The organism is Pseudomonas sp. IT-P260, from assembly GCF_949768395.1.
Classification (GTDB): domain Bacteria; phylum Pseudomonadota; class Gammaproteobacteria; order Pseudomonadales; family Pseudomonadaceae; genus Aquipseudomonas; species Aquipseudomonas parakoreensis.
Genome location: NZ_CATKPO010000039.1, coordinates 285,471 through 400,813 on the forward strand (window position 1 = coordinate 285,471; position 115,343 = coordinate 400,813).

Annotated in this window: 86 protein-coding genes, 1 tRNA gene and 3 pseudogenes (2 of these 90 cut by a window edge); 43 read left to right on the forward strand and 47 right to left on the reverse strand. The window is 60.3% G+C overall.

The genetic code is table 11. The annotated features are described in order from the left end of the window. A pseudogene (locus tag ACM6HV_RS17765) lies at window positions 1-186 on the forward strand (hypothetical protein) (its annotated part extends 243 nt beyond the left edge of the window); the annotation flags it as partial. A gap of 132 nt (window positions 187-318) precedes the next feature. On the opposite strand, the gene ACM6HV_RS17770 reads toward ACM6HV_RS17765, so the two are convergent. The 7 genes from ACM6HV_RS17770 to ACM6HV_RS17800 form a co-directional block, all read right to left on the reverse strand. After that, window positions 319-1,638 (reverse strand): MFS transporter, encoded by a 1,320-nt coding sequence (locus ACM6HV_RS17770; RefSeq protein WP_414904882.1) that lies wholly within the window; start codon window positions 1,636-1,638, stop codon window positions 319-321. Window positions 1,639-1,934: 296 nt separating this feature from the next. Next, entirely contained in the window at window positions 1,935-3,266 is a 1,332-nt protein-coding gene (locus tag ACM6HV_RS17775; RefSeq protein ID WP_414904883.1) for a sigma-54-dependent transcriptional regulator, read from the reverse strand. Next, window positions 3,266-5,026, reverse strand: coding sequence for a sensor histidine kinase (locus tag ACM6HV_RS17780; RefSeq protein ID WP_121186911.1), 1,761 nt, complete (start codon window positions 5,024-5,026; stop codon window positions 3,266-3,268). Before ACM6HV_RS17780 ends, ACM6HV_RS17775 begins: the two co-directional genes overlap by 1 nt. Before the next feature lie 78 nt (window positions 5,027-5,104). Then, window positions 5,105-7,927: an RHS repeat domain-containing protein gene (locus ACM6HV_RS17785; RefSeq protein ID WP_414904884.1), complete on the reverse strand. Its 2,823-nt coding sequence runs from the start codon at window positions 7,925-7,927 to the stop codon at window positions 5,105-5,107. 26 nt (window positions 7,928-7,953) lie between these two features. After that, entirely contained in the window at window positions 7,954-10,731 is a 2,778-nt protein-coding gene (locus ACM6HV_RS17790) for an RHS repeat domain-containing protein (RefSeq protein ID WP_414904885.1), read from the reverse strand. Continuing rightward, window positions 10,731-15,269: a SpvB/TcaC N-terminal domain-containing protein gene (locus tag ACM6HV_RS17795; protein ID WP_414904886.1), complete on the reverse strand. Its 4,539-nt coding sequence runs from the start codon at window positions 15,267-15,269 to the stop codon at window positions 10,731-10,733. The genes ACM6HV_RS17790 and ACM6HV_RS17795 overlap by 1 nt, the downstream gene beginning before the upstream one ends. Before the next feature lie 170 nt (window positions 15,270-15,439). Then, window positions 15,440-16,963: a fumarate hydratase gene (locus ACM6HV_RS17800; protein ID WP_027612504.1), complete on the reverse strand. Its 1,524-nt coding sequence runs from the start codon at window positions 16,961-16,963 to the stop codon at window positions 15,440-15,442. A gap of 521 nt (window positions 16,964-17,484) precedes the next feature. On the opposite strand from ACM6HV_RS17800, the gene ACM6HV_RS17805 reads away from it, so the two are divergent. The 3 genes from ACM6HV_RS17805 to ACM6HV_RS17815 all read left to right on the forward strand — a co-directional run bounded on the left by ACM6HV_RS17805 (window position 17,485) and on the right by ACM6HV_RS17815 (window position 20,428). Continuing rightward, window positions 17,485-18,591 (forward strand): GGDEF domain-containing protein, encoded by a 1,107-nt coding sequence (locus ACM6HV_RS17805; protein WP_414904887.1) that lies wholly within the window; start codon window positions 17,485-17,487, stop codon window positions 18,589-18,591. Then, window positions 18,584-19,519: an iron-sulfur-binding ferredoxin reductase gene (locus ACM6HV_RS17810; RefSeq protein ID WP_414904888.1), complete on the forward strand. Its 936-nt coding sequence runs from the start codon at window positions 18,584-18,586 to the stop codon at window positions 19,517-19,519. Before ACM6HV_RS17805 ends, ACM6HV_RS17810 begins: the two co-directional genes overlap by 8 nt. A 159-nt stretch (window positions 19,520-19,678) precedes the next feature. Further along, window positions 19,679-20,428 (forward strand): enoyl-CoA hydratase-related protein, encoded by a 750-nt coding sequence (locus tag ACM6HV_RS17815; RefSeq protein ID WP_414904889.1) that lies wholly within the window; start codon window positions 19,679-19,681, stop codon window positions 20,426-20,428. 204 nt (window positions 20,429-20,632) lie between these two features. Here the strand turns inward: ACM6HV_RS17815 and pyk are convergent, their stop codons facing one another. Beyond that, the gene (gene pyk / locus ACM6HV_RS17820; protein ID WP_041068487.1) at window positions 20,633-22,084 is read right to left on the reverse strand and encodes a pyruvate kinase; all 1,452 of its coding nucleotides are present in this window, start codon (window positions 22,082-22,084) and stop codon (window positions 20,633-20,635) included. Between the two features lie 172 nt (window positions 22,085-22,256). Here pyk and ACM6HV_RS17825 point away from each other — a divergent pair, with 172 nt between their 5' ends. The 7 genes from ACM6HV_RS17825 to ACM6HV_RS17855 all read left to right on the forward strand — a co-directional run bounded on the left by ACM6HV_RS17825 (window position 22,257) and on the right by ACM6HV_RS17855 (window position 39,867). Continuing rightward, entirely contained in the window at window positions 22,257-22,643 is a 387-nt protein-coding gene (locus ACM6HV_RS17825; protein ID WP_414904890.1) for a tetratricopeptide repeat protein, read from the forward strand. A gap of 229 nt (window positions 22,644-22,872) precedes the next feature. Next, window positions 22,873-23,232, forward strand: a complete 360-nt coding sequence (locus ACM6HV_RS17830; RefSeq protein WP_145594597.1) for a PilZ domain-containing protein — start codon at window positions 22,873-22,875, stop codon at window positions 23,230-23,232. Window positions 23,233-23,891: 659 nt separating this feature from the next. Next, window positions 23,892-24,503 (forward strand): hypothetical protein, encoded by a 612-nt coding sequence (locus tag ACM6HV_RS17835; RefSeq protein ID WP_414904891.1) that lies wholly within the window; start codon window positions 23,892-23,894, stop codon window positions 24,501-24,503. Window positions 24,504-24,986: 483 nt separating this feature from the next. Then, window positions 24,987-27,863 carry a hypothetical protein gene (locus ACM6HV_RS17840; RefSeq protein WP_414904892.1) on the forward strand — a complete coding sequence of 959 codons (2,877 nt, stop codon included), beginning with the start codon at window positions 24,987-24,989 and terminating at the stop codon, window positions 27,861-27,863. Then, the gene (locus tag ACM6HV_RS17845) at window positions 27,860-31,483 is read left to right on the forward strand and encodes a Tc toxin subunit A (RefSeq protein ID WP_414904893.1); all 3,624 of its coding nucleotides are present in this window, start codon (window positions 27,860-27,862) and stop codon (window positions 31,481-31,483) included. The genes ACM6HV_RS17840 and ACM6HV_RS17845 overlap by 4 nt, the downstream gene beginning before the upstream one ends. Window positions 31,484-31,529: 46 nt before the next feature. Continuing rightward, the gene (locus tag ACM6HV_RS17850; protein ID WP_414904894.1) at window positions 31,530-35,588 is read left to right on the forward strand and encodes a neuraminidase-like domain-containing protein; all 4,059 of its coding nucleotides are present in this window, start codon (window positions 31,530-31,532) and stop codon (window positions 35,586-35,588) included. Further along, window positions 35,581-39,867, forward strand: a complete 4,287-nt coding sequence (locus tag ACM6HV_RS17855) for an MSCRAMM family protein (RefSeq protein WP_414904895.1) — start codon at window positions 35,581-35,583, stop codon at window positions 39,865-39,867. Before ACM6HV_RS17850 ends, ACM6HV_RS17855 begins: the two co-directional genes overlap by 8 nt. A 26-nt stretch (window positions 39,868-39,893) precedes the next feature. Here ACM6HV_RS17855 and ACM6HV_RS17860 read toward each other — a convergent pair whose 3' ends face one another. The 6 genes from ACM6HV_RS17860 to ACM6HV_RS17885 all read right to left on the reverse strand — a co-directional run bounded on the left by ACM6HV_RS17860 (window position 39,894) and on the right by ACM6HV_RS17885 (window position 46,729). Next, the gene (locus ACM6HV_RS17860) at window positions 39,894-41,225 is read right to left on the reverse strand and encodes a DUF58 domain-containing protein (protein ID WP_414904896.1); all 1,332 of its coding nucleotides are present in this window, start codon (window positions 41,223-41,225) and stop codon (window positions 39,894-39,896) included. A gap of 115 nt (window positions 41,226-41,340) precedes the next feature. Beyond that, entirely contained in the window at window positions 41,341-42,342 is a 1,002-nt protein-coding gene (locus tag ACM6HV_RS17865) for an AAA family ATPase (RefSeq protein WP_145594580.1), read from the reverse strand. After that, window positions 42,339-43,502: a DUF4350 domain-containing protein gene (locus ACM6HV_RS17870; protein WP_414904897.1), complete on the reverse strand. Its 1,164-nt coding sequence runs from the start codon at window positions 43,500-43,502 to the stop codon at window positions 42,339-42,341. Before ACM6HV_RS17870 ends, ACM6HV_RS17865 begins: the two co-directional genes overlap by 4 nt. Then, the gene (locus ACM6HV_RS17875; RefSeq protein ID WP_414904898.1) at window positions 43,499-45,043 is read right to left on the reverse strand and encodes a DUF4129 domain-containing protein; all 1,545 of its coding nucleotides are present in this window, start codon (window positions 45,041-45,043) and stop codon (window positions 43,499-43,501) included. The genes ACM6HV_RS17870 and ACM6HV_RS17875 overlap by 4 nt, the downstream gene beginning before the upstream one ends. After that, window positions 45,030-46,007: a stage II sporulation protein M gene (locus ACM6HV_RS17880; protein ID WP_414904899.1), complete on the reverse strand. Its 978-nt coding sequence runs from the start codon at window positions 46,005-46,007 to the stop codon at window positions 45,030-45,032. The genes ACM6HV_RS17875 and ACM6HV_RS17880 overlap by 14 nt, the downstream gene beginning before the upstream one ends. Beyond that, window positions 46,004-46,729: an RDD family protein gene (locus ACM6HV_RS17885; protein WP_414904900.1), complete on the reverse strand. Its 726-nt coding sequence runs from the start codon at window positions 46,727-46,729 to the stop codon at window positions 46,004-46,006. Before ACM6HV_RS17885 ends, ACM6HV_RS17880 begins: the two co-directional genes overlap by 4 nt. Before the next feature lie 181 nt (window positions 46,730-46,910). On the opposite strand from ACM6HV_RS17885, the gene sbcB reads away from it, so the two are divergent. Next, window positions 46,911-48,341, forward strand: a complete 1,431-nt coding sequence (gene sbcB / locus ACM6HV_RS17890) for an exodeoxyribonuclease I (protein ID WP_414904901.1) — start codon at window positions 46,911-46,913, stop codon at window positions 48,339-48,341. 103 nt (window positions 48,342-48,444) lie between these two features. Here sbcB and mvaT read toward each other — a convergent pair whose 3' ends face one another. After that, complete coding sequence (mvaT, locus tag ACM6HV_RS17895; RefSeq protein WP_041068510.1) at window positions 48,445-48,822, reverse strand: histone-like nucleoid-structuring protein MvaT; 378 nt, start codon at window positions 48,820-48,822, stop codon at window positions 48,445-48,447. A gap of 339 nt (window positions 48,823-49,161) precedes the next feature. Here mvaT and purU point away from each other — a divergent pair, with 339 nt between their 5' ends. Continuing rightward, complete coding sequence (gene purU, locus ACM6HV_RS17900; protein ID WP_414904902.1) at window positions 49,162-50,010, forward strand: formyltetrahydrofolate deformylase; 849 nt, start codon at window positions 49,162-49,164, stop codon at window positions 50,008-50,010. Window positions 50,011-50,098: 88 nt separating this feature from the next. Further along, on the forward strand, window positions 50,099-50,272 hold the full coding sequence (locus ACM6HV_RS17905; protein ID WP_414904903.1) for a hypothetical protein: 174 nt from the start codon (window positions 50,099-50,101) through the stop codon (window positions 50,270-50,272). Here the strand turns inward: ACM6HV_RS17905 and ACM6HV_RS17910 are convergent. The 5 genes and pseudogenes from ACM6HV_RS17910 to ACM6HV_RS17930 form a co-directional block, all read right to left on the reverse strand. Beyond that, window positions 50,256-51,254 (reverse strand): lysylphosphatidylglycerol synthase transmembrane domain-containing protein, encoded by a 999-nt coding sequence (locus tag ACM6HV_RS17910; protein ID WP_414904904.1) that lies wholly within the window; start codon window positions 51,252-51,254, stop codon window positions 50,256-50,258. The genes ACM6HV_RS17905 and ACM6HV_RS17910 overlap by 17 nt on opposite strands. Further along, the gene (locus ACM6HV_RS17915; protein ID WP_414904905.1) at window positions 51,251-52,027 is read right to left on the reverse strand and encodes a DUF2334 domain-containing protein; all 777 of its coding nucleotides are present in this window, start codon (window positions 52,025-52,027) and stop codon (window positions 51,251-51,253) included. Before ACM6HV_RS17915 ends, ACM6HV_RS17910 begins: the two co-directional genes overlap by 4 nt. Then, window positions 52,020-53,132 (reverse strand): glycosyltransferase family 4 protein, encoded by a 1,113-nt coding sequence (locus ACM6HV_RS17920; protein WP_414904906.1) that lies wholly within the window; start codon window positions 53,130-53,132, stop codon window positions 52,020-52,022. The genes ACM6HV_RS17915 and ACM6HV_RS17920 overlap by 8 nt, the downstream gene beginning before the upstream one ends. A gap of 174 nt (window positions 53,133-53,306) precedes the next feature. Next, the gene (locus tag ACM6HV_RS17925; RefSeq protein WP_371260380.1) at window positions 53,307-54,071 is read right to left on the reverse strand and encodes a methyl-accepting chemotaxis protein; all 765 of its coding nucleotides are present in this window, start codon (window positions 54,069-54,071) and stop codon (window positions 53,307-53,309) included. 93 nt (window positions 54,072-54,164) lie between these two features. Further along, a pseudogene (locus ACM6HV_RS17930) lies at window positions 54,165-55,196 on the reverse strand (cache domain-containing protein); the annotation flags it as partial. Between the two features lie 186 nt (window positions 55,197-55,382). Here ACM6HV_RS17930 and ACM6HV_RS17935 point away from each other — a divergent pair. Further along, window positions 55,383-56,870 (forward strand): helicase HerA-like domain-containing protein, encoded by a 1,488-nt coding sequence (locus tag ACM6HV_RS17935; protein WP_414904907.1) that lies wholly within the window; start codon window positions 55,383-55,385, stop codon window positions 56,868-56,870. Between the two features lie 89 nt (window positions 56,871-56,959). On the opposite strand, the gene ACM6HV_RS17940 is transcribed toward ACM6HV_RS17935, so the two are convergent. Further along, complete coding sequence (locus ACM6HV_RS17940) at window positions 56,960-57,415, reverse strand: DUF721 domain-containing protein (protein ID WP_414904908.1); 456 nt, start codon at window positions 57,413-57,415, stop codon at window positions 56,960-56,962. Between the two features lie 307 nt (window positions 57,416-57,722). On the opposite strand from ACM6HV_RS17940, the gene secA reads away from it, so the two are divergent. The 4 genes from secA (at window position 57,723) to ACM6HV_RS17960 (ending at window position 63,528) form a co-directional block, all read left to right on the forward strand. Further along, a complete protein-coding gene (gene secA, locus ACM6HV_RS17945; protein ID WP_041068523.1) occupies window positions 57,723-60,458 on the forward strand; it encodes a preprotein translocase subunit SecA in 2,736 nt (911 codons plus the stop codon). Between the two features lie 122 nt (window positions 60,459-60,580). Further along, the gene (gene argJ, locus ACM6HV_RS17950; RefSeq protein WP_414904909.1) at window positions 60,581-61,798 is read left to right on the forward strand and encodes a bifunctional glutamate N-acetyltransferase/amino-acid acetyltransferase ArgJ; all 1,218 of its coding nucleotides are present in this window, start codon (window positions 60,581-60,583) and stop codon (window positions 61,796-61,798) included. Between the two features lie 153 nt (window positions 61,799-61,951). Beyond that, the gene (locus ACM6HV_RS17955; RefSeq protein WP_414904910.1) at window positions 61,952-62,584 is read left to right on the forward strand and encodes a glutathione S-transferase family protein; all 633 of its coding nucleotides are present in this window, start codon (window positions 61,952-61,954) and stop codon (window positions 62,582-62,584) included. Further along, window positions 62,581-63,528, forward strand: coding sequence for a Nudix family hydrolase (locus ACM6HV_RS17960; RefSeq protein ID WP_414904911.1), 948 nt, complete (start codon window positions 62,581-62,583; stop codon window positions 63,526-63,528). The genes ACM6HV_RS17955 and ACM6HV_RS17960 overlap by 4 nt, the downstream gene beginning before the upstream one ends. 113 nt (window positions 63,529-63,641) lie before the next feature. Here ACM6HV_RS17960 and ACM6HV_RS17965 read toward each other — a convergent pair whose 3' ends face one another. From ACM6HV_RS17965 to ACM6HV_RS17975, 3 genes are read right to left on the reverse strand one after another with little or no spacing between them, the layout of a single operon-like run. Beyond that, window positions 63,642-64,226, reverse strand: coding sequence for a cob(I)yrinic acid a,c-diamide adenosyltransferase (locus tag ACM6HV_RS17965; RefSeq protein WP_414904912.1), 585 nt, complete (start codon window positions 64,224-64,226; stop codon window positions 63,642-63,644). A 3-nt stretch (window positions 64,227-64,229) separates the two neighbouring features. Beyond that, on the reverse strand, window positions 64,230-66,266 hold the full coding sequence (locus ACM6HV_RS17970; RefSeq protein WP_145594539.1) for an ATP-binding protein: 2,037 nt from the start codon (window positions 66,264-66,266) through the stop codon (window positions 64,230-64,232). A 45-nt stretch (window positions 66,267-66,311) separates the two neighbouring features. Next, entirely contained in the window at window positions 66,312-67,229 is a 918-nt protein-coding gene (locus ACM6HV_RS17975) for a putative 2-dehydropantoate 2-reductase (protein ID WP_414904913.1), read from the reverse strand. Between the two features lie 141 nt (window positions 67,230-67,370). Between ACM6HV_RS17975 and ACM6HV_RS17980 the strand changes: the two genes are divergently transcribed. Continuing rightward, on the forward strand, window positions 67,371-67,856 hold the full coding sequence (locus ACM6HV_RS17980; RefSeq protein WP_003227548.1) for a YajQ family cyclic di-GMP-binding protein: 486 nt from the start codon (window positions 67,371-67,373) through the stop codon (window positions 67,854-67,856). 184 nt (window positions 67,857-68,040) lie between these two features. Further along, window positions 68,041-68,883 carry a mechanosensitive ion channel family protein gene (locus tag ACM6HV_RS17985; protein ID WP_041068538.1) on the forward strand — a complete coding sequence of 281 codons (843 nt, stop codon included), beginning with the start codon at window positions 68,041-68,043 and terminating at the stop codon, window positions 68,881-68,883. Window positions 68,884-69,001: 118 nt separating this feature from the next. On the opposite strand, the gene ACM6HV_RS17990 is transcribed toward ACM6HV_RS17985, so the two are convergent. Beyond that, window positions 69,002-70,351, reverse strand: coding sequence for an OprD family porin (locus tag ACM6HV_RS17990; RefSeq protein WP_041068541.1), 1,350 nt, complete (start codon window positions 70,349-70,351; stop codon window positions 69,002-69,004). 893 nt (window positions 70,352-71,244) lie between these two features. Here ACM6HV_RS17990 and ACM6HV_RS17995 point away from each other — a divergent pair. Together ACM6HV_RS17995 and ACM6HV_RS18000 are read left to right on the forward strand one after the other, a co-directional pair. Continuing rightward, window positions 71,245-71,670: an HIT family protein gene (locus tag ACM6HV_RS17995; RefSeq protein WP_145594535.1), complete on the forward strand. Its 426-nt coding sequence runs from the start codon at window positions 71,245-71,247 to the stop codon at window positions 71,668-71,670. A 3-nt stretch (window positions 71,671-71,673) separates the two neighbouring features. Beyond that, the gene (locus ACM6HV_RS18000; protein ID WP_095668472.1) at window positions 71,674-71,880 is read left to right on the forward strand and encodes a SlyX family protein; all 207 of its coding nucleotides are present in this window, start codon (window positions 71,674-71,676) and stop codon (window positions 71,878-71,880) included. A gap of 74 nt (window positions 71,881-71,954) precedes the next feature. Here ACM6HV_RS18000 and ACM6HV_RS18005 read toward each other — a convergent pair whose 3' ends face one another. Further along, complete coding sequence (locus tag ACM6HV_RS18005) at window positions 71,955-72,557, reverse strand: cold shock domain-containing protein membrane protein (protein ID WP_414904914.1); 603 nt, start codon at window positions 72,555-72,557, stop codon at window positions 71,955-71,957. 310 nt (window positions 72,558-72,867) lie between these two features. Here ACM6HV_RS18005 and ACM6HV_RS18010 point away from each other — a divergent pair, with 310 nt between their 5' ends. The 19 genes from ACM6HV_RS18010 to nadA all read left to right on the forward strand — a co-directional run bounded on the left by ACM6HV_RS18010 (window position 72,868) and on the right by nadA (window position 87,931). Then, window positions 72,868-73,338 carry a Dps family protein gene (locus tag ACM6HV_RS18010; protein ID WP_003227537.1) on the forward strand — a complete coding sequence of 157 codons (471 nt, stop codon included), beginning with the start codon at window positions 72,868-72,870 and terminating at the stop codon, window positions 73,336-73,338. 183 nt (window positions 73,339-73,521) lie between these two features. After that, on the forward strand, window positions 73,522-73,872 hold the full coding sequence (locus ACM6HV_RS18015; protein WP_145594823.1) for a ribbon-helix-helix domain-containing protein: 351 nt from the start codon (window positions 73,522-73,524) through the stop codon (window positions 73,870-73,872). Between the two features lie 118 nt (window positions 73,873-73,990). Next, complete coding sequence (locus ACM6HV_RS18020) at window positions 73,991-74,212, forward strand: FmdB family zinc ribbon protein (RefSeq protein WP_003227532.1); 222 nt, start codon at window positions 73,991-73,993, stop codon at window positions 74,210-74,212. Between the two features lie 100 nt (window positions 74,213-74,312). Continuing rightward, window positions 74,313-76,088: an aspartate--tRNA ligase gene (gene aspS, locus ACM6HV_RS18025; RefSeq protein ID WP_095668473.1), complete on the forward strand. Its 1,776-nt coding sequence runs from the start codon at window positions 74,313-74,315 to the stop codon at window positions 76,086-76,088. Between the two features lie 127 nt (window positions 76,089-76,215). After that, window positions 76,216-76,962, forward strand: coding sequence for a YebC/PmpR family DNA-binding transcriptional regulator (locus ACM6HV_RS18030; RefSeq protein ID WP_007951208.1), 747 nt, complete (start codon window positions 76,216-76,218; stop codon window positions 76,960-76,962). Between the two features lie 157 nt (window positions 76,963-77,119). After that, on the forward strand, window positions 77,120-77,647 hold the full coding sequence (gene ruvC / locus ACM6HV_RS18035) for a crossover junction endodeoxyribonuclease RuvC (RefSeq protein ID WP_007962095.1): 528 nt from the start codon (window positions 77,120-77,122) through the stop codon (window positions 77,645-77,647). 114 nt (window positions 77,648-77,761) lie between these two features. After that, a complete protein-coding gene (gene ruvA, locus ACM6HV_RS18040) occupies window positions 77,762-78,370 on the forward strand; it encodes a Holliday junction branch migration protein RuvA (RefSeq protein ID WP_003227522.1) in 609 nt (202 codons plus the stop codon). Next, window positions 78,371-79,432 (forward strand): Holliday junction branch migration DNA helicase RuvB, encoded by a 1,062-nt coding sequence (ruvB, locus tag ACM6HV_RS18045; protein WP_041068559.1) that lies wholly within the window; start codon window positions 78,371-78,373, stop codon window positions 79,430-79,432. Window positions 79,433-79,559: 127 nt separating this feature from the next. Further along, window positions 79,560-80,027, forward strand: a complete 468-nt coding sequence (gene ybgC, locus ACM6HV_RS18050; protein ID WP_027612533.1) for a tol-pal system-associated acyl-CoA thioesterase — start codon at window positions 79,560-79,562, stop codon at window positions 80,025-80,027. Next, window positions 80,017-80,712 (forward strand): protein TolQ, encoded by a 696-nt coding sequence (gene tolQ / locus ACM6HV_RS18055; RefSeq protein WP_007912733.1) that lies wholly within the window; start codon window positions 80,017-80,019, stop codon window positions 80,710-80,712. The genes ybgC and tolQ overlap by 11 nt, the downstream gene beginning before the upstream one ends. 23 nt (window positions 80,713-80,735) lie before the next feature. Continuing rightward, window positions 80,736-81,188, forward strand: a complete 453-nt coding sequence (gene tolR, locus ACM6HV_RS18060) for a protein TolR (RefSeq protein ID WP_161794900.1) — start codon at window positions 80,736-80,738, stop codon at window positions 81,186-81,188. Next, window positions 81,188-82,264, forward strand: coding sequence for a cell envelope integrity protein TolA (gene tolA, locus ACM6HV_RS18065; RefSeq protein ID WP_414904915.1), 1,077 nt, complete (start codon window positions 81,188-81,190; stop codon window positions 82,262-82,264). The genes tolR and tolA overlap by 1 nt, the downstream gene beginning before the upstream one ends. Window positions 82,265-82,281: 17 nt before the next feature. After that, a complete protein-coding gene (gene tolB, locus ACM6HV_RS18070) occupies window positions 82,282-83,562 on the forward strand; it encodes a Tol-Pal system beta propeller repeat protein TolB (RefSeq protein ID WP_164747834.1) in 1,281 nt (426 codons plus the stop codon). A 52-nt stretch (window positions 83,563-83,614) separates the two neighbouring features. Next, the gene (gene pal / locus ACM6HV_RS18075) at window positions 83,615-84,112 is read left to right on the forward strand and encodes a peptidoglycan-associated lipoprotein Pal (protein WP_003178634.1); all 498 of its coding nucleotides are present in this window, start codon (window positions 83,615-83,617) and stop codon (window positions 84,110-84,112) included. 6 nt (window positions 84,113-84,118) lie between these two features. Then, complete coding sequence (ybgF, locus tag ACM6HV_RS18080; protein WP_414904916.1) at window positions 84,119-84,955, forward strand: tol-pal system protein YbgF; 837 nt, start codon at window positions 84,119-84,121, stop codon at window positions 84,953-84,955. Between the two features lie 166 nt (window positions 84,956-85,121). After that, entirely contained in the window at window positions 85,122-85,769 is a 648-nt protein-coding gene (queE, locus tag ACM6HV_RS18085; RefSeq protein WP_041068581.1) for a 7-carboxy-7-deazaguanine synthase QueE, read from the forward strand. A 1-nt stretch (window position 85,770) separates the two neighbouring features. After that, a complete protein-coding gene (gene queC, locus ACM6HV_RS18090; RefSeq protein ID WP_047296030.1) occupies window positions 85,771-86,463 on the forward strand; it encodes a 7-cyano-7-deazaguanine synthase QueC in 693 nt (230 codons plus the stop codon). A 62-nt stretch (window positions 86,464-86,525) separates the two neighbouring features. Then, window positions 86,526-86,601, forward strand: a tRNA-Lys gene (locus ACM6HV_RS18095). A 271-nt stretch (window positions 86,602-86,872) separates the two neighbouring features. After that, window positions 86,873-87,931 (forward strand): quinolinate synthase NadA, encoded by a 1,059-nt coding sequence (gene nadA / locus ACM6HV_RS18100; RefSeq protein WP_003227499.1) that lies wholly within the window; start codon window positions 86,873-86,875, stop codon window positions 87,929-87,931. A gap of 136 nt (window positions 87,932-88,067) precedes the next feature. On the opposite strand, the gene ACM6HV_RS18105 is transcribed toward nadA, so the two are convergent. The 12 genes from ACM6HV_RS18105 to arcD (ACM6HV_RS18160) form a co-directional block, all read right to left on the reverse strand. Continuing rightward, window positions 88,068-88,556: an RDD family protein gene (locus tag ACM6HV_RS18105; protein WP_414904917.1), complete on the reverse strand. Its 489-nt coding sequence runs from the start codon at window positions 88,554-88,556 to the stop codon at window positions 88,068-88,070. Window positions 88,557-88,653: 97 nt separating this feature from the next. Further along, on the reverse strand, window positions 88,654-88,866 hold the full coding sequence (locus tag ACM6HV_RS18110; RefSeq protein ID WP_007951194.1) for a cold-shock protein: 213 nt from the start codon (window positions 88,864-88,866) through the stop codon (window positions 88,654-88,656). 404 nt (window positions 88,867-89,270) lie between these two features. Further along, window positions 89,271-90,395 carry a glycine cleavage system aminomethyltransferase GcvT gene (gene gcvT / locus ACM6HV_RS18115; RefSeq protein WP_414904918.1) on the reverse strand — a complete coding sequence of 375 codons (1,125 nt, stop codon included), beginning with the start codon at window positions 90,393-90,395 and terminating at the stop codon, window positions 89,271-89,273. A 51-nt stretch (window positions 90,396-90,446) separates the two neighbouring features. Beyond that, entirely contained in the window at window positions 90,447-91,823 is a 1,377-nt protein-coding gene (locus ACM6HV_RS18120) for an L-serine ammonia-lyase (RefSeq protein WP_414904919.1), read from the reverse strand. Window positions 91,824-92,013: 190 nt separating this feature from the next. Further along, window positions 92,014-94,866, reverse strand: coding sequence for an aminomethyl-transferring glycine dehydrogenase (gcvP, locus tag ACM6HV_RS18125; RefSeq protein WP_414904920.1), 2,853 nt, complete (start codon window positions 94,864-94,866; stop codon window positions 92,014-92,016). Between the two features lie 11 nt (window positions 94,867-94,877). After that, window positions 94,878-95,261, reverse strand: a complete 384-nt coding sequence (gene gcvH / locus ACM6HV_RS18130; protein WP_414904921.1) for a glycine cleavage system protein GcvH — start codon at window positions 95,259-95,261, stop codon at window positions 94,878-94,880. Window positions 95,262-95,699: 438 nt separating this feature from the next. Continuing rightward, window positions 95,700-97,208, reverse strand: coding sequence for a sigma-54-dependent transcriptional regulator (locus ACM6HV_RS18135; RefSeq protein ID WP_198759255.1), 1,509 nt, complete (start codon window positions 97,206-97,208; stop codon window positions 95,700-95,702). Between the two features lie 197 nt (window positions 97,209-97,405). Continuing rightward, window positions 97,406-97,768 carry a DUF5064 family protein gene (locus ACM6HV_RS18140; RefSeq protein WP_041068604.1) on the reverse strand — a complete coding sequence of 121 codons (363 nt, stop codon included), beginning with the start codon at window positions 97,766-97,768 and terminating at the stop codon, window positions 97,406-97,408. A 63-nt stretch (window positions 97,769-97,831) separates the two neighbouring features. Beyond that, entirely contained in the window at window positions 97,832-98,761 is a 930-nt protein-coding gene (gene arcC, locus ACM6HV_RS18145; protein ID WP_414904922.1) for a carbamate kinase, read from the reverse strand. Between the two features lie 188 nt (window positions 98,762-98,949). Beyond that, a complete protein-coding gene (locus ACM6HV_RS18150; RefSeq protein WP_003227481.1) occupies window positions 98,950-99,960 on the reverse strand; it encodes an ornithine carbamoyltransferase in 1,011 nt (336 codons plus the stop codon). A gap of 69 nt (window positions 99,961-100,029) precedes the next feature. Further along, window positions 100,030-101,286, reverse strand: a complete 1,257-nt coding sequence (gene arcA, locus ACM6HV_RS18155) for an arginine deiminase (protein WP_047296012.1) — start codon at window positions 101,284-101,286, stop codon at window positions 100,030-100,032. A 34-nt stretch (window positions 101,287-101,320) separates the two neighbouring features. Further along, a complete protein-coding gene (gene arcD, locus ACM6HV_RS18160; RefSeq protein ID WP_041068609.1) occupies window positions 101,321-102,748 on the reverse strand; it encodes an arginine-ornithine antiporter in 1,428 nt (475 codons plus the stop codon). Between the two features lie 590 nt (window positions 102,749-103,338). Between arcD (ACM6HV_RS18160) and arcD (ACM6HV_RS18165) the strand changes: the two genes are divergently transcribed. Beyond that, window positions 103,339-104,766: an arginine-ornithine antiporter gene (gene arcD / locus ACM6HV_RS18165; RefSeq protein ID WP_414904923.1), complete on the forward strand. Its 1,428-nt coding sequence runs from the start codon at window positions 103,339-103,341 to the stop codon at window positions 104,764-104,766. 101 nt (window positions 104,767-104,867) lie between these two features. On the opposite strand, the gene ACM6HV_RS18170 is transcribed toward arcD (ACM6HV_RS18165), so the two are convergent. From ACM6HV_RS18170 to gap, 9 genes and pseudogenes are all read right to left on the reverse strand, one after another. Continuing rightward, window positions 104,868-106,214, reverse strand: coding sequence for a CoA transferase (locus ACM6HV_RS18170; protein ID WP_414904924.1), 1,347 nt, complete (start codon window positions 106,212-106,214; stop codon window positions 104,868-104,870). A 189-nt stretch (window positions 106,215-106,403) separates the two neighbouring features. After that, window positions 106,404-107,159 carry a methyl-accepting chemotaxis protein gene (locus tag ACM6HV_RS18175; RefSeq protein WP_371260381.1) on the reverse strand — a complete coding sequence of 252 codons (756 nt, stop codon included), beginning with the start codon at window positions 107,157-107,159 and terminating at the stop codon, window positions 106,404-106,406. A 150-nt stretch (window positions 107,160-107,309) separates the two neighbouring features. After that, window positions 107,310-108,617, reverse strand: a pseudogene (locus ACM6HV_RS18180) (chemotaxis protein); the annotation flags it as partial. A 314-nt stretch (window positions 108,618-108,931) separates the two neighbouring features. Beyond that, window positions 108,932-109,327, reverse strand: coding sequence for a YbaN family protein (locus ACM6HV_RS18185; protein WP_145594502.1), 396 nt, complete (start codon window positions 109,325-109,327; stop codon window positions 108,932-108,934). Between the two features lie 163 nt (window positions 109,328-109,490). After that, window positions 109,491-110,087 (reverse strand): biliverdin-producing heme oxygenase, encoded by a 597-nt coding sequence (locus ACM6HV_RS18190; RefSeq protein WP_414904925.1) that lies wholly within the window; start codon window positions 110,085-110,087, stop codon window positions 109,491-109,493. A 109-nt stretch (window positions 110,088-110,196) separates the two neighbouring features. Next, entirely contained in the window at window positions 110,197-112,782 is a 2,586-nt protein-coding gene (locus ACM6HV_RS18195) for a TonB-dependent receptor (protein WP_414904926.1), read from the reverse strand. 122 nt (window positions 112,783-112,904) lie between these two features. Next, window positions 112,905-113,870 carry a FecR family protein gene (locus ACM6HV_RS18200; protein WP_414904927.1) on the reverse strand — a complete coding sequence of 322 codons (966 nt, stop codon included), beginning with the start codon at window positions 113,868-113,870 and terminating at the stop codon, window positions 112,905-112,907. A gap of 124 nt (window positions 113,871-113,994) precedes the next feature. Then, entirely contained in the window at window positions 113,995-114,513 is a 519-nt protein-coding gene (locus ACM6HV_RS18205; RefSeq protein WP_041068631.1) for an RNA polymerase sigma factor, read from the reverse strand. A gap of 181 nt (window positions 114,514-114,694) precedes the next feature. After that, on the reverse strand, window positions 114,695-115,343 hold the 3' portion of the coding sequence (gene gap, locus ACM6HV_RS18210; protein WP_145594494.1) for a type I glyceraldehyde-3-phosphate dehydrogenase. The gene runs 353 nt beyond the window's last position; 649 of the gene's 1,002 nt are visible here — the last part of the coding sequence; its start codon lies beyond the right edge, outside the window — the gene reads right to left on this strand; the stop codon is at window positions 114,695-114,697.

Sequence of the window (115,343 nt, forward strand, 5' to 3'; positions counted from 1 at the left end):
GTGCTGACCCGTCCGTTCGGTGCGACCTTGGGCGACCTGATGACCAAATCCCATGAAAAGGGTGGCCTGGACTTCGGCACCATCGGCTCGTCGGCGGTGCTGGCAGGGATTCTGCTGGTGATGATTGTCGGCGCGTCGTATGCGCAGAAGCGTTATGGCAAGCCGCCGGTTGCCGAGTTGAGCTGATACCCAGTCGCGTCATTCGCGAGCAGGCTCGCTCCCACAAGGGATTTGTGTCGATCACAGATCCAATGTGGGAGCGAGCCTGCTCGCGAAAGAACCACCACAGCCACCGTTGCGGTGGCTGTGAAAACCCGATCAGTCCGTCACGATCCGCGAATGTTTCTGCGTGTCTTTCATGGTGATGTACACCAGCAACGACACCGCGATGCACGCGGTCACGTACCAGTAGTAACCGGTTTCCATGCCGATGCTCTTGAACCACAGCGCGATGTATTCGGCGGTGCCGCCGAAGATCGACACGGTCAGTGCATACGGCAGGCCGACGCCCAGCGCGCGGATTTCGGTCGGGAACAGCTCAGCCTTCACCACAGCGTTGATCGAGGTGTAGCCGCTGACGATGATCAGTGCGGCCATGATCAGGAAGAACGCGCCCCACCAGGTCTGGATGGTGTGCAGGGTCATCAGGATCGGCACGGTGAAGATCGTCCCGAGTACGCCGAAAGCGATCAGGATCGGACGACGACCGATTTTATCGGACAGGCCACCGATGATCGGTTGCAGGCACATGAACAGGAACAGCGTGGCCGCGGAAATGGTGGTGGAGTCGGAGATGCTCATGCCGACCGTGTTCACCAGGTATTTCTGCATGTAAGTGGTGTAGGTGTAGAACGCCAGCGTACCGCCCATGGTCAGGCCGACCACGGTGAGCAGCTCTTTCGGATGGCGCAGCAAGGTGCGCATGGCGCTTTCCTTGGACTTCTCTTTTTTGGTGAACGACTCGGTCTCTTCCATGCCGCGACGCAGGTACAGCGCGACGACCGCGCACAGTGCGCCGATGGCGAACGGAATACGCCAGCCCCACGCGTACAGCTGTTCGGTGGTCAGCAGGTTCTGCAGCACGATCAACACGCCCAGCGCGATGAGCTGGCCAGAGATCAGGGTCACGTACTGGAAGCTGGAGAAGAAACCGCGACGTTCCTTGGTCGCCATCTCCGACAGGTAGGTGGCCGAGGTGCCGTATTCGCCACCGACCGACAGGCCCTGTAGCAAACGGGCAAACACCAGCAGGATCGGCGCGCCGATGCCGATGGTTTCGTAGTTCGGGCTGAGGGCGATCAGCAAGGAGCCGAAGCACATCAGGTAGACCGAGGCCATCAAGGCTTTCTTGCGACCGACTTTGTCGGCGTAGAGGCCCATCAGCCAGCCACCGATCGGACGCATCAGGAAGCCCACGGCGAAGATCGCGGCGGTGTTCATCAGTTGCGCGGTGGTGGAACCGGCGGGGAAGAAAGTCTTGGCGAAGTACAGCGAGAAGGCGGCGTAGACGTACCAGTCGTACCACTCGACCATGTTGCCGACCGAGCCGCTGAAGATCGATTTGATCCGGCTGGCGGTGGTTCTTGTTTTGGCGGGCGTGGCAGCCGACCCAAGGGGCAGGGCGTTGGAGTTATCCATTGAAGGATCCTTCGTTTAATTGTTTTTGTGGAGCGCGTTAAAACGCAGCCTGCCGGGGCTATAGCAGGAGCTGTGCCAACGGCGAGAGGGGCGGTTTAGACGGGGTGGCGGGATTTGATGAGCGGAAATCCGCTTATGGCTGGATTGTGGTGAGCGGAAAATTGCTCATTCAGGCTGATGGATAATGGTTGCCTGTGCCGGCCTCTTCGCGAGCAGGCTCGCTCCCACAGGGGAAACGCATTCCAATTGTGGGAGCGAGTCTGCTCGCGAAGGGGCCACTAGCGACAATCAATAAATCAGCTGCCCGGAACAAACATCTCCCGGCTCAACCCATGCCGCTGCAGCTTTTCATTGAAGGTGCGGCGCGGCAGCTGCAATTCTTCCAGCACCGCTTTCACATCGCCCTTGTGCCGGGTCAACGCCGCACGCAGGCACTGCGCTTCAAACGCTTCCTGCTGCGCAGCGAGGGATTGGCCGGGGTCGATGCCCTGTACCGGCTCATCCAGCCCCAGCACCTGGCGCTCGGCAACGTTCGCCAGTTCCCGCACGTTGCCCGGCCAGTCGTGGCTGAGCAGGTGACTCAATTGCGCTCCGGAAAGAGGCGCAAAGGTGCGGCCCAGACGCTGGGCGGCGTTGAAGGCGAAGGATTCGAACAGCAGCGGAATGTCTTCGCGCCGATCACGCAGCGGCGGCAGCCGCAGCTCGGCGACGTTCAGGCGATACGCCAGGTCTTCGCGAAAACGTCCGGCCCGGGCCTCATCCAGCAGATCCGGTTTGGTCGCGGCGACAATCCGCAGATCGACACGAATGCTCTGGTTCGACCCGAGGCGCTCCAGCTTCTGTTCCTGCAGCACCCGCAGCAATTTCACTTGCTGGGCCAGCGGCATGCTTTCGATTTCATCGAGAAACAGCGTGCCGCCGTCGGCGTACTCCAGCTTGCCGATGCGCTTGCCGGACGCTCCGGTGAACGCACCACTTTCGTGACCGAACAACTCGGCTTCGAACAACTGCTCGGGAATCGCCGCGCAGTTGAGCGCCACGAAGGGCTTGGCGGCACGCGGGCCGAAATCATGCAGGCAGCGCGCAATCAGTTCCTTGCCGCTGCCGGTTTCGCCACGGATCAGCACGTTGACCGGCAGCGCCGCCAGATCCAGCACCTGGCGGCGCAAGGTCTGCATGCCACGGGACACGCCGAGCAGCGTCGCATCGAGGCGGGCGCGGTGGTCGGCCTGCGCGTGCAAGGCGCGGTTTTCCAGGACCAGCCGACGCTTGTCGAGCGCGCGGCGCAGGCTGCCAAGCAGGTTGTCCGGGCTGAACGGTTTTTCGAGGAAGTCGTAGGCGCCGTCACGCATGGCTTCGACCGCCATCGGCACATCGCCGTGGCCGGTCAGCAGAATCAGCGGCAGATCGGCATCACGTTTCTGCACTTCGGCCAGCAATTGCAGGCCACTGAGCCCGGGCATGCGCACATCGCTGAGGATCACCCCGGGAAAGTGCGCCGGCAGGGCCGCGAGGCAATCTTCGGCGCGACTGAACAGCTGCACCTCGAACCCCGAAAGACTCAGCCATTGCTCCACGGCGTTGCGAATGCTGCTTTCGTCATCGACCACCATCACTGAATTGAGCATCAGAGGTGTGCCTCCAGATCGATCGGCAGGGTCAGGGCAAACACCGCACCGGCTTCGCCATTTTCCACGCTCAGACGCCCGCCGGATTCGTGCACGATAGCGAAGGATACCGCCAGCCCCAACCCCAGACCGTCGCCGACCGGTTTGGTGGTAAAGAACGGGTCGAACACCTGATTCAGGTGTTCTTCGGCAATCCCGCCGCCATTGTCGATCACACTCAGGCGCCACAGCTGTTCGTCGGCTTCCAGGCGGATTTCCAGACGCTTGCACGGTTTGCCTTGCATCGCATCGAGGGCGTTGCGCAGCAGATTGATCAGCACCTGTTCGAGGCGGATCGCATCGCCCCGCACCCAGGCCGGACGCGTCAGGTGCAGCACCAGGCTGACCTGTTCATCGCGCAGACGGGCGTCGAGCAATTGCAGCGATTGATCGACCACCGTCGCCAGATCCAGGCGTTCGCGCAGGCCGCTGGGGCTTTTGCGGGCGAAGGTTTTCAGATGGCCGGTGAGCGACGCCATGCGCGTGAGCATGTCGTCCACCGGTTTGAGCGCCTTGTAGGCGTCATCGACACGGCCGTGCTCGAGCAGCAGGCGCAGGGTCGCCAGTTGCATGCGTTGCGCGGTCAGCGGTTGATTGATTTCGTGGGCCAGGGCGGCGGACATCTGCCCCAGCGCCGCCAGTTTGGCCGATTGCACCAGACCGTCCTGCGCGGTGCGCAGATCGCGGGTGCGTTCCTCTACCAGTTGTTCGAGTTCTTCGCGGTTGCGCTGGCGGACTTTCGACAGGCGCCAGCGCTGATTGAGGAACAACAGCAGAAACACCAGCGCCAGCCACACACCTGCAGCGGCCAGCCCGGCGTTGCGCAAGTCTTCGAACGCCACCTGCGGGCGGCGCAGCAGGTGCAGGGTCCAGCCTTCGGTGGTCAGCGGCAGCGATTCCCACAAGTAATCCGCTGTTCCGTCCGGGCCTTCGACCCGGCGCAAGTCGCTGTTGTCGTCGAAGTGACGCAGCGACAGATGCGTCAGCGGGACCAGCGATTGTTTGTCGTACTGCCGCGTACGCTTGATCTCGGCCATGTCGCGGCTGTCCAGCGGCCGTAACGAGCGATAGCGCCAGCCGGGCTGGTTGGCGATGAAGATGATCCCGCGCGCATCGCTGACCAGCAGCGTGTCACTGCCCTGGCTCCATTCCCGCTCAAGCTCGGGGAACTCCAGCTTGACCACCATCGCCCCGAGGAACTCGGCGTTGTCGCCGAGCACGGCGCTGGACAGAAAATATCCGGGGATGCCGCTGGTTACGCCCACTGCATAAAAGCGCCCGCTGCCCTGAGTGCGGGTCTGGCTGAAGTACGGACGAAAACCGTAGTTGTGGCCGACGTAACTGCTTGGCAGGCGCCAGTTGCTGGCAGCCACCGCAAGGCCGGTGTGATCGAGCAGTTCGAGGGTCGAGGACTGCGCCGCGCCGTTGATCTGCTCCAGCTTCAGGTTCAGCGCGTTCTGTTGCTCAGCACCCACTGGCCCGGCCAGCGCGCCGCGCAATTGCGGATCCAGCGCCAGCACGGCGGGCAGGGCGCGGTAGCGGTCGATCAGGGTATGCAGTGAATTGGCATACAACGCCAATTGCTGGCTGGCGCGGGTGGCGTCTTCCTCCAGCGCCTGACGCTCGGCGTGGCGGATGGCAAGGGTCGCGGCGATGGCCGCACCGGCAATGATCAGCAGGGTGTACAACGACAAACGCAGGGTACGAGAAGTCGGCAGCATGCTGGACTGATGGATAAGGGGACGGGCGGGCACGATAGCATGGGGCCGGCGATCCTGTTCGCTTCATGTGTCAGCAGATCAGACCGTAGTGAACTGACGGGATCTGGAGCGCAATATAGTGCGCGTGTATTCCAGCTCGTTGATCACGGCCGCCGTGGCATACCATAGATTGTGCGGTGTATTGCCTTCGTTTCGGCCCAATAGCCCATAGGTATTGATTGCCGTTAAGCCTGCGCTCTCGAAGGCTTTTTCGATATCGAGCATGTTGGCAGACAAATAATCGATCAGGCCGCTCGCATTGGCGATGCCCTTGGCCATTTTTTCAGCGCTGAGCTCATGACTTGCTCCGGCGATTTCATGGCCTATTTCAATTGCACCCAACAGTGCCCCCGCCGTGGCGCTGATTTCAGCGGCAGCTTGCGGCAGCATCTCCTTGGCGCCAACATTGATCAGAGTCGACGCCACTTCCTTGGAGCCCTTGAGCACGCCCTTCTGCGTATCGGGGATCATTTTCGCGTACTTCTGCTGCAGGTAATTGATCGGTGCCATGGTTTTATATTCGGCTTTCTCGACAATTTTCTCCTTGGACAGACGGCTGGCCTTGAATTTGACAGAAGCGCTGGTGCCGGTGCGTTCTGCGGCGTAATCCCACAATCCGCTGATCAGTTTCTTCGCGCCAATGCCAATCGCAATCCCAACGACGTTACCTGCGCCGGGAGCGACGGTGCCCAGCGCCTGGGCGCCGATACCGACCAGAATGCCGCCACCGTAGGCCACGACCTGGCCGGTCAGGTGCACACCGGTGCGGCGCAGGACGGCCCCGGCAAATTGCCCCGTCGAGCGCTGGTTGAGTACCTGTTGCTGGGCATCCAGACCGCGACGCAGCGACAGCGCCAGAATGTTCAGATGACGATCGACCTGTTGTGACAGACTGACCCGATCCCGGTAACGCTGCTTTTTCTCTTTGCTCAGTGCCTTTCTCTGATCGCGCTGAGCGGGGGTTTCGATAAACCTGTCCAGGGTCTGGCCGTCGGTGTCGATGTGGCCAATCGGATTGTTGGCGACAAAGGCATACAGGTTCAGCCCGTCGATATCCAGGGCCGGATCAGCGCTGACCCAGCGTTGCAACCACGGTGCGTAATAGCGTGCGCCATAGTAATAAAGGCCGCTGCTGTCCATTTCCCGGCCTGAATAGCGAATGGTTTTGTAGCCGACTTCCAGTGCCGAGCGAGTCGCCAGCCAGGCGGTTCCACCAAATGCGTAGTAATGCTCCAGGCTGATCACGTCAGCCTGCCGGTCAAGCTCCAGTGCGCAAGAACCAAGATGGTCATCAAGGTTATAGCGCAGTTGATCGGCTTCGATGCCGGACGGTCGGCCATTGAGCCAGTGCAGGCAACGTGCGCCTGGAAGATTGATGACATGCAGTTGCTGCCCGTCACTGCGGCTGTGGATTTCCAGGCCTGGCAGGTAGCGTACCTCGTGACGGTGGGTGACGGACGGGGTGTGGCTCAGCGAGCACTTGTAGATGCGCTCACCTTGGCTGTAACGGTAGGTTTCAACGTCGTCGGGCAAGCCGTTGCTGTGTTGCAGCAAGGTAACGCGGATCAGTTGATCCCGACTGTCCCACGCCAGAGGCTGAGCGCCGGGTTGCAGTCTCAACTGGTTACCGTGCTCGTCGAAGTGATCGCTGAACACCGGGTCGGGATCACCGGGTTTCCAGCGCACCCCACGATTACTGTTCGGGTCGATCTTCATCAGTTGAGTGAAATTATGGCCTTCGCGCACATGCACAAGCTCGACGAGGTTGTTTCCCGCGTCATATGCATAATGTTCGGTGTAGTTGTAGCGTCGTCCTGGATCGACAGGCTGGATCGGTTGCGGCAAACCGGGCGACTGCTGCGGGATCTCGCCTTCGAAGCCAAGACTTTCGATCAAACGATAAAGCGAGTCGTAGACAAAGAGACGGACGCCATCGACGCGCTGATTGGCAAAATACACCGTGGCCAGAGTGCGGTCCTCGATACGCAGGACATTGCCGACCGGGTCGTAGGTGTAGCGCAAGTCCTGCAGCGGTTTTTCCTGATCCTTGCCGGCCAGCAGATTCAGCAGCCGACCGTCAGCGGGATCGTATGCGCGGCGGCTGCGAACACCATTGCCGGCCAGTTGTTCCAGCGGTTGGCCGGAGGCGTTGTACGTGGCAGCGTCGAGCACCGGTTGTGCCGCGTCAGCCCCCGCTATCCACAGCGATACCCGACTTAACTGGCCGGCGACATCGTAGCTCGAGCGTTGTCGGTGACCACCGGCATCGGTGACTTGCACCACATTGCCGTGCGCGTCGAAATCCATACGAGTGATGAACGCTGCCGTCTCGCCAGACAGCGTACGGGTTTCACCCACGGCCGTGCCATGCAGGCTGTATCCGTCGACCACCACCGTGGCGCCCGGGTCGGCGCTTTCGCTCAACTCACCGCGCAGGTTATGCCCGGGGTCGGCATTGTGGTCGGCATAGCTGTAGCGCTCGACATCGTCTTGCGCATTTTCCGTGACGGCGATCAACCGCATCATCGGGTCGTATCGATAGCGCCATTGCTTGCCGCGCTGGTCGTGGCGTTGCAACACTTCATTGGCCAGACCGGGCAGATTGACGCGCCAGCCGGAATCGACGCTGTCGACTTTCAGCGGTTCCCCGTCCAGACGGTAGGCGGTGGTCAGGCAGGGCACTGGGAGCCGTGGGTCGTATTGTTCGATCAGACGACCGTTGGAGTCGTAGCATTGGCGGGTGATCTGGCATTGGACTTCGGCGTCCACCATCGCCCGCAGATAAGCAACGGCTCTGACCGGCAGCCCCCTGGGATCGTGAGCCGACAGGGTGGGTGTTCGCCAATGCACTGAAGAATTCATGCCCGCCCCTCCGTGAAACGGATCATTCAGGCTGCCTTTTTCCGGGTTCGTCGCTGCGCCAGCAAGAACTGATTGTCAGTAGTGCCCATCGCTTTGTACGCCGTCATCATGTCTTGAGAGCTCTTGATGTTGGACAGCGTAAAACGGGTCAGACGACGCAGGTCTGAGCGAGAGATGGGGGCCAGGGTCTCTGCCGATGTCATATGGTTGATGTTTGGCAGGGAGTTGGCCGGGTAAACGATGTCGGTGCCCAGCGCATCGAATGCATTTTCAGCCCAGCCGGCGCGTTGTTCTACCGCCGATTTCCAGTCATCGAGCATTGTGTCTATTTTCTTGATCTTTACCGGATCAAGGCGGTTTTTGATGTCTTCTGCTTCTACTGCCCGGGCAAACATGTTCAGTGCTGCGGGGATGATCGATATCCACGAAGCCATGAGCCGGCCCATCACGAAGGAGGGGTTGAGTACCGCATCAAGGCCCGGATGAATCAACTCGTCCTTCACGTTTCGCCAGGAGCTGATTTCCTTGGCGTCCGCTCTGATGCCCAGCCCGTGATCAATGGCCTTGACCGAGATCTGCGAGGTTTGCGGAATCAGTGGGCCCGTTCTGAGACCAGCGCTGTTGGCTATCGGATCTATCATGGCCGTGGCGGAGTCGCCGCCAATATTGCCGCCGATCACCCCTCCGGTGGTGGTGTAGGGTGTGGTGCCAGGTACATTGGGCATGATCAGGTCAACCTGCTTGCCGCCTGCGACACCACCCTCATAGCCGACGACCCCTCTCACGACTTCACCTGCCATGTTCAGTGCCAGATTCATCGCCACACCTTCCTCATGGAGAATGTTGTGGATTTGCCCCGCCACCTGCGTGGAGTGTCCCTGGACGCTTGAAAGAAAGGCTGAATACAGCATGATCACACTTTCCGCCCTGTTGTTTCCGTCAGGATCCACATAGCGCAGCGGATGGTTACCGACGAACGCAAACCGGTTCGGCCCATCGACATCTCCCGCCGGATCCGCACTGAGCCATCGTTGCAACCACGGCGCGTAATACCGCGCACCGTAGTAATACAAACCGCTGACATCCATTTCCTTGCCTGAATAGCGCAGCGTCTTGTAGTCAACCTCAACAGCCGAATTCGCGCTCATCCACGCGGTCGCACCGAACGGGTAATAGCCTTCGTGGCTGATCAGGCGTGCCTGCTGGTCCAGTTCCATCACGCAGGAGCCCAAGTGATCATTGAGGGTGTAACGCAGCTGGTTATCGGCAACGCCCGGCGGTTTTCCGCTGAGCCAATGCAGGCAAACGACATGGGCACCGCCGGTGGCGAGGCTGATGACGTGCAATTGCTCTGCGTTGTCCTTGCTGCGGATCTCCAGTCCGGGCAGATAGCGCACTTCGTGGAAATGCCGGGTAGAACCGTTGTAGGTGTCATGGCGTTTGTAGACGCGCACGCCTTGGCTGTAGTGATAAAACTCGGCGTCATCCGCGCCGTTTTCGCGTTGGAGCAGGGTCACCGAGGCCAGTTGATCGCGAGCGTCCCAGCGTAATGTCTGTCCCGGTTGCAGGGCCATCAGGTTGCCGTGGCGGTCGAATAGCTGATCGAAGTCCGGTGCGGGATCACCTTCTTTCCAGCGCACACCGCGATTGCTCGCAGCGTCGATACGCATCAACCGGGTCTGGCAGGCGCCGTCGCGCACATGACACAGTTGCGTCAGGTTGCCGCCGTGATCGTAGCGGTAGGTCTGCAGGTAATTGCGTCGGTCGTTGGGGTCGCTCGGTTGCGGTCGGCCGGGAATGTCGCCGGGTGCAGCGTCGTCGTAACCGCTGGCGCTGATCAGCCGATACAGCGAGTCGTAGCTGAAGGTGCGTTCGCCGTCGACCCGCTGGTTGGCGAAATGGCTGGGCGTGAAAGCGTGGTCGAGGATCCGGGTCGGATTGCCGACCGGGTCGTATTCATGTTCGAAGTCCTGCAGGGGCTGCTGCGCACCTTTCTGTGCCCATTGCCGTTGCACAAGCCCGGTGTCCGGCTCATAACGCCAGTAGCGGCTGACACCATTGCCGGCATGCTGCGCGATGATCTGTCCGGCGGCGTTGAAGTGCGCGTCGAGCAATACCGCTTGCCACGTGTTGTGTCCGGCCAACTGCAGTTGCAGATGCTTGAGCTGACCCGCGAGGTCATAGCGCGATTGCTGGCGGTGGCCGCCGGCGTCGGTCTGTTCCAGCACCGCGTCCAGCGGGCTGAAGATGCGCTGGGTGACAAATTCCCGGGCATCGGTAAAGGTGCGCCGTTCACACCGCAACTGACCGGTCAGGCTGTAGCTGTCCAGGTGCAGGGTGCCGGAAGGGTCGAACTGTTCCAGTAGTCGGCCACGCTGGTTGTGATCGGCCGGGGCACTGGCATCGGCATAGGTGAAGGTGTCGCTGAGCGGGTCGGCGCTATTGCTGATCGACACCAGGCGCAGCAGCTCATCGTAACGGCTGCGCCAGTGCACGCCGCGTGCGTCCCAGCGCTGCACGGTTTGCCCGGCCAGCCCGGGCAGGCTCAAACGCCAGCCGGCATCAACGCTGCTGACTTTCAGTGGCTGGCCGTTGAGGTCGTAGAGGTGGGTAGTGCTCGGACCGCTCAGGCGTGGATCGAACTGCGCCACCAGACGCCCGGCCATATCGTGCTGTTGGCGAGCCACCAGGGCCTCGGCCGGTTCATCGGCCCGTGCGCGCAGGTAGGCAACCTGACGCAGCGGCAAGCCGCGACTGTCGATCACGAGGAGCGACGGCGTGCGCCGATGGAGATTGGCGTTCATCAGTGCAGGGTCCAGGGTGATGCCGGCTTCGACTCGACGGATTCGTCGGTGTCGTTGAAGTCTTCACTGGTCTGATACCACGGATGATAAGTCTCGCGGGAAAAATAGCCCTTGGCGTTGATCAACTTGACCGGACGCCCGAGCGGGTCATAGAACAGTTGATCGAAGTAGCCGTACCGTCGTAGCGATTGATCATTGACGTAGCCGTGAGTGTCGGCAAAAAACGGCCGGAACTGCCGCACGACCAGCCCTTTGTTGTTGTATTCGACCCGCGCACTGACCCGCCAGCGTGACTCGGCGTGTTCCTCGCGCAGCTGTCCGCGATCGACGATCAGCGACCCATCATCGGCCACTACGCGGGCGATTCCGGGTTCGACCCGTTGCAGGGTTTGCAACGCGCGACCAAAACCGTCCACGTAGCTGATGATGATCTGCACTTGTGCCGCCACCGGATCATCGGGATAGCGGTCGGCACTCAGCGTCGCGCTGTGCACCGGTGTGCGCGCAACCGCGTTGATGAGTTCACGCAGTGCCTGTTCGGCGGCTGTCGGCGACGTCAATTGCGCCAGCCGTCGGCGCGCGCTGGCGCGAATGTGCAGGCTCGGCAACACATCGCCGCTGGCCAGCCATTGGTCAAGCAGCTGCGGCGTTGCGTTGATCGTCGCAGGCAACCGTCCCATCCAGCTGAACAAATCCCTATGCAAGGTGCTGGCCGCTTTTTGTACGGTCGCTTGCGGGTTGGCAATCGCGGCGTCCGGATCTGGATCTACTGGGCGAACGTATTCGTCGAGCGGTCGAAAACCGGCAGCGACAGCGTTTTCTGTGCCATGGAAACTGGCCGCAAAAGGTTGGCCAGAAGGTGCGTAAAGTGCTTCCTGAATGTTCTCGTTGGCATCGATGATGCGCACGGGCTGCAGGGCATGGCGATCGTATTCGCAGCGGGTGATGCAGCCATCCGGCAGTTCGACGCTGATGACCAACAGGCGATACTCGTCGTATTGCGCCTCGGTCCAGCCGTGGCTCAGGGTTTCGCGATACGCAAGGACCCGGAAGAAATCCTTGGCCTCGGCGTACTTCGCGTAGTTGTAATGCGCGGACCAGAGGCTTTCTGCATCCGCATTGATCGCCGAGTCTTCGAACAGCAACGCCATCGGTGTGTAACCGATGTTCGCCAGCTCCTGCAGGATATCGAACGGTGGCGGCACAACGTCGTAGGCGGCGAGGGCCGTCTTGTCAAAGCTGGCCATTTCCAGCGGCCCTTTCAGCGCTTCAAATTCTGCCGAGCCGTCGGGCAGCAGACTGCCGTCCTCTTTCTTGATGTAGCGCTGCACGGTTTGTCCGGTCAGCACCCGCAGGGCATTCCACTCGGGCGAGCGGACTTGCTCTTTGAGTAATTCCCATGTCACCTGTTGCGGATTGAGGCCCGACGGCAGATCACCTTTGGGCAGCATCAGCGCATTGCTGCGTTGCTGCCAGGGCAGGCCTAGCCGCCATTGATAGAGCTTGTCGTCCAGATCAATCGCGCGCGCGCGCGTTTCGTTGATATAAAACGACTGCTGCGCCGGGTCATGCGCGTCCCGCCACCACTGTTGTTCGTCGGGGTCGCTGAAAGGCGGGGGATCACCGGGCAGGCGCCGTCGTGCATAACTGATGGTCAGGCTGTGAGTGGCGTGGCCGTATTCGCTGCTGGCGAGCAAGATTTCATGACGGCACAACGGGTCGTCAATGAAACCATCGTACTGATAGCTGAGTTTTTCCAGGGTCTGCACCAGCAGCACGGCTGCCGATCCCTGCCGACCTGTGGGCTGGACATCTCGTACCCGATAGCGAAACTCTTCTACCGCACAGAGCCGTGTATTGGCCGGCTCGTCAGTGCCGGTCCAGGTTTCGATGCGGGCGACGGCGCCGACCAGCGCGCGCGCGATTGCATGGCGTACGCCTTCGTCCTCTGGCGTTACGGGTTCATCGTATTCATCGCCGGGGTGATAGCGACTGAAGACGGTGGGTCGCAAATCAACTGCGTCACGGTCACCGTCGAAGTAGCCGTGCCTTGACCGATCCATCGCCTGCCCGGTCAAGAACCAGGTACAGACCCGCACCGGTGCTGTGAAGCCAACGTCGTCATCGCCCGCCGAACGTTCACTGTCGCTCTGCTGCAGGTGACCGAAACCACGAAATTCACGCTCGGTGCTGTCGTAGACGCCTTCGCGATAGACGCACGATTGCGTCAGGCAATTGCCGGTGATTTCATCCAGTTGGCGTTGCCGGCTGACGACTTGAACCGCGAACGGTAAATGGCAGACCGGTATTTCTCCGGGATGATCGGTAAGCCACTGCTGTTTTTCATCCAGCCATTCCTGGGCAGAGCTGCGATAGACCACTTGCGTGGCGCAGCCCATGTTGTTGTTGCTAGCGGTCAGCAAATAAGGCTTGGCTGCGACGAAGTCGTAGCGCCAGTGCTGCGGGGTCATGTGCGGCACCGTCAGGATCAGGCTGGCACAACCCAGGCCTTGCAGATCGGCGAAAGTGACCTGACACAGGCGGTCGTAACTCACGCCTTGCGGCCACGGCACGAAGACGGGCGTCTGTTCCAGGCCATTGCCGCCGCGATTGAGGTAGATCTCGAAGCCGGCGGTTTTCAGATAAAACAAGGCCGGTGCGCCGGAGCCGTCGAGGTCGGCGATCCGCAGTTGTTCGACGTTGAATTCGCCATACAGGAAGGGCAGGGCACTGATCACCCGGCCTTCGCCGAATTTGCCATGCCCCAGATTGGGCCAGCATTTGATTTCGTTGTGCCGGATCCGGCACAGCTCGCTCATGTCACTGCCGAGCATGTTGCCTAGAAACACCAGTTCTGTTGGGGCGTTGCCGAACAGCGGCAGACTGTCCTCATTGTCTTCGCGAGGCACCTCTTCGGCGCTGGAAAATCCTTGCTCCCGGCGATTGGCATACAAGCGCACCGCGCGCGGACCGATCAGTGCCAGCGAGTTGAGGCCGTCACCGACCAGGTCGCCGAGCTGCGAAAGTGTGTTGAAAAATTCCAGCGGCATGCCGTTAAACGCGATGAATGGCGCCCAACTGCGGTCGGCATTCAACGTGCGATATCCGCTGATGCCAGGTTCGGCAACGCTCCAGTCCAGTCGCCCGTTGCCGGTCAGGTCGAGCAAGATCTGCCGGGCGGCGCCGTCGCGTCTGGCCACCGGGATCTGTTCCAGTTCAGTCCAGGGCGCATAGGTGATGGCGTCAGATCCCGTCATTGCACGAAGCGGTTCGCGGTAATACCAGCACTGATCGTAGCGGCAGAGAAATCCCGGTACACCTTCACCGTACAGATCGACGCACTGGTAAAACTGGCCATCCTCAACGCCCGGCATATTGTCTTCGGCGAACATCCGGGTCGGGATTTTATTGATCGCGAAGGGCGAGTAGTCAAACTCCACTGGCGGTGTCGTCTCCAGCGCGCCGCTGGCATCGAAGGCCTGATAGTGCGCGGCGTTGATCCGGTTGTAAGTCCAAGGATCGGAGGGCGACGGGTATTCGAGCAGCAGCCGCCGCACCAGCAGTGGATCCTCATCGGCAGGCCGCGAGAAGTTGTGGAACATCAGGATTTGTCGGCACAGGCGCCGCGTACCCAGCTCGAAACCCTGACCGAAGGTGCAGAACGGATCCCGGCGTTTATCCCAGACAGCCAGGCTGTCGCCAGCGTACACCGGAGCCTCTGTCAGTGAACGAGTGCGCTCGCCGTAATCGAACAACAGATGGAAATGCCAATCCAGTTCGGCCGGATCCTCCACGGTCCAGCTGTACAAATGCTGACTGGCGCTGACATTGCCATAGAACACCGCGTGCAAGTAACGCTGGGCGCGGTAATCGTGAATCGGGTCGAGGTCCTGATCATCGGCCAGATAGGCGAAGCAGATGTGCTCGCCAAGCGGGTTCATGCTCTCGCACAGCAACCAACTGCCGACGCGAAGTGCATCGTCCGGATCGGCCCGGCGCGAGGCGCGGGTCTTGCCGTATACGTGCAGTGAACCGTTCGCGCCGTGGATCAGCCAGAAGGGCGGCTCCTCTGGTTCACCCTGCGCAGAGACCGGCTGCCAGCGTTCGCGCAGGGTAAAGTCGCTCTCTACCCGTGGCCAGAAGCGCACCACGTTATGAGCGCCGACGGGAATGGCGTTGTAGCTGTCTTCTACACGGGACTTTAGTGTGCCATCACTGTTCAGTTCGGGGGTCCAGACTTCACCGTCGTCACCGATGATTTCATCGAGATCGCTATAACGCGGTACACCTTTTTGAATACTGCGGCTGATCTGTCCAATGCCCAGGCTCCAGCCGATGCCGAACGGTCCGTTGCCGGCTTGGCTGCTGTAAGTCAGCGTGAGTTGTGGATCCCAGCCGCGTCCGGCGGACAAAGGCAGTGGCAGTTCAAATGAAGCCGCGCCGGTCGCACCGACCGCTCCCCAGCTTTTGCCGATGGTGGTGATCGACGCGCTGCTGGCGATGGACGGGGTGATGATGCTCAGCTCTTGATCGGCCATGGTCGGATCCATTGCACACGTGACACACGTGAGTGCACAGACGCTACCAACAAGTGGGAAGTACGTAACCTGTCAGATCTGACAGGTGCCAAAGGGCTATTGATGTGCTGGGTACAAAAAAGGCCGGCCCGTCACAGGACGGGCCGGCCTCGTTCATGGCTGTAAAGCGCTTACTGCACTTCTACCGCCAGGCTTTCGGCGATCTTCTGTTGCCAGATCGCCGGGCCGGTGATGTGTACCGACTCACCGTTGCTGTCCACCGCGACGGTGACCGGCATGTCCTTGACCTCGAACTCGTAGATCGCTTCCATGCCCAGTTCGGCGAAGGCCAGCACCTTGGACTTCTTGATGGCCTGGGCCACCAGGTAAGCGGCGCCGCCCACGGCCATCAGGTACACAGCCTTGTTGTCCTTGATCGCTTCGATCGCGGTCGGGCCACGCTCGGACTTGCCGATCATGCCCAGCAGGCCGGTCTGCTCAAGGATCTGACGGGTGAACTTGTCCATCCGCGTCGCGGTGGTCGGGCCTGCCGGGCCCACCACTTCGTCACCGACCGGATCCACCGGGCCGACGTAGTAGATGAAGCGACCTTTCAGATCCACTGGCAGGGTTTCACCCTTGTTCAGCATCTCGACCATGCGCTTGTGCGCCGCGTCGCGGCCGGTGAGCATCTTGCCGTTGAGCAGGACGGTTTCGCCCGGCTTCCAGCTCTGCACTTCTTCCGGGGTCAGGGTGTCGAGGTTGACGCGACGGGCCGACGGGCCGGCTTCCCAGACGATTTCCGGGTAAGCATCCAGCGATGGCGCTTCCAGCGAGGCCGGGCCGCTGCCGTCGAGCACGAAGTGCGCGTGACGGGTGGCGGCGCAGTTCGGGATCATGCACACCGGCAGGGAGGCGGCGTGAGTCGGGTAGTCCATGATCTTCACGTCGAGCACGGTGGTCAGGCCACCGAGGCCCTGGGCGCCGATGCCCAACTGGTTGACCTTCTCGAACAGCTCCAGACGGATCTCTTCGATACGGTTCTGCGGGCCACGGGCTTTCAGTTCGTGGATGTCGATGGACTCCATCAACACTTCTTTAGCCATGACCGCGGCTTTCTCGGCGGTGCCGCCGATGCCGATGCCGAGCATGCCCGGTGGGCACCAGCCGGCGCCCATGGTCGGAACGGTCTTCAGCACCCAGTCAACGATCGAGTCGGACGGGTTGAGCATGGCCATTTTCGACTTGTTCTCGGAACCGCCGCCCTTGGCCGCCACGTCCACTTCCACGGTGTTGCCCGGGACGATGGAGTAGTGGATGACCGCCGGGGTGTTGTCCTTGGTGTTTTTGCGAGCGCCCGCCGGGTCGGCGAGGATCGAGGCACGCAGGACGTTTTCCGGCAGGTTGTAGGCGCGGCGCACGCCTTCGTTGATCATGTCGTCCAGGCTCATGGTCGCGCCATCCCAACGTACGTCCATGCCCACGCGCACGAACACGGTGACGATGCCGGTGTCCTGGCAGATCGGGCGGTGGCCGGTGGCGCACATGCGCGAGTTGATCAGGATCTGCGCGATCGAATCACGGGCCGCTGGCGATTCTTCGCGCAGGTAGGCTTCGTGCATCGCCTGGATGAAATCCACGGGGTGGTAGTAGGAAATGAATTGCAGGGCGTCGGCAACGCTCTGAATCAGGTCATCTTGCTTGATCACGGTCATGAGTCGCGCTCCTCTAAAAGACGGGAACATTCAATAAGGTGCTTGCAGCTTGGGTGCATCGGTCGGTTGCAAGCACCTTTCAAGGCACGCCGGGGCTGCTGGCGCGACGCTAAAAAGGCGCGGCAGTATACCGCGCCTCTTCGGGGCATACACGCGTCGGCAGTCATTCGTTGGTCGCATGGTTGGGCGAATATCGAACATCGGGTTTGCACTTCAATACCTACCCCCTCACCCCAGCCCTCTCCCCCAAGGGGGCGAGGGGGGAAGGGAGCCGATTTGTGGCGAATTCAAAACCTGAGTTCGGCATGATGTATCAGGTCGGCGTATCTCAAATAAACAATGCGGTCAGTTCCCTCTCCCTCGGGGAGAGGGCTAGGGTGAGGGGCTTTTGAGGCCACACTTTTGACGTCAATTTTCGAGCCCGAAAATCGGTGGTCATTTATCGACCGCCCCTCTAAAGTGGCATCCGGTCTGTAGAGTAGGACACTCGGTCAGCCTCCTATCGCACGGTGAGTCAACGATTGACCCATAACGCCATTCAACGTCTTTTGCTCAAACGCTTCGCCCTCGCTGCGGCCACCTATGGATTGGCTTTGCTGTTGCTGTGGCTGGCATTTTTCACCGGACATTACCCGCAATCATTGAACAGCGTGGCCATCGGCAGCGCGCTGGTGGTCATCTGCCAGGCGACGTTGTTTGCGCTGTTCTGGGCCGGGCACAATCAGCGCTTTGCCGATCCTAGCCTGACCGAAGCGCAAGTGCTGCTCGGGCTCGGCTGGCAGACCTGGCTGATCGCTCATCTGGACGAAGCACGCGGCGCGTTTCTGGTGTTCTACGTGCTGATCCTGCTGTTCGGCCTGTTTCATTTAACCCGGCGCGCATTCATTCGTTGCGCGCTGCTGGTGTTCTTCAGTTTCTGTGCGATCACCCTCTGGGACGGCTACCACTTCCGTCTGCCGGATCCGGCCCTGGCGGCGTTGCAGGTGTGCATTCTGGCGATGGTCCTGGCCTGGCTGGTGATCTACGCACGCTTTGTCCAGGTCTCACGACAACGCATGCGCCAGCGCCGGTTTGCCCTGCAGGCGCATCAGGACACCCTGCGCGGGATGATGCGCCAGCTCGAAGATCTGGTGGCCACCGATGAGTTGACCGGGCTGTTCAACCGCCGGCATTTTCTGCGCCTGGCCTCACGGGAACTGGCGGAGATGGAACCGGGCGTGGTGCATGGTCTGGCGCTGATCGATCTCGACCATTTCAAACGCATCAACGATTTGCACGGCCATGCCGCCGGCGATCAGGTGTTGCAGGCCTTCGCCGGTGTGGCGGGTGCCTGCCTGCGTGACGGCGACGTGCTGGCGCGTTACGGTGGCGAGGAATTCGTGGTGTTGCTGCCCGACTGCGATGCCGAACGCCTGACGGCTTGTTGTGAACGCCTGCGCATTGCTTTCACCGACGTTGAACTGGTAGGGCTGAATGTGCGCAACCTCAGCCTGTCGGCGGGCATGACCCTGCTGGAACTGGGCGATGATCTGGACGACGCTTTGCAGCGCGCCGATCAGGCGCTGTACCGGGCCAAGCGCGACGGGCGCAATCGCTGTGCAGCGGCGTGGGAGAATGTGGATGCCTGAACTTCGGGTCGGTGACCGGCAATGGTCGGTGGCGGCGGGCAGCAATTTGCTCGACGCGCTGAATCAGCACGGCGTCGCGGTGCCTTACAGCTGCCGCGCCGGCAGTTGCCATGCCTGTCTGGTGCAGTGTGTTCAGGGTTCGCCCGCCGACAGTCGCCCGGATGCCTTGAGCGCCGAACAGCGCCAGGAAGGCTGGCGGCTGGCTTGTCAGTGTCAGGTCACGGAAGATTTGCAGGTACACACCTTCGACCCCGTTACCGACGGGCGCCCGGCGCTGGTCGAGGCGCTGGACTGGCTCAGTGACAACGTCCTGCGTTTGCGCCTCACCCCGCAACGACCGCTGCGCTACAGCGCGGGGCAGCATCTGGTGCTGTGGATCAACCACATCGCCCGGCCGTATTCGCTGGCGAGCCTGCCGCAGGAGGATCGCTTTCTCGAATTCCACCTCGACTGTCGCCAGCCCGGCGAATTCAGCGATGCGGCGCGGCGCCTGCAGATCGGCGACACGATCCGCCTCGGCGAGTTGCGCGGCGGCGCCCTGCATTACGACCCGGACTGGCACGCGCGCCCGCTGTGGCTGCTGGCCGCCGGCACCGGGCTGGGTCCTTTGTTCGGCGTGCTGCGCGAAGCCTTGCGTCAGGATCACCAGGGCGCCATCCGCGTCATTCACCTGGCTCATGATGCGCGCGAGCACTATCTGGCCAAACCCCTGGCAGCGCTCGCCGCGCAGCGCGAAAACCTCAGCGTCGAGCTATGGACGGCGGCCGAGTCAGCCGCCGCTTTGGCGCAACTGCGCCTTGTTTCCCGGCAAACCCTGGCCTTAGTCTGCGGCTCAACCGCCAGCGTCGAGGCCTTTGCCAAGCGTCTGTACCTGGCCGGACTGCCGCGCAATCAACTGCTGGCCGATGTGTTTTTGTCCCGCAGTTAAGCGCTGATCCTTTTGGAGCAAGGCGGAACCCTCTGGCGAGGAGATTTATCCCCGATGGGCTGCGCAGCGGTCCCACGATTTTGTGAGCGCTGCGCACTCAATCGGGGATAAATCCCCTCGCCACAGTGAGCTTGTAAACCAGCCATGTTGAGACACGCCATGACCGAAGCCATCCTGCTGGAACGCGAACGCGGTTTACTTACCCTGCGCCTCAACCGCCCGGACAAGAAAAACGCCCTGACCCGCGCGATGTACAGTCGCCTTGCCGAGGCCCTGAAGCAGGCCGACAGCGATCCTGAAATCAATGCCGTGCTGATCACTGGCAGCGCCGAATGCTTCACCGCCGGCAACGACATCGCTGACTTCATCCAGCAACCGCCGAGCGACCTCGACAGCCCGGTGTTCCACTTCATGCTCAATCTGCTCGAATGCCGCAAACCGGTGATCGCCGCCGTGGCCGGCGCGGCGGTGGGCATCGGTACCACGTTGTTGCTGCATTGCGATCTGGTCTACGTCAGCCGCGATGCGCGGTTGCGCATGCCGTTCGTCAACCTGGGGCTGTGCCCGGAGTTCGGTTCCAGCCTGATCCTGCCGCGTTTGCTCGGGCAGGCCAAAGCGGCCGAGTTGTTGTTGCTCGGTGAAGGTTTCAGCGGTGAGCAGGCCGCGCAGTGGGGCATCGCCAGCGAGGCGCTGGGCAGCGGCGAAGCGGCGCTGAACAAGGCGCGGGAGATGGCGCTGCGTTTCGACGAATTGCCGCCGGACGCGGTGCGCATCAGCAAGCAATTGATGAGGGCGCCGGATCGCGAGTTGATCCGTAAGGTGATCGAGGAGGAGGGCGCGCTGTTCACCCAGCGCTTGCGCTCGCCGGAGGCGTTGGCGGCGTTGACCGGGTTTATCAAGCGGCATTGAGATTCTCGCTGGCCGGGCTGGCCTCATCGCTGGCAAGCCAGCTCCCACAGTTTTTGTGGTGGATGCAAGATCTGTGATCACCGCCTAGCCCTGTGGGAGCTGGCTTGCCAGCGATGAGGCCGGAGCCGATACAGAATCTGTTGGAGCAGAATGCAAAAAGCCCCGGCACTCACATGCCGGGGCTTTTGGTTTTCAGCGAATCACTCAGACCTGTGGATCGCCAACGTGCAGGATCTTCATGCCGTTGGTGCCGCCGGTGGTGTGGTAGCTGTCGCCCTTGGTCAGGATGACCCAGTCGCCTTTTTCCACGACGCCGCGCTTGACCAGCTCGTCGATGGCTTTCTGGCTGACTTCGTTCGGGGCCAGCGAAGCCGGATCGAACGGAACGGTGTACACGCCGCGGAACATCGCCGCGCGGGCCTGGGCTTCGCGGTGCGGGGTGAAGCAGTAGATCGGCACCGACGAACGGATACGCGACATGATCAGCGGGGTGTAGCCGCTCTCGGTCAGCGCGATGATCGCCTTGACGCCCGGGAAGTGGTTGGCGGTGTACATGGTCGCCAGCGCAATGCTCTCGTCGCAGCGCTCGAATTCCTTGCCGATACGGTGGCTGGACGTCTTGCTGGTCGGGTGCTTTTCAGCGCCGACGCAGATGCGCGCCATGGCCTGCACGGCTTCCAGCGGATAAGCGCCTGCAGCGGATTCGGCAGACAGCATCACGGCGTCGGTGTAGTCGAGCACGGCGTTGGCCACGTCGGACACTTCGGCGCGGGTCGGCATCGGGTTCTGGATCATCGACTCCATCATCTGGGTCGCCACGATCACCGCTTTGTTGTGGCGGCGTGCGTGCAGAATGATCTTCTTCTGAATGCCCACCAACTCGGCGTCGCCGATTTCCACACCGAGGTCGCCACGGGCAACCATGACAGCGTCGGAGGCCTTGATCAGACCGTCGAGGGTTTCGTCATCGGCCACGGCTTCGGCGCGTTCGATCTTCGCCACCAGCCAGGCAGTGCCGCCGGCTTCGTCGCGCAGTTGACGGGCGTAGTTCATGTCGGCCGCATCACGCGGGAAGGACACGGCGAGGTAGTCGACTTCCATTTCGGCGGCGAGCTTGATGTCGGCCTTGTCTTTTTCAGTCAGGGCCGGCGCGGTCAGGCCGCCGCCGCGACGGTTGATGCCTTTGTGGTCGGACAGCGGGCCGCCGATGGTCACGATGCAGTGCAGTTCGGTCGCGGTGGCGGTTTCGACGCGCATCACCACGCGGCCGTCGTCGAGCAGCAACTCGTCGCCCACGCCGCAGTCCTTGACCAGATCCGGGTAGTCGATGCCGACCACTTGCTGGTTGCCTTCGGTCAGCGGATGGCTGGTGGAGAAGGTGAACTTGTCACCGATCTTCAGCTCGATGCGCTTGTTGGCGAATTTGGCGATACGGATTTTCGGGCCTTGCAGGTCGCCCAGCAGGGCAACGAAGCGACCATGCTTGGCCGCGAGGTCACGCACCAGCTTCGCGCGAGCCTTGTGCTCGTCGGGGGTGCCGTGGGAGAAGTTCAGACGGGCGACGTCCAGACCAGCCAGAATCAGCTGTTCGAGAACTTCCGGCGAGTTACTGGCCGGGCCAAGGGTAGCGACGATTTTGGTACGACGGACGGACATGCAAAGACTCCTCAGGTTCAAGCGCTCGCAGAGGCTACTACGCTCTTTGGGTGTAGTCATTGTTCGTTTGCACTACTTATTGTTTTCTTTATTGAACGCGACAATCGGAACAAAGGACTCTGAAGATTTCTCGCCCGAGGTCGATAATGATCACAAGACAGGAGAATACCCCATGCGATTCGTGCCCATTGCCGCCCTTGCCCTCAGCGTCCTCGCCGTCACGGGCTGCACCCGTTGGTCGATGAACCATCATCTGAACAACGCCTACAGCGCCTATGACCGGGGCAACTGCGAGCAGGTGATGCTCGAACTGTCCAAGGTCGAACGCGCCAGCCGGGCCCGCCCGTATGTGTGGCCGGAAGTGTCGATGATGCGCGGCCAGTGCCTGGAACGGCAAAAAATGTACATCGATGCGGCGCAGACCTACCAGTTCATCATCGCCTCGTACCCCAACAGCGAATACGCCTTCCGCGCTCGCGCGCGCCTGGAAACCCTGCAGAGCCTGGGCCATTACCCGACGCGCAGCGCAGCGGCCGTGCCAGGTTCGCAACGCTTCTGATGCCGGATGTCGTACAAACGCTGGCCGACTGTACAAGCTGAGCTATAGTCCAATGATCCGGTTCAGCGCTTGGCGCCTGAACCTGGGCAACACCTGCGACTGGTAGAGGTTGAAGTGATGGCGTATTGGCGACCGTCAAACCGGGAGCGGGGAGAGCGTGTCTGCGAGACGGGCACGTTCCGAAGCAAAGGTGCGGCTCTGTGATGGAGCCTTGCATGGCGTACTGCGCATGTTTACCGACCGCCGAATCGAACGGCATCAACTGCCGTACTTCCTCCGGGTGTACAACAGCGTCACCGACAAACCCATCGGTTTTCTGGGCAACGTGTCCGAAGACGGGCTGATGCTCATCAGTCAGTTGCCGATGATGATCGGCGCCGAATTCCATCTACGCCTGAAAATCCCTGCCAGCGATGGTTGCCACCAGGTGATCGACCTCAACGCGTGTTGCCTGTGGTGCCAGGAAGACGCAACACCGCTGCATTACGACGCCGGCTTCAGCCTGCAACGCCCGCCTCCGGAATACGGGCAACTGGTCGAGGCGCTGCGCCAGTACTTCAGCTTCCAGCCATTGCCGGCTTCGGCCTGACTCCGGCGGCGCTCGCACGATTGCCATCGCGGGCAAGCCCGCTTCCACAGTGTCCTCGGTTGATCAAAGCGTTTGTGCACACCACAAATCCCTGTGGGAGCGGGCTTGCCCGCGAATGCATCAGCCCAGACAACGTCTATTCATGAGCTAACCCACAGCAATCGCCCGCTCACTGTCCAGCGTCTTCTCCGCCGCAACAGGGAACATCTGCATGCCGCGATCCACGGAATTGCGCGAGGGTGGCGGCTGAATGCAGGTTAGTCGACCGGGGGAAACCATCACCAAAAACCGGCTCGCCCGAAGGCGACCTGCGACAGCCACCATCGAGTGCGGGGATAGGGAATACCCGACTTGATGACGCTTATGCACATTGGTGAAACCCCCGGGCGACTGAACCCGACCACTGATTGGCAGCGGCACGGATCACGTTACGGGGCATCGGCAAGGCGCACAAGCCGGCGGATTCTGGCGGATCTGTAGGCAAACGCGCAAGGCGTTGTAGTTTGCTGCGCGTGTCGAAGTAGGGCTGGGAATCGTTAGCTATTTTAGTGTCTATAAAATATTTTTTTAGAAGTATTTGATCTTTTTAACTGTCAGTTCTGACAGTAGGCGGGTGAGCAGCGGGAAAGTAAATTAAAACTTCACTTGAGGAGAATGTTATGAAGAACGCGAAAATTGATTTGAGTGAAGTTGAGCTTTGGGCGAAGTTCCAAGCTGAAAGGTCAGGAACTATTTATCATGGGCGAGGTGAATTTTTTGATACTGATTTTACTTATTCTGATGGCTGGGATAACGCAGTAACTAGAGTGGCTTATCTTAATCATAGGATTCCAGAGTTGCATGCGTGGTTGTATTATCAATATAAAAAATCTGCCGACGGAAGAACGGTTGATGTCAGGACTAATATGTACAAAATGACTACGCGTCCAATAGGTAAGCCGTGGTACAGAGGGAATTTGAATCTTGAATTTCATAATTTCAGTGTGGCGCGAGATATACCTTCCCCCGATGCAATGTGGCAGGAAGTACAGCCTTCAGAATTTATTGCCTATGTACGATACGGATCAATTCCGGTTCAATCCGCTAATATACAATTCCGTATCGCATGCAACTTTGATGGTACTCATAATGATGGGTGGGAGCATTCTTCATGGGAAGTATTTCCAATAAATGCTGTTCAGGGTGATGAGGTAGTTGATGAGAGGCTCGGCAATCCGCGAATCGTTGTCGAGCGATTTTTTGAAGAGCGAAAGAATAAACAGGGTGAATGAGTGAATGCATTTTAATAGTTCCCCAATGAACTATATACAGATGTTCAATTCTTGGGGGTGGAACCGGAGGGAGTGTTCATGGTTCAGGAATATGATGGCGAAACTGGTCCAGCCAGCGCTGTAATTATCACGCCTGCAAATAATGGAACTATCCCTCCTGTTCCGATTTCCGTCACGGGCACCACAAGCCTTCCGATGAATATAGTATTGCACTTGTACCGGGGGCAAGAATCGGTTCAGATAAGTAGCGGAATAATCAACGGGAATACATGGTCCCGCATCCTGAATGCTCATCCCCCTGGTAGTTATCACCTGGAAGCGATTCAGGCTTCGACATCAAGAGTGTCGTTCACTATCGAAGTTACTACACCAATTATTAATGAGCCTTCCGGTGACGTAACGTCACCCCAATTCACAGTGCAGGGTAGTGGTGGTTTATTTAATGATGGTGTAATCACTCTCTATAATGCTGCGGATGATGCCTTGCTGGGTAACGCCACTATTCGGGTCGGTGGCAGTTGGACGGCTAATATCAGTCTGCCTTTTGAAACACAGCCACTGACTTATTATGCCATTCAGAAAGTTGGCACATACTCGTCCTCTAGATCCAATCTGATGACTGTGGTTTTGAAAGTGGCTCCGGTCATCGATTCCCCGTCACCAGGAGCAGTGGTACGCGCCAGCGCTCAACTATTGATTACCGGACGGGGTACGCCGGGAAAAACAATTGACGTGATGAAACCCGGCGGTGTTTTACATGCAACAGCACTTGTTAAATCCAACCGCACATGGGAGGCCCCGTTCAACCAGGATAATTATCCTAACGGTGGTCTGGTCGAAATGCAGGCTGGTCACCGCGGGCTGAATGACTGGACTGCAACGCAATATTTCACCTTGCTTCTGCGGCCGACAATCACGACTCCATCCGAATCAGCAGTGACCGATCCGAGAGGTCCGATAGCGGGGGGGAGGGCTGTTTCAGGCGCCGTTGTCGAAGTCCTAAAGGATTTGGAACATTCATTCAAGATTGGCCAGGGCACAGCAGAAAGCAACGGACAATGGCAGGTCACTGCGTTCACTCAAGACATGCCGCCGGGCAGCTTTACGATTGTTGCGCGGCAGACGCTGTCAGGCGTCACTTCCGATGTAAGTTTGCAGCGCTCGTTCAAAATCCGCCCCCCTGCACTGACCTCCGTCAGCGTCACCTATCCAACCCTCACCACCATCGAGTTTTCCGGCTCAGGTTTTACCGGCGCCGAGGTCGAGATCACCATCGTCAAAGGCCCGGCAGGTGCGACGCGGCCACCTGACGCAGACGTGACCGCAGGCCGTTGGAGAACAACTTCACAAAACTGGCCCATCGGCGACTACGATCTGAAGGTCGTGCAGAAAGTTTCCGATAACGCCGGGGGCTCAATTCCCTCGCACGAGTACCTGTTCAAAACTTCATCGAAATTGCCGGCGCCCACGGAGGTGACTCACACCGTTTCCAATTACACCCCCACCTTCACGGGAAAGGGCGTTACCAACGCATCGATCGAGGTTACCGACAAGGCCAATGGCAGTGCGGTTGCGCCGGCAACCACCGTCACGGCGCAAGGCTGGTCGACCCGGGCTTTTCAAGCTTGGGCGCCGGGTTCGACGCGCACGGTGCGAGTCGTGCAAAAACTGGGTAATGCGGTGTCGGATGCGGTGGAGCGGATCATCAATATCGACCGTTTTCCAGCACCGACCGACCTGTCTTATACCGTGGTCGATTACACGCCGATCCTGTCTGGCAAGGGGGTCAGTGGCGCGACCGTGCACGTGACGGACAAGGCAACCGGCGCGCCGATTGCACCGCCTGCACCGGTCACGGCGCAGGGTTGGTCGGCACAGGCCTCTGCACGCTGGGAACCGAACACCACCAAGGTGGTGCTGTTGGTGCAGAAGGACGGTGCGCTGGCTTCCGACCCGGTGGAAATGACGATCACCGTGCCGCTGCTGGCCCCCATCATCACTGCCGTCGAGGACGATGGACTGTCACCGAAAATCTCCGGCACCTGCTGGCCCGGCGCGACGCTGAGCCTGAAGTACAGCGACAGTGCGACCGAGCACCGGCCGGTCGGCACCAGCGGTACATGGACCTTCAAGCGCGACGCGGGATTCGCCCCGGACAAGCAGCACACCGTGACGGTGATCCAGACCGTTGCCGGGCGCCCTTCACCGCCAGTTTCGCAAGCGTTTTCGGTCAGCCCGGAGCGGCCGGTGATCACCGAACCGAATGAAGATGCAGATTGCCACTACGACCTGATCGTGCGCGGTATCAACGGCTATAGCGGTGCGACGTTGCAACTGCGGGACGCGCAATTTGGACGGAATCTGGGTGAGCCGAAACAGCTGACCACTCATAACGCCTGGTTCATCGAACTGAAAAAACTCGAGTTTCGCAAATACCAGATCGAAGCCGTGCAAACCATTGCTGGCAGACCCTCTTTGCCCAGTGCCGTGCGCAGCTATTTTGTCGTGCTGGTGCCGCCGGTCATCGAGGTGCCGGCGCCGAATCAATCGCTGGCCCGTACCTCGACGCTTTCGGGCACCGCCGAACCCTTTGGTCAAGTGACGATCTGGCGTGAAAATCCGAGTGAAATCCTGCTCGATAAAGTCCCGGTCGACTCTTTGGGGAAATGGCGTGCCGAGGTAACGTCGCCGGTCGGCAATTACACCGTAAAAGGCCGGCAATTTATCGAGAACCACGAGTCAAAGGAAAGCGCTCCGCGCACTTACAAAGTGGTGCCTGCCGCCCCGGTGATCGAAAGCCCCGGACGAGGCGTGCACGTCGGTCGTCAGGTCGTTGTGTCCGGCTTCGGCTATCCGGGTGACACCGTTCTTGTGACGCTGACAGGCAATGGCGGCACGGTGCGAGCGAGCGCTTCAGTGCTTGACGACCGTACCTGGTCATTGATGCTTGAAACGGGGCAGTCCCTCGGCCCCGCAGATCTGGTGGCGGTGGCTTCGCGTGATGAGTTCGAATCTGCCGCCTCGGCTGCACTTTCAGTGGTACTGGGCACATATTTGCCAGCGATCGATGAACCGGCGCCGGGGTTCTGGGTAGAAAATCCGCTGCGCTTTGTCGGCAAGGGACGCACGGGCGTCGGGCGCGTAGTGCCCTGGTTCAACCCTGAAACCGCGCTGAGCGCAGGCATTGCCGTCACTGCTCAAGGCTGGTGCGGCGAAGCAACGCAACCCCTGCTCCCGGGCGGTCAGTGGTGTGGATTCCAACAAACCATCACCGACGCAGCGGATGGCTCGACCGTATCCGACTGGGTTGAAAGCGAGCGTTTCGAGATAACGTCGATTGCTCCGGGAGCCCGACCATGACCGAGCCTTCCATCCGCCCTGTGCAGCAGTGGCTGAAACAAGTCTTCAGTGACGAACAGCGCGAAACCTACGCCGATTTTTGTGAACACCTGGAAAACGGTGGTTCGGTTTTTCCGCTGGTCGAGCAAGGCGTTCAGGGGCTGGTCAGGCATTACCGGTTGAACCCCGACGATGCGCAGACCTTTTTACGCAGGGCCAACAGCCTGGCGGTGTTTGTCCGGCGCCAGTTCATTGAACATTCGTTGAGCGGTTCGAACGCCCGGGTCACCCGCCCCGAGAGCGGTCTGTTGTCGAGGGTCGATGGCCCAAGCTACGAGCAGCTGTTCTCGTCAGATTTCGATGCCATGTGCCCGCCGCAGGCACTGGAGTCAATCGTCTCCCCGGTGGCCTACCTGATTGAGCTGTTGCGCTGGATCGAAGAGAAAATACTCCCCATGGGCAGCGCCGATAAGCTCGATTTGCATGAGCGCCGGCAGGATCTGAAGAGGCTGCTGGTTGACTTCAATGCCGTGCATCAGGTGGTGTCGGCGCTGGACATCATCGTCCCGGTACTCGAAACGTTCATCGAGGAAAACGACAGCGCTGCTGACCTCGAAGAGGCGTTGATCCAGACCCGTTATCCCAACGGTCTGCCGTACTACCAGCACTGGGTCACGCTTGATTTTGTCGCCCGTGAACATGGCTCGTCGGTGGGCAATATCGTCCAGATGGTGGATTTGGCCTTTCCCTACTTCCTGCAGCCCGAGGCGTGGGACAACGATGCCGGTCGCGCCTTTACCCATGCGTCGCGGTTGGGGCCCCACCAGCGTGAGCTGTTGACGGAAGCGCCCACTGACGAGGCAAACAAACTCGAATATTACCAACGCAACTTTGGTACGACCGGAGAAGATTGGGAGCACCTCAATCAGGTGAAGTTCTTTGGCCAGCAAACAGGGCTGGACACCCGTGATATCGAGTCGTTGCTGTCGATTCGCGAATTCGCCCCGACGCGTTCGGCCAACGTCACTGTGTATGAAAGCGAGCAGCCGGGCGCTGACGAGAGCCAGCGATCCGGCTCGGTGTACCTCAATGCCGCGACCAGCCCGGCGCTTGGCATTGCTTACAGTGAAGACAGCGCAACTTTTCTGCATCGTTTTACACAAGACCCGGCCACCATTGACCGCTACGAACGAATGAATCGCAAGTTGCGCCTGGATCGATGGCTGGAGCTGCCCAGCGAGCAGGTGGACGCGTTGTTGACGGCAGCGATCAGGGCAGAGACACGTCAGGCGCAACGGGCAAACCCGTGGTGGATTTCCACTCATCAGGTGCAGGCCCTCGGCTTGTTTCAGTCGCTGCGTGAACGTTATGGCTGTTCGGCAGAGGACTTCGCGGTATTTATCGATGAAATCCCGATTTACGGCCGTGCCGATGCCCTGTCATTGTTCGATCGTACCTTCAACAGCCAGGGCAATTATCGTCAGCCGCTGGTGCTGGACGGCGAAGCATTTGCGACGCTGCCGGTGCAGTCTGGGGCGGAGCTGACGATCAGCCAGTTGTGCAGCGGATTGGGTATCGATCTGCAGACATATGCCTACCTTGCGGTCGCGATCGAACGGGCACACGGGTTCAACGGCACGCTCAAGCGCACCCCGGCAGTCATTTCGAGTTTCTACCGATTGGTGAAGTTGCCACGGTTATTGGGCGTTACCCCGGTCGAAGGGGTGCTGATGCTGACCCTGTTGGGTGGCGAGCGCTGGGTCGACGGGCTGGCAGGCGTGCCGCGCCTGTACACACGGCCCGAAAGCGAAACCCCACCGGATGTGCTCAATCTGATTGATGCCCTGCACGCCTGTGTGTCTTGGTGCAGGGATCGCGAAATCCCTGTCCTATGGATGTTGAATCAGGTGGCACCGCTGCAGGCCCTGGCGGTGGCCACGCAAGCTGAGCGTCGGTTGTTTGAGCAGATTCTCAACCTGCTGCCGGCGACGCTGTTCAACAATGCCGGGTTGTCGATGGCTGGCGTACCCTCGCTGGAGGGACTGGACTGGCTGCAATTGCTGACCAAGCTGGTCGACCACAGGGGGTTGATCATTGATCTGCAATTACCCGAGGCCCAATACGTGAGCCTGGCCCGGGAGATTTTCGACCAGGCCATCAGGGAAGGGCTGGGCGAGAATGACGCCAGTGTTCGGGGCGCGCTTGTCGAGCGAATGCTCGGCGTGCTGTTGCAGGCGCGGGAAGCGCAGGTCTCGGTCGCCAGGGAGTGTCTGGTGGCGTACACCGGCCTTGATATCGAACGCGGATTGCTGATGCTGACCTGGGCACAGTCCACGGTTTATCAATTGTTGTCTCAGGTCAGCGCACGTGCCGATCATGATGCCGCTGATGCGCTCAGCCACGCTGCGCGTGCTTCTGAACAGCCCGACCCGCTGCTGAACTTGTTGGCTGATGTGCGACGTCGCAGCGCCGTGACGAACCAGCTGGATCTGTCTGCGGTGTTGCTCGAAGACTTTCTGCAATACGGCCACAAGGCCTGGATGGCTCAGAACGATCGACATCAGCTGTCGATTCGTACCCTGTATTACCTGAGCACGCTGGGTCGGGCCTTCGAGCTGAGCGAGCAGCCGGCCGGCAAACTGCTCGACTACCTGCGACAGGTCAATGCATTGCCCAGCCCTCTGACAGGCGATGCGTTGCGCCTGGCACAAGAAGCGGCCGCGTTGCGACTGGCGGCGTTTTTCGACTGGAGCGTGCAGGAGGTGCGTGAGTGTGTCAGCCGCATCGACCCGACGTTGAAGATTCTCAAGACACTGCCCCAGCTCGATTTGCTGATGCGCGTCCGCGTATTGGCCCGGGACAGCGGCATGGACGCCCTGACGATTTTCCTCGTGGGAAACCTGCCGCAGACCGTAGACCGGGATGCTTATCGAGTCGCTGCAGAGCGCTCGCTGTTCAGCCTTTCAGACAACCGTGAGTCGGTGGGCGCCTTCGCCGATGAGGTAGCGCAACCGCTGGTCACCATGACCTGTGTTGTAGACAAGACTGAGGTGGTGGCCGGCAAAGACGACGAGAAAGTGATGTTTACCGTGACGCTGCGCGATGCCGACAAGCGGCCACTGAGTGGCGTCAATGTGTACTGGCAAGTGAGCCTCGGCACGATTGTGCCCAAGGCCACTGAGGTCGATGGAACGGTAACGGTCGAGTATCTGCCGGGCAAGGTCATGGGGCAGGAAACGCCGCTGTTCTGGCTTGACCTGATCGACGCGCAACAGGCCCCGACCATCAACATCGCCGATGACCCCGAGACGCTCTTCTTCCCGGGACCATTAACGTCTCAGGTGCCGCTGGAGCCGGTTCCTGCGGGGCAGGAAGTCGCGTTGTACGCCACGCTGCGCGACAACTATCGAAACCCCGGGCGCAATCGTCTGGTGCGCTGGTTTGCCGAACCGGCCAGCGGCAGCAGCGGCACGGCGGTGATCCGTCCCGAACAGAATTATGCCGATGCCGAGGGGGTTACACGGGTGTACGTGTCGAGTTCGTCCGGTGGCACGTTCATTTTCAGCGTGCGCTGCGAAGCCAATAACCGCCAAATAGATTTTGACCCGGTCACTTTCACCGAAGCCCCGATTCTCCAATGACAGCGTTGGTTGACGCAGCGTTAACCCCACGACTCAGGACAAGACCATGACTCAACGCAAGTTGTCACCCTTGTTGGAAAAGCGCCGCGCAGCATTGGTCGATTACTGCATCGGTCAGGCTGCCAGGGAAAATTACTCTTTCGTGAAAACGCCGCAGGACCTGTTCGAGTTATTGCGCATGGATCCGCTGGACAACTACCCGGTGCAAAGCTCGTGGGTCGCCGAGGCGACCAGTTGCGCGCAGCAATTCATCCATGCGGCCTATCGCAAGCTTGAGCCGGGTTACAGAGACACGGTTTTCCCGACAGAACACTTGAAACTCTGGGAGCTGTACAGCAATTACCCCGATTGGGCGGCGCTGACGTTGATCGCGTACTATCCGGAAAACTTCATCAATCCCTTTGTGCGGCAACGCAAGACCCGTCTGTTCAAGGCACTGGAAAATGACTTGAATCAAACGCGTCTGACCGACGATTCGGTGCGGCGTGCGTTGCAGGAATACCTCAAGGCATTCGAACAGACCTGCAATCTGGACGTTATCAGTGCCTGTCTGGAGGGCGATTCGGCAAGCCGTGCAACTTACTATTTCGTCGGTCGTCAGCGGGTGCAGCCGTTGCAGTATTACTGGCGCAAGGCCGATATCGACCTCACCACTGCCGGCAATCCGGTCAACCCGGCGACATGGAATGAATGGCAACCCGTCGACATTCCGGTGGGCGGCCGGGTTCTGGATATACGGCCGCTGGTCTGGGCGGGACGCTTGTGTCTGGTGTGGGCCGAATGGTCTGATCAGATAGGCGAAAAAGGGGTGAACGGCTATGTGCCCCCCAAGCTGGATATCAACCTGGCGTTCATGAGCCAGAACGCGGAATGGTCCGCACCACTGAGCCTGTACAGCGCTGATCAGGACAGTGATACCAGCGCGGATGCCCGGTTGCTGGCGATGACGCTGGCCGATGACCTGATTCACCCCAAGGGACGGCTGGGTGTATTGCTCCGCAGCCCGGCGGGTCTGGAAGTACGCGCCACGCGTGATGTGCTCTTTCGTCCGCTGGCCGAAGACAACGGCGATTGGCTCGATCATCTGGCCAATGAACGCTTCACCGATATTCTGACCTTGCAGCATTCGCTGACGCCGAAGAATCAGCCAGTGGTCGCGATCAAGAGTGAGACCCCGGGGCCGCTGACGGTTTATTACGGGCTGCAGGCGGTGTTTTCGGAGAAGGGTACAGAGGATTTTCTCTGGGTCAGGGGGCTGTGTCGGGCGACGGGCGGAAACACTGGCGAGCGCGCCGAGTTTGAGCTGGCACTGAGCAATGGTGCAGAAGGCGACCCTGTACCTGTCAAGGCATCAGAATCGGTTGCAGGGGGATGGGCCACCCAATGGATGGAACTCAAGCGCTTGAAAGGAGGATTCACCGGGCTGGTCGAGTTCTCCTTGAGCAACGCCGAACAAGGCAGCAGGCAATTTACAGTCTCGCTGACCAAAATCACCCGTTTCGTGCCGCCGACGCTGGAAAAAAATACGCTGGATGCCGCGCAGTTCATCGGCTTCAGGCAGCCCGGTGTGTTGTCCCGCACGCGCTTGAATTCGCTGTTCGGCCCGGAGCTGGTGCAGCGCAGCAATGTCTCCGTGGATGCCGTACTGGACTGGGACACCCAGTTCCTGACCGAACCACCTCCAGCTGCGGGACCGATCGATGAGCCGAACGGGGCGTTCGACGGGGCCAATGGTCTGTATTTCTGGGAGCTGTTTTTTCATCTGCCGCATCTGGTGGCGACCCGTTTGCGGGCTGAGGATCGCTATCTGGAAGCGCAGAACTGGCTGCACTATGTGTTCGATCCGCAAGCCGTTGAAACGTCGGTGGAGCCGAAGAAACCTCGTTTTTGGCGCTGCCGTCCTTTGTACAGCGAGGGGAAAGTCGGGCACGAAGCACAGATGCCCACCGATCCTGATGCGATCGCCTATGCCGCGCCACAGCACTATCAGATTCTGTTGTTCACCGAGTACGTGAGAAACCTGGTCGCTTGGGGCGACTGGTACTACCGTCAGCTCACCCGTGATGCACTGGTGGCGGCAAAACTGTGTTACGTACAAGCCGAGTTTCTGATGGGCAAGCCACCTTCTGTTCGCGCGGTGACCCGTTGGCAAGCGCAGACGGTAGACGACTTGTTGAGACAGAGCACGAACCGCCCCGCGCTCGAACAGTTCGAGCAGGAACTGCAGTTTTCTCCGGCAGACATTCCCCCGGCTGCCGAAGCGTCACCGTTGATGGGCCTGCTGGCGAACGAGCCGTTCAAACTGCCGATCAACGAACAGTTGCTTGATCTGTTCGACTGGCCGGGCCAGCGTCTGAACAACTTGCGCAACAACCTGACTCTGGATGGCAAACCACTGGACGTTGCGCTGTTCAGCCCGCCCACCGATCCCAATCAATTGTTGCGCGATCTGGCCGCTGGCGGGGTTGGCGTGCCGCGGCCGATGGGCGGACGTCTGGTGGTGGGCGCCTTCCGCTGGCGGGTCACCTATGAGGCGGCATTGCGCGCCGTGCAGACCTTGCAGGAGTACGGCAGCCAGGTTTTGCGCCTGCTGGAACAGCGTGATCGGGCCGAGCAGGAAGAACTGCAGCAAGAGTATCTCAAGGAACTGGGCGATTACGCCCGTGCGGTTCAAGAACAATCCATTGCCCAGCTTGAGGCGGGACTCACGGCCCTGAGCCAGAGTCAGACCATGGCCAGGCAGCGGGCCGAACGATACAACGCCTGGTACGACGAACACATCAGCGATGCCGAATACCAGGTCATGGAAAAGCTGCAGGCCGTCAAATGGATGAATGCAGGGACGCACGCGATCAAGACCGGAGGCGCGGTCGTGGGGGCCCTGCCGAATATTTTCGGCGTGGCCAACGGTGGTCATCGTCCAGAAAAAATCGCCGATGCCGTGGTTTTCGGTCTGGAAATCGGCGCGATGTTGTTGCAGATCGACGCGGATAAACAAGCCATCACCGAAAGCTACCGCCTGCGCCGCAGAGAGTGGGAGTTGCAACGCGATCAGGCACTGGCCGAAGTCGGTGCGATCGCAGAGCAGATCACCGCGCAGACATTCGCCCTCGAGGCGGCCAGGACAAGTCTGGAGCAAACCCTGCGGGCCAACGGTCAGGCACTGGTGCTCTACAACTATCTGAAGAAACGCGCGACCAATGCAGAATTGTTCGGCTGGCTGCTGGGCCAGCTCAAGGCCTTGCACTATCAGGCTTACGATGCGGTGGTCAGTCTGTGCCTGAGTGCCCGGTCATCGTTGAGTGCTGAAACCGGCAATTACGACACCGTTGAGGCGTTACCACAGGTCTGGCTCGACAATCGTCACGGATTGACCGCCGGTGAGCACTTGCGCGAATACCTGCTGCGCATGGACCGCCTGTACCTGCAAAGCCATGAACGCCGTCTGGAGCGGGTCAAGACCGTTTCGTTGCGACGCTTGTTCGATGACCGGAAAGATCCGCAGCCGGGATTCTCCGACTGGACCCAGGCACTGAAAGAGCTGACCGACAAGGGCACGCTGGAATTTCAGCTGACGCAGCTGTCATTCGATCGCGATCACCCCGGCGAGTATTGCCGGCTGATCAACCTGGTCGAGGTCCATACGCCCGGACTGCTCGGCTCTTATCAGGATCTACAGGCGACGCTGCTGCAGATCGGCAGCATGATCGCTACCCAGGCTACGGCGCAGTCCGTCGAGTACCTGCATCGTCCCGCGGGCAAGGTGGCGCCGGACGAGGTGCTGTTCAATCTGCGCAGTGGTCAGCAGATCGGTTTATCGGCAGGGATCGCCGACACAGGCATGAACGCCTCTAAACCGGATGAGGGCTTGCTCAACCCGTTCGAGAACACCGGCGCGGTTTCGCGCTGGCAGTTGCACTTTCCCTGGCCCACATGCGAGCGGCAAGCGTCGATGCTCAACTCGCTTACCGACATCATTGTGCGCGTGCGGTACACGGCCAAGGCCGGTGAGCCGACGTTTACCCTCGCCGTCAAAGACCTGGTCACCCGGGCGTTGACTTCCCGCCAGTCACATAAAAACCAAGGAGCAGACCATCATGTTTGAACCGGTGATTCAGGCTAATGACAATCTGGTGCTCAATGGGGATTTCCGTGAGGCTCTGGAGTTCTGGGAAAAGGGCGACAATCCCCGTGAGATTTCAGTCACAGGCGAGGAGTATGAAAATGTGCAGATTAAAGTGCTTACTGCGGGAAACTGTGCCTCTGTCTCTCAACAGTTCACTTTACCTTTGGAACCGGGTGCCAGCGCCAGGTATGTGCTGAGTTTTCTGTATGAAACGCGGCACACCGACCCGGGAAAAATGCTCATCACGGCTGAAAATGGCACCCTGTTGAGAGAAATACGGTTGCCGCCGGGCGACCTTCGCAACTCTGCAGAAGATCAGGTCCGGATTGCCAGTGGGCAGCCGCTGGAATTCAAACCGAAGATCTACAACGCTCCGTTCGATCTGCCGGTGCAGCGCCAGGACAAGATTCGCCTCACAATCGTCGCTCCGGCCAATGCTGATTCCGAGGACTACCACCTGCAGGTTGTGATCACCCGAATTCGCCTGGACTTGCACCTTGCGCTGCCGCAGATGCGCACGGTGAAGGTAGACGCAGAGCACTTGTTGCCTGACGAGTCGGTTTTTCTGGGGCTGGGCGCGACGGAGGACTTGCAGCACCGACTTGAGTTCATACTCGCCCCCGACAGTCCCTGGCTGCACACCAAAGCTGCGTTGGTGTGCAATGACAATCCACAAGGTGCCATTATTGCGACCCCTGACTGGGGCGTGGATCAACCACTGGATTCACCGTGGTTCCTTCAATGCCCGTTGATCGGTGATCAGGAACCTTACCTGTTTACGGTGCAACTGGTGAACCAGTTCATCGCCGAGCCTTATTCGATGCAGGTCTCGCTGGGGCATCACCGGCTGATGTTCGGTGAGGTGCTGGAAGCCGCATATTTCCCGGTGCTGGAGTTGGAACAATCAGTGCGTCTGGGGGTGCGAGTGGCGTCCTGGTACACCGGTCAGTTTCTGGCTGGGCGCACGGTGACCTGGGCCACAGAAGAGCGGGGGGTTCTGAGCACGACACCCACCGACCCGGAAGGCTGGGCGTATTTCGATTATCTGCCCGTTGCCGCAGGCGACATCGCCATTCTGGCCTCGGTGGCGAGCCCTTACTACGCCAGCGGGGTCGAGACCACGACGCTGGACGTTCGTGTGCTGGCGACCGATCCATGGAAGGACGTACTGGCCGTGGTAGAAGGCGATGCCTCGCCTTGGGCGCAAAAGACCGGTTATCCCAATCGGGGTTCGACTTATCAGCTGAGTGTGCGGCTGCCTGAGGCGTTACGTGGCACCGAACTGGCCATGCGCTGGGAAGGCGATTCCGCGGCCCAGTTGGGTGTGCGGGTACGTCCCGAGCTGGAAGAGTGGGTGCCGTCCGACGCCGCTGACTTGAGCTGGGAACTGGACTGCCGGGACGAGCTTGACGGGCGTTTCCAGTTGCAGCTTTCGTGCTCAAAGTTATTGCTGCGTTCGGGCAGAAAACCGATGTCACTGGCACGCAATCTGGTGCGCATTGGCGACGTTCAGGAGGCCAACAAGTTTCCCGTGGTGGACGAAGGCGAAAGTGTTCTGTTGCGGGTGCAGGTGGTGCATGTGATCACCAGCGGCGACGGCGAGCCGGTCAACAATGCACGGGTGGACTGGCAGACGCCCGAAGGCACGATTGTCACCCGATCGGGGCTCGGCGGCTGGGCCAGTGTGCTGTATCAACCGAGCCGCGCCGGTGAGCTGGTGGTGACCGCTCGCGTGCGGGCACACGATGACGCGGTGCCGATAGAGCGACCGTTTGCAGTGACGGCGCTGGCCAGCAGTTCGTGGAAGAATCAGGTCAGGATTTTGTTCGACGATGTAGCAGTCGATCTGGCCGAGCTGGGGTTGCTGTGCTGGCGCGGAGCCCCCCACACACTGAAAGTCGAACCCACGGCCGGCAGTGTGCTGCTTGACCAGATGGTGACGCTGCAATGGCGGGGGGAGTCGCCGGGAATCGGGTTGACCGTCACGTCTATCGGCGAGCCGCGCAAGCTTGAGGTAAACGGGCTGGAGTGGACGTTCAGTTCGCAGGTCGCCTCGAGTACCAGCAGTCTGTTCAGCCTGACCTTGAGCAGTCCGTTGCTTGCCGCGCCCCGGGAGTTGTTCGGGCGGCTGATCTCTACAGAGCTTGTGGATGAACTGACGGTGATGCTGGATCAGATGACTGCGACAATCGCCAGTCAGAGAATGTTTCCCTGCATCGGGGCCACGCACAGCTTGCGCTACCTGCCCAATGCATTGAGCCCTCTGGTGGGACTGCAGGGGACGTTGATGTGGCTGGGAACCCCGGCTGAAGAGCTGGACGCGAGCGTCGAACCTCCGCTCGATACTGCCCGGCCACTTGATGACGGTGGTGTCGGATGGGTACTGGACTTCAGCGCGAGCAAGGTCTCCGGCAACTTTATGCTGGGTCTTCATTTGCCGGCATTGAGCCTGTCCATGACCGCCAACCCGATGCAGCTCGGCCACAACAAGTTGCGAATCGAAGACTGGCATGAGTCCGCAGTCGAAGCTGTTGTTGGCAAGGACAAAGCCTGGAGCTGGATCCGGGTGGTCTCGGCTTTCACCCGCCAGTCAGTCGCACAGGTGGCGGTGCAGTGGAAGAGCGCAATCGGCTCCGACACCGTCGCCAGCGATGACCTCGGCTGGTCGGGTTTTGGCCTGCTGCCGGATACGGCGGGTCAGCAGGAGGTGGTGGCCCATGTGCACAGCCTGTTCGATGGCTATGAGGAGCAGCGTGCCCTGTCCTTTATGGCACTTGCCCGTGACCCTTGGAAAGATGTGCGGGTACGGTTCGATGGGCATGATGAACATCCATGGGGCAGTCACACCTACTTTCCGCGACGCAACGGTTCACATGTCGTCGAAGTGCTGTTCCCGGACAACAGCCCGTTATTGGAGCAGGATCTGACCTTGGGATTGACCGGTACCGGGCCAGTGGAACTGGGGCTGAGTTTCGAACCCGCGCTCGGCGCGCCACGCCAGCCTTCAGCCTTCGGTTTTCTGCGCTATTCCTTGCGTTGCGCCGACCTGAAGGACGGCAGCTTCGCGCTGCGCCTTGGAGCCGAGCGCCTGGCCAGCCTGTCGCCGGCCAACGCGATGTCGCTGGGGGAGGGCGCGCAGGTGTGGAAACTTCTCACCAGTACTAGCGTTCAGCAAGTGCTGGAATGGGAGCAGGAACTGGTCGAGCAGGTGAAAGTGGTGTCGTCCGTTTCTGGTCGAGGTATCGCTGGCGTATTGGTGACCTGGCGTAACGAAGATCTGGGGACATCTACCAGTCTGACCGACTTTTATGGTGTTGCCACTGTGCGCTTCAAACCGCAGACGCCGGGCCCGGCGGTAGTGACGGCGAAGGTGGGAGAGACGGCGCATGCGGAGTCGGTTGAGCTGCGGTATACGCTTGAAGAACCGCGCGTCATCAGCGAATTGTACGAACCGGAAGACTCTCGTTTGCCACCCAATGAGCAACAGGCGCATGCCATAGCCAAAGTGGTGTCGGCACGTACCGGTTTACCGCTGGCGGGTGTGCAGGTGCGCTGGGATTTTGCAGGCAGTACCTTGACGCCGTCGGTGACGGATGAGGAGGGGCTTGCGCGGTTGACCTTTAATTATCCGGCTGACGTAGATGAAGTCTTATCGGCCATTGTCCGAGGCGGGCTGGGTGGTTGGGATATGGCGCGACTGGGATATTTCGGCATAGTGCCGGAGATTGAGTCGTTGACCAGTCCCGATACAAATATCGATCTGGGCAAAGAGGCAACGGCCGAGGTTCGGGTGGTGTCGCGTCACGATGGCCGGGCCCTGGCAGGCGTCAGGGTCATCTGGGATTATCCGGAGTTGACGTTGCCGGCTACTTACACGGGGCCGGATGGAAAGTCGCGCGTTGATTTCAGACCGATTGAAACAGGAGTGTATGAGTTGCGGGCAACGGTTGCCTTGGGCGGCTCGCAGTCACTGGAGTTTGAGGTATTTGATCCTGCGAGCAGACCGCAGATCGTAATGATACAAAAGCTTCATGGGCAGTCGATTATTGGTAAGGAAGCTCATATACAGGTTCGCGTTGCGAACACAGCCTTGGTGCCGATCAAGGGCGAGCAGGTTTTCTGGAGTTTCCCGAATTTGGAACTTGCGGCGTCACTAACAGATGACGACGGCTTTGCAGAGGTCAGATTCATTTTGCCCGCTTGGGATAGCGTCTCGGCGACTGTCAGGGGAGGTTCAAGTTGGAGTTTGCGTCTGTAAACGTGCTCCCGTTGTCATAGGTGTTATCAAAATACACCGGATCGCTTCCAGCTCATGTAACGGCTCAGCAGCTCCGTGCTTAGCCCGCTGGGGCGCACATCCAGTACCTGAACGGCATGAGCATTCAACTGCTCATGCAGCTCTGCCCGGGCATTGAGGTAATCCACCGTGCCGCAATAGGCCAGTGCTTCGGGCAGCGTTTGTACCGGAGCATTGCGCACGCGATCGAGGGTTTCCTCGTGCAGGCTGACCACCAGCACTTGATGCTGCTGGCTCAGGCGTTTGACGCTGGCGAGCAGGTCTTCGGTGTCCTCGTCACGCAGGTTGGTCAACAGCACGATCAGCGCCCGGCGCTTCTGCCGCGCCAACAGCTGATGGGTCGCGGTTGAATAGTCGGCAGGACGCTGACTGCTGTCCAGATCATAAACGGCGTTGAGCAGGACCTTGAGCTGACTGGCACCCTTGATCGGCGCGAGAAAACGCGGTTGCGCGACGGCGAATGTGTTCAGCCCCACGGCATCACCCTGACGCAGGGCCACGTGGCTCAGCAGCAGACACGCATTCAGCGCATGGTCGAAATGCGACAGCTCACCATCCTGGCTGCGCATTTGCCGGCCGCAATCGAGCATGAACATGAGCTGTTGATCACGCTCGTCCTGATACTCGCGGGCAATCGGCGTGCGCTGACGGGCGGTGGCTTTCCAGTCGATCTGGCGCAGGCTGTCGCCCTCGCGAAATTCGCGCAGTTGATGAAACTCCATCCCCTGGCCACGACGCTGGCGCTGACGTACGCCGAGCTGGCTGAGCCAATTGTCCACTGCGAGCAGTTCGCCGCCGTACAGCCGGGCGAAGTCCGGATAGACGCGGATCTCGCCGCGCACGTCGAGCAGGCGTTTGCCTGTCCACAGACCGAACGGGCTGGGCAGATTGATTTCGCAATGCTCGAAGCTGAAGTGCCCACGTTTGAGCGGGCGCAGGCGATAGCCGACCTCGCTGTATTGCCCGGGTTGCAGTTCGACCGCCAGCGGCAGGTTTTCGAAGCTCAGCCCCTGTGGCACGTGGTCGAAAATATCCACCGCAACCGGCTCGTTGAAGTCATGGCTGAGCTGTAGCCGTACCTCGCTCCAGCGTCCGAGCGCCAGGCTGCCTGGGGTCTGGCGCTGAATGCGTGGCGAGGGCCGGTGACGGAGGCGCAGCGCATCGATGATCGCCAGTACCAGCAGCGCCAGGAGCAAGCCCCAGTTGACCGCCGACAGCGGGGCGGGCACGTCGATGTCGAGAGCTTGCAGGGTGCCCGTGAGGATACCGATGAGGCACAGGGCGGCGAGCCAGATCAATAACAGGCGCGAAGGTTTCATGGCGCGGTACCGGGTTGTCTGCTGAAAAGATCGCAGCCTGCGGCAGCTCCTACAGGGAGCGTGATTCCGTGTACGAGCTGCCGAAGGCTGCGATCTTTTGATCTTTCCTGAACTCTCACAAGCGCGGTGCCGGCACTTGGTCGAGCAACTGCTGCAGCACCTGATCGACCTGCAGACCTTCGATGTCCAGCTCTGGCGCTACTCGCACCCGATGGCGCAGCACCGAGAGCGCGCAGCCCTTGATGTCATCGGGAAGCACAAACTCGCCGCCGCGCAGCAACGCACGGGCGCGGGCGCATCGCACCAGTGCAATCGAGGCTCGCGGGCCGGCGCCGAGGCTCAGGCCGGGCCAGGAGCGGGTGCTGCGTGCCAGTCGCACCGCGTAATCCAGCACTTGGTCGTCAATCGGCAGGTCGCTGGCGATGCGTTGCAAGGCCTGCACGTCCTTGGCCTGCAAGACCGTGCGCAACGGCTGTACATCAAGCATGTCGGCGCGGGTCGAGCGGCTGACCTGACGCACCATGTTCAACTCCTGCTCGGCCTCCGGGTAATCCATGCGCACCTTGAGCATGAAACGGTCGAGCTCGGCTTCCGGCAGCGGATAAGTGCCTTCCTGTTCGATCGGGTTTTGCGTGGCGAGCACCATGAACGGCTGGGCGATCGGCAGCGCCCGGCCTTCGAGGGTGACCTGGCGTTCCTGCATCGCTTCGAGCAATGCGGCTTGAGTCTTGGCCGGGGCGCGGTTGATCTCGTCGGCCAGCAGCAGGTGGGTGAACAGCGGCCCCTTGCGCAGCTTGAATTGTTCGCTTTGCAGGTCGTAGACCGCGTGGCCGGTGACGTCGCTGGGCATCAGGTCCGGGGTGAACTGGATGCGCGCGAACTCGCCGCCGAAGCATTTCGCCAGGGCGCGAACCAGCAGCGTCTTGCCAAGTCCGGGGACGCCTTCGAGCAGCACGTGGCCGCCGGCGATCAACGCGGTCAGCACGTCGTCGATCACGCTGTTCTGGCCGATCAAGACCTTCTGCAATTCGCCGCGCACCGCTTGCGCCAACTGGCTGGCACGCTGGCGTTGCTGGGCGGCGTGGGTGGCGCTGCCGGGCTCGATCTGTTCACTCATAGCGTGTTCCTCAAGGTTTGCAGGTGGGCCACCTGGCGACTGAAATCAGCGCTGCTCATGCGCTGTTTCGGCACCGGGCTCAGGGCTTGGCTGATGGCGCGGGTCGGCTGTCGGGTCAGGCGCGACAGCACCAGCCATTGCTCAGCCACGTTCAACTGGTCGAAGCCGGGATGGCGGCGGCGAGCGCGGCGCAGTACATCCTGTTGCAGGGCTTGCAACAGCGTGTGCTGACCGTTGTGGCGCAGGATGAAATCGGCACTGGCGCGCAAGTGTTCCTGCAACTGGCGACGGCCACTCGGGGCAGGCGCCTGCAGTGGCCCTTGGCGCACAGCAACGTGCCACAAGCCAAGGACGATCAGCGCCAGCAGGGCGACGATGGCTTGCGGGAAGTAACGCCAGAGCAAGGTCAGCAGACCATCGTGCGCCGTGCTGTAAATCAGCGTGACGTCGGTGTCGGCGCTCAGGTACCAGAGCAGCCAGGCGTTGTCGTGCTTGCCGATAGCCGGGGTCTTCCACAGTTCGGCATCGGTGACCACCGTGATCGAGCCGACGCCGTAGGGCAATTGCATCATGTGCGTGGCCTTGGCGCTGTTGGCCCAGGCCTGGGCGAGATTCTTCGGGTCATCCAGATGGAACGCGGTGTCGAAACCGGCGTAGGCCGGCGCGTCTTCGTCTTCGAAGTAGAGTTTGGTCAGGTTCGGGTACGGGTCATCGGCCAGGTCCGCCGGCGGTTCCTTGAGATCCTTGCTCAGCGACTGGTGCAACTGCACCCGGTCCAGCAACAGGTCATCGCTCTGTTTGGCCTGCTTGTCCCACAACGCTTCGGCCACGAACACGATTCGCCCGCCGGCGCGAGCCCAGTTCAACACTTGATCAACCTGACGCGGGGCCATGCGCGAACGCTCGCCAAACAACAGCAGGGTGTGCCGGCGCGGATCAATATCGGGCAGCACCGCCAGCGTTTCGGCATGGCTGACGTTGAGGCCGTGCTCGCGCAAAAACATTTCTGCCGCCAGATAAGGATTGGCTTGCGCCTGGGGCGACGGGCCGTGATCGATCACTTCCTGATAGGGCCGGGCCTTGAGGTACAGATAAACGCTCAACGCGGCGAGCAGGGCGACGATCAGCCCGCCGAGCAGCCACGCGCTGCGCCGGCTCAAGCGTGCGCTCCATGGTCGAACAAAGCGCGCCAACCGTCACACAGTTCCCGTTGCAGATGGGCCGCCGGCATGCGGTGCCCATAGGCCATGTTCTGCCAGTGCAGCGTCAGGCTGCGACTGAACGCCAGCAGTTCAGGGTGCTGCAATTGCTCAACCCGCAGCAGGACCTGATGCTCGGTGTCGGCGGATTTCAAGGTCAGGGCAAAATCGTGCAGCAGACGGCTGAGCAATCCGCGATAGAGCAGGCCCAGCGCGGCGCGCGGCTGGGTTTGCCAGAGTTGTTCGGCGCTGGCGGCGATGTCGTCGGGCAGGGATTGCGGGTTCAGGTCAAGGCCGAATGCTTGCTGTGGGGCAGGAGGCCTGACGCGCGCGGGCAGCTTCGGCCGACGGCTGACGAAGGTGCGCAGGAATTCGCGGTAGCGCCAGATCAGCCAGCCGATAGCCGCGAGCAACGCGCCCCACAGCAGCACCTCGATCAAAACCGCCACAGCATTGAAGCGTTGACCGTCGAGCCAGCCGAGCAGGGTTTTCAGCCATTGCGGGGCCTCGCCGGGTTTGCCCTCGGCCGGGGCTGCCGGGTCGTCACCCAAGCGATAGCGGGTCACGCTTTCCTTGTTCTTGAACGGTGGTTGTTCGAGCAGCGCCTTGATGCTGTCGTGCGCAGCCTGACTGGTCAGCGGTTGATTCAGCAGGCGAGGGGCCTCCGGGGCGTTGGCCGGCGCATCCGCCCACGCCGGCGGCACTGTCGGCAACCATAGACAGACGGCCAGCAGCAGGCCCAGAGCGCTGCCGCTCAGGCGCTGGCGCAAACGGCGGAATACCAGTTCGATGTCCCACGCCTCCAGTACAGTGCGTCGGTTCAGATACAGACTGAAACCGCAGGCGACATACACCGGTTCCCAGACCACCAGTACCAGCGCGTAGAAAGCGTTGGTCAGGTGCTCCAGCCAACGCCAGTGGTGATCGCTGTCGAGGATCAGCGATTGCCAGTCCCAGTCGGTTTCGATCTGCTGCGGCAGGAGCATGTAGAACAGCACCATCAGGCCGATCCACAGCGCGGTCTCCAGATGCATGCCGATGATCGTCAGCCATTGCGCGGCGCCGGCATTGCGTTGCAGCAACACCTGCAAGCGCTGCTGACGCGCCGTGCCGTCGAGGCCTTCGAGTTGCACCACCGGCAGCAGGAAGCTGCGACTCAGGCTCAGGCGGCGCCAGGTCAGGCTGGCCAGCAGCTGTGGTTTCAACAGCCGCGGAAATTCGCGCAGGGCCTGTTTCAGCGTGGGCGTTTCGCCGAACAGGGCCTTGGACAGGATGTACAGCGGCAGGCGCTCGTACGCCGGTTTCAGCCACCAGAAAATCAATACCGCCAGCGACGGCGAATCCCACAGCAGCAAGGTCAGCATGGCGAACAGCGGCAGGGTGACGATGGCCCAACTGGTCATCAGCAGGCGTCGATGCTGCTGGCTCATGAGCACGCCCAGGTCCATGGCTTCCCAGCTGCTGCGCGGGCGGATCGCCACGGTGGCATCACTCAGGCGCATGGCGTGTCATTCCGGCGAACAGCAGATAAGCCGCGACGGCGATCCACAACGCAGCACCGACCGCGTATTTGATCTTCGGTGTGACCCCGGTCTTCGACGACCAGTACGCTTCGATGAACGCCGCGATCAACAGGAACAGCATGACCCCGCACACCAGCAGCACGCTTTTGCGCGCGGCCTCCACCAGCGCCTCGCCGCGCGTCAGCCGCCCGGGCGCAATCACGCTCCAGCCGAGTTTCAACCCCGCCGCCCCCGCCAGGGCGATGGCCGTCAGCTCGAAGGCGCCGTGGCCGATCACGAACGACCAGAACGTCTGGCCAAATCCGATCTCGGTCAGGTGCCCGGCCACTGCACCGATGACCAGCCCGTTGTAGAACAGGAAAAATGCGCTGCCCACGCCCAGCAGCAAACCGCTGGCGAAGGTCTGGAAGGCGATGCCGATGTTGTTCATCACGTAATAACCGAACATCACCCAGTCCTCACTGGCCGCCCGTTCGGCCGAGCGCCCGAGGTGCCCGGCCACCGGGTCGTACATGCTCTGCATCTCGCGCACCTGTTCGGCGGGGATCAGGTTGTAGATCAGTTCGGGAAAGGCATACACCAGCAAGGCGAAGCCGATCAGGCTGCCGAAAAACACCAGGCCAGCGGCCAGCACGAACGGCCATTCGGCGCGCACCAGCCGGGGGAAGTCAGCGAGGATGAAACCGAGCAGGTTGGCGGCGAAGCGACTGCGGTGCCGATACAGCTGCTGGTGGCCGCGCAACACCAGTTGTTGCAGCGAGTCGATCAGAAAACTGCTGTAGCCGCGCTCCTGCGCCAATGCCAGATGCTGGCAGAGGCGTCGATAAGCCTTGGGGAATCCGGCCACCTGCGAAGTGTCCTTGCCACGTTCGAGGCGTTCCAGAGCCAGCGTGAAACGCTCCCATTCGGCCTTGTGGCGAGCTTCGAAAAGACTTTGCTTCATGTCGGACCCAGCAAGCCGCGCGCGATGCCATTGAGCTCGCTGACCGCTTTGGGCGCCGGGATGTGCAGCGGCTGGGCGAGCAGGGCGGCCAGCTCATTGACCCGCGCCGGCGACAGTTCGGCCTGGCGTTCGGCGAAGGCGAGCAGGGCCCGTTGTTCACTGAGGTTGAGCGGCACGGGTGAGCGGCGCGGCTGGACGTCGGGTAATTGCGGGCGAAGCAGGGCGGGTTCGCTGTAGACCACCAGAGTACCGGCGGCGATGTCACCCAGGCGTTTGAAGGTGGGATGTTGCAGGCAACTGATGGCGCCGAAGGCATAACCGAACGGCAGCAGATCGACAAAACGCAGCAGGTTGCGCAGCAGCGACGCCGACCAGCCGACCGGTGTGCCGTTGTCGTGGATCACTCGCAGGCCCATCCATTGCTTGCCTGGCGAACGGCCCTGACGCAGCACTTCAAACAGCACCATGTACCACCAGCTGACGGCAAACAGCAGCAACGAACCCAGGCCCATGCCGAGCTGGCCAAGAAACGCCAGCACCAGGAACAGCCCGCCGAGGATGGCACCGCGAATGCCCAGGTCGATGCCGAAGGCGAGGCTGCGCACCATCAGACCGGCCGGGCGCAACGGCAAGTCGATGCCCTCCGGGGTTTCCACTGGATGGCGGGTATCGAGTGGCGGGTTCAGCGGTGCTTTCCGTGGCAGTGCTGTGTTCTCGAGCATGGGCTACCTGATGGGGCCGGATCGGGATACGAGGTTTGTCCGATGCTAGCAGCCTCTTGGGGGAAAACGACATAACTATGTATTGCACCGCGTGTAGCGCAAGGTGCTCGAATGACACGGTGCTGGCCGCAATGGCGGTTGAACGCCTAGACTTTGCCGATCTCAAGTTCAGGAACCGCCCGTGACTTCAATCTTCTGGTACGACTACGAAACCACCGGCATCAATCCGCGCAACGACCGTCCGCTGCAGGTCGCCGGGATTCGCACCGACCACGATCTCAATGAAATCGACGAACCGGTCAACCTCTACTGCCAGCCCAGCGAAGACATCCTGCCGCACCCGGCGGCGTGCGCCATTACCGGTATCACCCCGAGCCGTCTCGCCGAACAGGGTTTGAGTGAAGCCGACTTCATGACTCGGGTGCATGCGCAACTGGCGGCACCCGGAACTTGCGGTGCGGGTTACAACACCCTGCGTTTCGACGACGAGATGACCCGCTACAGCCTCTATCGCAATTTCTTCGACCCGTATGCCCGTGAATGGCAGGGCGGCAACAGTCGTTGGGATCTGATCGATGTGGTACGCGCCGCGTATGCGTTGCGCCCCGACGGTCTGGTCTGGCCGACCGATGACGAAGGCAAGGTCACCCTCAAGCTCGAACGCCTGACAGCCGCCAACAACATTGACCATGGGCATGCTCACGAAGCGCTCTCGGACGTGCGCGCCACCATCGCCCTGGCGCGGTTGATCCGCGAGAAACAGCCGAAGTTGTATGACTGGCTGTTTCAACTGCGCAGTAAACAGAAAGTCATGGATCAGATTCGCCTGTTGCAGCCGCTGGTGCACATCTCCGGACGCTTCTCGGCGGCGCGCCACTATGTCGGTGTGGTATTGCCATTGGCCTGGCATCCGCGCAATCGCAATGCCCTGATCGTCTGTGACCTGCACCTTGACCCGCAAGGTCTGCTCGATCTGGACGCCGAAACGCTGCGTCAGCGCCTGTACACCCGTCGCGATGATCTCGCCGAGGGGGAACTGCCGGTGCCGCTCAAGCTGATTCACATCAATCGTTGTCCGGTGGTGGCGCCGTTGTCGGTATTGCGTGCCGCAGATCAGCAGCGCCTGGATCTGGACATGGCGCTCTACCAGGCGCATGCGCTGCGGCTAAGTGACGCACAACAAGTTTGGAAAGATAAAGTTACGGCAATTTATGCCAGCGAAGACTTCACCCCGAATGAAGATCCGGAACAGCAGTTGTACGATGGATTCATCGGTGATCGCGATCGGCGTCTATGCGAGCAAGTGAGGACAGCGGATCCGGCGCAATTAGCGCAAGAGCAATGGCCGTTCGATGATGAACGTCTGCCGGAATTACTCTTTCGATATCGCGCACGCAACTTTCCCGATACGTTGAGTTTTGCAGAGCAAGAGCGCTGGAGAATATTCTGCCGGCAGCGTTTGTCCGAGCCGCACATGGGCGCACCTAATACCCTGCAATCTTTTGCCGAAGCCGCGCAGCAATGGGCGCTTAGTGCTACGCCGATGCAGAATCAAGTGCTCAATGAGTGGCAGAATTATGTCCAGGCATTGCGCAAACGTTTGAATCTTTGAAATCGAACATAGTGCGTCGATGAAACATCACGCATAAAAAAACGCCAGCGTATGCTGGCGTTTTTCATGGGTCGCAGAGGCTATCGGCGACCGGCGTTGCGGCTTAGCCCAGCAGGGTAGCCCAGCCTTCAACCACGTCACCGCCCCACTTGGCTTTCCACTCTTTCAGCGTCTTGTGGTTGCCACCTTTGGTTTCGATGACTTCGCCGTTGTGCGGGTTTTTGTATTGTTTAACTTTGCGTGCGCGCTTGGTGCCAGTAGTTTTGACTGCGACGCCACGGGTGCCTTTGGTTTTCGATTCCGGATCCAGCAGGGCGATGATGTCGCGCAGGGACTTGGAGTATTCGCCCATCAGGGTGCGCAGTTTGCCTTCGAATTCCAGCTCGGCTTGCAATTTGTCGTCTTGCGACAGATTCTTCAAACGGGCTTGCAGCTCTTTGATTGCTTCTTCGGTGGCGCGATATTCGTTGATCAAGGACATGGTAACTACCTTATGCGGATGTGTTGAATGGCAGGGACAGTGCCGCAATAATAGTCAGGCTGTTTCATCAAGTAAACATTTAAGCGGTTTTTTTATTTGAATTAGTTACGTGAAATAACCGGTAAATTGAATGGTCATCTAAATAATGTGATGCAGTCATCACGAATATTCACAATTATCTGGCCGAACAGCTTCACGAGCACATCATCGCTTTGTCGTAGAGTGCGCTCAGGCGCCATGAACCGCGCCTTCTCGGGGCAAGTGTGCTGATCAATACTGCAGTTTCCGCGCACAGTCGCTAGAATGGCCGCCTTTGCGAAGTTCTGGAGTTTCCCCCTCATGCGCACCTTTCGGTTGGTGATTTCCTGCCCTGACCGCGTTGGCATCGTTGCCAAAGTCAGTAACTTTCTGGCATCCCACAACGGCTGGATCACCGAAGCGAGCCACCATTCGGATAATCAGAACGGCTGGTTCTTCATGCGTCACGAGATCCGCGCCGATTCGCTGCCGTTCGGTATTGAAGTGCTGCGCGAGAAGTTTGCGCCAATCGCCGAAGAGTTCTCGATGGACTGGCGCATCACTGACACCGAGCAGAAGAAACGCGTGGTACTGATGGCCAGCCGCGAATCCCACTGCCTGGCCGACTTGCTGCACCGCTGGCACAGCGACGAGCTCGATTGCGAAATCTCCAGCGTGATTTCCAACCACAATGACCTGCGCAGCATGGTCGAGTGGCACGGCATTCCTTATTACCATGTCCCGGTCAATCCGCAGGACAAGGAGCCAGCGTTCGCCGAAGTCTCGCGTCTGGTCAAACAGCACGATGCCGAAGTGGTGGTACTGGCGCGCTACATGCAGATCCTGCCGCCGGCGCTGTGCCGCGAATACGCGCACAAGGTGATCAACATTCACCACAGCTTCCTGCCGTCGTTCGTCGGTGCCAAGCCGTACCATCAGGCGTCGTTGCGCGGCGTGAAGCTGATCGGCGCGACTTGCCACTACGTGACCGAAGAGCTGGACGCCGGTCCGATCATCGAGCAGGACGTGGTGCGCGTCAGCCACAGCGACAGCATCGAAGACATGGTGCGTTTCGGCCGTGACGTCGAGAAGATGGTGTTGGCCCGTGGCCTGCGTTATCACCTCGAAGACCGCGTGCTGGTGCACGGCAACAAGACCGTGGTGTTCTGATCAAACCCACGCGTACTTGAATAATGAAGGGCCTGGGCGTTCAATCGTCCCAGGCCCTTTTTCGTTTCAGCCCCTTGAGGAACTGCCCGTGAGCGAGCCACTGGACAAAGCCACTTCGAAAGCGCCTGCCACATTGGGCGAAGGTTGTCTGAGCCGTTATGACCCGGATGACCTGAGCCCGGAAGACGGCACCGAGTTCCCCGGCGCCGCCGAGTTGTGGGAGCAGATGAAGGAGACGGACGAACCTAAGAAGCCTGCCTGAACTTCAGCAGCTTCTTGAGCAATGGCCGCCCCAGCATCAATAGAAACACCGGGCCGCCCACCACCAGATAGAAGTAGAACGTCACCACCCGCCAGATCAGAATCGCTGCCGCCGCGGTGGATGTGCCGACCATCGGTGCCAGCAGTGCCGCCGAAGTCAGTTCCGCCGCCCCCGCGCCACCGGGCAACAGGCTCATTTGACCCGCCCCCAGCGACAGCATCTGCACCAGAAAACTCCAGGCCCACTGCAGGTCCGCGCCCAGCCCGCGCAAGGCCAGGTACAACACGCTGTAACGCAGCAGCCAGTGCATGCAGGTCAGGGCGAAAACCTTGATCAGCGTCTGCCACGGCAACTTGAGCGTGTCGATGAACGCGTCGAGAAAATGCAGCAGCTTGCGTGCCCAGCGCCGGCGCGTGGCCGGTTGCACGTTGAGGCGGGCGAGCAGGCGTCCGCTCAGAAGAATCAGCCGACGGTGGTAGCGCGCCAGCAGCACGCAACTGAACAGCCCACCGAACAGTGACACGGCGCTGACCATCAGCAGCCACTCCAGACGATCGCTGAGGTGCTGGAACAAGGCGTAAATCAGAATCCCGCTCAAGGCGCAGAGAAAGAACAGCAGATCGCTCAACTGATCCATGGCAAACACCGCACTGCCTCGGGCCGGGCGCACGCCGCTGCGCGCCAGCAAGGCCATGATCGTCAGCGGCCCGCCACTGCCGCCGGGAGTGGCGCAGTAGGCGAACTCCGCGGCCATCACCACACCGAGGCTTTTCAGCGGCGTGACCCGATCGCGCTGATCGCCCAGCAGCAGGCGCAGGCGCAGGGTGTTGATGCCCCAGCAAAGCAGAATCATGCCGAACATGATCAGCAGCCAGTGCAGCGGAAAGTTCTGCAACCGTGCGCCGATCTCGCCGCCGCCAAGCAGCACCGGGATCAGTACCGCGGCGAGCAGGCCGATCAACAGCACAATGCCGCGACTCATGCAGCGCGCTCCATTCGCTCGCGGTGCCGGGTAAGCCAGTCGATTTTGCTCATGGGCGTGCGTCCTTCTGCCAGCAGCCGTTCAAGGGTTTGCAGCCAGTAATCACGCGCGAAGGCGTGGCGCATGTCTACCGGATGCAAGCCTAGACGAATCACCGCGGCGTCGCGCCAGTGCTGTTGGCGCTGTTCGCTGACGATTTTTGACAAACCCCGGCGCCAGGCACTGCGCGCGCTCCAGACCAGACCCGGGGCGTTGATGGCGGTGAAATCCGGCAATTGATAAAGATGTTGCGGGTCGCTGGTGTAGCTCAATGGCGTTTCACAAAGGGCCTGGCGGGTGCCCTCGCTCATCAGCCAGGCCGGGGCGACGAAACCGTGCAACGGCCAGCCATTGCGCCGGAACAGTTCGATGCCGTGGCGCAGGCGAGCTCGCGCCGCTTCCCGGGACAGGCGGTAAAACTCACCCTCGTGGGTGTAGATGCGGCGCATGAACCAGTCGCGGGGCGTGGTCGGGGCTGGCTCGCGGTCGTCATGGTAATAGCCGTGCAGGGCCAGCTCATCGCCACGGACAAGCCGCTCGCCGAGCATTCGGCAGAACGCGGGATGATCCTCAAGCGCATCGTGACCATGGAAGTCCGGAACGACCAGCCAGGTCATCGGCACGCCACCCATTGCGTCGACCGCCTCGACAAATGGCCGATAATCCGCCCACGTCGACGGCGCCACGTCGTGTAGCACCAGCAGCACCGCGCGGTCATTCAAGGAATCAGCCATTGGCCACTCTTTGCCGCGAGTGACCGAGCACCGCGTGGTAGTGACCGAGCAAGCTGTCGACCACGCTGTCCCAGGAATAACGCCGTTCGACATGTTGTCGCGCTTGTTGGCCGAGTTTCACGCAGCCGCGACTGAACAGCTCGCGCACCGCATTGGCCATGGCTTGCGGGTTGTTCGGTGCACAGAGCAAGCCGCAGCCTTCGGCGACGATTTCTTCAAACGCACCGGCCGCCACCGCGACCACCGGAACCCCGCAGGCCATGGCTTCGAGGATCACCAGACCGAAGGTTTCCTGATCGCCGGCATGGATCAGGGCGTCGGCGCTGGCCATCAACCGGGCCACGGTGGGCGCCGGGCAGAAGGAGTCGATCACGCTGACATTGTCCGGGACCACGGCGGGCATCGATGAACCGACCAGCAACAGGTGATAGCGCGGGCCGAGGCGCTGCATGCATTTGAGCAGCACTGGCAGGTTTTTCTCTTTGGAGCCGCGTCCGGCAAAAATCAGCAGACGGGTGTCTTCGGCAATTCCCAGTTCGGCGCGCAAGCCCTTGTCGCGGGCGCCAGGATGGAAAGTTTGCAGATCCACCCCCAGCGGTTGCACGAACACGTTGCGCACCCCCAGGCCTCGAAGTTTGTCGGCCATCACCTGACTCGGCGCCAGCACCCGGTCGAAGTTGCCGTACAGTTTGCTGACGTAAGCCTCGACATTCGGCGTGAGCCAATGGCCCATTCGGTTACTCACCAGCAACGGCAGGTCCGAGTGATAAAAGCCAATCACCGGTACATCCAGTTGACGCCGCGCGTCGAGCGCCGCCCAGGCAGTCAGGTACGGGTCGCCGACTTCGATCAGATCCGGCTGTAAATCCTGCAGGACGTTGCGCCAAGGGGCGAGACGCAACGGGAAGCGATAACCTTTGCCGAAGGGCAGGGCGGGTGCGGGCACTGTGTAGACGCCGTCGTGTTCACCGAAGTGCGCACCGGGGATCAACAGGCTGTGGCGAATGCCCGGTTTGACGCCCAATCGTCGATGCTTGGCGTCCAGGTATGTGCGTACGCCGCCGCTGGCCGGGGCGTAGAACATGGTGATATCGGCGATGTGCACAATGACAAGCCCTCCGCTGTGCTGCTCTCCCTTGGTTGACCTTTATCCAGAATAGATGTTCGGTCGGGAATTGGCGGTGGGTCTCAAGGGTAAAAAGATCGCAGCCTGCGGCAGCTCCTACACAGGATGTGTGTCCACCCTGTAGGAGCTGCCGCAGGCTGCGATCTTTTGATCTTAGATGCGGAAACTGCCGACCAACTGCTGCAGCCGCGAAGCCTGCTGCTCCAGATCCGAACAGGCGCGCAAGGTCGCCTGCAGGTTTTCGACGCCTTCCTGGTTCAATGTGTTGATCTCGGTGATGTCGACGTTGATCGACTCGACCACCGCTGTCTGCTCCTCGGTCGCGGTGGCCACCGACTGGTTCATCCCGTCAATCTCGCCGATGCGCTGGGTCACGCTGTTCAGGCGTTCGCCGGCAAGATTGGCGATTTCCACGCTGTCCTGGCTGTGGCGCTGGCTGTCGCTCATGGTACTCACCGATTCACGGGCGCCGACCTGCAGCTCTTCAATCATGGTCTGCACTTGCTGCGCCGATTCCTGGGTGCGGTGCGCCAGGTTGCGCACTTCGTCGGCGACCACGGCAAAACCGCGTCCGGCCTCACCGGCACGCGCCGCTTCGATGGCGGCGTTGAGCGCCAGCAGGTTGGTTTGCTGGGAGATGCTGGTGATCACTTCCAGAATCTGCCCGATGTTCACGGTTTTGCTGTTCAGCGACTCGATATTGGTGCTGGAGGCGCTGAGCATGCTCGACAGTTGGTTCATCGCCTTGATGCTGCGGTCCACCACTTGCTGGCCGTCTTCGGCGAGGCCGCGGGCGTCGCTGGCCTGGTTCGAGGCTTGTGCGGCATTGCGCGCGATTTCCTGGGCGGCAGCGCCCAGTTGATTGATCGCGGCGGCGACGCTGCTGGTGCGCGAGGCTTGCTGATCAGAGTTGTACATCGACGAATTGGACGCCGCGACCACGCGCAGCGCGACCTCGTTGACCTGGCCGGTGGCCGAGGACACTTCGCGGATCGAGCCGTGGATACGCTCGACGAAGCGGTTGAATGCGGTACCCAGCACGCCGAATTCATCGTTGTTGACGATAGTCAGGCGCTTGGTCAGGTCGCCCTCGCCATCGGCGATGTCTTCCATGGCGCGGGTCATGACGTGCAGCGGCTGAATCAGCAGGCGAATCAGCATGCCCAGCAGCGCAATGATGATCACCACCGCAATCACGGTGGCAATCACCGCCGAGGTGCGGAACTCGCTGAGCATCGAGAAGGCTTTGTCCTTGTCCACCGACAGACCGATGTACCAGTTCACCGACGGCAGGCCTTTGATCGGCGCGAAGCTGACGATGCGCGTCTTGCCATCGACCGTGATTTCACTGAAGTCGCTGCTGATGCGCGGGGTGTCCTGCGGATAGGCTTCTTTCAGTGACTTCATCACCAGTGCCTTGTCCGGGTGCACAAGGATCTTGCCGTCGGCGCTGACCAGGAAGGCGTAGCCCATGCCGGAGAAGTCGCGGGCGGCGAGGGTGTCGACCAGGGTTTGCAGGCTCAGGTCGCCGCCGACAACGCCGACGCTTTGACCCGCTTTTTTCGAGGCGGTGGCGATGGAGATGATCAACTGGCCGGTGGCGGCGTCGATGTACGGTTCGGTCAGGGTCGAGGCGCTGCTGCTCTCGGCACCTTTATACCAAGGGCGCACCCGTGGATCGAAGCCGTCCGGCATCTTTACGTCCGGGCGGATGGTGAAGTGACCGGTGGCATCGCCCAGGTACGTGGCCATGAACGTCGAGGTCAGGGATTTCTGCTCCAGCAGGCTGGCGACGTTGGCCGGTTCCGGATTGATAGCGATGTTCTGCGCGGCGTTCTCGACTAACAGAATGCGCCCGTTGAGCCAGGTCTGGATGTTATCGGCGGTGACTTCGCCCATCTCGTTGAGATAGTTGTTCAGGTCATCGCGGATCGCGTTGCGTTGCAGCCAGTCGTTGTACAGCGTGAACGAGGCGAAAGCGGCGATGACGATGAGGGCGGCGGCAAGCAAAATTTTATGGCTGAAGCGCAGGTTTTTGTTCATGGCTTGGGGTTCCGCTAAGGTCTTAATGTCCTGGGCGTGCTTTTATAAAGACGCGCAATATGGGCAAGGGTAAAAAAAACTGATATTTCCGGCTCTCCTTAGGGAAATGTCCGACCGACTTTTCAGTCAGGTTCTCGCCCTTAGCTATCGGCCACAGCGGATTAAAGATTAACCATAGGTGACAAAATGCCTGACACATCGCAACTCGTTATCGGCGCCGATCTGGCGGGGCAACCGATTGCTCAGGCCATGCGCCTGGCCAACCGCCACGGGCTGATCGCCGGTGCGACCGGGACCGGCAAGACCGTGACTTTGCAACGTCTTGCCGAAGCGTTCAGTGACGCCGGGGTCGCGGTGTTCGCCGCCGACATCAAGGGCGACCTGTGCGGCCTGGGCGCTGCCGGCAATCCGCAGGGCAAGGTCGCCGAGCGCATCGCCGGGATGCCCTGGCTCGACCACAAGCCGCAGGCCTATCCGGTAACGCTGTGGGACATTCACGGCGAATCCGGTCATCCGTTGCGCACTACCTTGAGTGAAATGGGCCCGCTGCTGATCGGCAGCCTGCTGGAACTGACCGACAGCCAGCAGTCCGCGCTGTACGCGGCATTTAAAGTGGCAGACCGCGAGGGCCTGTTGCTGCTGGATCTGAAAGACCTCAAGGCACTGCTTAACCACCTCAAGGACAACCCGCAACTGTTGGGCGAAGACGCGGCGCTGATGACCACCGGTTCCAGCCAGGCGCTGTTGCGCCGGCTGGCGACCCTGGAGCAGCAGGGCGCTGAGGCGTTGTTCGGCGAACCGGCGCTGCAGCTCGAAGACATCCTGCAACCGGCGGCGGACGGCCGTGGGCGCATTCATTTGCTCGATGCCAGCCGTCTGGTGCATGAGGCGCCGAAGGTCTACGCGACGTTCCTGCTGTGGCTGCTGGCCGAGCTGTTCGAACAGTTGCCGGAGCGCGGCGATGCCGACAAACCGCTGCTGGCGCTGTTCTTCGATGAAGCGCATTTGTTGTTCGGTGATACGCCCAAGGCGTTGCAGGAGCGTCTGGAGCAGGTGGTGCGGCTGATCCGCTCGAAAGGCGTGGGTGTGTATTTCGTCACCCAGTCGCCGGGGGATTTGCCGGATGACGTGCTGGCGCAACTTGGCCTGCGCATCCAGCACGGCTTGCGTGCGTTCACCGCCAAGGAACAGAAATCCCTGCGCGCGGTGGCCGACGGCTTCCGGCCGAATCCGGCGTTCGATACGTTGTCGGTATTGACCGAACTGGGCATCGGCGAAGCACTGGTCGGCACGCTGCAGGAAAAAGGCACGCCGGAAATGGTCCAGCGGGTGCTGGTGGCGCCGCCGCAGTCGCGGATCGGGCCGCTGAGCGAAACCGAACGCACCGTACTGATCGCCGGGTCGCCGTTCAAGGGACGTTATGACAAACCGATCGATCGTGAGTCGGCGTATGAAATCCTGATGGGCCGCAAGAATCTGGCGCCGGAGGCAGAAGTGCCGACCGGTAAGGCCGCGCCTGAAGAACCAAGCCTGGCCGATCGGGCCGGGGAGTTTCTGGGGACGGCGGCGGGGCAAGCGCTGAAGTCAGCGATGCGTCAGGCGGCCAACAATCTCGGCAAACAACTGGTGCGCGGGCTGATGGGGTCGTTGCTCGGCGGCAGCAAACGCCGCTAAAAGCAAAGATCGCAGCCTTCGGCAGCTCCTGCAGGGGAACGCATTCCCAATGTAGGAGTTGCCGCAGGCTGCGATCTTTTGCTTTTGCTTCAGGTCTTGTCTTTGGCGTGCGCCGCCAGACGCTCGAGCGCTGCACGCAGGCCAGGATCGCTGATGCCTTCGGCCGTTGACTGAATCGTCTGCGCTGCATCCGGCGACAAATCCATCGAGTGTCCGCCTGGCCGATGCTGGACCAGCGGCGGTTGCACGCGGAACAGGATGCGCGTCAGGTTGGCGAGTTCTTCGAACAGCTGCAGTTGGCGTTGCAGGCGTTTTTGCTGGTAACGCAGGCGCGTCGCCCAGTGCCCGTCGGTCACCACCAGCGTCAATTGGCCTTCACGCCACTTGGCCACATGGCAATGCGTGCGGGCGGCCGGTTGCAGCTGGCTTTCAAGCAGGCGTTGCAGATGAGCGAGGCGTTGGGCATGGCCGAGAATGGCTTTGAGCGGCTTGGCTTCGCGTAGCAGAACGGCGGGCGCTCTGGCTGTGAGGGGGCGAAATGCCATGATCGAACACCTGAAGTAACAGACGCGCCATGGTAGCAGAAAGCGACGGAACCACTCGCCCATTGCTTTTGTCCCTGCTTTACCCATTAAATCAACGACTAACTTCTTGCCTTGATGGGTTGAAGTTGAGCAAAACGCCCTTATTTTAAGTGAGCCCCGTCAAAGCGCAGTGCCAGCATCGTGGAATATCGCCACTTTCCTCACCACCGTTTCCGGGTAGAATGCTCGTTCGCATGCGGCCATGAGGGCTGCACGGGCGACTCACGGGGCCGCCCTCCATCCCTTTAGTGTGGAAGATCCTGCCGATATGTTTGCGCCTTTGTTAAAGAAACTTTTTGGAAGCAAGAACGAGCGTGAAGTCAAACGCATGCTCAAGACGGTGCAGCTCGTCAATGCCTTCGAAGAGCAAATGGTGGCCCTTTCGGACGATCAATTGCGTGCCAAGACCAACGAGTTCAAGGCCCGTATCGCCAAAGGGGAATCCCTCGACAAGCTGTTGCCTGAAGCCTTCGCGGTCGCCCGTGAAGCCGGCAAGCGCGTCATGGGCATGCGCCACTTCGACGTCCAGTTGATCGGCGGCATGACCTTGCATGAAGGCATGATTGCCGAAATGCGTACCGGCGAGGGTAAAACCCTCGTGGCAACCCTGGGCGTTTACCTCAACGCGCTGTCCGGCAAGGGCGTGCACGTTGTGACCGTGAACGACTACCTGGCCCGCCGCGACGCCAACTGGATGCGTCCGCTGTATGAGTTCCTCGGCCTGACCGTCGGCGTCGTGACGCCGTTCCAGCCGCCGGAAGAGAAGCGCGCCGCCTACGCTGCCGACATCACCTACGGCACCAACAACGAATTCGGTTTCGATTACCTGCGCGACAACATGGCGTTCAGCATGGAAGAGAAATTCCAGCGCGAACTCAATTTTGCCGTGATCGACGAAGTCGACTCCATCCTCATCGACGAAGCCCGTACCCCGCTGATCATTTCCGGTCAGGCCGAGGACAGTTCCAAGCTGTACATGGAGATCAACAAACTGATCCCGCAGCTGGAACTGCATGTCGAAGAAGTCGAAGGCCAGGTCACCAAGGCCGGCCACTACACCATCGACGAGAAGACCCGTCAGGTCGAACTCAACGAAGCCGGTCACCAGTACATCGAAGAAATGCTCACCGGCGTCGGCCTGCTGGCCGAAGGCGAGAGCCTGTACTCGGCGCATAACCTGGGCCTGCTGACCCACGTTTATTCGGGTCTGCGTGCGCACAAGCTGTTCCACCGCAACGTCGAATACATCGTGCAGGACGGTCAGGTCGTACTGGTCGACGAACACACCGGTCGTACCATGCCGGGTCGTCGTCTGTCCGAAGGCCTGCACCAGGCCATCGAAGCCAAGGAAGGTCTGAACATCCAGGCCGAGAGCCAGACCTTGGCCTCGACCACGTTCCAGAACTATTTCCGTCTGTACACCAAGCTGTCCGGCATGACCGGTACCGCCGACACCGAAGCGTTCGAATTCCACCAGATCTACGGCCTGCAGGTCATGGTCATTCCGCCGAACAAGCCGTTGGCGCGTAAAGACTACAACGACCTGGTGTTCCTGACCGCCGAAGAAAAATACGCAGCGATCATCAACGACATCAAGGAAGGCATGGCCCAGGGCCGTCCGATCCTGGTGGGTACCGCGACCATCGAAACCTCCGAGCACGTGTCCAGCCTGCTCAACAAGGAAGGTATCGAACACAAGGTTCTGAACGCCAAGTTCCACGAAAAAGAAGCCGAGATCATCGCGCAAGCCGGTCGTCCGGGTGCCCTGACCATCGCCACCAACATGGCCGGTCGTGGTACCGACATCCTGCTGGGCGGCAACTGGGAAGTGGAAGTCGCGGCGCTGGAAAACCCGAGCCCGGAGCAGATCGCCCAGATCAAGGCCGACTGGCAGAAGCGTCACCAGCAAGTGCTGGAGTCCGGCGGTCTGCAGGTGATCGCCTCCGAGCGTCACGAGTCCCGTCGTATCGACAACCAGCTGCGTGGCCGTGCCGGCCGTCAGGGTGATGCCGGCTCCAGCCGCTTCTACCTGTCGCTGGAAGACAGCCTGATGCGCATTTTTGCCTCTGACCGGGTGAAGAACTTCATGAAAGCCCTGGGCATGCAGCCGGGCGAAGCGATCGAGCACCGCATGGTGACCAACGCGATCGAGAAGGCGCAGCGCAAGGTTGAAGGCCGCAACTTCGACATCCGCAAGCAACTGCTCGAGTTCGACGACGTCAACAACGAACAGCGTAAAGTGATCTATCACATGCGCAACACGTTGCTGGCCGCCGACAACATCGGCGAAACCATCGCCGACTTCCGTCAGGACGTGCTCAACGCCACCGTCAGCGCACACATTCCGCCGCAATCACTGCCGGAGCAGTGGGACGTGGCCGGTCTGGAAGCGTCGATTGCCAGCGACTTCGGGGTGAAATTGCCGATCCAGCAATGGCTCGACGAAGACGATCACCTGTACGAAGAAACCCTGCGCGAGAAGCTGATGGTCGAGCTGATGGCGGCGTACAACGAGAAAGAAGATCAGGCCGGTGCCGAAGCGCTGCGCTCGTTCGAGAAGCAGATCGTCCTGCGCGTCCTCGACGATTTGTGGAAAGACCACCTGTCGACCATGGATCACCTGCGTCACGGTATCCACCTGCGTGGCTATGCCCAGAAAAACCCGAAGCAGGAATACAAGCGCGAGTCGTTCACGCTGTTCTCCGAGCTGCTGGATTCGATCAAGCGCGACTCGATCCGTGTGCTGTCGCACGTTCAGGTGCGCCGCGAAGATCCGGAAGCCGAAGAACAACGCCTGCGTGAGGAAGCCGAAGCACTGGCCGCGCGCATGCAGTTCGAACACGCTGAGGCCCCGGGTCTGGAGCAGCCGGAAGTGTTGGGTGAAGAGGTCGATGTAGCCCTCGCCACCGCGCCGGTGCGCAACGAGCAGAAGCTGGGTCGCAACGAACTGTGCTATTGCGGTTCGGGCAAGAAATTCAAGCATTGCCACGGGCAGATCCAGTAAACCCCGTTTCAATCGCTGAAATACCCGCGCCGCGACCGGCTCCTGCCGTCGCGGCGTTTTGCCATTTACACCACCGCCATCACTCTGAGCGGTGCTGACATCATTGAGTAAGGAGCGCATTCATGGCTGTTGGTCTTGGTCCTTTGCCAACGTTGCACCCGGTTGCCGGTTTTGAACTCGGTATTGCCTCGGCCGGCATCAAGCGCCCCGGGCGCAAGGATGTGGTAGTGATGCGCTGCGCCGAAGGTTCGACCGTGGCCGGGGTGTTCACGCTGAACGCCTTTTGCGCCGCGCCGGTAATCCTGGCGAAAAAGCGCGTGCAGAACGACGTGCGTTACCTGCTGACCAACACCGGCAATGCCAACGCCGGTACCGGTGAACCGGGCCTGGCGGCTGCCGAGCGCACCACGGCGAAACTGGCCGAACTGACCGGTGTCGATGCCAGCCAGATCCTGCCGTATTCCACCGGTGTGATCGGTGAACCGCTACCGGTCGAGAAGATCGAAGGCGCGCTGCAAGCGGCGCTGGATGATCTGTCGGAAAACAACTGGGAAGCCGCCGCCACCGGCATCATGACCACCGACACCCTGCCCAAGGGTGCCAGCCGCCAGTTCCAGCATGACGGCGTGACCATCACCGTTACCGGCATCAGCAAAGGCGCGGGCATGATCCGCCCGAACATGGCGACCATGCTCGGCTACATCGCTACCGACGCCAAAGTCTCCCGCGACGTGCTGCACAACCTGATGCTCGACGGTGCGAACAAGTCGTTCAACCGCATCACCATCGACGGCGATACCTCGACCAACGACTGCTGCATGCTGATTGCCACCGGCAAGGCTGCACTGCCGGAAATCACCCGTGCCGAAGGCGAGCTGTTCGGCAAGCTTAAGCAGGCGGTATTCGAAGTGTGCATGGACGTGGCCCAGGCCATCGTGCGTGACGGCGAAGGCGCGACCAAGTTCGTCACCGTTGAAGTCAACGGTGGCGGCAATCATCAGGAATGCCTGGACGTCGGCTACACCGTGGCCCACTCGCCGCTGATCAAGACCGCACTGTTTGCTTCCGATCCGAACTGGGGCCGTATTCTGGCGGCTGTCGGCCGTGCCGGCGTGCCGAACCTGGATGTGAGCAAGATCGACGTGTTCCTCGGCGGCGTGTGCATCGCCAGCCGTGGCGCACGCGCAGCGACCTACACTGAGGCACAGGGTTCGGCGGTGATGCAGCAGGAAGAGATCACCATCCGCATTGAACTGGGCCGTGGCGATTGCAGCGAAACCATCTGGACCACCGACCTGTCGCATGAGTACGTGAAGATCAACGCCGAATACCGCACCTGATCCAGGACCGGGTCGCTTGTTTCGCGAGCAGGCTCGCTCCCACAGGGGGATTTGTGACAACACGATCCAATGTGGGAGCGAGCCTGCTCGCGAAGACGGCAGCTCAAGAGTACAAGTTTCCAGGTTTCTCCACTGACGAAAAGGCGCCACACCATGTCCCTGCACCTGATCATCGGCGACAAACTGCTTTCCTCCTGGTCCCTGCGCGCCGCTCTGGCGCTGGAGCTGACCGGCGCTCCCTACAGCGAAGAACTGATCAAGCTCGGCAAGCCCGACACCCGCGAGCGGCTGCTCAAGCATTCGCCGACCGCCAAGGTGCCATTGCTGCAAACCTCTCGCGGCACCATCGCCGACTCTCTGGCGATTGCTGAATACCTGGCCGAACAGTTCCCAGCCGAACAGCTCTGGCCGAGCGATGTTTACGCTCGCGCTCAGGCCCGTTCTGCGTGCGCGCAGATGCACAGTGGCTTTTTCGCCATGCGCAATCACATGCCGTTCAACCTGAGCCACGACGCTCCGCTCAACCCGGTACCGCCGGAGGTGAAAGTCGATATCGAACGCATGCTCGCGTTGTGGGCTGAATGCCGCGCTGCCGCCACTGAGCCAGGGCCGTATCTGTTTGGCCGGGTGAGCCTGGCTGACGCGTTTTTCGCGCCGATCGCCGTGCGCCTGCGGACTTACCAGGTGCCGTTACCGGCGGTTGATCAAGCCTATGTTGAAACCGTCTACCAATGGCCCGCCTTCAAGGCATGGCAAAAGGCTGGACTGGAGGAGTTGAATCCGTGAAACGCGTACATGTCGCCGCTGCCGTCATTCGTGACGACAGTGGCAAGATCCTGATCGCCCGCCGTGCCGATACCCAGCATCAGGGAGGTCTGTGGGAATTTCCCGGTGGCAAGGTCGAGGCCGATGAATCCGTCGAAAGCGCCTTGGCGCGGGAGCTGCACGAAGAGCTGGGCATTGTCGTCGGCGCTGCTCGTCCGCTGATCAAGGTCCGCCATGATTACCCCGACAAGCAGGTGTTGCTGGATGTCTGGGAAGTGTCGCAGTTCAGCGGCGAACCGCACGGTGCCGAGGGTCAGCCACTGGCCTGGGTCAGCGCCAAGGATCTGCTGAACTACGAATTCCCGGCCGCCAACCAGCCGATTGTCGCCGCCGCGCGTTTGCCCGGCGAATACTTGATCACCCCGGAAGATCTGGAAGCCCCGGCCCTGCTGCGCGGCATTCAGAAGGCAATTGCCGGCGGGATCAAACTGATTCAGCTGCGCGCACCGAACGGCTATGACCCCAAGTATCGAGACCTGGCGGTGGATGCAGTCGGCCTGTGTGCTGGCAAGGCGCAGTTGATGATCAAGGGGCCGTTCGAATGGCTTGGCGATTTCCCGGCTGCCGGCTGGCACATCACCGCCGCGCAACTGCGCAAATACGCCGAAGCGGGGCGCCCGTTGCCGACGGAGCGCTGGCTCGCGGCTTCGTGCCATAACGCTGAAGAGCTGGCGCTGGCCGAGCAGATGGGCGTGGATTTCGTCACGCTGTCGCCGGTTCAGCCGACCTTGACCCATCCGGATGCGCAGCCGTTGGGTTGGGAGCAGGCGTCGACGTTGATCGAGGGCTTCAGCAAACCGGTGTTCTTGCTCGGCGGTGTTGGTCCGGTGGAGCGCGAGAAGGCTTGGGGTGTCGGGGCTCAGGGTGTAGCGGGGATTCGCGCACTCTGGCCGGATTCTCTGTAGAGGCTGCTGGCCTCTTCGCGAGCAGGCTCGCTCCCACATTTGACTGCCTTCCAACCGGATGCACCCGATCAACTGTGGGAGCGAGCCTGCTCGCGAAGGCGTCTTTGCAGGCGCTAGATATCTGAAGGTTTGGCCGCCGGCTGCCACAGAATCTCGGCAATCCCCTGCCGCCGCGCAATCAACCTTGCGGCCACAAACAGCAAATCCGACAACCGATTGATGTACGCCAACCCCACCCCGGCCAACGGCTCGATCGCATTCAAATGCTGACAGCGCCGCTCGGCACTGCGCGCCAGGCTGCGGCACACATGGGCCTGGGCAATCAGCATCGAACCGCCGGGCAGAATGAAATTCTCCAGCGGCCCCAATTCTTCGTTCCACACATCAATCGCTGCTTCCAGGCGTTCGATTTCCGCCGTGTTCAGCGCCTGATAGGCCGGCATCGCCAGCTCACCGCCCAGATCGAACAAACGATGCTGGCAAGGCGCGAGCACCTCGATCAGTTCATTCAGATCGGGGAACGCCTCGCGCTCGGCGATCAGCCCGGCCAGCAGCACACCGACCTGACTGTTCAGTGTATCGACTTCGCCAATGGCCTCGATGCGCGGGTGATCCTTGGGCACGCGGCGGCCATCGCCCAGGCCGGTTTCGCCTGTGTCGCCAGTACGGGTGTAGATCTTCGACAAGCGAAAGCCCATGGGTTACCTCGTTAGTTGATTGGTTTCGGCGGCGATGGCTGCCGGTTGGGTCAGCGGCAGTCGCAGGGTGAAACAGGTGCCCTGACCCGGCGCCGATTGCACTTCCATCTGGCCTTTGTGGTTGTTGGTAATGATGAAGTACGACACCGACAGCCCCAGCCCCGTGCCCTGGCCGATCTCCTTGGTGGTGAAAAAGGGCTCGAAGGTGCGTTTGCGCACGCTCTCGCTCATGCCGATGCCGTTGTCTTCGACCTGAATCTCGGCCCATGGCGGATTGAGTCGGGTGCGCAGAATGATCCGTCCCGGCTCGCTGTCATCGTCGCGCTGATGAATGGCTTGCGCAGCGTTTTTCAACAGGTTGAGCAGCACCTGCTCCAGTTCGTTGGCGGTGCCTGGCACCGGGCCGAGCGCCGGGTCGAACTGGCGAATGATCGCCTGGCCCTTGAAGTCGAAACCGATCGCCAGATCGAAGTCGTTGCCGGCAATTTCCACCGCTTGATCGATCAACGCGGGCAGATCGCACGGGGCCATTTGCCGGGTGCTGCGCCGGCTGAAACTGAGCATGTGGGTGACGATTTTTGCCGCGCGGGCGCCGGCCTGCTGGATGCCGTCGAGCAGTTTCGGCACTTCACGGCTTTGCAGGTAGCGGTTGACCGTGTCCAGTTCGATGCCGAGCTGCTCGGCGGTTTCGAGGTTCTTCGGCAGATCCGCCGACAGCCGCCGACGAATGTTCTGCACGTTGTGCAGGATCGCGCCGAGTGGGTTGTTGATCTCATGGGCCATGCCGGCGGCGAGGCCACCGACCGAGAGCATCTTCTCCGACTGCACCATCATTTCTTCCAGCGACAGGCGCTGGGTGATGTCGTCGATGCGGATCACCACACCGCGCCCGGCACCGCCCATCAGTGGGTAGAAGGTCAGGGCGTAATGTTTGGGCTCGTCGTCCTTGAACCAGGTCACCCGCTCGATCTTCGCCACCGTGTGTTCTTCCACGGTCTGCTTGAGTTGCGGCAGAAACGGCTTGAGCGGTTCGAAGGCGAGGAAGATCGGCTGGTTCAACGCTTCATCCAGGCGCGTGCCGGAGAGGGCGCTGGCCTCCTGGTTCCACTGGGTCACGTAGAGCTGCTCGTCGAGGGCGATCAGCGCCGAGGGCATGGAGTCGATGATGCTGTTGAGGTAGTTCTGGAAGCCGGTGAGCTTCTTCTCGATCTTGCTGCGAACCTGGACTTCCAGTTCCAGCTTGCGGTTGGTGTGACGGGTTTCTTCGGCCAGCCCCTGAGCCTGATCGTAGGCGGCCTGCGAGTCATCGCGGGCACGCTTGAGCTGTTGCTCGCGGGCTTCGATGCGCGAGAGCATGGTGTTGAACGCTTCGGCGAGGCTGCCGATTTCGTCGTGATTGCCGCGCGAGGCGCGCAGGGCGTAGTTCTCTTCGCGAGTGACTTGGCGCGAGAGCTCCTCCAGCTCATGGATCGGGCGGGTGATCAGGCGTTTGATCTGCCGCGCGATCACCAGCCAAAGCAGCACACTGAAAATCAGAATGCCGAGGCTGGCCGTCAGGGTGCCGGTGTAAAACGCCATCGGCAGTTCACTGCTGGCCACCAGCAGCAGATGACCCGGTGCAGTGCCCGGGCGAGGCAGGGTGATCAATTGGTTGCTGCGAAACTCGGTGAGTTGCCAGGCTTCGATGTGTCGATAGCGCTCCGGCAGATTGAGCTTGTCGCCACGCTGCACCTGAGCGAGACGGTCACCTTTGCCGTCATACAGCGCTGCCGCGCGCAGCGGCGAATAACTGTCGAGTTCCTTGAGCAGGCGTTCGGCGCTTTGTGGTGATTCCAGGGCTTGCGCGACCAGGCTCGGGTTGGAGATCAGCCGGCCGATGGTCTGCAGCGCCTGTGGCGCCATGCTTTCCTGGGAGATGTAATAGGCGGCGCTGATAAAGGTCAGGTTGGCGACCAGCAGAACGGTGGTCAACAACACCAGCAGGGCGGCCAGCAGTTTCTGGCCGACCGGCAGGTTTTCAAGGCGCTGGCGCAATGGCATCAGGTTTATCGCAGCAAAGGAACAAGTGGCCAGCGTAGCCGCTGCTCAGTCGCTGGGCAATCCAAGGCTGCGCAGATGCTCGACCAGACGCTGCTGCAATTGCTTGAGGTGCGGCAGGTTGAGTTTATGACGGGTGGCGACTTTGCAGGCGTGGCCCAGCAGGTAGCTGATTTCGGTGCGGCGCTGGTTCGCCACGTCCTGATACATCGACGAGTAGTTGGCCGCCGTGGCGTGGATCACTCGTTCGACTTCCTGTTGCAGATTGAGCGCCGCAGCCGGTTGACCGCAACGCTCCAGCAACTCGGCCAGTTCCGCGCACAGCGTGGCGACTTCGCATTGATGCTGCTCCAGTCCGCCGTTACGGCAATTGTGGAGCACGGTCAAAGGATTGATCGCGCAATTGAGCGCCAGTTTGCGCCACAGCCGGGTGAGGATGTCGGTGCTCCATTCGTGGGGGATGTTCGCCGCTTGCAAGTCGTCCAGCCAGATCGGCGCCACCGGATGACCGGCATCGCCCAGCCAGGTGAAACCGTGCCCGGCAAACACCACGCGCCAGTCGCCGTCGCGGAACGCGCCTTCGGTGCTGGAGGCGCTGATGCAGCGTGCCTGCGGAACCACCGCTGCGACCGCGTCCTGACTGCCGAGGCCGTTCTGCAGCAGGATCAGCTCGGCATCTGCGCTCAGGCGCGGGGCGAGGCGGGCGACCGCGCTTTCGACGTCATAGGCTTTGCAGGCGACCAGCAGGCGGCGGATCGGCTCCGGGTCATCCGCCGTTTGCGCGGGGACGGCGTAGGTGGTGGCTGCGCCGTGCTCGACCAGGGTCAGCCCGCCGGCCGCCTGATAGCTGCGCAAACGCTCGGCATCACGCACGATCAGCCGCACCGGCAGACCCGCGCGGGCCAGACGCGTGGCCCAGAGGGTGCCGAGGCTGCCGGCGCCGAGAACGTGCCAGGGGGTGGACATCAGTTTTTCACTCGGTAAGGTACTGGCATGCAAGGCTCGCCGTGTCGGTGGGAAAAGACCCGTTATAATGAGCCGGATTTTAACCGCAAGCCAAGCGCGCTCCCTCCTGATTGAGCGCGCCTTTTTTATTGGAGAGATTACATGCCGTCGTTCGACGTGGTATCCGAACTGGACAAACACGAGCTGACCAACGCGGTCGAGAACGCCGTGAAGGAGCTTGATCGTCGTTATGACCTGAAAGGCAAAGGCAGCTTCGAGTTCAAGGAAAAGGACCTGACCGTCAACCTCACCGCTGAAGCCGGGTTCCAGCTGGAAGCGATGATCGAGATCCTGAAGCTGGCCCTGACCAAGCGCAAGATCGATGTGCAGTGTCTTGAAGTCAAAGACGCTTATGCCTCGGGCAAACTGATGAAGCAGGACGCGATCCTCAAGGAAGGCATCGACAAGGAGCTGGCGAAGAAAATCGTCGCTCACATCAAGGACGCCAAGCTCAAGGTGCAGGCCGCCATTCAGGGCGAACAGGTGCGTGTGACCGGCAAGAAGCGCGATGACCTGCAGGAAGCCATCGCGGCCCTGCGTGCCAAGGAATTCGGCATGCCGCTGCAGTTCAACAACTTCCGCGACTAAGTCCGGTCAGAAGAATTGTGGGAGCGAGCCTGCTCGCGAAGGCGGTGTGTCATTCAACAATGAGGTTGACTGACACGCCGCCTTCGCGAGCAGGCTCGCTCCCACATTCGATTTATGTTCACCCCGGCGGGTTTCTGCCGCTTATCTTTCGCGTGCCGAATGGCCGGAAATCAGGAGATGGAAGATGGATTTGAATGCTGAGGTAGACAACCTGGTCAAGGCGTCCCAGGCGTGGATTCCGATGATCATGGAATACGGCAGCCGTGTGCTGCTGGCGGTGATTACCCTGGCGATCGGCTGGTGGCTGATCAACAAGGTCACGCAAAAGCTTGGCGGTCTGCTGGCCCTGCGCAATGCCGACCTGGCGCTGCAAGGCTTTATCAGCAGCCTGGCGAACATCATCCTCAAGGTGTTGCTGATCGTCAGCGTCGCCTCGATGATCGGCGTGGAAACCACCTCGTTCGTGGCCGCGATCGGTGCTGCTGGCCTGGCCATCGGTCTGGCGTTGCAGGGCAGCCTGGCGAACTTCGCTGGCGGCGTGCTGATTCTGCTGTTCCGTCCGTTCCGTATCGGCGACTGGATCGAAGCGCAAGGCGTGGCGGGTACGGTCGACAGCATCCAGATTTTCCACACCGTGCTGCGGACCGGTGACAACAAGACCATCATCGTCCCGAACGGCAATCTGTCGAATGGCATCATCACCAACACCAACCGTCAGCCAACCCGTAAAGTGGTGTTCGACGTGGGTGTGGATTACGAAGCGGATCTGCAGAAAGCCCGTCAGGTGCTGCTGGATCTGGCCAAGGATGAGCGCGTTCTGCAGGACCCTGCGCCACAAGCGGTCATTTCGACGTTGGGTGACAGTTCGATCACTGTTTCCCTGCGTGTGTGGGTTAAAACCGCAGACTACTGGGACGTGATGTTCATGTTTAACGAACAGTCACGTGATCGTTTGAAGACGGCCGGTATTGATATTCCGTTTCCACAGCGGGTGATTCGTGTGGTTCAGGAAACAGCAACGCAATGATAGGTTGCTAATTAAATGCCTGACTTGCTGGTCAGGCATTTATGACAAGTGACAGGCAATAAAAAAGGCCCATCCGAAAATGGGCCTTTTTTTATGCTTCCAAACTAACCACTGACAATTACAGGATGTTCAGTGGGTATTCGGTGATCAGGCGGAACTCTTTAACGTCGCCTTCGCCTTCGTCAGCGTTAGCAACGTGCCAGGCTTGACGAATGCGGAAGGACAGGTCTTTCGCTGGGCCAGACTGAACAACGTACTTGGCTTCGAAGTTGGTTTCGTGGTGTTTACCGTCTTCACCGTACAGGCCGGCGTAAGCGCTACCCGCTGGAGTGTGGGTACCGTCGATATCCCAACCTTTAACGTAACGAACCATGAAGCTCAGGCCAGGAACGCCGTACTCGGCCATTTTCAGGTCGTAACGGGCTTGCAGGGATTTCTCGCCTGCACCGTTGAAGTCGGAGTACTGGATGGAGTTGGCGAGGAAGATCGAGTCGCCACCACGGTTGTTCTTGCCTACGCCGATGTAGTCGAACGGAGTGTCGCCGTTGACCTTCTGGAAGGCCAGAGTGAAGGTGTGTGCCTTCAGGAACGACAGGGCGGTTGCCAGCGAGAAGGCGGTGTTGCTGATGTCGCCCGCTTTGGCGCTGCCGGTGTCGGTGGTGCGGTAGATGTTGAAGTCAGTGTTCAGCGAAGTGTCGCCACCGAATGGGGTGGTGAGGTTCACGTTGGCGTAGTACTGGTTCCAGATGTCTTCCAGCTTGGCGCCGTACAGCGAGGCAGTCAGGTTGTCAGTGATGCCGTATTTGCCACCGAAGTAGTCGATGTTTTTGGCTTCAACACCCGCGTAAGTGGCGTAAAGGCCGCCTTCACGAGCGTTTTTGTCCTGGCTGGTGGCCGAGTAGAAGTGACCGGCTTCGAGGTCAAGGTCTTTGACTTCGCTGCTCTGCAACTGGAAGCCAGTGGCCGTTTGCGGAAGGATACGGGAGCCGCCAACAGCGAATACCGGAGCGGTGCTTGGCTGCATGTCGCCAAATTTCAGCTCGGTTTTGGAAATGCGGAATTTAACGGCTGCGCCGGCTTTGCCTTGGCTGTCGTTAACGTCGTGTGCATAACCGTTGGCTTTGACGGTGTCGCTACGGCTCATGTTACCGGTGCCGGAAGTACCATCACCGCCATCCAGTTTTACCGCCAGGTAACCGAATGCATCGATACCGACGCCTACGGTGCCTTGGGTGTAACCGGAAGTGAAGTTACCGAGAAAGCCCTGAGTCCAGTCTTTCTGGTCGTGGCCGCCGTTCTTGTTGTCGCGGTTGAAGTAGTAGTTCTTCAACGTTTCGGTGAGTTTTGCATCTTCAACGAAACCTTTGGCTTCTGCCTGGTCACTAACAAACGGGGCGGCCGTAGCCAACTGAGTGCTGGCTGCTGCTGCAACTGCCAGTGCGATTGTGCTCCACTTCATCACGCGCATCGTGATTTGCTCCTTTGGTTTTAGAAGAGTACTGCCGTCCCACCTGTTTTATTATCTGGGCGGCTCTTTCTTTTTGTGTCGGCGCAAACTTATATCACGCCGACAATGTTGGCGATACTTGCTCATACAACCTTTCATGATCTTTACGACGACGTCGCAAACAGCTGGGTTGATGTCGCAAATTCACGTTACCCATGCAGCCGGGCTGACAACTTTATCGCTGTTTCTGGGCCTTTTTGCATCGGTAAAAAAGAGTCCCTGGCAAAACACTTGAATCTCCATTGGGGCAACCCTGCCACCGTATTTGTTTGGTCTCAAGCTGCCACTTCCCGTGGTGCGCTATAGACCATGTGTGTCTCAATGCAACAAGCGTGCACAAAGTGCAGGGTTGCCACGTTTATTTTTCTGCACACCCGCCTTTCGCTGTAAAAACCGCATAAAAACGGGGGTTCAAGCCCTTTTGTATCAGGGGCTTGACGCATACCTTTGCATCGTGTTGTCAGGTTCGCGTGGGGCCATGACAACCAAAAACGTTACCGGTTCACCCCGTCAGTGAGTATTTGGCGGATGCCCGACGCACTGAGCGTAGACGCACTGTGCGGTTTTGGTGCAAAAAATTTACAGGCTGTACCGGATTCATACAGCTTGTGACGAGCCTGCTGTCAATGAACCTGCCCATTTCGGGTGTTTGCCCGTGTCCAGGCACTGTCCTGGCGCTGTAATGGTGCGCGGTCCCTGCAAATGTCCTTTGCCTGGGCTGTGATGGTCTGGGCGGGCACGGCGCTCGTGAAGCCTGATGGATTCGCAGGTATGCTGCCTGCCTGTCGCTTGGTGTGTTGCCTGTCTTTACGGCCGCTAAGCTGAATTATGTCGATCAGCCGGGAGTGCACGCAGTGTTTGCTTTAGATTCACGACTTCAACAGGACACCCTGACCATCGGTGACTTCCCGCTCTGCCGGCTGCTGCTGTCCAACGATGCCAATTACCCGTGGTTCATCCTGGTGCCACGTCGCGACGATATCAGCGAGTTGTTTCAGTTGGATGTCGCCGATCAGCAGCAGTTGTGGCAGGAGACCACGGCGCTGGCCGAGCTGCTGAAGGATCTGTTCGACGCCGACAAGCTGAACGTCGCGACGCTGGGCAACGTTGTCAGTCAGTTGCACATGCATGTGATCGTGCGCAAGCGTGATGACGCGGCCTGGCCAGCGCCGGTCTGGGGTAAACACCCAGCCAGACCCTACAGTGCCGAGGAGGTGGCGGGCATTCGTGAACGGCTGCGTCTGGTGCTGACCGAACACTTCACGTTTCTGGAGGGTTGAACCATGAGCCTTGAAGAACGCGTTACCGATCTGGAAAGCCGCCTGGTTTTTCAGGATGACACCATTCAGACATTGAACGATGAGCTGGTGGCGCAGCAGCGCGTGATCGAACGCCTGCAACTGCAGATGGCGGCTCTGATCAAGCGTCAGGAAGAGATGGTCGGGCAATTTGATTCTTTCGAGGAAGAAGCGCCACCGCCGCATTACTGATGCCAACACGATTGTGCAGGCATAAAAAAAAACCGCGAGCAGCCTGGCTGCTCGCGGTTTTTTGTTGCCTCGAATCAGCGACGCGGCAGGGCGGCGATCACGTCCTCGGCTTGCAGGCCTTTGTCCCGGTTCATCACCGAGAACTCCACGCGTTGGCCTTCGACCAGGACGCGGTGGCCTTCGCCACGGATTGCACGAAAGTGCACGAAAATATCATCGCCGGAATCCCGGGAGATGAAGCCGAAGCCTTTGGAAGTGTTGAACCACTTGACGGTACCGGTATCGCGGTTGCTCATGTCATAGGTAGTCGGTGCGGCGGCCGGTGAAGACTTGTAGAAGCTGATGGCCAGATGCAGGACCACGGCAACCAGGGCGATTGCCAGACTGAACAACACGGCCGGTTGACCGGCGATGACAGGCATCGGTGCGATCAGGGTCAGGGTTTGCAGGACGACAGTCAGCACGAGAAGAGCGCTGACCAGATTTTGCAGATGCTGGCGCGGGCCTTTGTTCCAGTAAGGAATCACTGGAGCGATGACCAGGTTCAGCAGGCCGAAAAAGGCCAGGTAAAGTGCATCGGGTTGTTGCAGGTAAGGAACGGCTTCGGTTTTCAAGCTGGGTATGAACGACAGCAGCAAGGCCGCTGCGCCCATTAGCAGGTGGACGATTTTCAACATTTTGATTGGCTCACGTTATGACGGCTCACAAGGAAGAGCTGAAGGCGCACGGTTCGCTTCGGAAACAATAAAGAGGCGTTGGACACGTGCCCGGCATCAGCCTATGCGCGAGGCCCCGAAAAATGGGGCATAGCGACACACTGCCTATTTAACAGCAAAGCCTGCAGCGACTCAAATCACCCCGGCCAGCGGCACCTGCCCGGTCGATTTGTCGCACGGCGAGCGAAAATTGCCGGCTGCGAGGTCGTGGCTGCCTTGCTAGAGTGGGTCTGCACCTGTTGGATGAATTCAATCGCCTTAGGGGGTAAGCATGGCAATCGATATCGGTATCAGTGAAGAAGACCGCAAGTCCATCGTCGAGGGGCTGTCGCGGTTGTTGTCGGACACCTATGTGCTGTATCTGAAAACCCATAACTTCCACTGGAACGTCACAGGTCCCATGTTCAGGACCCTGCATCTGATGTTCGAAGAACAATACAACGAGCTGGCGCTGGCGGTGGACCTGATCGCCGAGCGTATCCGCGCCCTGGGTTTTCCGGCGCCGGGTGCCTACGCGACTTACGCGCGACTCTCCTCCATTAAAGAGGAGGTCGGCGTGCCAAGCGCCGAGGACATGATCAAGCAGTTGGTCGAGGGCCAGGAGGCTGTGACTCGTACCGCTCGCGGGATCTTCCCGCTGTTGGACAAGGTCAGTGACGAGCCGACAGCCGACCTGCTGACTCAGCGCATGCAGGTGCATGAGAAGACTGCGTGGATGCTGCGCGCGTTGCTCGAGACCTGACAAGCCTTTGCGCGGATGTCCGGGGGGATGTCCGCGTACTGTTTCAAATCTTACTGAACATGTCGGCTTATCCTACGCTGCTGGGCAACTAGTCGTCTGGCGCTGACTTTGCGTCTGCGTTTTTATGAAGGCACAGGATGTTGTCTTTATATAAAGCACCGATGGCAAAGGAGTGTCAGCGATATGGTAGGTGGAGACAGGCGATGCGAGCATGTCGGTTCGCAACGGGAAATGAAGGTCGATCCGTTTGTCAGCGATTTCGATTTTGAGCTGATCCGGCCGCTGGCAAGGTCGGTGCGTTTGAACGGGTTTGCCACTTGCTTGAGGCTCGAGCAGGTTTACTGGAACATTCTTGGTGACATGGCCGGGCACAACGGCTGTTCGGTCAGCACGCTGCTGTCACATGTGGACCGTGAAGTGCACCTGCGCCACGGCGGGGTGAAAAACTTCAGCGGTCTGGTGCGGGTGGTGTGTGTGATGAATGGTCTGCGGGATACCCCGGCGGCCGTCATGCCCGGAACGACCAATACTTGAAATGACGTGGCGGGCTGTGCAGTCTTACGGCTGCACAGCCCGCATTTAATGGATATAATCCCGCTCTTTCGCCGCAAAGCCCTGCGCGCGGTGGCAATCTGATCGCCGAGACACCCCCATGCCGATGTACGATTACCAATGTGCTTCCTGTGGTCATCAGTTGGAAGCCATTCAAAAGATCAGCGAGGCACCGCTGGTCGACTGCCCTGCCTGTCAGGCGCCAGAGCTGAAAAAACAGCTGTCCATGCCGGGTTTTCGCCTCAGCGGCAGCGGTTGGTACGAAACCGATTTCAAGACCGGAGCCAAGAAGAATCTGGCCGGTGGCGACAAATCTGACTAGGGTTCAGGCCCAGGTCGAACGACACGCGTGAGATTCCGCAGTGCTTGAGTGCGACGGGATCTCCACCGAATTTCGAATTACGAGAAGCGAAACCACTACCATGATGCGCAGCCATTATTGCGGCCAACTGAACGAAAGCCTGGAAGGCCAGGAAATTACCCTTTGCGGATGGGTTCACCGTCGTCGCGACCACGGCGGGGTGATTTTCCTCGATATCCGTGATCGTGATGGTCTGGCGCAGGTGGTGTTCGATCCGGATCGCGCCGAAAGCTTCGCCGCCGCCGATCGCGTGCGCAGCGAGTACGTGGTGAAGATCACCGGCAAGGTGCGTCTGCGTCCGGCCGGGGCAACCAACGCCAACATGGCGTCGGGCATGATCGAAGTGCTGGGCTACGAGCTGGAAGTGCTGAACGAAGCGGAAACCCCGCCGTTCCCGCTCAACGAATACTCCGATGTCGGCGAAGAAACCCGCCTGCGCTACCGCTTCCTGGACCTGCGTCGTCCGGAAATGGCCGAGAAGCTGCGTCTGCGTTCGCGCATGACCACCAGTATCCGTCGCTTCCTCGACGAGAACGGCTTCCTTGACGTGGAAACGCCGATCCTGACCCGCGCGACCCCGGAAGGTGCTCGCGACTACCTGGTGCCGAGCCGTACGCACGCCGGTTCGTTCTTCGCCTTGCCGCAATCGCCTCAGCTGTTCAAGCAACTGCTGATGGTTGCCGGTTTCGACCGCTACTACCAGATCGCCAAGTGCTTCCGTGACGAAGACCTGCGTGCCGACCGTCAGCCTGAGTTCACTCAGATCGACATCGAGACCAGCTTCCTTGACGAAAAAGACATCATGGGCCTGACCGAAGGCATGATCCGCAACCTGTTCAAGGAAGTGCTGGATCTGGAGTTCGGCGAATTCCCGCACATGACCTTCGAAGAAGCCATGCGTCGTTACGGCTCCGACAAGCCAGACCTGCGTAACCCGCTGGAACTGGTCGACGTTGCCGATCAACTCAAAGAAGTCGAATTCAAGGTGTTCAGCGGCCCGGCCAACGATCCGAAATGCCGTATCGCTGCACTGCGCGTTCCAGGCGGAGCGAGCATGCCGCGCAAGCAGATCGACGACTACACCAAGTTCGTCGGCATCTACGGTGCCAAGGGCCTGGCGTACATCAAGGTCAACGAGCGCGCTGCCGGTGTTGACGGTCTGCAATCGCCGATCGTGAAAAACATCCCTGAAGCCAACCTCAACGTGATCCTTGATCGCGTTGGTGCAGTTGACGGCGACATCGTGTTCTTCGGCGCCGACAAGGCCAAGATCGTCAGCGAAGCCCTCGGCGCGCTGCGTATCAAGCTGGGCCACGACCTCGACCTGCTGACCTGCAAGTGGGCGCCAATGTGGGTCGTCGACTTCCCGATGTTCGAAGAAAACGACGACGGCAGCTTCTCCGCGTTGCACCACCCGTTCACCGCACCGAAGTGCTCGCCTGAAGAGCTGGAAGCCAACCCGGCCGGCGCTCTGTCCCGTGCCTACGACATGGTACTGAACGGCACCGAGCTGGGCGGCGGTTCGATCCGTATCCACCGCAAGGAAATGCAGCAAGCGGTGTTCCGCCTGCTGGGCATCAACGAAGCGGAACAGGAAGAGAAGTTCGGCTTCCTGCTCGACGCGTTGAAGTACGGTGCGCCGCCGCACGGTGGTCTGGCCTTCGGTCTGGACCGTCTGGTGATGCTGATGACCGGCGCCCAGTCGATCCGTGAAGTGATCGCCTTCCCGAAAACCCAGAGTGCTGCGGACGTCATGACGCAAGCGCCGGGTGTGGTGGATGCCAAGGCGCTGCGCGAGCTGCACATTCGTTTGCGCGAAACGCCAAAGGCTGAGTAAGACGGGCCTGAAGGCGCATCTTCGGATGCGCCTTTTTTCTTTCTATAGAGAGCAGGTCGAGATTTTTTGTTGGCTGGCCGCTGCGTGAGCAGGGCGGGCAACGTTTCAAGAGAATTCGGAGCGAGTTATGGCAGGTCATTCCAAGTGGGCGAACATCAAGCACCGCAAAGAACGTCAGGATGCCAAGAGAGGCAAGATCTTCACCAAGTGGATCCGTGAACTGACCGTTGCGGCCCGTCAGGGCGGCGGCGATCCGGGTTCCAACCCGCGCTTGCGCCTGGCCCTGGACAAGGCCCTTGGTGCGAACATGAGCCGCGACATCATCGACCGCGCCGTGGCGCGTGGCGCCGGTGCGACCGAAGCGGACAACGTTGAAGAGCTGACCTATGAAGGTTACGGCCCGGGCGGCGTGGCGGTGATGGTCGAATGCATGACCGACAACCGCAACCGTACCGCTGCAGCCGTCCGCCATGCATTCAGCAAATGCGGCGGCAACCTCGGCACCGACGGTTCGGTCGCGTACCTGTTCGAGCGCAAAGGGCAGATCAGCTTCGCCCCGGGCGTCGATGAAGACGCCCTGACCGAAGCGGCGCTGGAAGCCGATGCCGACGACGTGGTCAGCCATGAAGACGGCTCGATCGACGTGTTCACCTCGTTCACCAGCTTCTATGCCGTGCGCAACGCGCTGGAAACGGCGGGGTTCAAGGGCGACGACGCGGAAATCGTCATGCAGCCGACCACCAGCGCCGAACTGGATCTGGAAGGCGCGGAGAAGGTGCTCAAGCTGATCGACATGCTTGAGGATCTGGATGACGTGCAGAACGTCTATTCCAACGCCGACATTCCGGAAGACGTGGCCGCTCAGCTCGGTTAACGCAAAATAGAAAGGTCGCAGTTTTTGATGGCTCTACAATTCACCTGTAGGAGCTGCCGAAGGCTGCGATCTTTCTGCTTTTAAAAGATCAAAAGATCGCAGCCTTCGGCAGCTCCTACATGTACCCTCAGCTTTCGCATCAATTTCTGCAGGCGTTATGACATTAATTCTGGGTATCGACCCCGGCTCGCGCATCACCGGTTACGGGATTGTTCGCGATACCGGACGCGGCGGCTGCATCTATGTGGCCTCGGGCTGCATCCGTACCGGCGCCGGCGAGCTGCATGAGCGGCTGCAAATCGTTTATCGCGGCGTGCGTGAAATCATTCAGACCTATGGCCCGGTGACCATGGGCATCGAAAAAGTGTTCATGGCGAAAAACGCCGATTCCGCCCTCAAGCTCGGGCAGGCTCGCGGCGCCGCCATTGTGGCTGGCGCTGAAGAGTGCCTGGAGATTGCCGAGTACACCGCCACCCAGGTCAAGCAAGCCGTGGTCGGCACCGGCGCGGCCAATAAAGAACAGGTGCAGATGATGGTCATGCACATGCTCAAGCTGACCAGCAAGCCGCAGATCGATGCCTCGGATGCCCTGGCCATTGCCATTTGTCACGCGCATACCCGTTCCAGCCTGCTGCCGCATGGTTTGGGAACCGCACGCAGTCGTGGCGGGCGCCTGCGTCTCTGATAGCATCAGCAATCATTTTTGCGGAATGCGGATTTCGCGCCTGGGTCGTCGGCCCGATTCCCGCCTTCCATCTGTCGCCAGCCCACGGCTGGCCAACGCTCAAGGATCTGAAACGTGATTGGACGCTTGCGCGGCACCCTGGCTGAGAAACAGCCGCCGCACCTGATTCTGGATGTAAACGGCCTCGGGTATGAGCTGGAAGTGCCCATGACCACCCTTTATCGTCTGCCGTCGGTCGGTGAACCGCTGACGCTGCACACCCATTTGGTCGTACGCGAAGACGCGCAGTTACTCTATGGTTTCGCCGGCAAGCGTGAGCGAGACTTTTTTCGTGAGCTGATCCGTCTCAATGGTGTCGGGCCGAAACTGGCCCTGGCGCTGATGTCGAGTCTGGAAGTCGATGAGCTGATCCGCTGCGTGCAATCGCAGGACACCTCGGCGCTGACCAAGGTGCCCGGTGTTGGCAAGAAAACCGCTGAGCGCCTGTTGGTCGAACTCAAGGATCGTTTCAAGGCCTGGGAAACCTCACCAGCCATGTTCGCTCTGGTGCCGAACCAGCCGGACGGCCCGGCGCCGGTCAACACTGCCGAGAACGATGCCGTCAGTGCGCTGATTTCCCTGGGTTACAAGCCGCAGGAAGCGAGCAAGGCGATTACCGCCATCAAGGACAAGAATTTGAGCAGTGAAGACCTGATCCGCCGCGCCCTGAAGGGAATGATTTAAGTGATTGAAGCTGATCGTCTGATCGCCGCCGCGCACAGTCCGCGCGAGCGCGAAGAAGTCCAGGATCGGGCCATTCGCCCGGTCAGTCTGGCCGACTATATTGGCCAGCCGACCGTGCGCGAGCAGATGGAACTGTTCATCCAGGCGGCGCGTGGCCGTAGCGAGTCCCTCGACCACACGCTGATCTTCGGCCCGCCGGGTCTGGGCAAAACCACGCTGGCCAACATCATCGCCGAGGAAATGGGCGTGTCGATCAAGAGCACGTCCGGTCCGGTACTTGAACGTCCGGGCGATCTGGCGGCTCTGCTGACCAATCTTGAACCGCACGACGTGTTGTTCATCGACGAAATCCATCGCCTGTCACCCATCGTTGAAGAAGTGCTGTACCCGGCGATGGAGGACTTCCAGCTCGACATCATGATCGGTGAAGGGCCGGCGGCACGCTCGATCAAGCTGGATCTGCCACCGTTCACTCTCGTGGGCGCCACAACCCGTGCCGGCATGCTGACCAATCCGTTGCGTGACCGCTTCGGTATCGTCCAGCGTCTTGAGTTCTACAGCACGGCGGATCTGGCGACGATTGTCAGTCGTTCGGCGTCTATTCTCGGACTGCCGCTGGATCCGGAGGGCTCTTTTGAAATTGCTCGTCGTGCCCGCGGTACGCCGCGGATCGCCAACCGTCTGCTGCGGCGGGTACGCGATTTCGCCGAAGTGCGGGCCAAGGGCCATATCACCAAGTCGGTAGCCGATCTGGCGTTGAACCTGCTGGACGTCGACGAACACGGCTTCGATCACCAGGACCGGCGCTTGCTGCTGACCATGATCGAGAAGTTCGATGGCGGCCCGGTGGGCATCGACAGCCTCGCGGCGGCTATCAGCGAAGAGCGCCACACCATCGAAGATGTGCTGGAGCCGTACCTGATTCAACAGGGCTACATCATGCGTACGCCACGGGGCAGGGTGGTGACACGGCATGCGTACCTGCATTTCGGTTTAAACATTCCGTCACGAATGGGTGAAATGCCCGTGGCAGACGAGTTTCTCGATGCCGTGGACGATTGATACACATTTTTTGGCGATTTATTCAGCGTTTGTACTGTCACAGGACGGTACTTTTGCGGTAAAGCCTTAAACACTGAAAAAACAGTTGCCTGGCCGGATTGGCAACCCGAGGAGTAAGCACTAGAGTATGCGCGCGCAAAACGGGCTTGAGCCGTTCGCACATCGTTGTCGCGTTTATTACGAGGACACCGATGCGGGCGGCATCGTGTATTACGTTAATTACCTCAAGTTTATGGAACGGGCTCGAACCGAGCGGCTCCGGACGCTGGGCTTTGCCCAGTCGGAACTGGCCGGAGAGGACCTGTTGTTTGTCGTGCATTCCAGCGAAGCGCGCTACCACGCGCCGGCGCGACTGGACGACGAACTGCTGGTAAGCGCTGATGTAATCGAATTGAACCGTGCCAGCCTGCGCTTCAAACAGCAGGTCAGGCGGGCCACGGATAATGTGCTGCTCTGTGAAGGGCAGTTTCTGGTGGCCTGCGTGCGCACCGACAGTTTGAAACCCCGGGCCATGCCCGAATCCTTGCGTGCGGCCTTTGCCGACGCGGGCGGCACGGGTACACACTCAAAGCAGGAGATAAAGCGTGGAAGCTAACGTCGTCGACCATTCCTCCATGTGGAGCCTGGTCAGCAATGCCAGCATCGTGGTGCAGTTGGTAATGTTGACCCTGGTGGCCGCATCGGTGACCTCATGGATCATGATCTTTCAGCGCAGCAATCTGCTGCGCGCCGGTCGACGCGCCCTGGAGAGCTTTGAAGAGCGCTTCTGGTCGGGTATCGACCTGTCCAAGCTGTACCGTCAGGCCGGCAGCAACCCGGATCCGGATTCCGGCGTGGAGCAGATCTTCCGTGCCGGCTTCAAGGAATTCTCCCGTCTGCGTCAGCAGCCTGGCGTCGATCCTGAGGCCGTGATGGAAGGTGTGGCGCGGGCCATGCGCGTCGCGATCTCCCGTGAGGAAGAGAAGCTGGAGCAGAGCCTGCCGTTTCTCGCCACCGTGGGTTCGGTCAGCCCGTACATCGGTCTGTTCGGTACCGTGTGGGGCATCATGAACTCCTTCCGTGGTCTGGCCAGCGCCCAGCAGGCGACCCTGGCCACCGTGGCCCCGGGTATCGCCGAAGCCCTGATCGCCACCGCGATCGGCCTGTTCGCCGCGATCCCGGCCGTTATCGCTTACAACCGTTTCTCTGCCCGCAGCGAAACCTTGCTGAGCCGCTACTACACCTTCGCCGATGAGTTCCAGGCGATCCTGCACCGCAAAGTGCACACCAGCGAAGAATAAGCAGGTATTTCCCGATGGCTTTAATCGCTCGAGCCCGAAACAAGCGCAAGCCGGTCGCCGAGATGAACGTGGTGCCATACATCGACGTGATGCTGGTGCTGCTGGTTATCTTCATGGTGACCGCGCCGATGCTCAATCAGGGCGTGAAAGTGGATCTGCCCAAGGTTTCCAGCGAAGCCTTGCCGCAGGACAACAACACTCAGGTGCTGACCATTTCGATCAAGGCTGACAAGACCTACTACTGGAACCTTGGCAGCGAAGTCGATACTGAAAAGCAGCAGGACAGGGCAATGACGTTGCCACAGATGACTGACGCAGTGACCAAGATCATTCGCGCCGGCACCGAAGGCGGCAAGCGTACCCAGGTCTTTATCCGTGGCGACAAGTCGGTCGACTACGGCGCCGTCATGGGTGCCATGGGCGGGTTGCAGAAAGCCGGGGTCGGTAATGTTGGTTTGATTACCGAGGCCCCCTGATGCAGCAACAGCGAGAGCCGTCCGCCTCGGAAAGCTACTTCTGGCCCAGTGTTCTGGCGATTGTCCTGCACGTGCTGGTGTTCGGCATGCTGTTCGTCAGTTTCGCCTTCACACCCGAGTTGCCGCCGGCCAAGCCGATTGTCCAGGCGACCCTGTACCAGCTGAAATCGAAAAGTCAGGCAACCACCCAGACCAATCAGAAGATTGCGGGTGAGGCGAAGAAATCCGCCGCGCGCCAGACCGAAGTCGAGCAGATGGAGCAGAAAAAGGTCGAGCAGGAAGCGGTGAAGGCTGCGGAACAAAAGAAAGAAGAAGCGGCTCAAAAGGCCGAGGAAGCCAAGAAGGCCGACGAGGCGAAGAAAGCGGACGAGGCGAAAAGGGCTGATGAAGCCAAGAAAGCCGACGATGCGAAAAAAGCCGAGGCCAAGAAGGCAGAAGAGAAACAATTGGCTGATATAGCCAAGAAGAAAGCCGAAGAAGAAGCCAAGAAGGCGGCTGAAGAAGAGGCCAAGAAAGCGGCCGCTGAAGAAGCCAAGAAGAAGATCGTCGAAGACGCGAAGAAGAAAGCCGCCGAAGACGCCAAGAAAAAAGCTGAAGCTGAAGAGGCGAAGAAGAAAGTCGCCGACGAAGCGAAGAAGAAAGCTGCTGCCGATGCTGCGAAGAAGAAATCGCAGGAAGCGGCACGTAAATCCGCCGAAGAGAAAAAGGCTCAGGCCCTGGCAGATTTGCTTTCCGATACGCCACAGCGTCAGCAGGCCTTGGCCGATGAGCAGGGTGACGAAGTCGCGGGCAGTTTCGATGACCTGATTCGTGCGCGGGCAGCGGAAGGCTGGGCTCGTCCTCCTTCGGCACGCAAAGGCATGACGGTCGTGCTGCAAATCGGCATGTTGCCGGACGGTACGGTGACTTCGGTCAGCGTGGCCAAATCCAGTGGCGACGGTCCGTTCGATGCTTCGGCGGTCGCGGCGGTCAAAAATATTGGACGTTTGACGGAAATGCAGGGAATGAAGCCGAGCGATTTCGCTCCGTATCGTTCATTCAAGATGACATTCACACCTGAGGATCTAGCCTTGTGAGAAACCTTCTTCGAGGAATGCTGGTCGTGATCTGCTGCATGGCAGGGATCGCGATGGCTGATGAAAAGAACATTCTGGTCACCAGCGGCAGCGATCGGGCCACCCCGATTGCCGTCGTACCGTTCGGCATGCAGGGCGGTGCCGTGTTGCCGGACGACATGGCTGAAATCATTGGTAACGATTTGCGGAACTCGGGCTATTACTCGCCGATTCCAAAGCAGAACATGATCAGCCAGCCAAGCCAGCCGAGCGAAATCATCTTCCGTGACTGGAAGGCGGTGGGTGCTCAATACATGATGGTCGGCAGCATTGCGCCAGCGGGCGGTCGTCTGCAGGTGCAGTGGGCACTGTTCAACGTGGCTACCGAGCAGAAAGTGGCTGACGGCAGTGTTTCCGGTACCACCGAGCAACTGCGTGACATGGCGCACTTCATTTCGGACCAGTCGTTCGAAAAACTCACCGGTATCAAAGGTGCGTTTTCGACCCGCCTGCTGTATGTGACAGCCGAGCGTTTCTCCGAGAAGAACACTCGCTACACCCTGCAGCGTTCGGACTACGACGGTGCCCGTGCCGTGACTCTGCTGCAATCGCGCGAGCCGATCCTGTCGCCGCGTTTCGCACCGGATGGCAAGCGCATCGCCTACGTGTCGTTCGAGCAGAAGCGTCCTCGGATTTTCATGCAGAACATCGACACCGGTCGCCGTGAGCAGATCACCAACTTCGAAGGCCTGAACGGCGCACCAGCCTGGTCGCCGGATGGCAATCGCCTGGCATTCGTACTGTCGAAAGACGGCAACCCGGACATCTATGTGATGAACCTGGGTTCGCGTCAGATCACTCGTGTGACTGCAGGCCCTGGCATCAACACCGAACCGTACTGGGGCAAGGATGGTTCGACCATCTACTTCACCTCGGACCGTGGCGGCAAGCCGCAGATCTACAAAACCAGCGCCAGCGGCGGTGGTGCCGAGCGTGTGACCTTCATTGGCAACTACAACGCCAACCCGAAGCTTTCGGCTGATGAAAAGACCCTGGTGATGATCCATCGCCAGGACGGTTTCACCAATTTCAAGGTGGCGGCCCAGGATTTGCAGCGAGGCAGTGTAAAGATCCTCACTGATAGCACTCTGGACGAGTCACCCACTGTTGCGCCCAACGGCACCATGGTAATCTACGCCACCCGCCAGCAGGGCCGGGGAGTCTTGATGCTCGTGTCCATTAATGGACGCGTGAGGCTCCCGCTTCCTACCGCACAAGGCGAAGTCAGAGAACCGTCCTGGTCCCCTTACCTGAACTGACGCGGCGCTTTACGTTTTACTTAACACACTGGGGTTCATTAGGAGTTTCACGATGGAAATGCTGAAGTTTGGTAAATTTGCTGCGCTGGCTCTGGCCATGGCTGTAGCTGTAGGTTGCTCGTCCAAAGGCGGCGACAACGCCGGTGAAGGCGCTGTTGATCCAAACGCTGGTTACGGCGCTAACACTGGTGCCGTTGACGGTTCCCTGAGCGAAGAAGCTGCTCTGCGCGCAATCACCACCTTCTACTTCGAATACGACAGCTCGGACCTGAAGCCAGAAGCCATGCGCGCTCTGGACGTTCACGCCAAAGACCTGAAAGCAAACGGCGCTCGCGTTGTTCTGGAAGGCAACACCGACGAACGTGGTACTCGTGAGTACAACATGGCACTGGGCGAGCGTCGTGCGAAAGCCGTTCAGCGCTACCTGGTACTGCAAGGTGTTTCCCCAGCTCAGCTGGAACTGGTTTCCTACGGCGAAGAGCGTCCAGTTGCTACCGGCAACGACGAGCAGTCCTGGGCTCAAAACCGTCGCGTCGAACTGCGTAAGTAATTCGATATGCGAACGTGCCGTCGTGCTGTAACTGTTCTGGCTCTCAGCCTCGCGCCGCTTGCGGCGTGGGCTGCGGTTCCTGTGGTCGATGACAACTCCGGTTATAACAATAGCGGGAGCAGTTATCCGCCTGCGGGTTACGGTACGAACGGCGCCTATGCCGGGGGAGCGGCTTCGGCCCCTGCCTCGGCACAGGGCATGCTGTTCAACCAACTGCAACAGATGCAGGATCAGATATCGCGCCAGCAAGGTGTGATCGAAGAACTGCAGAATCAGGTTGCGCGCATGAAACAGGAATCCCTGGAGCGATACCAGGATCTTGATCGGCGCATAGGATCCGGTGTTGCACCTGCCGCGACTTCTGAGAATTCTTCTACCGGCGGCGATGCAAGTGCTGCTGCCGGTGCTGCCGCTGGCGCCGGGGCTGCTGCCGCCCAGGCACCTGCTGCCAGTAGCGAACCGGGTGATCCGGCCAAGGAAAAGCTGTATTACGATGCGGCTTTCGACCTGATCAAAGCCAAGGATTTCGACAAGGCCAGCCAGGCTTTCTCGGCATTCCTGCGCAAATACCCGAACAGCCAATACGCGGGCAATGCCCAGTACTGGTTGGGCGAAGTGAACCTGGCCAAGGGCGATCTGCAAGGTGCGGGTCAGGCTTTTGCCAAGGTTTCACAGCTCTATCCCAAGCACGCCAAAGTGCCGGATTCGCTGTACAAGCTGGCTGATGTAGAGCGCCGCCTCGGTCATACCGACAAGGTCAAAGGCATTCTGCAACAGGTGGTTTCCCAATACCCGGGGACCTCCGCTGCTCAGTTGGCCCAACGCGATCTGCAACGCATGTAAGTGTGTTTGACCCGTTTGGAAGAAACCCGCGCTTGTCGCGGGTTTTTTCGTTAGAATTCACGCCCTTTTTCTGAAACACGCTTCTGGTGATCTACGCGTTGGCGGGGTTGCCTGAAGTGCCTGACGGAGGCGGACAGCCTGTTTAGCTGTTACGCCCGTGGCGACTATGCAAGACACATTGAGAATCACCGAAGTTTTCTACTCGTTGCAGGGGGAAACGCGGACTGCCGGGCTGCCCACGGTTTTTGTGCGCCTGACCGGTTGCCCATTGCGTTGCCAATACTGCGACAGCGCCTATGCGTTCAGCGGCGGCACGATCCGCACCCTCGACGATATCCTTGAACAAGTGGCCGGGTTTCGCCCGCGCTATGTCTGTGTGACCGGCGGTGAGCCTTTGGCACAGCCCAATGCCATCCCTTTGCTCAAGCAGCTGTGCGATGCCGGTTATGAAGTGTCACTGGAAACCAGCGGTGCGCTCGATATCTCGGCGGTCGATCCGCGTGTCAGTCGCGTAGTCGACCTGAAGACGCCGGACTCCAAAGAGGCGCACCGCAACCGCTACGAAAATATCGAACTGCTGACGCCCAACGATCAGGTGAAGTTTGTCATCTGCTCGCGGGACGACTATGACTGGGCGGTCTCGAAGCTGATCCAGTACGGTCTTGATCGACGTGCGGGTGAAGTGCTGTTTTCCCCAAGTCATCATGACCTCAATGCCAGGGATCTGGCGGACTGGGTGGTGGCAGACAACCTGCCGGTGCGGTTGCAGTTGCAGCTGCATAAATATCTATGGAATGACGAGCCGGGGCGCTGATATGACTGAACAACTGAACACTCACGAAAAACGTGCGGTAATCCTGCTATCGGGTGGCCTCGATTCGGCCACTGTGGTCGCGATGGCCCGGGCTGAAGGTTACGCCTGCTACACCATGAGTTTCGATTACGGCCAGCGCTCTCATGCGGAGCTGCATGCCGCCGCGCGCGTCGCTCGCGATCTGGGTGTGGTCGAGCACAAAGTGATTGGCCTGAACCTCAACGGCATGGGCGGCTCGGCGCTGACCGATACCAGCATCGATATCCCGGAAGAGCTGGGCGAGGGCATCCCGGTGACCTACGTGCCGGCACGCAATACCGTGTTCCTGTCGTTGGCACTGGGCTGGGCCGAAGTACTCGGCGCGCGTGACATCTTTATCGGCGTCAACGCCGTGGACTATTCCGGATACCCGGATTGTCGTCCGGAGTTCATCGAGTCGTTCGAGCGCATGGCCAACCTGGCGACCAAGGCGGGTGTGGAAGGCAACGGTTTCCGCATCCAGGCACCGCTGCAGAACCTGAGCAAGGCGCAGATCGTCCAGGCGGGCGTGAAGCTGGGTGTCGATTATGGCCTGACCGTTTCCTGCTATCAGGCGGACGATGACGGCCGTGCGTGCGGCAAATGCGACAGCTGCCGCCTGCGTGCAGAGGGCTTTGCGGCGGCCGGTGTAAGCGATCCAACACCTTATTTTTGATTTTTTTCAAAAAGGTGTTGAATAGTCCTTAAAAATCAGTATTATACGCGCCACCACACAGCGGGTCGTTAGCTCAGTTGGTAGAGCAGTTGGCTTTTAACCAATTGGTCGTAGGTTCGAATCCCACACGACCCACCATATTTGGCGGTTTAGAAAATCCGGAAGGCCCACGAAAGTGAGGATTTCCGGGTTTTTTTTTGCCTGCGAATCAGGCACCGCTCCTTCCATCATTGTCTGTGCTGACACAGGTCAGAATCATCTTTTGTATCAACGGGATATTCTGTAGCCTTGCGCAGCTTCAATGCTGTCCGTGCCTGATAATACTCACTCTCCCGGCGGTACCCTCAAGTGGTCCGGAGCCGGGTGTATACTCGACTTTCGCGCGAAAGCGCCTGCAGGTCTTGCGAACATGACGCAGATTTCCGAACGCCTTCTGGTTCAAGCCCACCTCGATGCCAAACAGCCCAAACCGCTGACTGCCGAGGAAGAGGCCTACTACCGTTCTGCCATCGCCGCCGAGCTCAAGGCTCAGGACGCGGTGCTGGTGGCACACTTCTATTGCGATCCGGTGATTCAGGCCCTGGCCGAAGAAACCGGCGGCTGTGTGTCCGACTCCCTCGAAATGGCGCGCTTCGGCAACGCTCACCCGGCCAAGACCGTGGTGGTCGCCGGTGTGAAGTTCATGGGCGAGACCGCGAAGATCCTCAACCCGGAAAAACGTGTGCTGATGCCGACGCTTGACGCGACCTGCTCGCTGGACCTGGGTTGCCCGGTGGACGAGTTCTCGGCGTTCTGCGATCAGCACCCGGAGCGCACGGTGGTGGTGTACGCCAACACTTCGGCCGCAGTCAAAGCCCGCGCTGACTGGGTGGTGACGTCGAGCTGTGCGCTGGAAATCGTCGAAAGCCTGATGGACAACGGCGAGACCATCATCTGGGGCCCGGACAAGCATCTGGGCACTTACATTCAGCGCAAGACCGGCGCCGACATGCTGCTGTGGGACGGTGCGTGCATCGTCCACGAAGAGTTCAAGTCCAAGCAGCTGGAAGACATGAAGGCGTTGTACCCGGACGCCGCGATTCTGGTGCACCCGGAGTCGCCGACCTCGGTGATCGAGCTGGCGGATGCCGTCGGTTCCACCAGTCAGTTGATCGCTGCCGCGCAAAGCCTGCCGAACAAGACCCTGATCGTCGCCACTGACCGCGGCATTTTCTACAAGATGCAGCAGTTGTGCCCGGACAAGGTCTTCATCGAGGCGCCAACCGCCGGTAACGGCGCCGCGTGCCGCAGTTGCGCACATTGCCCGTGGATGGCCATGAACACCCTTGAGCGCACGCTCAAGAGCCTGAAGGAAGGGACGAACGAGATCTTTGTCGATCCGGCGCTGATTCCACAGGCGATCCGCCCATTGAAGCGCATGCTGGATTTCACCCAGGCGGCGCGGATGAAGCTGGCGGGTAACGCCTGAGGTCCTTCAGAAACACCCCAAAACCTGTGGGAGCGAGCTTGCTCGCGAAGGCGGTGAATCAGCAAACATAAATGTCGGCTGATGCTACGCTTTCGCGAGCAGGCTCGCTCCCACAGTGGTATTCGGTGTCAGGAAATTATTTGGTCTTCTTCGGAATCCGCACCACACGGGTATCGGAATAGATGTCGTGCCAGGTGCGCTTCTGCTTGTCGTACAGCGACCAGAAGAATCCAAGCCCTGCGCACAGCCACGACGCGATCGACACCATGAAGCGCAGCAGGGCCTGCCACAGGCTGATCGCGCTGCCATCGGCGTTCTGCACTCGAATCCCCCATACCTGCATGCCCAGTGTCTGCCCGCCGTGAGTCCAGAATTTGGCGAAGAACGCAAACAGCACCAGCAACAGCACCGTGGAATACAGCGGATCACCATCCATCTTGCCGGCATCGGTCAGTGCACGCAGGCGTTCTTCACCGATGATCGCTGCCTGGATCAACTTGTAGATGAAGCCGGTGACGATCAGCAGGGCAGTGCACAGCAGGAAGTCATAGAACATTGCTGCCAGGCGCCGGCCAAGGCCAACAGCAGGAAAGTCGCCCTGGGGAGTGAGCAGGTTTTTCGACATGGCAGCCTCTGGGCGCAAAATGAAGGGCCATTTTACGGATTCGCGCGCACAAAAAAGCCCCTGATATCAATATCAGGGGCTTTTTTATGACAGAAAATCAGGCTTCGGCGATGACTTCGTCAGCCTGCATGCCTTTCTGACCTTGCACAGCAACGAAGGTCACTTTCTGGCCTTCTTTCAGGCTCTTGAAGCCGTTGCCCTGAATGGCGCGGAAATGCACGAACAGATCCGGACCGCTTTCTGGAGTGATAAAACCAAAACCTTTCTCGTCGTTAAACCACTTGACGGTACCGCTCTGACGTGTCGACATTTCTTATTTCCTTTGACGCATAAATTGATGACAGTCTCTTTCTCATGAAAGAGTACTGGGGCTGGTTGCAGGAGAGTAAGAAGACGTCGAGCGGGATGTAGCTAACTTTGTAGGCTACTGCCCAGGTCACGATTCCAAGCTGACCCATGCAAACACAGTGGACAAACTCTACGCCAACTACGGGAGAAAAAACAAGCCCCGCGAAGGCCCGGTTTTCCTGCGCTTGCTGGCAGTTAGTCAATCCACTAGTGTCGGCTTAGACGATGAACGGGTTCAATTGTTTTCGATCGTTATAAGCAAAGTTCATATTCGAATCAGATGTTAGAAAATGCACTTTTTTGTGGCGATTGCGTTACACATTAGTGCACGCATAACGCAATCGCGTTACTTATAGAAACAGTCAATCAACCACGATAGTAGCGTTGTGGAACAAATGGCATTTTGCTTACAAGCATTTGCACCTTTTTCCCACGAACGATGGCCCAGACTGGCGTTTCCAGTGCGACATAAGCGCTGTCAAGATAACCCATCGCCAACGGCCCGCCCAAGGTCGGGCCGAAGCCGCCGCTGCACACGCTGCCGATGATTTCGCCCGCTTCGTTGACGATTTCAGCGCCTTCACGCACCGGCGTACGTTCCTGTGGCAGCAGACCGACGCGTTTGCGCGCGACGCCATTCTGCTGCTGAGCAAATACCTGTTCTGCACCCGGGAAACCGCCGGCCCGCGCGCCGTCGGCGCGGCGTGGCTTGGAGATCGCCCACAACAGGCTGGCTTCGATCGGCGAGGTGTCGGTGTTCATGTCGTGGCCGTACAGGCACAGGCCGGCTTCCAGGCGCAGCGAGTCGCGGGCGCCGAGGCCAATGGCCTGGACTTCCGGTTCGGCCAGCAGGGCACGAGCGAGTTTTTCCGCATCGGCTGCCGGTACGGAAATCTCAAAACCGTCTTCACCGGTGTAACCCGAACGGCTGACGAAGCAATTGATGCCCAGCAGCTGCACGCGGTTGAACTGCATGAACGTCATCTTCGCCACCTCTGGTGCAAGACGCGCCAGTACGGTGACTGCAGCGGGACCTTGCAACGCCAGCAACGCGCGCGCTTCGAACAGCTCCGTAATGGTGCACTGATCACCGATGTGCTTTTGCAGATGCGCCAGGTCCTGATCCTTGCACGCGGCGTTGACCACCAGGAACAGCTCGTCGTTACCGAGGTTGGCGACCATCAGGTCGTCGAGGATGCCGCCGTTGTCGTTGGTGAACATCGCGTAGCGCTGCATGCCCACCGGCAGGTCGATGATGTCCACCGGCACCAGGGTTTCCAGGGCCTTGGCGGCATTGGCGCCGGTCAGGCGAATCTGGCCCATGTGCGAGACATCGAACAGCCCGGCCTGCTCACGGGTGTGTTGGTGCTCCTTCATCACGCCGAGCGGGTATTGCACCGGCATGTCATAGCCGGCGAACGGCACCATGCGGGCGCCGAGTTCGAGGTGCAGAGCGTGCAGCGGGGTTTTCGACAGTTGTTCGGTGGACATGCGTGACTCCTTGATTCATACCAGCTCTCTCCCGGAGGAAGAGGGGGCTAATTAGCATTCGATAATGTTGACTGCCAGACCGCCACGGGCGGTCTCCTTGTATTTGCTTTTCATGTCGGCGCCGGTCTGGCGCATGGTGCGGATGACCTTGTCGAGCGAGACGAAGTGCTGCCCGTCACCACGCATCGCCATGCGCACCGCGTTGATCGCTTTCACCGAGCCCATGGCATTGCGCTCGATGCACGGCACCTGCACCAGCCCGCCAATCGGGTCGCAGGTCAGGCCGAGGTTGTGTTCCATGCCGATTTCCGCGGCGTTCTCCACTTGCTGCACGCTGCCGCCGAGCACTTCGCACAACGCGCCGGCGGCCATTGAGCAGGCCACGCCGACTTCGCCCTGACAGCCGACTTCGGCGCCGGAGATCGAGGCGTTTTCCTTGTACAGAATGCCGATCGCGGCGGCGGTCAGCAGAAAGCGCACCACGCCGTCATCGTTCGCACCCGGGATAAACCGCATGTAGTAATGCAGCACCGCCGGAATAATCCCGGCCGCACCGTTGGTGGGTGCGGTGACCACGCGCCCGCCGTTGGCGTTTTCTTCGTTGACGGCGAGGGCGTAGAGGTTGACCCAGTCGAGCACCGACAGCGGATCGCGCAGCGCCGATTCCGGGTTCTTGCACAGCTGTCGATGCAGTGCCGCCGCCCGGCGCTTGACCTTCAGCCCGCCCGGCAGAATGCCTTCGTTGCGACAGCCAGCGGCGACGCAGTCCTGCATCACTTGCCAGATTTTCAGCAGACCGGCGCGGGTCTCGGCCTCCGGGCGCCAGGCGCTTTCGTTGGTCAGCATCACCTGGCTGATCGACAGGCCGTAGGTGGCGCAATGGCCGAGCAAGTCCTTGGCGCTTTTGAACGGGAAGGTCAGCGGTGTGGCGTCTTCGACAATGCGGTCAGCGCCGGCGGCATCCTCATCGACGACGAAACCACCGCCGACCGAGTAGTACTCGCGGCTGCGGATTTGAATACCGGCTGCATCGAGTGCGCGAAAGATCATGCCGTTGGGGTGATAGGCCAACGGTTTGCGGATCATCGCCAGATGTTCTTTCTCATTGAAGGCAATGCTGTGTTCGCCGAGCAGATTCAACCGGCCATTGCCGCGAATGTCCTGCAGGCGCGCGGCGACGGTTTCGGTGTCGACGGTGTCCGGGTGTTCGCCCTCAAGGCCAAGCAGCACGGCTTTGTCGCTGCCGTGACCCTTGCCGGTGGCGCCGAGCGAGCCGTACAACTCGACCCGGACACTGTCGGTAGCGGCCAACAGGTTTTCCCGGCGCAGGCCTTCGGCGAAGCGCGCAGCGGCACGCATCGGTCCGACGGTGTGGGAGCTGGAAGGGCCGATGCCAATCTTGAACAGGTCGAACACGCTTAACGACATGAGTGGTTCTCCGGTTTCTTGTTATAGGAATTGGCGCAATATCAGGCTGAGTACATCCCCTGTAGGAGCTGCCGAAGGCTGCGATCTTTTGATCCTGTTTTTAAGATCAAGATCAAAAGATCGCAGCCTTCGGCAGCTCCTACAGATAAAGCGATAAAGCGGTGGGGCGGACGAACCGCCCCCGTTCTTTTTAAGCGTAGCTTTCGATCGACGGGCAGGCGCAGACCAGGTTGCGGTCGCCGAACACGTTGTCGACGCGACCGACCGGCGGCCAGTATTTACCTTCGACCAACGACGCCACCGGATAAACGGCCTGCTCGCGGCTGTACGGGTGGGTCCACTCGCCGACCAGTTCCGCTGCAGTGTGCGGGGCGTTCTTCAGCGGGTTGTCGTCCTTGTCCAGCGTGCCGTTTTCCACTGCGCGGATTTCTTCGCGGATGCGGATCATGGCGTCGCAGAAGCGGTCCAGTTCTTCCTTGGATTCGCTTTCGGTCGGCTCGATCATCAGCGTGCCGGCCACCGGGAACGACATGGTCGGGGCGTGGAAGCCGAAGTCGATCAGGCGCTTGGCGACGTCATCGACGCTGATGCCGCTGCTGTCTTTCAGCGGACGCAGATCGAGGATGCATTCGTGCGCCACCAGACCGTTGCTGCCGGTGTACAGCACTGGATAGTGCTCTTCCAGGCGACGGGAAATGTAGTTGGCGTTGAGGATTGCCAGTTGCGAAGCCCGCTTCAGACCGGCGCCACCCATCATGCGAATGTACATCCAGGTGATCGGCAGAATGCTCGCGCTGCCGAACGGCGCTGCGCAGACCGCGCCTTCCTTGCGTTGCATCTGACCGTGACCCGGCAGGAACGGGGTCAGGTGCGACTTGACGCCGATCGGGCCGACGCCCGGGCCGCCACCGCCGTGCGGAATGCAGAAGGTTTTGTGCAGGTTCAGGTGCGAGACGTCGCCGCCGAACTTGCCCGGTGCGCAGAGGCCGACCATCGCGTTCATGTTGGCGCCGTCGATGTACACCTGGCCGCCGTTGTCGTGAATGATCCCGCAGATTTCGCGGATGCCTTCTTCGAACACGCCGTGGGTCGACGGGTAGGTGATCATCAGCGCTGCGAGGTGTTCGCGGTGCTCGATGGCTTTGGCGCGCAGGTCTTCGATGTCGACGTTGCCACGGGCATCGCACGCGGTCACGACCACGCGCATGCCGGCCATGTTGGCGGTGGCCGGGTTGGTGCCGTGGGCGGACGACGGAATCAGGCAGATGTCGCGGCGCTCGTCACCACGGCTCTGGTGGTAAGCGCGGATTGCCAAGAGACCCGCATATTCACCCTGCGAACCGGCGTTCGGTTGCAACGAGATCGAATCGTAACCGGTGGCGGCGCAGAGCATCGCTTCCAGTTCATCGGTCAGTTGCTGGTAGCCGGCGCTTTGCTCGGCCGGAGCGAACGGGTGCAGGGCGCCGAATTCGGCCCAGGTCACCGGGATCATTTCGCTGGCGGCGTTGAGTTTCATGGTGCACGAGCCCAGCGGGATCATGGTGCGATCCAGTGCCAGGTCCTTGTCCGCCAGCTTGCGCAGGTAGCGCATCAGCTCGGTTTCCGAGTGATAACGGTTGAACACCGGGTGGCTGAGGATCGGCGACTGACGTACCAGCGCCGCCGGGATGGTGCTGTGCACCGAAGCGGCCAGTGCAGCGAAGTCCGGCAGGGTCTTGCCGTCGGCGAACAGGCCCCACAGGGTTTCGATGTCAGCCTGGGTGGTGGTTTCGTCCACCGACAGGCCCAGACGCTCGGCGTCGATCACCCGCAGGTTGATCTGCTGAGCGTGCGCCTTGTCGTGCAGCGCGGCAGTGTGCGCGCCGGTGGCGAGGGTCAGGGTGTCGAAGAAGCTTGCCTGTTCGACGGTCTGGCCCAGTGCGCTCAGGCCCTTGGCCAGGATCGCGGTCAGGTGATGCACGCGGTTGGCGATCTGGGTCAGGCCTTTCGGGCCGTGGTAGACCGCGTACATGCTGGCGATGTTGGCCAGCAGCACCTGCGCGGTGCAGATGTTCGAGGTGGCCTTCTCGCGGCGGATGTGTTGCTCGCGGGTCTGCATCGCCAGGCGCAGGGCCGGCTTGCCGAAACGGTCAACCGAAACACCGACCAGACGGCCTGGCATGTCACGCTTGAATGCATCCTTGGTGGAGAAGTAGGCGGCGTGCGGGCCACCGAAGCCAAGCGGCACGCCGAAGCGTTGCGCCGAACCGATGGCGACGTCCGCGCCGAACTCGCCCGGAGCGGTCAGCAAAGTCAGGGCCAGCAGATCGGCAGCCACCGCAACCAGCGCGTTGGCGGCGTGGAAACGCTCGGTCAGTTCGCGGTAGTCGAAAAGGTCACCGTTGCTTGCCGGGTATTGCAGCAGCGCGCCGAAGAACGGCGTGACGTCCGTCAGTTCACGCTCATCGCCAACCACCACTTCGATGCCCAGCGGCTCGGCACGGGTACGCAGCACGTCGAGGGTTTGCGGGTGGCTGTGGATCGAGGCGAAGAATTGGTGGCTGCCCTTGTTCTTGCTCAGGCGTTTGCAGAAGGTCATGGCTTCGGCAGCGGCGGTGGCTTCGTCGAGCAACGAGGCGTTGGCGATCGGCAGGCCGGTGAGGTCGCTGATCAGGGTCTGGAAGTTCAGCAGCGCTTCGAGACGGCCCTGGGAAATTTCCGGCTGGTACGGGGTGTAAGCGGTGTACCAGGCCGGGTTTTCCAACAGGTTGCGCAGGATCGGCGACGGCGTGTGGCAGTTGTAGTAGCCCTGGCCGATGTAGGTCTTGAACAGCTGGTTCTTGCCGGCGATGGATTTGATCATCGCCAGGGCGTCGGCTTCGCTCAGACCGTCGTCCATGCCGAGCACGCTGGTGCCCTTGATGCTTTCCGGAATGACGCTGGCGCTCAGCGCTTCGAGCGAGTCGAAACCGAGGCTGTTGAGCATGGCTTGCTCGTCACCGGCGCGCGGGCCGATGTGACGGGCGATGAATTCGTTGGCAGTGCCGAGGTTTACTTGGGTCATGTCGCTACTCCTCAGGCTTCGTCTTGCGCTTTGATCAAACGGTCGTAGGCGTCCTGATCCAGCAATTTCGCCACCGCCGAGGCGTCGCTTGGCTGGAAGCGGAAGAACCAGCCTTCGCCCAGCGGATCTTCGTTGACCAGTTCCGGAGCGTCTTCCAGCGCCGGATTAACTTCCAGGACGTCGCCGTCGAGGGGCATGTACACGCCGCTGGCGGCTTTCACCGATTCCACGGTGGCGGCTTCGGCGCCTTTTTCGTAAGCCTGCAGCTCAGGCAGTTGCACGAACACCACGTCGCCCAAGGCGTTCTGCGCGAAAGCGGTGATGCCGACAGTAACGCTGCCGTCAGCTTCGGTGCGCAGCCATTCGTGATCTTCAGTAAAACGCAACTCGCTCATGGAAACTCCTAAGGGGGCCAGACTCGTCTGGTGGACGCGGTGGAAGGCTTGGGCATGAAAGCCCTGATTTTATGAGCGGTTACTTAGCAAGAACGCGGCCATCTTGAATTTATCTATGCAAAACAATGACTTATTGATTATCTGTGAGCCTGGTGAAGGGAAGGCTGTAGCGAAATCGCTACAGTTCAGGGCGGGGAGAAAAGCTGAAGCGGATCAAAGCCTTGCACAGCGGTCGCTGAAGGAGGGTGTATCGATATCGTTCCGCTGTAGCGCTTTCAGTACAGGTGGAGGTCGTTTTCAAGTAGAAAAATACAAATTTTGAACTGGAAACCCGGACTGTAGGAGCTGCCGAAGGCTGCGATCTTTTGATTTTGTTTTTTAAGATCAAGATCAAAAGATCGCAGCCTTCGGCAGCTCCTACAGGGGGTTAGGGTGAGTTTAAGACTTGCCCGGAATGCCGTACTTGCGCAGGCGATGGGCAATCGCGGTGTGCGAAGTCTGCAAGCGGCTGGCCAGTTGGCGGGTCGAGGGGTAGCTGGCGTAGAGTTTTTCCAGCAGCGATTTTTCGAAGGACTCGACGGCTTGTTCAAGGCTCTCGACGTCGCTGTCGGTCTGCCGCGCCACCGAAGTGCCGGCAATGTCGAGGTCACCGATGTCGACCAGGCTGCTTTCGCAGATCGCCGCCGCGCGGAAGATCACGTTCTGCAACTGCCGCACGTTGCCCGGCCAACGATTACCGAGCAGCGCCGGATAGGTACCGGGCGCAAGGCGACAGACCGGGCGCTGGATCTGCGCACAGGCCTGCTGCATGAAGTAGCGCGCCAGCAACAGAATGTCCTGACCGCGTTCGCGCAGCGGCGGCACTTCGACGTTGAGCACGTTGAGGCGATAGAACAGGTCTTCGCGGAACAGGCCTTCGCTGACCATTTTTTCCAGGTCGCGGTGGGTCGCGCTGAGGATCCGCACGTTGACCTTCACCTCGCGATCGCCACCCACCCGGCGGAAGCTGCCGTCGTTGAGAAACCGCAACAGCTTGGCCTGCAAGTACGGCGACATCTCGCCGATTTCGTCGAGAAACACTGTGCCCTGGTTCGCCAGCTCCATCAGCCCCGGTTTGCCGCCACGTTGCGCGCCGGTGAAGGCGCCGGGGGCATAGCCGAACAGCTCGCTCTCGGCGAGGTTCTCCGGCAGGGCCGCGCAGTTCAGGGCGAGGAACGGCGCACTGTGTCGCGTACTGATCGCATGGCAGGCGCGGGCCACCAGCTCTTTGCCGGTGCCGGTTTCGCCCTGAATCAGCAGCGGCGCATCAAGGGCGGCGACGCGTTGCGCGCGGGCCTTGAGGGTGCGGATCGCCGGGGATTCGCCGAGCAGCGCATCGAAACCTTCGGCATGGTCGTGGTGCAACGCCGAGAGCTGTTCACCGATACGGTTCGGTTGATACAGGGTCAGTAGCGCGCCGGCGTCGGTGATCGGCGTGGCGTCGAGCAACAGGGTCTGGCCGTTGACGGTGATCTCGCGCAGCGGCAGACGGAAGCCTTGTTCGAGCAGGGTTTCCAGCAGGCCGGGATCGTTGAACAGTTCAGAGACGCTTTCACCCGCCGGTTCGCGTCCGTACAGCGCGATCAGTGCCGGGTTGGCCAGCAGCACTTTCCCGGCGCTGTCGAGGGCGAGCACCGGATCGGTCATCGCCGCGAGCAATGCATCGAGCTGCAGGTGCCGACGCTGGCCGGGGAGGATGTCGACCACCGTGACCGCTTCGACACCGCGCACCCGAAACAGCGCATCTTTGAGTTCTTCGAGCACTTGCGGGCTCAAGGTCGGGGCGTCGATGTAGACGTTGGGCGGAATCATCTCCACCGCATCCAGATTGAGATTGCGCCCACCGAGGATCGCCAGGACTTCCTGGGTGATGCCGACGCGGTCGATGAAGCTGACGTGGATACGCATGGGGCGGTTCAGTGTTCTGGAATGCGGAGGGGGGCAAGTATGCCTTGGGGCGGGGGCTTGGTGAAATGGACAACGATTTTCCGGGCAACTCAAATCCCCGGTGGGAGCGAGCCTGCTCGCGAGAGCGGTGTGTCAGAAGTGAACATATTGACTGACAGATGGCTTTCGCGAGCAGGCTCGCTCCCACAGGGGAATGGTTATTCGAAGTGCTCGGGATTGACCGGATCTCCGGATTGCATATTCAACTTCTGCCGAATGTCCTCAAACATCAGGTCGTAATGCTTGTGCACCGAGCCGATCTGGCTGTGAGCCTTTGGAATCCCGTACTTCTCGGCAATCCGGGTCACGTCGCGGGCGAAGTTGTAAGCCTCTTCCTTGGGCAGGAAAAACGCTTCCTTCATGTCCTTGCCCTGCATATTGCCGTGCAGGGTGAACTGTATCCCTTTGCCTTTTTGCGGATCGGTGAACACTTCATAGTCGAGGCACAAGTCGTAACTGACGTCATCTGGCGTCAACGCATGTCGCTCGATGTGCAAATGACCGGGGTTGAATATGGCCATGGGTTTCTCCTTCTCAAGGCATGGGAGAAGGGCAGACCCTGGGCCTGCCCCCGGAGTTTCTGATTATCGATAGCTGATGCCCGGCTTCGCGGTGCTGACACGGGTTCCGGCGGTGCCCTGAACGATGGCTTCGATGTCCGCCAGCGAACCGATCACCGCGACCTTGCCAGTATGGCGCGCGAACTCGCAAGCTGCCTGTACCTTCGGCCCCATGGAACCGGCGGCAAAACCGAGGCGTTCCAGTTCGTCCGGGTGCGCTTGGGCGATGGCTTTCTGGGTTGGCTTGCCGTAATCGATGAATGCCGCGTTGACGTCCGTGGCGATCACCAGCAAATCGGCCTCCAGTTGCTCGGCGAGCAGCGACGAGCACAGATCCTTGTCGATCACCGCCTCGATGCCCTTGAGGTTACGGTGCTCGTCGTACATCGTCGGAATCCCGCCGCCACCAGCGCAAATCACGATGCTGCCCTTGTCCAGCAGCCACTTGATCGGACGGATTTCGAAGATGCGTTTTGGCCGAGGGCTGGCCACCACGCGGCGGAATTTGTCACCGTCCGGGGCGATGGCCCAGCCTTTTTCTGCGGCGAGCTTTTCTGCTTCGGCTTTCTCGTAGACCGGGCCGATCGGTTTGCTCGGGTTCTGGAAGGCCGTGTCCTTGGCGTCGACTTCAACCTGGGTCAGCAGGGTGGCGAACGGCACTTCGAAGTCCAGCAGGTTGCCCAGTTCCTGTTCGATTATGTAGCCGATCATGCCTTCGGTTTCGGCACCGAGCACGTCCAGCGGGTAAGGGGTGACGGAGGTGTACGCCGCCGCTTGCAGCGACAGCAGGCCGACTTGCGGGCCATTGCCATGGGCGATGACCAGTTGGTTGCCAGGATGGATCTTGGCGATTTGCTCGGTGGCGATGCGGATGTTGGCGCGCTGGTTGTCAGCGGTCATCGGCTCGCCACGGCGGAGCAGGGCGTTACCGCCCAGAGCTACGACGATACGCATAATGCAATCCTTTCAGCAGAGAAATGGCAAACGACTCGGTTTCCCTGTCGGAACCGGAATTCCATGTGGGAGCGAGCCTGCTCGCGAAGGCGTCAGATCAGTCGACATCTCTGTTGAATGACCCACTGCTTTCGCGAGCAGGCTCGCTCCCACCCTGGAACCGGTTCCTTCAGTGGGAGCTATTCCGATTACAGATCAGCCAGGGTCGAGACCAGAATCGCCTTGATCGTGTGCATGCGGTTTTCCGCTTGCTCGAAGGCGATGCAGGCGGGCGACTCGAACACGTCGTCGGTCACTTCGATGCCGTTGGCCAGGTGCGGATACTGTTCGGCGATCTGTTTGCCGACCTTGGTATCGCTGTTGTGGAACGCCGGCAGGCAGTGCATGAACTTGGTGCGCGGGTTGCCGGTGGCTTTCATCAGCTCTTTATTGACCTGGTACGGCAGCAGTTGCTGGATACGCTCGGCCCAGGCTTCCACCGGTTCGCCCATCGACACCCAGACGTCGGTGTGGATGAAGTCGACGCCTTTGACCGCCGCTTTCGGGTCTTCGGTGAGGGTGATGCGTGCACCGGATTCTTCCGCGTATTTCTTGCAGCGATCCACCAGATCGTCATGCGGCCACAGGGCTTTTGGCGCGCAGATGCGCACGTCCATGCCGAGTTTGGCACCGACCAGCAGCAGCGAATTGCCCATGTTGTTGCGCGCATCGCCGAGGTAGGCGTAGCTGATTTCGTGGATCGGCTTGTCGGCGTGTTCACGCATGGTCAACACGTCGGCGATCATCTGCGTTGGGTGATATTCATCGGTCAGGCCGTTGAACACCGGAACCCCGGCGAACTTCGCCAGCTCTTCGACAATTTCCTGTTTGAAGCCACGGTACTCGATGGCGTCGTACATGCGACCCAGCACGCGGGCCGTGTCTTTCATGCTTTCCTTGTGGCCGATCTGCGATGAGTTCGGGTCGATGTAGGTGACGTTGGCGCCTTGGTCATAGGCCGCCACTTCGAACGCGCATCGGGTGCGGGTCGAGGTTTTTTCGAAGATCAGGGCGATGTTGTTGCCCTTGAGGTGTTGCTGCTCGGTGCCGGTGTATTTCGCGCGCTTCAGATCGCGGGACAGGTCGAGCAGATAACGCAGCTCGCGCGGGGTGTGGTGTTCCAGGCTGAGCAGGTTACGGTTGTGGATGTTGAACGCCATGATGATTCTCCTTGGATTCGGTAATCGGCCCGGCCGCTACGGGGTAGGTGCGGCCGGGGAGATGGTCGTTTAGTAATCGATTGGGTCGCGGATGATCGGGCAGGTCATGCAGTGGCCGCCGCCGCGACCACGGCCGAGTTCGCCGGCGCTGATGGTGATGACTTCCACGCCTGCCTTGCGCAGCAGGGTGTTGGTGTAGGTGTTGCGGTCGTAGCCGATGACCACACCCGGTTCCACTGCCACCACGTTGTTGCCGTCGTCCCATTGCTCGCGTTCGGCAGCGAAGCTGTTGCCGCCGGTTTCCACCACGCGCAGCTTCGGCAGGTTGAGGGCTTTGGCCACGGTGTCGAGGAAGCTGCCTTCTTCGCGGCGAATGTCGATGCCGCCCTGTTTGCTTTCGTCAGGGCGCAGGGTGAACGCGACGATCTGGTTCACCACTTCCGGGAAAATCGTCACCAGGTCGCGGTCGCAGAAACTGAACACGGTGTCCAGGTGCATCGCGGCGCGAGACTTCGGCAGGCCGGCGACGATGACTTTCTCCACGGCTTTGTTCTTGAACAGGTTCAGCGCCAGTTGGCCGATGGCCTGTCGGGATGAGCGTTCGCCCATGCCGATCAACACCACGCCGTTGCCGATCGGCATCACGTCGCCGCCTTCCAGCGTCGAGCTGCCGTGATCCTTGTCCGGATCGCCGTACCAGATCTCGAAATCGGCGTTGGTGAACTGCGGGTGAAATTTGTAGATGGCAGTGGTCAGCAGGGTTTCCTGACGGCGCGCCGGCCAGTACATCGGGTTCAGCGTCACGCCGCCGTAGATCCAGCAAGTGGTGTCGCGGGTGAACTGGGTGTTGGGCAGTGGCGGCAGGATAAAGCTGGAGTGGCCGAGGAAGTCGCGGAACATCTGGATGGTCTTGCCACCAAAGCTGTCCGGCAGATCGTCGGCGGACACGCCACCGATCAGGAATTCGGCGATGTGCCGTGGCTCAAGGCTTTTCAGCCACGATTTGACTTCGCTGATCAAGCCCAGGCCCACCGAGTCGGCAGTGACCTTGCGCTCGAGGATCCAGTCCAGTGCTTCCGGGATGGCGACGATGTCGGTCAGCAGGTTGTGCATTTCCAGCACGTCGATCCCGCGTTCACGCATTTTGGTCACGAAGTCGAAGTGGTCGCGCTTGGCCTGGGCGACCCACAGCACGTCGTCGAACAGCAGTTCGTCGCAGTTGTTCGGGGTCAACCGCTGGTGGGCCAGACCTGGGGAGCAAACCATGACTTTGCGCAGTTTGCCGGCTTCGGAATGGACGCCGTACTTAACTTTTTCCGTGGTCATTGCAGTGATCCTCCAGAGGTAAAAACTTGGGCAATTACAGGGTCAGGAAGCCGTCGTAGAGACCGTAGGCTGCCACCAGGGCACCGACGACCACCGCGGCGAAAATCAGCTTCTCGACGTTGGTGAAAACCGCTTGTTTGAGTTCGAGCTTGGCCTTGGCGAACAGGATTGCGCCGGGTGCGTAGAGCAGGGCCGAGAGCAGCAGGTACTTCACCCCACCGGCATACAGCAGCCAGACCGCGTAGATCAGGGCGATACCACCGATGATCAGGTCCTTGCGCCGCTCGGCCGCGAAGCCTTCGTAGGTTTCGCCGCGTACGGCGAGCAGCAGGGCGTAGGCCGCCGACCACAGGTACGGCACCAGAATCATCGAAGTGGCGAGGTAGATCAGCGACAGATAAGTGCTGGCCGAAAACAGGGTGATGATCAGGAACAGCTGAACCATCGCGTTGGTCAGCCACAACGCATTGACCGGTACGTGGTTGGCGTTCTCCTTGCGCAGGAACTCCGGCATGGTGTGGTCTTTGGCGGCGGCGAACATGATCTCCGCACACAGCAGCACCCACGACAGCAGCGCGCCCAGCAGCGAGATGATCAGACCGACGCTGATCAGCACCGCGCCCCAGTGACCGACCACGTGCTCGAGCACGGCAGCCATCGACGGGTTCTGCAGTTTGGCCAGTTCCGGCTGAGTCATGATGCCCAGCGACAGCACGTTGACCAGCACCAGGAACAGCAGCACGGTGATGAAACCGATCACGGTGGCCTTGCCGACGTCGGAGCGTTTTTCCGCCCGGGCCGAGAAGATGCTCGCGCCTTCAATGCCGATGAACACCCACACGGTGACCAGCATCATGTTGCGCACCTGGTTCATCACGCTGCCCAGATCCGGGTTTTTCACGCCCCAGATGTCAGCGGTGAAGATGTCCAGTTTGAAGGCGAAGACCGCGATCAGGACGAACAGCAGCAACGGCACGACCTTGGCGACGGTGGTCACGAGGTTGATGAACGCCGCTTCCTTGATTCCGCGCAGCACCAGGAAATGCACGGCCCACAGCAGCACCGAGGCGCCGATCACGGCGGCCACCGTGTTGCCTTCGCCGAAAACCGGAAAGAAATACCCGAGGGTACTGAACAACAGAACAAAGTAACCGACGTTACCCAGCCAGGCGCTGATCCAGTAGCCCCAGGCGGACGAGAAACCCATGTAATCGCCGAATCCGGCCTTGGCGTAGGCGTAGACGCCGCCGTCCAGGTCAGGCTTGCGATTGGCGAGGGTTTGAAAGACAAAAGCGAGGGTGAGCATGCCGACAGCGGTGATGGCCCAACCGATCAGCACCGCACCGACGTCGGCGCTGGCGGCCATGTTTTGTGGCAAAGAGAATATCCCGCCACCGATCATTGAACCGACTACCAATGCAACCAGTGCACCGAGTCGTAGTTTTCCGGGAGCTTCAGACATTGCATGACTCCATTGCAGGAGAGAAGAGTTCACAGCGTAGTGCCGTTGTCTGTTCAAACAGCTGACTTAGATCAGTTCATGGCCACATTCCATTGTTAATGAATGACTTATGAAAAGGCTGATGGCATAAAGTTGCTGCCCGAAGAGGCCCATTCCAGAGGCTTGCGGCAGATGTGGTTGGGAATTTCTCCTATTACTTTGGAATTATCACGCTAGTTGGTTTTCAGCTTTTGGCAAATTTTTCACATCTGTTTTCAGTACAGAATCGAATAATCAGGATTCGCGCACAAAAGCGATTAGTCGTGCTATGCGTTAGCGTTGTTGGCTATATATAAGAGCGGTATTGGCGTTATTCACAGAACGTACTTACGCTTTATCCGTTTAGTTAATACTCAGAAATAGACACACCTTGTGGCGAGGGGATTTATCCCCGATGGGTGGCGTAGCCGCCCCAGATCCATTCAGCGCGGTGTATCAGGCAGAACGAGTTCTCAGGTTTTGGGGCGGCTATGCCACCCATCGGGGATAAATCCCCTCGCTACAGGTATAAACAGGTTTCGAGACCCGTTGTCAGGAAAAGGGAGACTGGAATGTCGCAACCGACGCAAAAGCTGCGCCTTGGTGCGTTGATCGCCCTGGTTGTAGGTTCAATGATTGGCGGGGGGATTTTTTCCCTGCCGCAGAACATGGCGGCGCGCGCCGATGCCGGGGCGATCCTGATTGGCTGGGGAATCACCGCCATCGGCATGCTGACCCTGGCGTTCGTGTTCCAGACCCTCGCCAACCGCAAGCCTGAGCTGGACTCCGGCGTCTACGCCTACGCCAAGGCCGGGTTTGGCGACTACATGGGTTTCTCGTCCGCCTGGGGTTACTGGATCAGCGCCTGGCTGGGCAACGTCGGTTATTTCGTGTTGCTGTTCAGCACGCTCGGTTATTTCTTCCCGGTGTTTGGCCAGGGCAACACGCCGGTCGCCATCGGCTGTGCGTCGGTGCTGTTGTGGGCCGTGCATTTTCTGGTGATGCGCGGGATCAAAGAGGCGGCCTTCATCAATCAGGTGACCACGGTCGCCAAGATCGTGCCGCTGATCATGTTCATCGTGATTGCGGCGGTGGCGTTCAGGGCCGATATCTTTACCCGCGACATCTGGGGCCGCAGCAACCCGAGCTTCGGCGGGGTGATGGATCAGGTGCGCAACATGATGCTGGTGACGGTGTTCGTGTTCATCGGCATCGAGGGCGCCAGCGTGTACTCGGCACGAGCGGAGAAACGCACCGATGTCGGCCGCGCCACGGTAATCGGTTTTCTCGGCGTGCTGGCGCTGCTGGTGCTGGTCAATGTGCTGTCGCTGGGGATCATGAGCCAGCCAGAACTGGCGACCCTGCAAAACCCGTCGCTGGCGGCGGTGCTGGAACACATCGTCGGGCCATGGGGCGCGTTGTTGATCAGCCTTGGTCTGGCGGTGTCGCTGCTCGGCGCGTTGCTGTCGTGGGCGTTGTTGTGCGCCGAAATCCTGTTTGCCACGGCGCGGGACAAGACCATGCCGGCGTTTCTGAAAAAGGAAAACGCCAACCACGTGCCGGTCAATGCGCTGTGGCTGACCAACGTGATGATTCAGATTTTCCTGCTGATCACGCTGTTTTCCGCCGGCACCTACACCAGCCTGATCTACCTCGCCTCGTCGATGATTCTGGTGCCGTACCTGTGGTCGGCGGCGTACGCGGTGTTGCTCAGCGGGCGTGGCGAAACCTATGAACATGCCTCGGCCGAGCGCACCAAGGACCTGCTGATCGGCGGCATAGCGCTGTGCTACGCGGTGTGGCTGTTGTATGCCGGCGGGGTGAAATACCTGCTGCTGTCGGCGCTGTTGTATGCGCCAGGCGTGGTGCTGTTCGCCAAGGCCAAGCATGAGCAGGGCGAGCCGTTGTTCACTCATGTCGAGAAGGTGATTTTCACCGGCGTGATCATCGGCGCGGGGCTGGCGGCGTATGGGTTGTACAGCGGGGTGTTGTCGTTGTAGGTGATGTCAGTGCGGGCCTCTTCGCGAGCAGGCTCGCTCCCACATTTGAAATGCGTGCCCCTGTGGGAGCGAGCCTGCTCGCGAAGGGGCCCGAATGGTCATCACCATAGCGGGCTGTGTGAACCCAATTCTGTGGCCGGCAACTGCCATTGCAGCGGCGTCCCGCTGATCTTCAGCGGTACCAGCAAGCGGTGCGCAGGCCCCCAAGGTGTTTGTTCCAGAAGCGGGTTTTGATCCTGCGCATCTTCAGCCCACAACGGTTCGCTCGACCCCAGCCCCTGTTCGATCAACAGCTTGGCGGTGCGCGCCAGCGACAAGCGTGCCGAGCCACCTCGACCCGTCTTCAAACGTTGCGTCAACAGCCGGATCGCACTTGCCGCCATCAAATACCCGGTTGCATGGTCCAGCGCCTGCACCGGCAACGGCGTCGGTTGGTCCGCGTGCTTCCAGCGCTGCCCGGCCTCGGCGATGCCGCTGCTCATCTGCACCAGGCTGTCGAAGCCACGGCGGTTCTGCCACGGGCCGCTCCAGCCGTAGGCGTTGAGGCAGACGTCGATCAGCCCCGGCGCCAGTTGCCGCCGGCGCTCGGAGCCGAAGCCGAGGTGTTCCAGCGCGTCGGCACGGTAGCCGTGCACGAGGATGTCGGCGTCCTGCAACAAGTGTTCAAACACCACGCGATCTGCCGGTTGCTGCAGATCCAGCCGCGCGCAGCGTTTGCCAAGGGTCATGTCCGGGATAACGCCCGGTTCGTTCCAGGTCGGCGGATCGATGCGCAGCACATTGGCGCCGAGGCCGGCAAGGAAACGGCTGGCGGTGGGGCCGGCAAGCACGCGGGTCAGGTCCAGCACCTTGAGGCCGGCCAGCGGCTGCGCTGCCGAGCCTTGCCAGGCGTTGGTGTGTTCATCCTGCGCATCGAGGAAATGCACCAGCGGTTCGGCATTCACTGCCAGCCCCTGCGGATGCTGCTGCCACTGCGCCCTACTGCGCATTTCGGCGGCGCAGCCGTTGGCGTCGACGACTGCTTGTTCCAGATCGGCACTGCGCCATTGCGCGACGTTCGCTGCCATGGCGGCACGGTCGGCGCAGGCGCCCAGCACGCGTTCGGCGGCGGCGCGGTGATGCGGGGCGTTGGTGTGCAGGCGGATCCAGCCGTCCTCGGTTGCGTAGTCACCGGCCACCGGATCCCACAACGGCGGGACGTTCCAGCCCATCGGTCGCAGCGAAGTGGCGAACCAGAACGAGGCCAGACGTCGATCGATTTCCACCGCGGGCAAGTGCCCGGTCTGTTGCCGGAGCAGTTCGCTGACGGCCTGCCCGGCAGCGCCGATGCTGGCGCAGGCCAGGTCGGTCACGGCGAATGCCGAGGGCAGGGCACCATGGCCCGTGAACGGAATCGGCGTGTGGGGCAAGCCGAGTGCGGCTTGAATGGACGTGAGTAGATCAGTCATCGAAGGCCCTCCGGGAGAGAGGGCGATGATAGTGCAAAAGAATCTCGGGCCAGATGAAATTCCGGCAGGTGAACACTTACCCCTGTGGGAGCGAGCCTGCTCGCGAAAGCGGTGGATCAGTCACGTTGATGTTGAATGTGCTGCCGTCTTCGCGAGCAGGCTCGCTCCCACAGGGATTTTTGCGGTTTGTTAGACGCGGAACTGGTCCATCAGCTTCATCTGCTGGCTCGCCAGGGCATTCAACTGACTGCTGATCGCCGCTGATTCAGTCGCCTGCTCGGTCAGCGTTTCAGTCACGGTACGAATCGCCGAGACGTTGCGGTTGACCTCTTCGGCCACGGCGCTCTGTTGTTCGGCGGCACTGGCGATCTGCAGGTTCATGTCGCTGATCACGGTGACCGCGTCGCTGATCTTGCCCAGCGCGTCCACGGCCTGACGGATCTGCCCGGCGTTGTTGTGTGCCTGGGTCTGGCTCGAATGCATGGTCGCGACCACGCCACGGGTGCCGGTCTGGATGCGCTCGATGACGATGCGGATTTCTTCCACCGAATCCTGAGTGCGCTTGGCGAGGTTGCGTACCTCGTCGGCGACTACTGCGAAACCACGGCCGCTTTCCCCGGCGCGGGCCGCTTCGATGGCGGCGTTGAGCGCCAGCAGGTTGGTTTGTTCGGCGATGCTGCGGATCACTTCCAGTACCGAACCGATCTGCTCGCTGTTGACCGCCAATGCTTCGACCTCGGTCACCGCTTTGCTGACTTCGTCGGCCAGTTGATTGATGTCGCGGGTGCTGCGTTCGATGATCGACATGCCGTCGCGGGCCGACTGATCGGCGCCCTTGGCGGCGTTTGCTGCGTTCGACGCGCTGTTGGCGACGTCGTGGGCGGTGGCGCTCATTTCGTTGGACGCGGTGGCGACCTGATCGATTTCGCGGAACTGCACCTGCATGCCTTCGCTGGTCTGGCGGGCGATTTCCGAGGACTGATCAGCAGTGCCACGCGCTTCGGTGATGCTCTGTTTGATCTGGGCGATGGTCGGTTGCAGCTTGTCGAGGAAGCGGTTGAACCAGTTCACCAGTTCGCCCAGTTCATCCTTCTTGCTGTAGTTCAGGCGCTGGGTCAGATCGCCTTCACCGCTGGCGATGTTCTTCAGCATTTCAGCGACACTGTTGATCGGCCGGGTCACGCCCGAGGCGGTGAGCCAGATCAGCAGCAAACCGACCAGACCTGCGACCACGGCCACCAGCAACGCGCTGATCAAACCGCTTTTCTGCGCATCGTCGAGCACCGCTTGCAGCTTGACCGAGTCGGCCAGCAGCACCTGTTTCGGCAGGTCGATGACCACGCCCCAGGCCCGCGAGTTGCCAATCGGATCCACCGGGTACACCGCGCGAATCAACTCGCCCTGTTCAAGAATCTTCGGCGTGCCGCTGCTGACCAGTTGCAGCACGTCCTTGCCGTCGGCGCCGAGGGTATCGCTGATTTTTTTGCCGACCCTGGTCGCGTCGGAACTGTCGGCGGCGAGTACGCCGCTGCCGGAGACGATCAGCATGTGCCCGGCGTTGTTGAACAGGTCGCGCTGGGAGTCCACCGCCGCTGCTTGCAGGGCATCAAGGGCGATGTCGACGCCGACCACGCCGATGGCCTTGCCGTCGACGATCAGAGGCACGGAAATGGTGGTCATCAACATTTCCTTGCCGCCCACGGTGTCGGCGTACGGGTCGAGCAGGCAGGTGCGCTTGTTGTCGCGAGGGCAGGTGTACCAGCTGTTATACGGCGTGCCGCTGACGCTGAGGGTGGTCTTGGTCATGTCTTCTTCGACCATGATCGTGTTCAGCGCCGAGCCGGCAGCGCGGCTCCAGTAGGTCGCAAAGCGCCCGGCTTCGTTGGACTGGCGCGCGGCATCGTTGACGAACTCGCTGTCCTTGCCGTCGAGGCCGTTGGGTTCGAAGGCGAGCCAGATGCCGAGCACTTTGTCGTTGCGCTCGAACGCGGTTTTCAGGCTCTGGTTCAACTCTTCACGCAGGGCATCGGCGTCCAGCGAACGCTTGGCGGCCATCACCCGCATGTCCTTGATCTGGTCGGCCAGCGCGGTGATCACCGTCAGGCTTTCGCCAAAGGTCTTCTGTACCCGCACCGCTTGCTCGGCTGCCTTGGCCTGCAACAGATTCTGCACACTGGCGGTGAGCAACTGGTTGCTGGAGTTGCTGACCAGTTCGTCGTTCTGGTTGGTCTGGTAAATGTTCATGCCGACGATCAGCGCGACCACACCGAGCAGACACAGACCGGAGAGCAGGACGATTTTCAGGCGAATGGAAAGAGAGTCGAACATGGGGCGATCTCGTGAATGAATGAGCAGGTGGCCACGGGATGAACTACCCGGTTCGCCAAATCCATTCAGCGCCATGCATTGCTCATCGGCGCGCAGCGACGGCGCATGAGTTGCTTGCCGACGAACGGTCAGCGCTAAACGTTTGCGCAGGGGATTGTGCTGAAAAGGCGCTTAATTACAGGGAAGTTTCAGCCGGATGAACGCTGAGGAGCTTTTGGTGATGAGGCTTTGTGGTGAGGGGATTCATCCCCGATGGACTGCGCAGCAGGCCCAAAACCTGACAACCATTTTTAACTGAAACTCTGCGGAGCCTGATTAGTGGCTGCTGCGCAGCCATCGGGGATGAATCCCCTCACCACAAAAGCTCATTTGCCAAAAATAGCGGGCGGTCAGGCGGGGGGCGGGATCGTTTCCGGGCGCGACCAGATCCACAGATTGCCCAGGCTCATCCCGGCAATCGCCAGGTACACCGGCCAGCCGTGGTCGAGCATCACCAGCATCAGTGTCGCGCACAGCAGCATGCTGACGGTGGCGCTGACCTTGGCCTTGCGCGCGATGATCTTGCCGTTGCGCCAGTTGCTCAGGATCGGCCCGAACAGCCGATGGTTTTCCAGCCAGGCACTCAGGCGCGGCGAGCTGCGGGTCGCCGCCCAGGCGGCGAGCAGGATGAACTCGGTGGTCGGCAGGCCGGGCACGACGATGGCGATCAGGCCAATGCCGAGGCTGACATAGGCCAGCAGGCCGAACAGCAGGCGAGCGAGTTTTGAGGTGGCGGGTTGCGGCATGGGCTCAGCGGTTGCTTCTGAAGCGGAAGGGCGATCTTACAGGTTGTTGCAGTTCCAATGTGGGAGCGAGCCTGCTCGCGAAAACGGTGGATCAGTCACTTTGATGTTGAATGTGCTGCCGTCTTCGCGAGCAGGCTCGCTCCCACAGGGAATAGGTGTTGGATCAGGCCGGTTCGGCTTCGGTGGCGTAAGCCTGTTCCAGCAGCACGGTGAAGCGGTTGAACGCGTCGATTGCGCCTTGCTCGATTTCGGCTTCCTCTTCGGCGGTGAACGGCAGGGAGTCGAGAGTACGCACGAAGCTTTTCCAGCCTTCGGCACGGCCGCCTTCCGGTTCACCCAGGTGACGGGCGCCAAAGGTTTCGCTCAGCTCCAGCGCCACCGCACGTTTGATCAGGAACGCAGCACCGAGCTTCGAGCCTTCGGAGACGAAGATCCAGCCGAGGGCGCGGGCCTTGCTCGGGTTTTTCAGCGCACCGGCCACCGGTGGCGGGATATCGGTATCGAGGTCCGCCAGGTCAGCCTTGGCCGCTTCGGCGCGGCAACGGGCCGGCAGGTCCGGGACGATGGCAGCCAGTTCGGGGTTGTTGTAGAGGTCAACCAGCTCCGACTGGAACAGGTACTGCGCGACCACGAAACGCGCGAAGTTGGCGCGGGTTTCGAACGGCGCGTGGGCCTTGACCAGGGCGTCGAGCTTGCTGTGCGGCTCGTGGGTGATCTGGTTCAGGCGTTGTGAACGCAGGGCTTTTTCCGAAGTGGTCATGGGGTGTCCTTGATAAAAGAGGCGCTTGATAACGAGACGAACAAGAAGGCGCCTGAGCGTAAAAAAGCTCACTGCGCGGCGATAAACACGCGCAGTGAGGTCGGCCGGATCAGATGTCCCAGACCAGATTGATCGCGAAGTTGCGGCCCGGCTGGGTCAGGCGATCGAGGTTGGCCGGTTGCGTTACAGAGGCTTCGCCAACGCTGTCGTAGCCGCGCACGTCATCCCACAACCAGTACTTCTTGTCGGTCAGGTTGTAGATGCCGCCGCTGACGGTGACGTCGTCGGTGACTTTGTAATAGCCGGCCAGATCGAGAATGCCGAAGCCCGGGGTCTTGAACTGGCTGCTGACGCCATCCGGCGACTTGAAGTTGCTGTCGTCGACGCGGTCCTTTTTCTTCACCACGGTCCAGCTCAGCAGGCCACCGTAATTGTCTTGGTCGTAACCCAGACCGAATACGCCGGTCAGCGGATTGACGCTGTTGAGAGGCTCGCCGTTGTCGTTGTTGCGACCGTAGGCATAGGCGATCGAGCCTTGGGTGTAGAGGCCCTGCGGCGCGCCGAACGCATCGAGGTTCATGCGACCTTTGACTTCGGCGCCCTTGATGGTCGCGTGCTTGATGTTGCTCGACTGGAAGGTCAGCTCGTCGTAACCGGGAGTGACGGCGTCTTCGTTGATGAAGTCGCGGTACTTGTTATAGAACACCGCCACGTCGAACGAGCCTTGCTCGAAGTTGCCGCGCAGACCGGTTTCATAGCTTTTGCTTTTTTCCGGTTCCAGGTTCGGGTTCGGCGCCACGTTGTAGCCGGTGGTGCTGTTTTCGAAGCGCCCGTACAACGCTTTCGCGGTCGGTGTGCGGAAACCTTCGGCGTACTGGCCGTACCAGGTGTAGTTATCGGTCAGGGCGTAGGTCAGGCCGAATTTGGGCGAGACTTTGTGCCAGGTCTTGTTCTCGTCGCTGACGGTGCCGTTGCCGTCGGCGGCCACGGTGTTGAGGAATTCCTCAGTGATGTGCGGCTTGAGCTGGGTGTAGTCGTAGCGCAGGCCCGGCAGGAAGGTCCACTTGTTCCAACTGATCTGATCCTGAGCGAACAAGCTGTAGGTGTTGATGGTCGGGTCCGGGAAGTCGCTGGATTTTTTCAGCACGTCCGCCGCGCTGGTGGCGCCGATGGCGGTGCAGCCACGGCCGACCGCGAGGCATTTGCCGTCGCCACTGCGCGAACCGGTGACCTTCTGCTGTTTGATCGTGGTGCCGTAGGTCAACACGTGATCGGTGTCACCGATGGCGAAGGCCTTGTCCAGTTGCGCATCGAATACCCACTGTTTTTCCTCGTAGACCGTGTCGCGGGTGCGCAGCACTTTACGGGTCATCGGGTAGTAGAACTCTTCAGTGCTCTGGTCGGTCTTGGCGATCTGGTGGTTGAGGCTCCACTTCACGTTGTCGGCCAGCAGGCTGTCGAGGGCGAAGCTGTGTTCGAGGCCGAAACGCTCGCGGGTGATGGTGTCGTTGCCGGTGCGCCACTGGTACATGCCGCCGGGCAGCACGCTGTTGGGGATGGTCGGGGCACCGTTGAAGTACGGGCCGCCGTAGGCACTTTTCTGATCAGTGTCGCGGTCGTCCTTGTACTTCTCGTAGGTCAGGCCCAGACTCGAATCGTCGTTGTAGTTCCAGCCGATCTTCGCCAGTACGTTGGTGGCTTTGACGTCTTCCGGGTTGGCGGCGGTGCGGGCGAGGCCGGTGCCGTTGTTGCTGCCGTAGGAGTCGGTTTCGTGACCGTCGCGCTGGCTGAAGTGCAGCAAGCCGTCGAACTGCTCGGCACGCCCGGCAACCGTGGCGGATTTCAGCCAGCTCTCATCGGCGGAGCTGTAACCGGTTTTCAGGCGAGCGCCGACGTCTTTGCCGGGCTTGATGATGTCGTCCGGGTCGAGGGTGTAGTAGCTGACGGCGCCGCCGATGGCGTTGCTACCGTACAGCACCGAGGCCGGACCGCGGAGGATTTCCACGCGTTTGACGATTTCCGGGTCGACGTAATTGCGCTGGGTCTTGGCGTACGGGCCGTTGAAGAAACCGTCCGGCACTTCGACGCCGTCAACTTGCGTCAGGATGCGGTCGCCGTCGATGCCGCGAATGTTATAGCCGCTGATGCCGCCACGCTGGCCGGCGCCGCCGACGGATACGCCCGGCTCGTAGCGCACCAGATCCTTGAGGGTGTTGACGTTTTTGCGATCCAGATCCTGGCGGGTCTGCACGGTGACGGTGGCCGGCACGCTATTGACCGACTGTTCCTGGCGGGTGGCGCTGATGGTCACCTGATCCAGATTGAGTGCGCCGCTGGTGCTGCGCTTCTCCAGCACCACATTGTTGTTGCTCAGCTTGCGGAAGCTCAGGTTGGTCCCCACCAACAGGCGCTCCAGGGCTTTTTCCGGCGGCAGCGACCCGCGCACACCCGGCGACGACACGCCCTGACCCAGTTCTGCCGGCAAACCGACCTGCCAGCCGGTGACGCTGGTAAAGGCATTGAGCGCCGACACCAGCGGTTGCTGGCCGATCGAGAACGAATAATCACCCATGTTGCGCGCCGGTTGTTCGGTGGCAGCCATCAGCGGTGCGGTGCCGGCCATGAGGATGGCAGCCGTCAGCAGCGACAATACGCGGGAAGGGGAAGCAGTCTGGCGGGTAAGGCGAGAGGACATCGATAGCGCTCCGTGTCGCACGAATCTTTATAGGTGCTGATCCGCCTCCGAAGATGCGAATCAATTGCATTGGCTATAACGAGACGAACGGGGTTTCGCTATCGAGTAAAAATAATTCTCATTTAGTTCAGGATCACCAGCGCCGGGAATTCCTGCAGGCGCGCCGAGGTGATGTGGGCGAGGGAACGCACGACGTCCAGCGGCTGGTCGAGACGGTAATTGCCGGTGACGTTGACGTCGGCCAACTGCTCGTTGGTGTTGATGATCCAGCCCGGGTAGTAGCGGCGCAGTTCGGCCAGCACCTTGTCGAGCGGACAGTTTTCAAAGATCAACCGGCCCTGGACCCAGGCCAGGTCGGTGGCGGCATCGAGTTTGGCCGGACGATCGAAACCGTTGGGGCCGATACGGATGCTTTCGCCGGCGCTCAAACGCACGCGCGCGTCATTGTGGGTGGCGCGCAGATCGACATCGCCGCGCTGCACGTTGACCTGTGTCACACCGTCCAGATAACGCACGGCGAAATCGGTGTCGCGCACGCTGGCCTGCACCGGGCCGGCATCGATTTGCAGCGGCTGGCCACGGTTGGCGGCCACCTCGAAAAACGCTTCGCCCTGATACAGGCGCGCCACGCGCTGGCGCTCATTGATGCTGCTGGAGAAGGCCGAATTGGTGTTGAGCAGCACCTTGGAGCCGTCCTCCAGTTGTAGGCGCTGACGCTCGCCGACCACGGTCAGGTGATCGGCCTGCAGGCGCATCGGCAGATTGCTGAAACTGAACAGGCCGAGGATCAGCACCGCAGCGGTGGCCAACGGTTTCCAGTGCGGACGCAACCGCTTGAGGACGGTGACTTTCGCCGGTTTGGCCGCGAGGCTTTGCGCGCACTGGGCGACTTGCGGCCCGTCCCAGACTGCCTGCGCCTTGGCGAACGCCTCGGCATTCAACGGATCGGCCGCCAGCCATGCATGAAATTGCCGGGTCTGCTCTTCGTCCGCACTGCCGAGCACGATGAGCCAGTCCAGAGCCTGGTCCATTGCACGGGCGGCGTCCTGCGCCGTGTCGGGCGAAGGCGGGCGGTGGGTGTCCGTCACGGTGTTTCCTCGGCAGTGTCAGTGCACGGCTGTTTTTTTAGTGAAGCGTAAAAGTCGGGCAAGGGTAGCAAAGCCCGCTGATCAGTGCAGTCGATGCTGATGCTGACAGAAATCGCCTGTGACCTCAGGCGCCATTCAAGCGCTCGGCGACACCGATGCAGATCGACATGATCAGCTTGAGTTCCTTCTGCACGGTGCTGAGCGACACGTTCAATTCGTCGGCGATTTCCTGATAGCTGTGCCCGTGCAGGCGGCTGAGGATGAAAATCTGCTGCTGACGCGGGCTGAGTTGACTGAGGCTCACGTTCAGGCGCTCCAGCAATTGTTCGGCGTGGGCGGCGTCTTCGGCGCTGCTGGCGGGTGCGGCGACGCTGTGCACCACGTCCTGCGGCACGTCATCGACCATGGTCCGCGAATGGATCTTGCGCGCGCGCAGGTGATCCAGCGCCAGATTGCGCGCGGTCTGGAACACGAAGGGTTCAAGGTGATCGATGGCGCGCTCACTCAACGCCCGCGTGACGCGCAGGTAGGTTTCCTGCAACAGGTCTTCGGCGGTGCTGTGATTGTTGACCATCCGCTCGATCGTACGCAGCAGGGATGTGCGCTGAGAGAGGAAGACGTGATTGAAGCGCGATTGACTCACGGGGGAACCTGATCCATTTCGAGCGAATGATAATGCTTATCATCTAGTCGAGTGGTCAAGTGTTGTTTTTGAACGAAGCAGACAAATGTAGGAGCTGCCGAAGGCTGCGATCTTTTGATGTTGCTTTTAAAACAAGATCAAAAGATCGCAGCCTTCGGCAGCTCCTACAAGGAGTTGTCGGTTACTCCGCGTTGCAGAGCGCCAGGCAGTTATCCAGCATGCGATTCGAGAAGCCCCATTCGTTGTCGTACCAGGCCAGCACCTTCAGCAGTTTGCCGCTGGATTTGGTGTGATTGGCGTCGAAGATCGACGACAGCGGGTTGTGGTTGAAGTCGCTGGAAACCAGCGGCAACGTGTTGTAACCCAAAATTTTCGAGTGTTGGCTGGCGGCTTTCATCAGCGCGTTGACCTCGTCGGCCGTGGCTTCCTTCTTCAACTGCACAGTCAGGTCCACCAGCGACACATTGATCACCGGCACCCGCACGGCCATGCCGGTCAGTTTGCCCGCCAGTTCCGGCAGCACCAGGCCCACGGCTTCAGCGGCGCCGGTCTTGCTCGGGATCATGTTCTGCGTGGCCGAACGCGCGCGGTACGGGTCGGTGTGATAGACGTCGGTGAGGTTCTGGTCGTTGGTGTAGGCATGAATCGTGGTCATCAGACCGCTTTCAATGCCCAGCTCGCGGTGCAGCACCTGCGCCACGGGCGCCAGGCAGTTGGTGGTGCACGAAGCGTTGGAGATGATTTGGTGCGACTGGCGCAGAATGTCGTGGTTCACGCCGTAAACCACAGTAGCGTCGGCGCCTTTGGCCGGGGCCGAGATGATGACTTTG

Coding starts and splice junctions, on each gene's coding strand:
- queE (WP_041068581.1), top strand. CDS start 85,122: ATGCAAGACACATTGAGAATCACCGAAGTTTTCTACTCGTTGCAGGGG.
- ACM6HV_RS18015 (WP_145594823.1), top strand. CDS start 73,522: ATGGTAGGTGGAGACAGGCGATGCGAGCATGTCGGTTCGCAACGGGAA.
- ACM6HV_RS18010 (WP_003227537.1), top strand. CDS start 72,868: ATGGCAATCGATATCGGTATCAGTGAAGAAGACCGCAAGTCCATCGTC.
- ACM6HV_RS17915 (WP_414904905.1), bottom strand. CDS start 52,027: ATGGCTGATTCCTTGAATGACCGCGCGGTGCTGCTGGTGCTACACGAC.
- ACM6HV_RS18190 (WP_414904925.1), bottom strand. CDS start 110,087: ATGACCACTTCGGAAAAAGCCCTGCGTTCACAACGCCTGAACCAGATC.
- tolB (WP_164747834.1), top strand. CDS start 82,282: ATGCTGGTCGTGATCTGCTGCATGGCAGGGATCGCGATGGCTGATGAA.
- ACM6HV_RS17795 (WP_414904886.1), bottom strand. CDS start 15,269: ATGGCCGATCAAGAGCTGAGCATCATCACCCCGTCCATCGCCAGCAGC.
- argJ (WP_414904909.1), top strand. CDS start 60,581: ATGGCTGTTGGTCTTGGTCCTTTGCCAACGTTGCACCCGGTTGCCGGT.
- ACM6HV_RS17965 (WP_414904912.1), bottom strand. CDS start 64,226: ATGGGCTTTCGCTTGTCGAAGATCTACACCCGTACTGGCGACACAGGC.
- ACM6HV_RS17935 (WP_414904907.1), top strand. CDS start 55,383: ATGCCTGACACATCGCAACTCGTTATCGGCGCCGATCTGGCGGGGCAA.
- gcvT (WP_414904918.1), bottom strand. CDS start 90,395: ATGTCCACCGAACAACTGTCGAAAACCCCGCTGCACGCTCTGCACCTC.
- ACM6HV_RS18000 (WP_095668472.1), top strand. CDS start 71,674: ATGAGCCTTGAAGAACGCGTTACCGATCTGGAAAGCCGCCTGGTTTTT.
- aspS (WP_095668473.1), top strand. CDS start 74,313: ATGATGCGCAGCCATTATTGCGGCCAACTGAACGAAAGCCTGGAAGGC.
- ACM6HV_RS17845 (WP_414904893.1), top strand. CDS start 27,860: ATGACCGAGCCTTCCATCCGCCCTGTGCAGCAGTGGCTGAAACAAGTC.
- gcvH (WP_414904921.1), bottom strand. CDS start 95,261: ATGAGCGAGTTGCGTTTTACTGAAGATCACGAATGGCTGCGCACCGAA.
- ACM6HV_RS18030 (WP_007951208.1), top strand. CDS start 76,216: ATGGCAGGTCATTCCAAGTGGGCGAACATCAAGCACCGCAAAGAACGT.
- ACM6HV_RS18150 (WP_003227481.1), bottom strand. CDS start 99,960: ATGGCGTTCAACATCCACAACCGTAACCTGCTCAGCCTGGAACACCAC.
- mvaT (WP_041068510.1), bottom strand. CDS start 48,822: ATGTCCTTGATCAACGAATATCGCGCCACCGAAGAAGCAATCAAAGAG.
- ACM6HV_RS17975 (WP_414904913.1), bottom strand. CDS start 67,229: ATGTCCACCCCCTGGCACGTTCTCGGCGCCGGCAGCCTCGGCACCCTC.
- ACM6HV_RS17940 (WP_414904908.1), bottom strand. CDS start 57,415: ATGGCATTTCGCCCCCTCACAGCCAGAGCGCCCGCCGTTCTGCTACGC.
- arcA (WP_047296012.1), bottom strand. CDS start 101,286: ATGACCACGGAAAAAGTTAAGTACGGCGTCCATTCCGAAGCCGGCAAA.
- tolA (WP_414904915.1), top strand. CDS start 81,188: ATGCAGCAACAGCGAGAGCCGTCCGCCTCGGAAAGCTACTTCTGGCCC.
- ACM6HV_RS18170 (WP_414904924.1), bottom strand. CDS start 106,214: ATGACTGATCTACTCACGTCCATTCAAGCCGCACTCGGCTTGCCCCAC.
- pal (WP_003178634.1), top strand. CDS start 83,615: ATGGAAATGCTGAAGTTTGGTAAATTTGCTGCGCTGGCTCTGGCCATG.
- ACM6HV_RS18110 (WP_007951194.1), bottom strand. CDS start 88,866: ATGTCGACACGTCAGAGCGGTACCGTCAAGTGGTTTAACGACGAGAAA.
- nadA (WP_003227499.1), top strand. CDS start 86,873: ATGACGCAGATTTCCGAACGCCTTCTGGTTCAAGCCCACCTCGATGCC.
- ACM6HV_RS17850 (WP_414904894.1), top strand. CDS start 31,530: ATGACTCAACGCAAGTTGTCACCCTTGTTGGAAAAGCGCCGCGCAGCA.
- ACM6HV_RS17865 (WP_145594580.1), bottom strand. CDS start 42,342: ATGAGTGAACAGATCGAGCCCGGCAGCGCCACCCACGCCGCCCAGCAA.
- ACM6HV_RS17835 (WP_414904891.1), top strand. CDS start 23,892: ATGAAGAACGCGAAAATTGATTTGAGTGAAGTTGAGCTTTGGGCGAAG.
- ACM6HV_RS17980 (WP_003227548.1), top strand. CDS start 67,371: ATGCCGTCGTTCGACGTGGTATCCGAACTGGACAAACACGAGCTGACC.
- ACM6HV_RS17955 (WP_414904910.1), top strand. CDS start 61,952: ATGTCCCTGCACCTGATCATCGGCGACAAACTGCTTTCCTCCTGGTCC.
- ACM6HV_RS17860 (WP_414904896.1), bottom strand. CDS start 41,225: ATGAAACCTTCGCGCCTGTTATTGATCTGGCTCGCCGCCCTGTGCCTC.
- ACM6HV_RS17775 (WP_414904883.1), bottom strand. CDS start 3,266: ATGCTCAATTCAGTGATGGTGGTCGATGACGAAAGCAGCATTCGCAAC.
- arcC (WP_414904922.1), bottom strand. CDS start 98,761: ATGCGTATCGTCGTAGCTCTGGGCGGTAACGCCCTGCTCCGCCGTGGC.
- ACM6HV_RS17815 (WP_414904889.1), top strand. CDS start 19,679: ATGACCGAAGCCATCCTGCTGGAACGCGAACGCGGTTTACTTACCCTG.
- arcD (WP_041068609.1), bottom strand. CDS start 102,748: ATGTCTGAAGCTCCCGGAAAACTACGACTCGGTGCACTGGTTGCATTG.
- ACM6HV_RS18105 (WP_414904917.1), bottom strand. CDS start 88,556: ATGTCGAAAAACCTGCTCACTCCCCAGGGCGACTTTCCTGCTGTTGGC.
- ACM6HV_RS17875 (WP_414904898.1), bottom strand. CDS start 45,043: ATGCGCCTGAGTGATGCCACCGTGGCGATCCGCCCGCGCAGCAGCTGG.
- ACM6HV_RS17910 (WP_414904904.1), bottom strand. CDS start 51,254: ATGAGTCGCGGCATTGTGCTGTTGATCGGCCTGCTCGCCGCGGTACTG.
- ACM6HV_RS18140 (WP_041068604.1), bottom strand. CDS start 97,768: ATGGCCATATTCAACCCCGGTCATTTGCACATCGAGCGACATGCGTTG.
- ACM6HV_RS17925 (WP_371260380.1), bottom strand. CDS start 54,071: ATGTACAACTCTGATCAGCAAGCCTCGCGCACCAGCAGCGTCGCCGCC.
- ACM6HV_RS17855 (WP_414904895.1), top strand. CDS start 35,581: ATGTTTGAACCGGTGATTCAGGCTAATGACAATCTGGTGCTCAATGGG.
- ybgC (WP_027612533.1), top strand. CDS start 79,560: ATGCGCGCGCAAAACGGGCTTGAGCCGTTCGCACATCGTTGTCGCGTT.
- ACM6HV_RS18195 (WP_414904926.1), bottom strand. CDS start 112,782: ATGTCCTCTCGCCTTACCCGCCAGACTGCTTCCCCTTCCCGCGTATTG.
- ACM6HV_RS17880 (WP_414904899.1), bottom strand. CDS start 46,007: ATGAAGCAAAGTCTTTTCGAAGCTCGCCACAAGGCCGAATGGGAGCGT.
- ACM6HV_RS18185 (WP_145594502.1), bottom strand. CDS start 109,327: ATGCCGCAACCCGCCACCTCAAAACTCGCTCGCCTGCTGTTCGGCCTG.
- ACM6HV_RS17780 (WP_121186911.1), bottom strand. CDS start 5,026: ATGCTGCCGACTTCTCGTACCCTGCGTTTGTCGTTGTACACCCTGCTG.
- ACM6HV_RS18005 (WP_414904914.1), bottom strand. CDS start 72,557: ATGTTGAAAATCGTCCACCTGCTAATGGGCGCAGCGGCCTTGCTGCTG.
- ybgF (WP_414904916.1), top strand. CDS start 84,119: ATGCGAACGTGCCGTCGTGCTGTAACTGTTCTGGCTCTCAGCCTCGCG.
- ACM6HV_RS17830 (WP_145594597.1), top strand. CDS start 22,873: ATGTTTACCGACCGCCGAATCGAACGGCATCAACTGCCGTACTTCCTC.
- purU (WP_414904902.1), top strand. CDS start 49,162: ATGCGCACCTTTCGGTTGGTGATTTCCTGCCCTGACCGCGTTGGCATC.
- ACM6HV_RS17990 (WP_041068541.1), bottom strand. CDS start 70,351: ATGCGCGTGATGAAGTGGAGCACAATCGCACTGGCAGTTGCAGCAGCA.
- ruvC (WP_007962095.1), top strand. CDS start 77,120: ATGACATTAATTCTGGGTATCGACCCCGGCTCGCGCATCACCGGTTAC.
- arcD (WP_414904923.1), top strand. CDS start 103,339: ATGTCGCAACCGACGCAAAAGCTGCGCCTTGGTGCGTTGATCGCCCTG.
- ACM6HV_RS18120 (WP_414904919.1), bottom strand. CDS start 91,823: ATGTCGTTAAGCGTGTTCGACCTGTTCAAGATTGGCATCGGCCCTTCC.
- gcvP (WP_414904920.1), bottom strand. CDS start 94,866: ATGACCCAAGTAAACCTCGGCACTGCCAACGAATTCATCGCCCGTCAC.
- pyk (WP_041068487.1), bottom strand. CDS start 22,084: ATGTCCGTCCGTCGTACCAAAATCGTCGCTACCCTTGGCCCGGCCAGT.
- ACM6HV_RS17825 (WP_414904890.1), top strand. CDS start 22,257: ATGCGATTCGTGCCCATTGCCGCCCTTGCCCTCAGCGTCCTCGCCGTC.
- queC (WP_047296030.1), top strand. CDS start 85,771: ATGACTGAACAACTGAACACTCACGAAAAACGTGCGGTAATCCTGCTA.
- secA (WP_041068523.1), top strand. CDS start 57,723: ATGTTTGCGCCTTTGTTAAAGAAACTTTTTGGAAGCAAGAACGAGCGT.
- ACM6HV_RS18175 (WP_371260381.1), bottom strand. CDS start 107,159: ATGCAGGTGCAGTTCCGCGAAATCGATCAGGTCGCCACCGCGTCCAAC.
- ACM6HV_RS17970 (WP_145594539.1), bottom strand. CDS start 66,266: ATGCCATTGCGCCAGCGCCTTGAAAACCTGCCGGTCGGCCAGAAACTG.
- ACM6HV_RS18020 (WP_003227532.1), top strand. CDS start 73,991: ATGCCGATGTACGATTACCAATGTGCTTCCTGTGGTCATCAGTTGGAA.
- ACM6HV_RS17790 (WP_414904885.1), bottom strand. CDS start 10,731: ATGAACGCCAATCTCCATCGGCGCACGCCGTCGCTCCTCGTGATCGAC.
- ACM6HV_RS17985 (WP_041068538.1), top strand. CDS start 68,041: ATGGATTTGAATGCTGAGGTAGACAACCTGGTCAAGGCGTCCCAGGCG.
- ACM6HV_RS18135 (WP_198759255.1), bottom strand. CDS start 97,208: ATGCGTATCCACGTCAGCTTCATCGACCGCGTCGGCATCACCCAGGAA.
- ACM6HV_RS17770 (WP_414904882.1), bottom strand. CDS start 1,638: ATGGATAACTCCAACGCCCTGCCCCTTGGGTCGGCTGCCACGCCCGCC.
- ACM6HV_RS17785 (WP_414904884.1), bottom strand. CDS start 7,927: ATGAATTCTTCAGTGCATTGGCGAACACCCACCCTGTCGGCTCACGAT.
- ACM6HV_RS17885 (WP_414904900.1), bottom strand. CDS start 46,729: ATGCTCGAGAACACAGCACTGCCACGGAAAGCACCGCTGAACCCGCCA.
- ACM6HV_RS17810 (WP_414904888.1), top strand. CDS start 18,584: ATGCCTGAACTTCGGGTCGGTGACCGGCAATGGTCGGTGGCGGCGGGC.
- ACM6HV_RS17800 (WP_027612504.1), bottom strand. CDS start 16,963: ATGACCGTGATCAAGCAAGATGACCTGATTCAGAGCGTTGCCGACGCC.